The organism is Sphingopyxis sp. PET50, assembly GCF_025244705.1.
In the GTDB taxonomy this organism is placed as follows: Bacteria; Pseudomonadota; Alphaproteobacteria; order Sphingomonadales; family Sphingomonadaceae; genus Sphingopyxis.
The window spans coordinates 1,638,090-1,750,863 of sequence record NZ_CP104207.1 but is presented as its reverse complement, the minus strand read 5'-3'; the positions used below and the strand labels follow the sequence as shown (position 1 = coordinate 1,750,863).

General features: G+C 66.7%; 100 protein-coding genes, 3 tRNA genes, 1 other RNA gene and 15 pseudogenes (2 of these 119 only partly in view). 74 read left to right on the top strand and 45 right to left on the bottom strand.

Features of this window, described 5'->3' with window-relative positions; translation table 11 throughout:
• Window positions 1–25: transfer RNA gene (locus tag N0A20_RS09165), tRNA-Ala, on the top strand (it extends 51 nt beyond the left edge of the window).
• A 55-nt stretch (window positions 26–80) separates the two neighbouring features.
• Here the strand turns inward: N0A20_RS09165 and N0A20_RS09160 are convergent.
• Window positions 81–527 carry an RrF2 family transcriptional regulator gene (locus tag N0A20_RS09160; RefSeq protein ID WP_260583609.1) on the bottom strand — a complete coding sequence of 149 codons (447 nt, stop codon included), beginning with the start codon at window positions 525–527 and terminating at the stop codon, window positions 81–83.
• 248 nt (window positions 528–775) lie between these two features.
• Between N0A20_RS09160 and N0A20_RS09155 the strand changes: the two genes are divergently transcribed.
• From N0A20_RS09155 to N0A20_RS09140, 4 genes and pseudogenes are all read left to right on the top strand, one after another.
• A complete protein-coding gene (locus N0A20_RS09155) occupies window positions 776–1,246 on the top strand; it encodes a hypothetical protein (protein WP_260583608.1) in 471 nt (156 codons plus the stop codon).
• 34 nt (window positions 1,247–1,280) lie between these two features.
• Window positions 1,281–1,943, top strand: coding sequence for a hypothetical protein (locus tag N0A20_RS09150; protein ID WP_260583607.1), 663 nt, complete (start codon window positions 1,281–1,283; stop codon window positions 1,941–1,943).
• Complete coding sequence (locus N0A20_RS09145; RefSeq protein WP_260583605.1) at window positions 1,930–2,565, top strand: hypothetical protein; 636 nt, start codon at window positions 1,930–1,932, stop codon at window positions 2,563–2,565. Before N0A20_RS09150 ends, N0A20_RS09145 begins: the two co-directional genes overlap by 14 nt.
• A gap of 33 nt (window positions 2,566–2,598) precedes the next feature.
• Window positions 2,599–3,202: pseudogene (locus N0A20_RS09140) on the top strand (HD domain-containing protein).
• A gap of 185 nt (window positions 3,203–3,387) precedes the next feature.
• Here the strand turns inward: N0A20_RS09140 and N0A20_RS09135 are convergent.
• Window positions 3,388–4,188 carry an enoyl-CoA hydratase-related protein gene (locus N0A20_RS09135; protein ID WP_260583604.1) on the bottom strand — a complete coding sequence of 267 codons (801 nt, stop codon included), beginning with the start codon at window positions 4,186–4,188 and terminating at the stop codon, window positions 3,388–3,390.
• Between the two features lie 263 nt (window positions 4,189–4,451).
• On the bottom strand, window positions 4,452–5,132 hold the full coding sequence (gene radC, locus N0A20_RS09130; protein ID WP_260583602.1) for a RadC family protein: 681 nt from the start codon (window positions 5,130–5,132) through the stop codon (window positions 4,452–4,454).
• Between the two features lie 157 nt (window positions 5,133–5,289).
• Here radC and N0A20_RS09125 point away from each other — a divergent pair, with 157 nt between their 5' ends.
• From N0A20_RS09125 to N0A20_RS09105, 5 genes and pseudogenes are all read left to right on the top strand, one after another.
• Window positions 5,290–7,293, top strand: coding sequence for a hypothetical protein (locus N0A20_RS09125; RefSeq protein WP_260583601.1), 2,004 nt, complete (start codon window positions 5,290–5,292; stop codon window positions 7,291–7,293).
• Window positions 7,208–7,828: pseudogene (locus N0A20_RS09120) on the top strand (hypothetical protein); the annotation flags it as partial. The gene N0A20_RS09125 and the pseudogene N0A20_RS09120, both read left to right, overlap by 86 nt.
• A 34-nt stretch (window positions 7,829–7,862) precedes the next feature.
• On the top strand, window positions 7,863–8,447 hold the full coding sequence (locus N0A20_RS09115) for a YdbH domain-containing protein (protein ID WP_260583600.1): 585 nt from the start codon (window positions 7,863–7,865) through the stop codon (window positions 8,445–8,447).
• Window positions 8,448–8,479: 32 nt separating this feature from the next.
• Window positions 8,480–8,659 carry a YnbE family lipoprotein gene (locus tag N0A20_RS09110; RefSeq protein WP_409574755.1) on the top strand — a complete coding sequence of 60 codons (180 nt, stop codon included), beginning with the start codon at window positions 8,480–8,482 and terminating at the stop codon, window positions 8,657–8,659.
• A gap of 12 nt (window positions 8,660–8,671) precedes the next feature.
• The gene (locus tag N0A20_RS09105) at window positions 8,672–9,070 is read left to right on the top strand and encodes a YdbL family protein (protein WP_260583599.1); all 399 of its coding nucleotides are present in this window, start codon (window positions 8,672–8,674) and stop codon (window positions 9,068–9,070) included.
• A gap of 358 nt (window positions 9,071–9,428) precedes the next feature.
• Here N0A20_RS09105 and N0A20_RS09100 read toward each other — a convergent pair whose 3' ends face one another.
• Window positions 9,429–10,160: a hypothetical protein gene (locus N0A20_RS09100; RefSeq protein ID WP_260583598.1), complete on the bottom strand. Its 732-nt coding sequence runs from the start codon at window positions 10,158–10,160 to the stop codon at window positions 9,429–9,431.
• Window positions 10,161–10,238: 78 nt separating this feature from the next.
• Here N0A20_RS09100 and N0A20_RS09095 point away from each other — a divergent pair, with 78 nt between their 5' ends.
• The 4 genes from N0A20_RS09095 (at window position 10,239) to N0A20_RS09080 (ending at window position 15,148) form a co-directional block, all read left to right on the top strand.
• A complete protein-coding gene (locus N0A20_RS09095; protein WP_260583597.1) occupies window positions 10,239–10,559 on the top strand; it encodes a hypothetical protein in 321 nt (106 codons plus the stop codon).
• A 25-nt stretch (window positions 10,560–10,584) separates the two neighbouring features.
• Window positions 10,585–11,787, top strand: a complete 1,203-nt coding sequence (locus tag N0A20_RS09090) for a transglutaminase-like domain-containing protein (protein ID WP_260583595.1) — start codon at window positions 10,585–10,587, stop codon at window positions 11,785–11,787.
• Between the two features lie 512 nt (window positions 11,788–12,299).
• Window positions 12,300–13,895: a peptide chain release factor 3 gene (locus N0A20_RS09085; RefSeq protein WP_260583593.1), complete on the top strand. Its 1,596-nt coding sequence runs from the start codon at window positions 12,300–12,302 to the stop codon at window positions 13,893–13,895.
• 71 nt (window positions 13,896–13,966) lie between these two features.
• Window positions 13,967–15,148 carry a hypothetical protein gene (locus tag N0A20_RS09080; RefSeq protein WP_260583591.1) on the top strand — a complete coding sequence of 394 codons (1,182 nt, stop codon included), beginning with the start codon at window positions 13,967–13,969 and terminating at the stop codon, window positions 15,146–15,148.
• Here the strand turns inward: N0A20_RS09080 and dinB are convergent.
• Window positions 15,141–16,199: a DNA polymerase IV gene (gene dinB, locus N0A20_RS09075; RefSeq protein ID WP_409574782.1), complete on the bottom strand. Its 1,059-nt coding sequence runs from the start codon at window positions 16,197–16,199 to the stop codon at window positions 15,141–15,143. The two genes, N0A20_RS09080 and dinB, sit on opposite strands and share 8 nt — an antisense overlap.
• A gap of 160 nt (window positions 16,200–16,359) precedes the next feature.
• On the opposite strand from dinB, the gene N0A20_RS09070 reads away from it, so the two are divergent.
• Together N0A20_RS09070 and N0A20_RS09065 are read left to right on the top strand one after the other, a co-directional pair.
• Window positions 16,360–16,433: transfer RNA gene (locus N0A20_RS09070), tRNA-Gly, on the top strand.
• A gap of 183 nt (window positions 16,434–16,616) precedes the next feature.
• On the top strand, window positions 16,617–17,972 hold the full coding sequence (locus N0A20_RS09065; RefSeq protein ID WP_260583587.1) for a tyrosine-type recombinase/integrase: 1,356 nt from the start codon (window positions 16,617–16,619) through the stop codon (window positions 17,970–17,972).
• On the opposite strand, the gene N0A20_RS09060 is transcribed toward N0A20_RS09065, so the two are convergent.
• On the bottom strand, window positions 17,942–18,148 hold the full coding sequence (locus tag N0A20_RS09060; RefSeq protein WP_409574781.1) for a helix-turn-helix transcriptional regulator: 207 nt from the start codon (window positions 18,146–18,148) through the stop codon (window positions 17,942–17,944). The genes N0A20_RS09065 and N0A20_RS09060 overlap by 31 nt on opposite strands.
• Before the next feature lie 563 nt (window positions 18,149–18,711).
• On the opposite strand from N0A20_RS09060, the gene N0A20_RS09055 reads away from it, so the two are divergent.
• On the top strand, window positions 18,712–18,996 hold the full coding sequence (locus tag N0A20_RS09055) for a sigma-70 region 4 domain-containing protein (protein WP_260583585.1): 285 nt from the start codon (window positions 18,712–18,714) through the stop codon (window positions 18,994–18,996).
• A gap of 62 nt (window positions 18,997–19,058) precedes the next feature.
• Window positions 19,059–19,787 (top strand): nucleotidyltransferase domain-containing protein, encoded by a 729-nt coding sequence (locus N0A20_RS09050; RefSeq protein WP_260583583.1) that lies wholly within the window; start codon window positions 19,059–19,061, stop codon window positions 19,785–19,787.
• Here the strand turns inward: N0A20_RS09050 and N0A20_RS09045 are convergent.
• Window positions 19,732–21,095, bottom strand: a protein-coding gene (locus N0A20_RS09045; protein WP_260581021.1) for an IS3 family transposase whose coding sequence is annotated in 2 segments (ribosomal slippage) — window positions 19,732–20,745 and window positions 20,748–21,095 — 1,362 coding nt in all. Because the reading frame shifts where the segments join, the coding sequence is not laid out codon by codon here. The genes N0A20_RS09050 and N0A20_RS09045 overlap by 56 nt on opposite strands.
• Before the next feature lie 66 nt (window positions 21,096–21,161).
• Between N0A20_RS09045 and N0A20_RS09040 the strand changes: the two genes are divergently transcribed.
• From N0A20_RS09040 to N0A20_RS09020, 5 genes are all read left to right on the top strand, one after another.
• On the top strand, window positions 21,162–21,443 hold the full coding sequence (locus N0A20_RS09040) for a hypothetical protein (RefSeq protein WP_260583582.1): 282 nt from the start codon (window positions 21,162–21,164) through the stop codon (window positions 21,441–21,443).
• A gap of 493 nt (window positions 21,444–21,936) precedes the next feature.
• Window positions 21,937–22,110, top strand: a complete 174-nt coding sequence (locus tag N0A20_RS09035) for a DUF1328 domain-containing protein (protein ID WP_260583581.1) — start codon at window positions 21,937–21,939, stop codon at window positions 22,108–22,110.
• 314 nt (window positions 22,111–22,424) lie between these two features.
• Window positions 22,425–23,042: an EF-hand domain-containing protein gene (locus N0A20_RS09030; protein WP_260583578.1), complete on the top strand. Its 618-nt coding sequence runs from the start codon at window positions 22,425–22,427 to the stop codon at window positions 23,040–23,042.
• A 130-nt stretch (window positions 23,043–23,172) separates the two neighbouring features.
• Window positions 23,173–23,907, top strand: a complete 735-nt coding sequence (locus N0A20_RS09025) for a response regulator (RefSeq protein WP_260583576.1) — start codon at window positions 23,173–23,175, stop codon at window positions 23,905–23,907.
• The gene (locus N0A20_RS09020; RefSeq protein ID WP_260583574.1) at window positions 23,904–25,241 is read left to right on the top strand and encodes a sensor histidine kinase; all 1,338 of its coding nucleotides are present in this window, start codon (window positions 23,904–23,906) and stop codon (window positions 25,239–25,241) included. Before N0A20_RS09025 ends, N0A20_RS09020 begins: the two co-directional genes overlap by 4 nt.
• Window positions 25,242–25,337: 96 nt before the next feature.
• Here N0A20_RS09020 and N0A20_RS09015 read toward each other — a convergent pair whose 3' ends face one another.
• The 8 genes and pseudogenes from N0A20_RS09015 to N0A20_RS08980 form a co-directional block, all read right to left on the bottom strand.
• A complete protein-coding gene (locus tag N0A20_RS09015; RefSeq protein ID WP_260583572.1) occupies window positions 25,338–26,078 on the bottom strand; it encodes an acyl-CoA thioesterase in 741 nt (246 codons plus the stop codon).
• A 172-nt stretch (window positions 26,079–26,250) separates the two neighbouring features.
• Window positions 26,251–27,417 carry a saccharopine dehydrogenase family protein gene (locus N0A20_RS09010; RefSeq protein WP_260583570.1) on the bottom strand — a complete coding sequence of 389 codons (1,167 nt, stop codon included), beginning with the start codon at window positions 27,415–27,417 and terminating at the stop codon, window positions 26,251–26,253.
• Window positions 27,418–27,490: 73 nt separating this feature from the next.
• On the bottom strand, window positions 27,491–28,003 hold the full coding sequence (locus tag N0A20_RS09005; protein WP_260583569.1) for a DoxX family protein: 513 nt from the start codon (window positions 28,001–28,003) through the stop codon (window positions 27,491–27,493).
• A gap of 539 nt (window positions 28,004–28,542) precedes the next feature.
• Window positions 28,543–29,850: a glycoside hydrolase family 5 protein gene (locus N0A20_RS09000; RefSeq protein WP_260583568.1), complete on the bottom strand. Its 1,308-nt coding sequence runs from the start codon at window positions 29,848–29,850 to the stop codon at window positions 28,543–28,545.
• A 168-nt stretch (window positions 29,851–30,018) separates the two neighbouring features.
• Window positions 30,019–30,573: a dCTP deaminase gene (gene dcd, locus N0A20_RS08995; RefSeq protein WP_260583567.1), complete on the bottom strand. Its 555-nt coding sequence runs from the start codon at window positions 30,571–30,573 to the stop codon at window positions 30,019–30,021.
• A 232-nt stretch (window positions 30,574–30,805) separates the two neighbouring features.
• Window positions 30,806–31,258 carry a cytidine deaminase gene (locus N0A20_RS08990; RefSeq protein WP_260583566.1) on the bottom strand — a complete coding sequence of 151 codons (453 nt, stop codon included), beginning with the start codon at window positions 31,256–31,258 and terminating at the stop codon, window positions 30,806–30,808.
• Entirely contained in the window at window positions 31,255–32,016 is a 762-nt protein-coding gene (locus tag N0A20_RS08985) for a glycoside hydrolase family 25 protein (RefSeq protein ID WP_260583564.1), read from the bottom strand. Before N0A20_RS08985 ends, N0A20_RS08990 begins: the two co-directional genes overlap by 4 nt.
• Window positions 32,017–32,018: 2 nt before the next feature.
• Window positions 32,019–32,518, bottom strand: a pseudogene (locus N0A20_RS08980) (UPF0262 family protein).
• Between the two features lie 243 nt (window positions 32,519–32,761).
• On the opposite strand from N0A20_RS08980, the gene N0A20_RS08975 reads away from it, so the two are divergent.
• On the top strand, window positions 32,762–34,273 hold the full coding sequence (locus tag N0A20_RS08975; RefSeq protein ID WP_260583563.1) for a replicative DNA helicase: 1,512 nt from the start codon (window positions 32,762–32,764) through the stop codon (window positions 34,271–34,273).
• A 68-nt stretch (window positions 34,274–34,341) separates the two neighbouring features.
• The gene (locus N0A20_RS08970) at window positions 34,342–34,632 is read left to right on the top strand and encodes a GIY-YIG nuclease family protein (protein ID WP_260583561.1); all 291 of its coding nucleotides are present in this window, start codon (window positions 34,342–34,344) and stop codon (window positions 34,630–34,632) included.
• Between the two features lie 86 nt (window positions 34,633–34,718).
• Here the strand turns inward: N0A20_RS08970 and N0A20_RS08965 are convergent, their stop codons facing one another.
• The 6 genes from N0A20_RS08965 to astD all read right to left on the bottom strand — a co-directional run bounded on the left by N0A20_RS08965 (window position 34,719) and on the right by astD (window position 40,402).
• Window positions 34,719–35,504: a phosphoadenylyl-sulfate reductase gene (locus N0A20_RS08965; protein WP_260583559.1), complete on the bottom strand. Its 786-nt coding sequence runs from the start codon at window positions 35,502–35,504 to the stop codon at window positions 34,719–34,721.
• The gene (locus tag N0A20_RS08960; RefSeq protein WP_260583557.1) at window positions 35,497–35,910 is read right to left on the bottom strand and encodes a DUF934 domain-containing protein; all 414 of its coding nucleotides are present in this window, start codon (window positions 35,908–35,910) and stop codon (window positions 35,497–35,499) included. Before N0A20_RS08960 ends, N0A20_RS08965 begins: the two co-directional genes overlap by 8 nt.
• A 146-nt stretch (window positions 35,911–36,056) precedes the next feature.
• Window positions 36,057–37,688 carry a nitrite/sulfite reductase gene (locus N0A20_RS08955; RefSeq protein ID WP_260583556.1) on the bottom strand — a complete coding sequence of 544 codons (1,632 nt, stop codon included), beginning with the start codon at window positions 37,686–37,688 and terminating at the stop codon, window positions 36,057–36,059.
• Between the two features lies 1 nt (window position 37,689).
• Window positions 37,690–37,986, bottom strand: coding sequence for a DUF2849 domain-containing protein (locus N0A20_RS08950; protein ID WP_260583554.1), 297 nt, complete (start codon window positions 37,984–37,986; stop codon window positions 37,690–37,692).
• Window positions 37,983–38,771: a uroporphyrinogen-III C-methyltransferase gene (cobA, locus tag N0A20_RS08945; RefSeq protein ID WP_260583552.1), complete on the bottom strand. Its 789-nt coding sequence runs from the start codon at window positions 38,769–38,771 to the stop codon at window positions 37,983–37,985. The genes N0A20_RS08950 and cobA overlap by 4 nt, the downstream gene beginning before the upstream one ends.
• Before the next feature lie 185 nt (window positions 38,772–38,956).
• On the bottom strand, window positions 38,957–40,402 hold the full coding sequence (gene astD, locus N0A20_RS08940) for a succinylglutamate-semialdehyde dehydrogenase (RefSeq protein ID WP_260583551.1): 1,446 nt from the start codon (window positions 40,400–40,402) through the stop codon (window positions 38,957–38,959).
• A 187-nt stretch (window positions 40,403–40,589) separates the two neighbouring features.
• Here astD and N0A20_RS08935 point away from each other — a divergent pair, with 187 nt between their 5' ends.
• The 3 genes and pseudogenes from N0A20_RS08935 to N0A20_RS08925 all read left to right on the top strand — a co-directional run bounded on the left by N0A20_RS08935 (window position 40,590) and on the right by N0A20_RS08925 (window position 44,148).
• Entirely contained in the window at window positions 40,590–41,489 is a 900-nt protein-coding gene (locus tag N0A20_RS08935) for an alpha/beta fold hydrolase (protein ID WP_260583550.1), read from the top strand.
• 83 nt (window positions 41,490–41,572) lie between these two features.
• Window positions 41,573–42,645, top strand: a pseudogene (locus tag N0A20_RS08930) (glycosyltransferase family 4 protein).
• 99 nt (window positions 42,646–42,744) lie between these two features.
• Window positions 42,745–44,148: an NAD(P)H-dependent flavin oxidoreductase gene (locus N0A20_RS08925; RefSeq protein ID WP_260583549.1), complete on the top strand. Its 1,404-nt coding sequence runs from the start codon at window positions 42,745–42,747 to the stop codon at window positions 44,146–44,148.
• Between the two features lie 211 nt (window positions 44,149–44,359).
• Here the strand turns inward: N0A20_RS08925 and N0A20_RS08920 are convergent, their stop codons facing one another.
• The gene (locus N0A20_RS08920; protein WP_260583548.1) at window positions 44,360–45,358 is read right to left on the bottom strand and encodes a D-glycerate dehydrogenase; all 999 of its coding nucleotides are present in this window, start codon (window positions 45,356–45,358) and stop codon (window positions 44,360–44,362) included.
• A gap of 126 nt (window positions 45,359–45,484) precedes the next feature.
• Between N0A20_RS08920 and N0A20_RS08915 the strand changes: the two genes are divergently transcribed.
• Entirely contained in the window at window positions 45,485–45,943 is a 459-nt protein-coding gene (locus N0A20_RS08915; RefSeq protein WP_260583546.1) for an SH3 domain-containing protein, read from the top strand.
• 281 nt (window positions 45,944–46,224) lie between these two features.
• Here the strand turns inward: N0A20_RS08915 and N0A20_RS08910 are convergent, their stop codons facing one another.
• On the bottom strand, window positions 46,225–46,662 hold the full coding sequence (locus N0A20_RS08910; RefSeq protein ID WP_260583544.1) for a hypothetical protein: 438 nt from the start codon (window positions 46,660–46,662) through the stop codon (window positions 46,225–46,227).
• A 281-nt stretch (window positions 46,663–46,943) separates the two neighbouring features.
• Window positions 46,944–48,132, bottom strand: a pseudogene (locus N0A20_RS08905) (thiolase family protein).
• 158 nt (window positions 48,133–48,290) lie between these two features.
• On the opposite strand from N0A20_RS08905, the gene N0A20_RS08900 reads away from it, so the two are divergent.
• Window positions 48,291–49,745, top strand: a complete 1,455-nt coding sequence (locus tag N0A20_RS08900) for a coniferyl aldehyde dehydrogenase (RefSeq protein ID WP_260583543.1) — start codon at window positions 48,291–48,293, stop codon at window positions 49,743–49,745.
• A gap of 118 nt (window positions 49,746–49,863) precedes the next feature.
• Here the strand turns inward: N0A20_RS08900 and N0A20_RS08895 are convergent, their stop codons facing one another.
• Window positions 49,864–50,961: an AI-2E family transporter gene (locus N0A20_RS08895; protein ID WP_260583542.1), complete on the bottom strand. Its 1,098-nt coding sequence runs from the start codon at window positions 50,959–50,961 to the stop codon at window positions 49,864–49,866.
• Window positions 50,962–51,350: 389 nt separating this feature from the next.
• Between N0A20_RS08895 and N0A20_RS20650 the strand changes: the two are divergent.
• From N0A20_RS20650 to N0A20_RS08860, 8 genes and pseudogenes are all read left to right on the top strand, one after another.
• Window positions 51,351–51,854 (top strand): annotated as a pseudogene (locus N0A20_RS20650) (TonB-dependent receptor plug domain-containing protein); the annotation flags it as partial.
• Between the two features lie 853 nt (window positions 51,855–52,707).
• A complete protein-coding gene (locus tag N0A20_RS20645) occupies window positions 52,708–53,241 on the top strand; it encodes a TonB-dependent receptor domain-containing protein (RefSeq protein ID WP_409574780.1) in 534 nt (177 codons plus the stop codon).
• A gap of 521 nt (window positions 53,242–53,762) precedes the next feature.
• Entirely contained in the window at window positions 53,763–54,791 is a 1,029-nt protein-coding gene (locus N0A20_RS08885) for an alpha/beta hydrolase fold domain-containing protein (RefSeq protein WP_260583539.1), read from the top strand.
• Window positions 54,788–55,933, top strand: a complete 1,146-nt coding sequence (locus N0A20_RS08880) for a serine hydrolase domain-containing protein (protein WP_260583538.1) — start codon at window positions 54,788–54,790, stop codon at window positions 55,931–55,933. Before N0A20_RS08885 ends, N0A20_RS08880 begins: the two co-directional genes overlap by 4 nt.
• Window positions 55,934–56,051: 118 nt before the next feature.
• Window positions 56,052–56,213 (top strand): hypothetical protein, encoded by a 162-nt coding sequence (locus tag N0A20_RS08875; protein WP_260583537.1) that lies wholly within the window; start codon window positions 56,052–56,054, stop codon window positions 56,211–56,213.
• A pseudogene (locus N0A20_RS08870) lies at window positions 56,200–56,535 on the top strand (glycosyl hydrolase); the annotation flags it as partial. The gene N0A20_RS08875 and the pseudogene N0A20_RS08870, both read left to right, overlap by 14 nt.
• Window positions 56,510–57,007: pseudogene (locus N0A20_RS08865) on the top strand (glycoside hydrolase family 3 N-terminal domain-containing protein); the annotation flags it as partial. The pseudogenes N0A20_RS08870 and N0A20_RS08865, both read left to right, overlap by 26 nt.
• Window positions 57,008–57,182: 175 nt before the next feature.
• Entirely contained in the window at window positions 57,183–58,364 is a 1,182-nt protein-coding gene (locus N0A20_RS08860) for a glycoside hydrolase family 3 C-terminal domain-containing protein (protein WP_260583536.1), read from the top strand.
• Here the strand turns inward: N0A20_RS08860 and N0A20_RS08855 are convergent.
• Window positions 58,299–58,850 carry a TetR/AcrR family transcriptional regulator gene (locus N0A20_RS08855; RefSeq protein ID WP_260583535.1) on the bottom strand — a complete coding sequence of 184 codons (552 nt, stop codon included), beginning with the start codon at window positions 58,848–58,850 and terminating at the stop codon, window positions 58,299–58,301. The two genes, N0A20_RS08860 and N0A20_RS08855, sit on opposite strands and share 66 nt — an antisense overlap.
• Before the next feature lie 260 nt (window positions 58,851–59,110).
• Here N0A20_RS08855 and N0A20_RS08850 point away from each other — a divergent pair, with 260 nt between their 5' ends.
• The gene (locus N0A20_RS08850; protein WP_260583534.1) at window positions 59,111–59,314 is read left to right on the top strand and encodes a hypothetical protein; all 204 of its coding nucleotides are present in this window, start codon (window positions 59,111–59,113) and stop codon (window positions 59,312–59,314) included.
• 12 nt (window positions 59,315–59,326) lie between these two features.
• Here N0A20_RS08850 and acs read toward each other — a convergent pair whose 3' ends face one another.
• From acs to N0A20_RS20635, 3 genes and pseudogenes are all read right to left on the bottom strand, one after another.
• Window positions 59,327–61,225 (bottom strand): acetate--CoA ligase, encoded by a 1,899-nt coding sequence (gene acs / locus N0A20_RS08845; protein ID WP_409574779.1) that lies wholly within the window; start codon window positions 61,223–61,225, stop codon window positions 59,327–59,329.
• A gap of 83 nt (window positions 61,226–61,308) precedes the next feature.
• Window positions 61,309–61,596 (bottom strand): prolyl oligopeptidase family serine peptidase, encoded by a 288-nt coding sequence (locus tag N0A20_RS20640; RefSeq protein ID WP_409574778.1) that lies wholly within the window; start codon window positions 61,594–61,596, stop codon window positions 61,309–61,311.
• A gap of 175 nt (window positions 61,597–61,771) precedes the next feature.
• A pseudogene (locus tag N0A20_RS20635) lies at window positions 61,772–62,185 on the bottom strand (alpha/beta hydrolase); the annotation flags it as partial.
• 215 nt (window positions 62,186–62,400) lie between these two features.
• On the opposite strand from N0A20_RS20635, the pseudogene N0A20_RS08835 reads away from it, so the two are divergent.
• The 3 genes and pseudogenes from N0A20_RS08835 to N0A20_RS08830 form a co-directional block, all read left to right on the top strand.
• Window positions 62,401–64,353: pseudogene (locus N0A20_RS08835) on the top strand (hypothetical protein); the annotation flags it as partial.
• Window positions 64,328–64,573: pseudogene (locus tag N0A20_RS20630) on the top strand (PAS-domain containing protein); the annotation flags it as partial. The pseudogenes N0A20_RS08835 and N0A20_RS20630, both read left to right, overlap by 26 nt.
• Before the next feature lie 87 nt (window positions 64,574–64,660).
• On the top strand, window positions 64,661–65,797 hold the full coding sequence (locus tag N0A20_RS08830) for a hybrid sensor histidine kinase/response regulator (protein WP_260583530.1): 1,137 nt from the start codon (window positions 64,661–64,663) through the stop codon (window positions 65,795–65,797).
• A 1-nt stretch (window position 65,798) separates the two neighbouring features.
• Here the strand turns inward: N0A20_RS08830 and N0A20_RS08825 are convergent, their stop codons facing one another.
• Window positions 65,799–66,416 carry a response regulator transcription factor gene (locus N0A20_RS08825; RefSeq protein WP_260583528.1) on the bottom strand — a complete coding sequence of 206 codons (618 nt, stop codon included), beginning with the start codon at window positions 66,414–66,416 and terminating at the stop codon, window positions 65,799–65,801.
• A gap of 357 nt (window positions 66,417–66,773) precedes the next feature.
• On the opposite strand from N0A20_RS08825, the gene N0A20_RS08820 reads away from it, so the two are divergent.
• The 13 genes from N0A20_RS08820 to N0A20_RS08760 all read left to right on the top strand — a co-directional run bounded on the left by N0A20_RS08820 (window position 66,774) and on the right by N0A20_RS08760 (window position 79,240).
• Window positions 66,774–66,860, top strand: a tRNA-Leu gene (locus N0A20_RS08820).
• A 253-nt stretch (window positions 66,861–67,113) separates the two neighbouring features.
• Window positions 67,114–67,767, top strand: coding sequence for a PilZ domain-containing protein (locus N0A20_RS08815; RefSeq protein ID WP_260583526.1), 654 nt, complete (start codon window positions 67,114–67,116; stop codon window positions 67,765–67,767).
• 214 nt (window positions 67,768–67,981) lie between these two features.
• Window positions 67,982–69,958, top strand: a complete 1,977-nt coding sequence (locus N0A20_RS08810; protein WP_260583525.1) for a DUF885 domain-containing protein — start codon at window positions 67,982–67,984, stop codon at window positions 69,956–69,958.
• A gap of 269 nt (window positions 69,959–70,227) precedes the next feature.
• Window positions 70,228–70,608 (top strand): hypothetical protein, encoded by a 381-nt coding sequence (locus N0A20_RS08805; protein ID WP_260583524.1) that lies wholly within the window; start codon window positions 70,228–70,230, stop codon window positions 70,606–70,608.
• A gap of 55 nt (window positions 70,609–70,663) precedes the next feature.
• Window positions 70,664–71,926: a hypothetical protein gene (locus N0A20_RS08800; RefSeq protein WP_260583523.1), complete on the top strand. Its 1,263-nt coding sequence runs from the start codon at window positions 70,664–70,666 to the stop codon at window positions 71,924–71,926.
• Window positions 71,927–71,936: 10 nt separating this feature from the next.
• Window positions 71,937–72,248, top strand: coding sequence for a phage tail sheath C-terminal domain-containing protein (locus N0A20_RS08795; protein ID WP_260583876.1), 312 nt, complete (start codon window positions 71,937–71,939; stop codon window positions 72,246–72,248).
• Window positions 72,249–72,267: 19 nt separating this feature from the next.
• Entirely contained in the window at window positions 72,268–72,801 is a 534-nt protein-coding gene (locus tag N0A20_RS08790; RefSeq protein WP_260583521.1) for a phage tail protein, read from the top strand.
• Between the two features lie 196 nt (window positions 72,802–72,997).
• Entirely contained in the window at window positions 72,998–73,507 is a 510-nt protein-coding gene (locus N0A20_RS08785) for a hypothetical protein (RefSeq protein ID WP_260583520.1), read from the top strand.
• A gap of 718 nt (window positions 73,508–74,225) precedes the next feature.
• Window positions 74,226–74,474 (top strand): hypothetical protein, encoded by a 249-nt coding sequence (locus tag N0A20_RS08780; protein WP_260583519.1) that lies wholly within the window; start codon window positions 74,226–74,228, stop codon window positions 74,472–74,474.
• Window positions 74,471–76,231: a DUF4255 domain-containing protein gene (locus tag N0A20_RS08775; RefSeq protein WP_260583517.1), complete on the top strand. Its 1,761-nt coding sequence runs from the start codon at window positions 74,471–74,473 to the stop codon at window positions 76,229–76,231. The genes N0A20_RS08780 and N0A20_RS08775 overlap by 4 nt, the downstream gene beginning before the upstream one ends.
• 38 nt (window positions 76,232–76,269) lie before the next feature.
• A complete protein-coding gene (locus tag N0A20_RS08770) occupies window positions 76,270–77,643 on the top strand; it encodes an ATP-binding protein (protein ID WP_260583516.1) in 1,374 nt (457 codons plus the stop codon).
• Entirely contained in the window at window positions 77,640–77,894 is a 255-nt protein-coding gene (locus N0A20_RS08765) for a hypothetical protein (RefSeq protein WP_260583515.1), read from the top strand. The genes N0A20_RS08770 and N0A20_RS08765 overlap by 4 nt, the downstream gene beginning before the upstream one ends.
• 2 nt (window positions 77,895–77,896) lie before the next feature.
• Window positions 77,897–79,240: a DUF4157 domain-containing protein gene (locus tag N0A20_RS08760; protein ID WP_260583514.1), complete on the top strand. Its 1,344-nt coding sequence runs from the start codon at window positions 77,897–77,899 to the stop codon at window positions 79,238–79,240.
• Here N0A20_RS08760 and N0A20_RS08755 read toward each other — a convergent pair.
• Complete coding sequence (locus tag N0A20_RS08755) at window positions 79,230–80,120, bottom strand: hypothetical protein (protein WP_260583513.1); 891 nt, start codon at window positions 80,118–80,120, stop codon at window positions 79,230–79,232. The genes N0A20_RS08760 and N0A20_RS08755 overlap by 11 nt on opposite strands.
• Before the next feature lie 49 nt (window positions 80,121–80,169).
• On the opposite strand from N0A20_RS08755, the gene N0A20_RS08750 reads away from it, so the two are divergent.
• Together N0A20_RS08750 and N0A20_RS08745 are read left to right on the top strand one after the other, a co-directional pair.
• The gene (locus N0A20_RS08750) at window positions 80,170–81,651 is read left to right on the top strand and encodes a hypothetical protein (RefSeq protein ID WP_260583511.1); all 1,482 of its coding nucleotides are present in this window, start codon (window positions 80,170–80,172) and stop codon (window positions 81,649–81,651) included.
• Between the two features lie 228 nt (window positions 81,652–81,879).
• A complete protein-coding gene (locus N0A20_RS08745) occupies window positions 81,880–82,302 on the top strand; it encodes a hypothetical protein (protein ID WP_260583510.1) in 423 nt (140 codons plus the stop codon).
• 89 nt (window positions 82,303–82,391) lie between these two features.
• Here N0A20_RS08745 and N0A20_RS08740 read toward each other — a convergent pair whose 3' ends face one another.
• Window positions 82,392–82,604: a hypothetical protein gene (locus N0A20_RS08740; protein WP_260583509.1), complete on the bottom strand. Its 213-nt coding sequence runs from the start codon at window positions 82,602–82,604 to the stop codon at window positions 82,392–82,394.
• A 14-nt stretch (window positions 82,605–82,618) separates the two neighbouring features.
• Between N0A20_RS08740 and N0A20_RS08735 the strand changes: the two genes are divergently transcribed.
• The 8 genes from N0A20_RS08735 (at window position 82,619) to N0A20_RS08700 (ending at window position 96,520) form a co-directional block, all read left to right on the top strand.
• Window positions 82,619–83,776, top strand: a complete 1,158-nt coding sequence (locus N0A20_RS08735; protein ID WP_260583507.1) for a hypothetical protein — start codon at window positions 82,619–82,621, stop codon at window positions 83,774–83,776.
• Entirely contained in the window at window positions 83,773–84,291 is a 519-nt protein-coding gene (locus N0A20_RS08730; protein ID WP_260583506.1) for a phage baseplate assembly protein V, read from the top strand. The genes N0A20_RS08735 and N0A20_RS08730 overlap by 4 nt, the downstream gene beginning before the upstream one ends.
• Entirely contained in the window at window positions 84,288–84,623 is a 336-nt protein-coding gene (locus N0A20_RS08725; RefSeq protein ID WP_260583505.1) for a hypothetical protein, read from the top strand. The genes N0A20_RS08730 and N0A20_RS08725 overlap by 4 nt, the downstream gene beginning before the upstream one ends.
• Window positions 84,620–87,448, top strand: a complete 2,829-nt coding sequence (locus tag N0A20_RS08720; RefSeq protein WP_260583504.1) for a GPW/gp25 family protein — start codon at window positions 84,620–84,622, stop codon at window positions 87,446–87,448. The genes N0A20_RS08725 and N0A20_RS08720 overlap by 4 nt, the downstream gene beginning before the upstream one ends.
• Before the next feature lie 54 nt (window positions 87,449–87,502).
• A complete protein-coding gene (locus N0A20_RS08715; protein WP_260583503.1) occupies window positions 87,503–90,535 on the top strand; it encodes a putative baseplate assembly protein in 3,033 nt (1,010 codons plus the stop codon).
• A gap of 269 nt (window positions 90,536–90,804) precedes the next feature.
• Window positions 90,805–92,802, top strand: a complete 1,998-nt coding sequence (locus tag N0A20_RS08710; RefSeq protein WP_260583502.1) for a hypothetical protein — start codon at window positions 90,805–90,807, stop codon at window positions 92,800–92,802.
• Window positions 92,803–92,813: 11 nt separating this feature from the next.
• Entirely contained in the window at window positions 92,814–93,434 is a 621-nt protein-coding gene (locus N0A20_RS08705; protein ID WP_260583501.1) for a DUF6519 domain-containing protein, read from the top strand.
• Window positions 93,356–96,520, top strand: a complete 3,165-nt coding sequence (locus N0A20_RS08700) for a DUF6519 domain-containing protein (protein ID WP_260583875.1) — start codon at window positions 93,356–93,358, stop codon at window positions 96,518–96,520. The genes N0A20_RS08705 and N0A20_RS08700 overlap by 79 nt, the downstream gene beginning before the upstream one ends.
• Window positions 96,521–96,729: 209 nt before the next feature.
• Here the strand turns inward: N0A20_RS08700 and N0A20_RS08695 are convergent, their stop codons facing one another.
• From N0A20_RS08695 to rpsD, 5 genes and pseudogenes are all read right to left on the bottom strand, one after another.
• Window positions 96,730–97,356: a heme-binding beta-barrel domain-containing protein gene (locus tag N0A20_RS08695; RefSeq protein ID WP_260583500.1), complete on the bottom strand. Its 627-nt coding sequence runs from the start codon at window positions 97,354–97,356 to the stop codon at window positions 96,730–96,732.
• A 63-nt stretch (window positions 97,357–97,419) separates the two neighbouring features.
• Window positions 97,420–98,270: pseudogene (aguB, locus tag N0A20_RS08690) on the bottom strand (N-carbamoylputrescine amidase).
• Between the two features lie 57 nt (window positions 98,271–98,327).
• Window positions 98,328–99,311, bottom strand: a complete 984-nt coding sequence (locus N0A20_RS08685; RefSeq protein ID WP_260583498.1) for an agmatine deiminase family protein — start codon at window positions 99,309–99,311, stop codon at window positions 98,328–98,330.
• 112 nt (window positions 99,312–99,423) lie between these two features.
• Window positions 99,424–101,114: pseudogene (locus N0A20_RS08680) on the bottom strand (M28 family metallopeptidase).
• Window positions 101,115–101,232: 118 nt separating this feature from the next.
• A complete protein-coding gene (gene rpsD, locus N0A20_RS08675; RefSeq protein WP_260583497.1) occupies window positions 101,233–101,844 on the bottom strand; it encodes a 30S ribosomal protein S4 in 612 nt (203 codons plus the stop codon).
• 211 nt (window positions 101,845–102,055) lie between these two features.
• Here rpsD and N0A20_RS08670 point away from each other — a divergent pair, with 211 nt between their 5' ends.
• Complete coding sequence (locus N0A20_RS08670; protein WP_260583495.1) at window positions 102,056–102,373, top strand: chorismate mutase; 318 nt, start codon at window positions 102,056–102,058, stop codon at window positions 102,371–102,373.
• Between the two features lie 10 nt (window positions 102,374–102,383).
• Here the strand turns inward: N0A20_RS08670 and N0A20_RS08665 are convergent, their stop codons facing one another.
• The 7 genes and pseudogenes from N0A20_RS08665 to rpiB form a co-directional block, all read right to left on the bottom strand.
• Window positions 102,384–102,626, bottom strand: coding sequence for a hypothetical protein (locus N0A20_RS08665; protein ID WP_260583494.1), 243 nt, complete (start codon window positions 102,624–102,626; stop codon window positions 102,384–102,386).
• A 650-nt stretch (window positions 102,627–103,276) separates the two neighbouring features.
• The gene (locus tag N0A20_RS08660) at window positions 103,277–103,546 is read right to left on the bottom strand and encodes a hypothetical protein (RefSeq protein WP_260583492.1); all 270 of its coding nucleotides are present in this window, start codon (window positions 103,544–103,546) and stop codon (window positions 103,277–103,279) included.
• A 36-nt stretch (window positions 103,547–103,582) separates the two neighbouring features.
• Window positions 103,583–104,665: a TrmH family RNA methyltransferase gene (locus N0A20_RS08655; RefSeq protein WP_260583491.1), complete on the bottom strand. Its 1,083-nt coding sequence runs from the start codon at window positions 104,663–104,665 to the stop codon at window positions 103,583–103,585.
• Window positions 104,666–104,739: 74 nt separating this feature from the next.
• Window positions 104,740–105,204, bottom strand: a complete 465-nt coding sequence (gene nrdR / locus N0A20_RS08650) for a transcriptional regulator NrdR (RefSeq protein ID WP_260583490.1) — start codon at window positions 105,202–105,204, stop codon at window positions 104,740–104,742.
• A gap of 3 nt (window positions 105,205–105,207) precedes the next feature.
• Window positions 105,208–105,427: pseudogene (locus N0A20_RS08645) on the bottom strand (hypothetical protein).
• A 2-nt stretch (window positions 105,428–105,429) separates the two neighbouring features.
• A pseudogene (gene glyA / locus N0A20_RS08640) lies at window positions 105,430–106,740 on the bottom strand (serine hydroxymethyltransferase).
• On the bottom strand, window positions 106,737–107,189 hold the full coding sequence (gene rpiB / locus N0A20_RS08635) for a ribose 5-phosphate isomerase B (RefSeq protein WP_260583489.1): 453 nt from the start codon (window positions 107,187–107,189) through the stop codon (window positions 106,737–106,739). The pseudogene glyA and the gene rpiB overlap by 4 nt, the downstream one beginning before the upstream one ends.
• A gap of 113 nt (window positions 107,190–107,302) precedes the next feature.
• Between rpiB and N0A20_RS08630 the strand changes: the two genes are divergently transcribed.
• Window positions 107,303–107,467 carry a hypothetical protein gene (locus N0A20_RS08630; RefSeq protein ID WP_260583487.1) on the top strand — a complete coding sequence of 55 codons (165 nt, stop codon included), beginning with the start codon at window positions 107,303–107,305 and terminating at the stop codon, window positions 107,465–107,467.
• A 201-nt stretch (window positions 107,468–107,668) separates the two neighbouring features.
• On the opposite strand, the gene N0A20_RS08625 is transcribed toward N0A20_RS08630, so the two are convergent.
• Window positions 107,669–108,268 (bottom strand): alpha/beta hydrolase, encoded by a 600-nt coding sequence (locus N0A20_RS08625; protein ID WP_260583485.1) that lies wholly within the window; start codon window positions 108,266–108,268, stop codon window positions 107,669–107,671.
• A gap of 250 nt (window positions 108,269–108,518) precedes the next feature.
• Between N0A20_RS08625 and N0A20_RS08620 the strand changes: the two genes are divergently transcribed.
• From N0A20_RS08620 to N0A20_RS08590, 7 genes are all read left to right on the top strand, one after another.
• Complete coding sequence (locus N0A20_RS08620) at window positions 108,519–109,622, top strand: cysteine desulfurase family protein (protein WP_260583483.1); 1,104 nt, start codon at window positions 108,519–108,521, stop codon at window positions 109,620–109,622.
• Complete coding sequence (locus N0A20_RS08615) at window positions 109,619–109,954, top strand: 2Fe-2S iron-sulfur cluster-binding protein (RefSeq protein ID WP_260583482.1); 336 nt, start codon at window positions 109,619–109,621, stop codon at window positions 109,952–109,954. The genes N0A20_RS08620 and N0A20_RS08615 overlap by 4 nt, the downstream gene beginning before the upstream one ends.
• A gap of 144 nt (window positions 109,955–110,098) precedes the next feature.
• Window positions 110,099–110,734, top strand: a complete 636-nt coding sequence (locus N0A20_RS08610) for a hypothetical protein (protein ID WP_260583480.1) — start codon at window positions 110,099–110,101, stop codon at window positions 110,732–110,734.
• Entirely contained in the window at window positions 110,731–111,645 is a 915-nt protein-coding gene (gene bla / locus N0A20_RS08605) for a class A beta-lactamase (RefSeq protein WP_260583478.1), read from the top strand. The genes N0A20_RS08610 and bla overlap by 4 nt, the downstream gene beginning before the upstream one ends.
• The gene (locus tag N0A20_RS08600; protein ID WP_260583476.1) at window positions 111,642–111,791 is read left to right on the top strand and encodes a hypothetical protein; all 150 of its coding nucleotides are present in this window, start codon (window positions 111,642–111,644) and stop codon (window positions 111,789–111,791) included. Before bla ends, N0A20_RS08600 begins: the two co-directional genes overlap by 4 nt.
• Window positions 111,792–111,819: 28 nt before the next feature.
• Window positions 111,820–111,917, top strand: an RNA gene (gene ffs / locus N0A20_RS08595) — signal recognition particle sRNA small type.
• Window positions 111,918–112,106: 189 nt separating this feature from the next.
• Window positions 112,107–112,774 carry the beginning of a DNA polymerase III subunit gamma/tau gene (locus N0A20_RS08590; RefSeq protein WP_409574754.1) on the top strand. Its footprint extends 1,036 nt past the window's final position, so the window shows 668 of its 1,704 coding nt (coding positions 1–668); it begins with the start codon at window positions 112,107–112,109; its stop codon lies beyond the right edge, outside the window.

Genomic DNA, 112,774 nt, shown 5'->3' with positions numbered 1-112,774 from the left:
GGTTCGATCCCGCTAGGCTCCACCATTTCAGACAAAAAGGCCCGCTTGCGCGGGCCTTTTTTGTTGCGCGCCGCAGCGGCTTATTCCGCCGCCTCTTCCTTTTCGAACAGGGGCTGCATCTCGATCGGGTCGGCGAGGCTGATGCGGTCGAGGATCGCCGCCGTGTCGTCACGGACCTTCAGCATCAGGCTGCGCATCCGGCAATCGGCCTCGGGCAGGCAATTCTTGCAATGCTCGTGCGCGTTGCGCGCCGCGCAGGGGACAAGCGCCAGCGAGCCGCGCGTCAGCCGGACGAGGTCGCCATAGCTGATGTCGATCGGCGGCAGCGCGAGCTGATAGCCGCCGTCGCGTCCGCGCTGCGAGATGAGCAGGCCCTCGCGCGCCATTTCGGACAGGATCACGGTCAGGAATTTGGGCGGGATATTCTGTGCCTCCGCAATATCCGCAAGCTGCACCTGGCCCTTGCCCCAATGGTCGGCAAGATGCTGAAAGGCGCGGATCGTATAGCGGGTCTTTTGCGACAGCATGATATCGCTAGTGATGCATATTCACCCTTAATTCAACCTGTCTAGGTGACATTGCGGCGGGAGTTGATGAAAATCACTGCCGGTGGCATGAAGGGGCGCTATGGGGATCGCATATTGCCCGGTCCGGGTGTGCATGCGTGGAGCAAAATAATGCGGAAGATTTTGTTGGCGGCAGCCGACGGCTCTGGCCGCATGCCTGCTGGTGGTAGCGCTAAGCCGAGGCGCAGTTTGGTGGATTGCTGAGCAAGGTGACGCCAAGTCCGGCGCCGAGTTCCAGCGACAATGACAATGGCGGCTGTCCCAAGGGCAAGAAGGGAAGCGGCGCTGGGCGCGCCATTTTGGGCGGGGTGATCCGCAGCGCGGTCGGCAGCGCGGCGAGCAAGGCCGGCGTATATTCCTATGTGCCGATTTCGGCGGTGAGCGGCACGCTGACCGACGCGATCGCCTGCCGCCTCGATCCGGGCGAACAGGTGCAGGCCGCGGCGGCGACCGAAGCCGTCACGCGCGGCGAGGAAGTGGGGGCGACCGAGAGCTGGACCAGCGAGACGCGCGAAAATGTCAGCGGATCATCGACGGTGGCGTCGATCAATACCGAGAGCGGCGGCCGCAAGTGCATGAACGTGACCGACGTCGTGATCGTCGAGGGCGAGGAAACGCGCGTGTCGAAACGCATGTGCAAGGGGCCGGGTGAGCCGCGTTATGTCATTGCGGCTGCCTAAGGTCGTGCGGCCGATCGCCGCGCTCGCCGCTTTGATGTCCCTGACGGCGGCGACGCCGATGGACCCGGCGAACCCGACGTGCCCGCTCAATCCGAACTGGTCGGCGAATCCGACGATGACGCTGACGCCTGTCGTGCGTGGCGGCATGAAGGTTCTTCTGGCCGAAGGGCGTATCGACGCCGGGCTTCCCGACCGCCTGACCAAGGCGCTGGCGGCGAATCCCGATGTCGAGGAAATCTGGCTGCGCTCGCCCGGCGGCGACGCGCGGGCGGGGAATGCGGCCGGGCGGGTCGTGCGCTCCAACCTGGGGATCATCACGCGCATTCCCAGCGGATGGGCCTGTTTCAGCGCGTGCAATTTCGTCTTCATGGGCGGCCAGCCGCGCCTCGTCGATCCCGGCGGCCTTTTTATCGTCCATATGTTCACCCGCACGGGCGACCGCAGTGCGATCGACATGAGCGTCGCGATGGGCACCGACGCGACGCGCGACCTGATCGGCGACATCGAACAGGATGCCGCCCTGCTGGCCAGCGAGGACAATGACTTCCTGATCCGGATGGGCGTGTCGCGGAAATTGCTGACCGACGTCATGTACCGCCAGAAGGCCATCGCGACCGATGACGACAAGTCGACCCGCCGCTGCCTGACGCAGAAGGAGGTGAAAGCCTATAATGTCGCGAACAATGATGACGGGTAGGCGTCTTCTGCTCGCGCCATTGCTGGCGCTACCGCTCCTTGCCGCGACGCCGGGCGCGCCGGGCGGCAAGTGCGAACCGGCACGCGCCGGTTGGGATCTTCCCGAGGCGCGCCTGAGCATACAGCGCGAAGGGCGTGGCGAGACGCTGTTGATCGAAGGTAAAATCGACCGCGATCTGCCGGTGCGGCTCAAGGCCATGCTTGCCGAGCATCCCGATATCGGGGCCGTCCACTTCAATTCGGCGGGTGGCGACGGGACCAGCGCGATGGAGGCCGGAGCGATCATCCGGTCGATCGGCGGCTTCGTGACGCATGTTCCCGCCGGAGCCGAATGCACCGGCGCATGCGCCCTGCTGTTCCTCAGCGGGCATGTCCGATCGGTCGATCCGTCGGCGGTGTTCGACCTTGGACATTTTTATGATCCGCCGGGGGGATCGACGAGCGAGGCCGATGTCGCGCGGCAGAGCCTGGCTGTTTCCGGCTATCTGATCCGCATGGGCGTTTCGCGGCGGTTGCTGACCGGGACGCTCGATCGCGACGCGGCTTTGCCGGCGGCCGCGCCGCGCCAGTGCCTGACCGGCGATGAGCTGCACAGCTATAACGTTGCAAATTGGAACGAATAATTTAGGCTCTCTCCAACCAGAGGAGAGGCTGCCATGACCGATATGACGCACGATCACGCGTCCTTCCGTTCGATGATCGACGGGACGCAGGAAGATTGGGATATCATCGCGCGCGAGCAGAAGGCGTTCGCGCCGCAGAACGGCAAACGCATCCTCGACCATCTGAAACTGCTCGGCGGCGATTACGGGGGTTTTCCGGTCGACCGCCTCGAACATTGCCTGCAGACTGCGACGCGGGCCCACCGTGACGGCCGCGACGAGGAATATGTCGTGATGGCGCTGCTCCACGATATCGGCGATACGCTCGGCGCGTTCAATCATCCCGACGTCGCGGCGGCGATCCTGAAACCCTTTCTGTCAGAGGAGAATCTGTGGATCGTCCAGCATCACGGGATTTTCCAGGGCCATTATTTCTTCCACTATCTGGGCCTCGACCGCGACATGCGCGACCAGTTCAGGGATCATCCTCATTACGCGGCCTGCGCGGAATTCTGCGAGAAATATGACGCGCCGGCTGTTCGACCCCGACTATGACAGCGAGCCGCTGGAGTTCTTCGAGCCGATGGTGATGCGCCTCTGCTCCTATCCGCGCACGAGCATCTACAAGAAGGCGATGGTCGAGGAAGCGGCGGAGTAGGGCGACAGATGGAAAGCCCTCTCCTTCAGGGGAGGGCAGCGAGACTTACGAACTTGTTCGTTAGTCGCAGCGGGTGGGGGGCAGCGGCCTCGCACAAGGTTTCGGGCCCCCACCCCAACCCAGTGTCAGGTAAACCGTCCCCCGGACGGTTTACCTGACACTCCTGAAGGGGAGGGGCTTTTTGCTTACTTCCCCTTGAACGCCGTCTTGCGCTTTTCCTGGAACGCCAGCACGCCCTCGACCGCATCCTCGCTGTTGCCGGCGACGAACTGGCCCTTCGCCTCGGCGTCGAGCGTTTCGGCATAGCTTTGCGACAGGCCGGCGCGCAGAATCTGGCGCATCGTGCCCAGCGACACCGTCGGGCCGTTCGCAAGGCGCGTCGCGAGCGCGCGGGCCTCGGTCAGCAGGTCGGCGTCCTCGACGCACTTGTAGACCAGCCCCCATTCGGCCGCCTGTTCGCCGCCGATCTTTTCGCCGAGCATCATCATCTGCGCCGCGCGCGGCAGGCCGACGAGGCGTGGCAGCAGCCACGACGAGCCGCCGTCGGGAACGAGCCCGATGTTGACGAAGGCCTGGAGGAAATAGCCCGATTTGCCGACGAAGGTGAAGTCGCCCGACAGCCCGAGGCTGCAGCCGATGCCCGCCGCGGGGCCGTTCACCGCGGTGACGACGGGAATGTCGAGATTGGCGAGCGCCAGCAGCATCGGGTTGTAGCTGGTGCGCAGCGCCTTGCGGCTGTTTGCGCCGCCCCCGACCGCCGATGCCGCGCGGTCGCCGCCAAGGTCGGCCCCCGAGCAGAAGCCGCGCCCCTCGCCGGTAATGAGCAGCGCGCGCGCCCCGAGGAGGGGCAGGTGATCGAGCGCATCGCGAATCTCGTCGGCCATCGCGGGCGGCATCGAGTTGAGGCGTTCGGGGCGGTTCAGCGTGATCGTCGCGACATGGTCGGCGATGTCGAGCTTGATCGTCTCATAGGTCGGGGTCGTCATGGGGAAGAACTCCTCTCGCGGGGTGACGTCGGGCTTTACCTTTACGTTCACGTAAAGTTGTGACCGATTTGAGCGGCCAGTGCAAGGGGGGACGGGAGGAGGGGCATCTGGACGAAATGCGAGGCTGCGGCGGCGCGAAGGTGGGCGCCGCCATCGGCTCCCGAAGAGACCGGTAGCGGTCTCCACATTCACTGGCGCGGCGGCTGGGAGCAACGCTTGCCATCCGCTCCAGACAGGGCATCCCGCCGCGGCGCAGCGGTCCCTTAAATCAGCCCCATCCCGCGCATACTGCGATAATCGCCGTCGCCGACGATGATATGGTCGTGGAGCTGGATGCCCAGCTTGGCCGCCGCGGCGGCGATCTCGCGCGTGATCGCGATGTCCTGACGGCTGGGTTCGGGGATACCGCTGGGGTGGTTGTGGACGAGGATAATCGCAGCGGCACCGAGTTCGAGCGCGCGCTTGATGACCTCGCGAGCGTAGATCGCCGACTGGTCGACCGACCCCTCGCTGGCGATTTCGTCGCGCAGCAGCATGTTGCGGCTGTTGAGATAGAGGACGCGGACGCGCTCGATGTCGAGCGCTCCCATGTCGGCGCGCAGATAGTCGAGCAATGCGTCCCAACTCGACAGCAGGGACCGGCCGGCGATTTCGCCCTTCAGCATCCGCAGATTGGCCGCCTGCACGATCTTGAGCGCCGCAATAGCCCCGTCGCCGAGGCCGTCGATGCGGCGCAAGGCCTCCGGCTCGGCGCCGATCAGCTTCGCCAGCGAGCCGAATTCGCGCAGCAGCGCCTTGGCGAGCGGCTTGGTGTCGCGGCGCGGGATCGCGAGCGCGAGCAGATATTCGACCAGCTCGTAATCGGCGAGCGCGTCGCCGCCGCTGTCGAGCAGCCGCGCGCGCAGCCGGGCGCGATGGCCCTTATGATCCGGTTCATCCCCCATCGGCCGGGGAATAGCAGCTTGTGAGGCGCACTCAACGGCCATAAGGTTTGGCGTCTATGGCAACCTTCTGTCTTTTGCAGCCAATTGCGCCATTTCGGCGTTATCTGACGGCAAAGGGCGGACCCGCCGGGGCGCACGAGGATCGAACACAAGCGCCATGACCGACCCCGCCGACTCCGAAACGCCGGTCAAGCGCCGCCGCCGCATCAAGAAACGCTGGCTGACGGGCGGTGCGCTGATCGTGCTTGTCGGCGTGCTGTGGCTGGCGCGTGAGCCGATCGCGGACAAATTCGTGCGCGAGCAGCTTGAATCCTACGGCGTTCCCGCAAGCTACACGATCGAAAGCATCGGGTTCCGGACCGAGCGGATATCGAACGTCGTCATCGGCGATCCGAAGCGGCCCGACCTCACGGCGCGCGTGGTCGAGATCTCGCTCGGTTACGGATTGCGCGGCCCCTATATATCGTCGGTCAGCGCCGACGGCGTGCGGCTCCATGGGCGGTTCGTCGACGGCCGGCTGTCGCTCGGCGCGCTCGACAAGTTCCGCGATCCGGCAAGCACCGATCCCTTCGCCTTGCCCGACCTGTCGGCGGTGCTGACCGACGCGCGGGCGCGGGTCGAGACGCCATGGGGCAATATCGGCGCGGCGCTGAACGGACGCGGGCATTTGCAGCGCAATTTTTCCGGAACGCTGGCGATGGTGGCGCTTACCCTGACCGCAGCCGGATGTGCGGGGCACGCGATCAGCTTTTATGGGCCCGTGACGGTGCGGAACCTGAAGCCGCGGTTGCAGGGCGCGCTGCGGGGGAAGGAATTGCGTTGTGCCGACGCGGGCGTGGTCGCCGCCTCGCCGCAAGTCGCGCTCGACGTGACGCTGGGGGAGCAACTGACGAACTGGGATGGCAAGGCCGACGCGGTGCTGGCGTCGCTGGCGGTGGGGCCGGTGCGCGCCGGGCGGGTGGCGTTGCTCGCGGGGTTCAAGGGCGATGCCGGCAAGACCGCGCTGACTTTCGATGGCGAAGCGGTGCGGCTCGCCGGCCCGGATTTCGCGGCAAACCGCGTCGATCTCGATGCCACGGGTGCGGTCGGGACGGCGGCGCCCGCTCTGACGGGGACGCTCAGCTTCGCGGGCGCCGCGGCGAGCGCCGGGTTGAGGCAACGGATCGCGGCGAGCGCGAAGGGGCTGGACGGCAGTCCTATCGGTCCCCTGGCGGCCAGGGCGACCGGCGCCGTCGCGCGGATGCTAGGCGACATATCTGGCAAGACCGGCTTCGCGCTGGCGGGCGAGGGGCAGGCGGCGCGGATCGACCTGATTGCTCCCGATCTGGTCAGCGAGAGCGGCGCGCGGCTGTCGGGGACCGGCGGGAGCCGCATCGGTTACGCCTTCGGCGCGGCCCGGCCCGGCGTCGTGATTCAGGGGCGATGGGCGTTCGGTGGCGGCGGGTTGCCCGAAGCCACGCTCGATATCGAGCGCCGCGCCGACGGGGCGCTGACCGGCCTTGCGCGGATCGAACCCTATGCCGCCGAAGGGTCGCAACTGGCGCTGCAGCCGGTGCGCTTTTCGGGCGCGGCTCGGCGGACCGCTGCGCTTCGACACCGTCGCCGAGCTGACGGGGCCGCTCGCGGGCGGGCGCGTCGAGCGGTTGCGCGTGCCGGTGAGTGGTGCGCTGGCGCCGACCGGGGCGCTGGCGCTCGACGGCGGATGCCGCCGCGTCGCGGCCCAGCGGATCGAGGTTGGCGGCTTCCGGCTGGCCGGGCCGGCGATCGACCTGTGCAGCCGCGCCGGACAGCCGCTGCTCGCCGCGGGGCCGGGAGGCCTCAGCGGGCAGATCCGCATTCCCGGCATCGCGCTTCGCGGCACGAGCGGTTCCTCCCCCTTCGCCTTCGCTTCGGGCGCCGGGGATATCGACCTTGCAACGATGCGCTGGTCGCTGGCGCGCGCCGATGTGCGGCTGGGGCAGAGCGAGAGCATCACGCGGTTCAGCGCCGATCGGATCACCGGTGCCCCGGCGCCCAGGGGCTTTGCGGGCCAACTGGCCGACGCGGCGGGCAAGATCGGCGCGGTGCCGCTGGAGATGAGCGGGATCGACGGGCGCTGGACCTTTGCATCCGGTGTGCTGGCGCTCGACGGGTCGCTGCTGTTGACCGACGCCGAGCCTGAAGCGCGCTTCTTCCCGCTGGTCAGCACCAATGCGTCGCTGCGCCTTGTCGATGGCCGGATCGAGGCGACGGCGGCCTTTGGCGAACGGCGAAGCGGTACGCATGTCCTCGACACGGCGATCGCGCACGACCTCGGCAGCGGGACCGGCCACGCCGACCTCAAGGTCCCCGAACTCCGCTTCGGCGAGACGTTCCAGCCCGACCAGTTGACCCGCCTCGCGCTCGGCGTGATCGCCAATGTGCGGGGTTCGGTGGTCGGCGACGGGCGCATCGACTGGTCGCCCGACGGGGTGACGAGCCGCGGCACCTTTGCGACCGCGAACACCGATCTGGCGGCCGCCTTCGGCCCCGTCGCGGGAGCGACGACGACGCTGACCTTCGATGACCTGATCGGGCTGCGCTCGGCGCCGGGCCAGAAGGTCAGCCTCGCCGAGGTCAACCCCGGCATTCCGGTGCTCGACGGCGAGATCGAATATCAGCTGCTCGGCGACAACCGCGTGCGTATCCAGGGCGGCAGCTGGCCCTTCGCGGGCGGCAAGCTCGAGCTCCACCCGACGACGCTCGACTTCAATGCCGACCAGCCGCGCCAGCTCGACCTTCGACCTCGTCGGGGTCGATGCCGCGGTGTTCCTGCAGAATTTCGGCTTCGAGAATATCAACGCCAGCGGCAAGTTCGACGGTACCCTGCCGGTCGAGTTCGACGGCCTCGGCGGCCGCATCGTCGGCGGCCGCATCGATGCGCGCGACGGCGGCGGCACGCTCGCCTACGTCGGCGAACTCACCAACCACGACCTCGGCGCCATGGCCAATTTCGCCTTCGGTGCGCTGCGCAGCCTCAAATATGACGACCTGACGATCGTCCTCAACGGCGACCTCGACGGCGAGATGGTCACCGACATCCGCTTCGGCGGCATCGGTCAGGGCGAGGGCGCGACGCAGAATTTCATCACGCGCCAGGTCGCGAAACTCCCCTTCGTCTTCAACATCAAGATCCAGGCGCCGTTCCGCCAGTTGATCACATCGGCCAAGGGCTTTTATGATCCCACCGTCTATATCGAACAGAATCTGCCCGCGCTGATGCAGGCGCAGCAGGACGCCGAAGCCGCGGCGGCAAATACCATCGTTCAGCCTTCAGCAAGCGAGCCCGTGCAATGAAGACGACAAGACATGAAGCGAGGAGGCGGGCCGTGATCGGTCGCGGTCTTGCGATGACGATCGGCGCGGCGGCCCTGACGGGCTGCGTGCAGATCGAAACGCCGGACAAACCGATCGAGATCAACCTCAATATCAACATCAAGCAGGAAATCGTGTACCGGCTTGATGGCGATGCCAAGAAGCTGATCGAACAGAATAGCTCGATATTCTGACAGGGAATGAAAATGATGATGAAGATGTGGAAACCGACCGGAATTGCGATGGCCGCCGTGGCCGCGACCGCCGCGGTCGCGCTGCTGGTGCCCTCGGCGATGGCGCAGCGCGATCCCGCCTATGAGGCCGCCCGCGCGGCGGGGCAGGTCGGCGAGCAGCCCGACGGCTATCTCGGCTATGCCTCGACCCCGACGCCCGCGGTGCGCGCGATCGTCGACGACATCAATATCAAGCGCAAGGATGCCTATACCAAGGGCGCCCCGGCGGGCAGCACGGTCGAACAATTCGCCTTCGTCACCGGCTGCAACCTGATCGCCAAGACCAAGCCGGGCGAGAAATACAAGGCGCCCGACGGCAGCTGGAAGACGCGCGACGCCAGCGCCCCGGTGCGCGATCTGCGCTGCCCCTGATTTGACGGAACCAAAGGGCGCCCGCGGGCGCCAGATGCCGCCGCGCCCCTAAACGCGGCGGCATTTTCTTTGGCGATGATGTCTTTTGCGAACGCGGGACGGAATGGACGCTTTCGGGCGGTTGCGGACATACCCGACCTGATCCCCGGCGAAGGCCGGGGTCCAGGGCAGTAGAACGCCGGCTGTTGCGTTGTTACGCTCTGGACCCCGGCCTTCGCCGGGGAACGGATTATGGCGGAACGTCCGCTCCCCACCCCGATCCCGACAGGCCGCTTGTGTTTGCAAAGGATATAATCGCATCTTCTTTGGGGGCATCCGGACAGAGGAGGCAGCTTGGGGGGACGGCCCCGCATTTCCGTCATTCGTCGCCCGCCTCCGTCTCGGACCGCACGAATCGCATTTCGCCTTCCTTGCGCCGCAGGACCACGGCGCCGTCCTCCCTCGCCTCGACGCAGGCGCCATTGAAATCGACCACGCCGATATCGTTCGGGACGAGCCGCAGATGCAGCCGCCCGCCATCCTCGGCACCCAGTTCGTACCGCGGCGCAGCAATATCGTAGATCGGCTCGCGCACCTCGACCCAGCGCGGCGTGCGGCGGTCGCCTTCGGGCATCGTCCAGCCGTCATATTGCGTATAATTCTCGATCGGATCGCCGCGGTCGAACCCGATGATGAAGGTGACCCCCCCGACGCCTTCGCCGCTCGGCCAGGTGACGAGGATCGTCGGCCGCGCGCCCTCGACATCGACCGGCGCGATCTTCTCGAAAGCGGGCGGCACGGGCTTCGGCTCGGTGAACAGGCAGACCGCCTCGCCCTGCCGTTCCCAGCGCCCCTCGGCGCGCTCGTCAAGCGCCCCGGCATAGAGCACGTAAAGAAATCGTCCGTCGGGCGCGACGACCAGCCCGCCGCCGACGTCGGGACCTTCGGCGAGCCGATATTCGCCGTTGAGAGCGGGGGCCTGTGCGACGACAGCGGGGGTCAGAAGGGCGGCGAGAGCGCCGCGCGGTCGGGAAAATGCGCATGGCCGGCAGTCTGCGCGCCTTCGCCGCGCGAATCCAGCCGCTTCGGTTATATTTCCTTTGACACGCATGGCCGCCGCCGCGACCTAGGATGCGGAGACGGAGCCGATCTGCGCGATGACAAACGACCGATGAGGGCCGGGGCGGCGATGGCGGGGCGGCTGGCCCTCGGCGTTGCGGCGCTTGGCGGCCTCGGGGCGGTTGCCCGGGGCGAGGCGCCCCCGGCGCCGCGCGAGGAGGTGACGATCGCCCTGCGCGCCGACAGCGAGCAGTTGATCGGCCGCCAAAGCGAGCAGACCTCGACGATCGCGGGCGGCGGCCTGGAGAGCGTCCGCCGGAGCGAGTCCGCCTACATGGTTTCGGGACATGGTCCGACCGAGTTGAGCGAAACCTTGCGAATCGCGACCGATGCCGACGGCGCGCCGATCCGCTGGCAGTGGCGGCGGAGCGCCAACGGCCGCGCTGCTTAGCGTCGACCTGGAACGATCGGGCGCGATGCTGAAAGGGCAGGCGGCGGGCGAGGGGGAGCGACATGCGGTCAGCGCCGCCTTGCCCGCGTTGCCGATCGGCGATCCCGAGGCGCTGACCCCGTTTCTGACCGAGCCGGTGGCGGAGCGGAGCTGGTCGATTGCCGAATTCGATCCCGTATTGCTGCGATTCCGCCCGGTACAACTCGCCCTCGCGAAACGGACGGGTGCCGACCACGGCTTTGTCCTGACGCTGTCGCGCGGCGGGCGGCTGCAATCGGTTCGCTGGCTCGATTATGCCGAAGGCAGGCTGGTCGCGGCGCGCCAGCCGCTCCTCGGCAGCGCGCGGTCGTGGCGGCGCGACGATGGCCTGCTGACGAAAGAGGATCTGCTCTCGCGCGGCCGCATCGTCGCGCACGAACAATATCGGCCGGGTGTCCATATGACGCAGCGCGCCGCGCTCGGGCAGATGCGATATGCCTTCGGCCTTCCGGCAGACGTCGCGATTCATCTGCCCGAAACCGGCGAACAGCGCGTGCGGCGCGAGGGCGGCGGCTGGCAGGTCGATATCTGCGCCGGCTGTGGATCGGTGCCGGTACCGACCGACGACGAGCGCCGGCGCTGGACGCGACCGAGCCAGTGGATACAGAGCGACGATGCCGCCTTCAGGGACAAGGCGGCGCAGGCGCGGCGCGGCATGAAAAGCGACGATGCGGTGATGGCGCGGCTCGCCGCCGCGGCGCGGGCGCGCCTGCCGCGTATCGACTTCGACGGTTATGTCTCGGCCCGCACCGCGTGGCGGCGCCGCGCCGGCGACTGCACCGAGGACGCGCTGGTGCTCGCGGCACTGGGCCGCGCCGCGGGCATCCCGGTCCGCGTCGTGCACGGCCTCGTCTTTTCGCCCGGACGCTATCACGGCGCGAGCAATGCCTTCATGCCGCACAGCTGGGTGATCGCCTTCGCCGACGGGCATTGGAAAAGCTATGATATCTCGCTGAACGGCTTCGATGCGACGCATATCGCGCTCAGCCTCGGCGACGGCGAACCCGAAGCGATGGTCGAGGCCAATCAGGTCGCCGCGCTGCTGGACTGGCGCGGCATTGCCGAGGTCAGGAAGCGGCCTAGCCGATCCCTGACCAGCGGCGGCGGATCGCGATCCCCGTCGCCCCGCGGCATCGAAGCCTGTTGCGCTTTGTCTTCGGGAGCGGTCGCGGCGGGCTCCTCGTCATAGATGACGGGCATATCAGGCAGCTTGTTGTCGAGGTCGGCGGTCAGCCACTCGACCTCGCCCGGCTTCTTCAGGCCGCCGACGATGATATATTGATCCTCCAGGCAATAGGAGCCGTCGGCGGGCTCGCTGTCGACCGCGAGCACCTCGTCGATCTGGGCATGGGCCGGGGTCGCCATGCTCGCGCCCAGCGCCATCGCGGCGAGTGCCGACCTGGCCGACACCTTGTAGCTGACGCAGATTTCGCCGCTGCATCCCGCGACCAGCGCCCGGCGTTCCGCCACCGGCATGTCGCTGATGTCATGCACCTCGCGATGGCAGAGGCGGCAGACATCGCCGTCCATGATGTCGCTGAGCTTGCCCTTGTAGGGGCAGGGGCTTTGAATCCTGGGGAACAGGGACATGCGGCGCCTCCATCTCTCTCCGGCTTGCGAAGATGACAGAGATGGCCGCTGCGGGCAATCGCCAAAGCCGAGCCCCTTCCCACGCCGCCGCGCCGCTGCTAGGCGCGCGCGATGATCGCTCCGCATCCCGAACGCCGCACCTTCGCCATCATCTCGCACCCCGACGCGGGCAAGACGACGCTGACCGAGAAATTGCTCGTTGCCGACGGCGCGATCCATATCGCGGGCGAGGTCAAGGCGCGCGGGGCCGCGCGGCGCGCGCGCTCCGACTGGATGAAGATCGAGCAGCAGCGCGGGATTTCGGTGACTTCGTCGGTGATGACCTTCGAACATGAAGGGCTGATCTTCAACCTGCTCGACACGCCGGGGCACGAGGATTTCTCCGAGGATACCTATCGCACGCTGACCGCGGTCGACAGCGCGGTGATGGTGATCGACGCCGCCAAGGGCATCGAGCCGCAGACGCTGAAGCTGTTCGAGGTGTGCCGTTTGCGCTCGGTGCCGATCATCACCTTCGTCAACAAGGTCGACCGCGAGGGCCTGCCGCCCTTCGAACTGCTCGACGAGGTCGCCGACCGGCTGGCGCTCGATGTCTGCCCGATGAACTGGCCCGCGGGCATGGGCGGGACCTTCGAGGGCATCTACGATCTCGTCGACCCCGCGATCATGAAGCCGGGCGGCGATGCGTCGCGCATGTATGAGGGGCACCGCGTCGAGGTTGCCGGGCTCGACGATCCCGCGCTGGCCGCCGAACTGTCGGCCGGGGCGCTCGCGCACCTGAAGGAAGAAACCGAACTCGCGTCGGCCTGCTACGCGCCCTTCGACGCGGCCGCCTATCGGAACGGCGATCTGACGCCGGTCTATTTCGGGTCGGCGCTGAAGGAATTCGGCGTCACCGATCTGCTTGCCGCACTCGCCGCGCACGCGCCGGGGCCGCAGCCACAGCCCGCCGAGCCCGCGCCCGTCGAGCCGACCGACGATGCCGTCACCGGCTTCGTCTTCAAGGTGCAGGCGAACATGAACCCCGCGCACCGCGACCGCATCGCCTTCATGCGGCTCTGCTCGGGCAAATTCGAGCGCGGGATGCGGCTGATGCAGGGCGGCACGGGCAAGGCGATTGCGATCAGCCGGCCGATGCTCTTCCTCGCGCAGGACCGCGAAATGGCCGAGGAGGCTTTCCCCGGCGACATCATCGGCATTCCGAACCATGGCACGCTGCGCGTTGGCGATACTTTGTCCGAACGCACCGATATCACCATCACCGGCCTGCCCAATTTCGCCCCCGAACTGCTGCGCCGCGTCGCGCTCGTCGATCCCACCAAGACCAAGCAGCTCCGCAAGGCGCTCGACGATATGGCCGAGGAGGGGATCATCCAGGTCTTCTATCCCGAGATCGGGTCGAACATGATCGTCGGTGTCGTCGGCCAGCTGCAACTGGAAGTGCTGATCAGCCGCCTCGACGCCGAGTACAAGGTTGAGGCGAAACTCGAACAATCGCCATGGGAAACCGCGCGCTGGATCGCGTCGGACGATCCCGCGAAGCTGAAGGCCTTCCAGTCCGAACATCGCGGCGCGAGCGCCACCGACCGCGATGGCGCGCCGGTGTTCATGGCGAAGGACGGCTGGGAAGTCGGCTATATCACCCAGCGCAATCCCGACATCCGCTTCACCGCGACCAAGGAACGCGTGCTCGCGCCAGCGGGTTAATCTGCTAACGGCTTGATCCTCTTTCGCAATTCGGCCAACATGCGCGGGATTTGCGGAGGGAAGGGGTGTTCATGCGAATTTTGCGACTGCTGCTCGTGGCGGCGATGATGGCGATGGCGGTGCCCGCCGCGGCGCAGGTCAATATGCCGATCGCCAAGGGTTTCTGGATCCTGTCGACCGACCGCTGCGCGACGGCGACCAGCGGCAATGCCTTTGACGGCGCCAATTGGGGGAACATCTATTATTATGGCGAAGGCGGCACGCTGGGTCCGGACGGCGACATGCAGCGGATCGTCAAGACGGCGGCGCTGAAGGACGGCTTCACCGACATGAAGTTCCCCGATTCGGGGGGGCTCGGCTATTTCCGGGTGAAATCGCTCGGCGGCGACCGCGCGATTTTCCGCATCGGCGCGCCGTCGCGTGCGAGCTTCGATGTCATGGACGACACCATCGTGCGCTGCGACTTCGCCGCGCTGTCGCCCAAGATGCAGGCCGCCGTCCGCCGATTCGCCCCCGCGCTGGCGACGGCGTCGTCGCCGGGCACCGCGGCCGCCTCCGCGACCCCGTGGCGCAGCGCGACGACCGCTTCGGGCAAGGTGGCGCTCTACAACGGCTCCGGCTTCGTCAAGTCGATCGCGCTGACCTGCGCGGAAAATGGACGCGCGACCTTCTTTGCGATGATCAATGCAAAGGCGCGCGGGACGCGCACCGCCGTGGCCTTTCGCGACTCCTATGGCGCGCAGCCGCAACTGACGCTGGACTATAATGCGGCGGACGATGTCTGGATCGGTCCGGCCAGCAGCGCGGTGATCGGTTTTCTCGCGGACCAGCCGTCGATCACGGTCGATTTCGGCACCATGGGGCGCGAACAGATTTCGCTCGCCGGATCGGGCAAGGCGCTCAGGGAGGCGCTCGAATCCTGCCTCTACAGCGCGGCACCCGCGCCGCCGCCGGTGGGCGTGCTCGGCATTTCGCCGGGTCATTATGTCCGCGAAGGCGAATTGTGCGGCGACGCCATCGGCGTCTTTTTCTACGACGGGCGCCGTTATGCCATGATCTACGACAACGCCAGCGAACCGGGCATCGTCCAGCCGATCGGGCGGCCCCGCAAGACCGGAAAAATGTGGGTGCTCGAGGATGGCTCGGGGGTCGAAGCTCTGGGACCGGGGCGGATCAAATGGGAATATGAGGAGGCGAGCAACTACCGCCTCTGTCCCGTCGAGGCGATCGCCCCCGCCTATCGCGTCAGATAAGGCTGAGGAGGTCGGCGGGGGCCGCGCCGCCGCCGTCCTCTTCTTCCGCTTCCCCCTCGAACTTGCTCAGCGTCACGCCCAGCAGCCTGATTCCCTGTTCGGTGGGGAGCAGCGGCGCCAATATCGCTTCGCCCGCGGCGAGCAGCGCCGCGCCGTCGGCGATCGGCGCCGGCACCGATTTGGCGCGCGTGATCGTCTTGAAGTCGGCGTAGCGCAGCTTCAGCGTCACCGTCCGCCCGCGCGCGCCCTTCTTCGCGGCGCGATCCCACACCACGGTGCAGACATGCGCCAGCGCCTCGCGGATTTCGGTGTCGCCGATCAGGTCGTTGAAGAAGGTGCGTTCGCCGCCCAGCGACTTCAGCGGCCGGTTCGACTTGACCCGCCGATGGTCGATCCCGCGCGCCAGATTATACAGCCATTCGGCGCTGTTCCCGAAATGCGCCGCGAGCCACTGCGGGTCCCTGGCCGCCAGGTCGGCCCCCGAGAAGACGCCGAGCCCTTCCATCTTCGCGGCGGTCACCGGCCCGATGCCGTGGAAGCGGCGGATCGACAGCGTCTGGACGAAAGCCGCGCCCTTGCCCGGCGGGATGATCGTCAGCCCGTCGGGTTTGTTCTGGTCCGACGCCAGCTTGGCGATGAACTTGTTGTACGAGACTCCGGCGGAGGCGGTGAGCCCGGTTTCCTTGCGGATGCGGCGGCGGATCGCCTTCGCGGCCGCGGTCGCGCTGCCGAGTCCCGCCTTGTCGGCGCTGACATCGAGATAGGCCTCGTCGAGCGACAGCGGCTCGACCTCGTCGGCATAATCGCGGAAAATCGCGCGGATCTGGTGCGAAATGTCGCGATAGACGTCGAAGCGCGGCGGCACGAAGATGAGCTCGGGGCATTGGCGCTTCGCGGTGACGCTCGGCATCGCGGAGCGTACGCCGAACTTGCGCGCCTCGTAGCTCGCCGCCGCGACCACCCCGCGCCGCGACGATCCGCCGACCGCGACGGGTTTCCCGCGCAGCGCCGGATCGTCGCGCTGCTCGACCGACGCGTAAAAGGCATCCATGTCGACATGGATGATCTTGCGAACCGGGGCCCGTGCGGCGTCTTCGGCCAGAGTGACGGCGTCTTCCACGCCGCCGATCTAGCATGTTGCCCGAATGTTCTCAATGCCGCGCTTGACGGCGGCTCAGCCAAGATGGCAATCGCCGCCAGCCTTGGAGCGAGCGGGTATAGCATAGTGGTAATGCTCTAGCCTTCCAAGCTAGCTAGGCGGGTTCGATTCCCGCTACCCGCTCCAGAAACCTGTTCCAGGGCATCTCACACCATTTACAAAATCGGAAAAATGGCAGTATTCTGCCATTTATCGGCTCGTCGCGTGTCACTGTATCTCATGGTGACTCCCGAAAAATGGGGCCCCTATCGGGGACGATTCGACGGTCGTTTCGTTTCAAATTGGAGGCCTCGAACGGGAGAGCCAGAGATGCCACTGACCGATTCCGCTGTCCGCAACGCCCAGTCGCGGGAAAAGCCCTACAAGATGGCCGATAGCCAAGGGCTCTACATCCAGATCACGCCGTCCGGCGGCAAACATTGGAAAATGAAATACCGATTCGAGGGTCGCGAGAAGAAGCTGAGCTTCGGAGAATATCCGCGCGTCTCGCTCCGCGAGGCCCGCAATCAGCGCGACGAGGCGCGGAACATGCTCACGAAAGGCATCGATCCCGCGTATGAAAAGAAGCGCAACAAACTTCGCGCCTATGCCGCTGCGGGAAACAGCTTCACCGACATTTCGCGAGAATATTGTGACAAGCGCCGACGCGATGGTGACAAGGCATGGGCGCCATCGACCGCGAAGCGGTGCGAATATCTGCTCAGCCTCCTCGACAACAGCATTGGGAAGATGCCGATCCAGGAGATCGAGCCCATCGATGTTCTGGCCGCGGTCAGGAAGATCGAGGCGAAAGGCAAACTCGAAAGCGCGCGCCGGACCATGCAATTGGCTGGCTCGGTATTCCGCTACGCCGTCGCGACAGCCCGGTTGCGCTCGGACCCGACGCGGGATTTACGCGGCGCGCTCATCAACCCCACCGTCACCCATTATGGCGCGATCACGGAAGCGAGCAAGGTCGGGGCGCTCTTGCGCGCCATCGATGGCTATAAGAGTCAGGGAATGACAGATTGGGCGTTGAAGCTGGCGCCGCATGTTTTCGTGCGTCCGGGGGAGTTGCGCAGCGCCCAGTGGGAAGAGTTCGATCTTGAAGCCCGCGTCTGGACCATTCCTGCCGAGAAGACGAAGATGCGTAAGCCGCATCATGTGCCGCTGTCACGACAGTCAGTGGCGCTTGTCGAGCAAATTCGGGAGATAACCAAGCCTTGGAGCTACATATTCCCGTCTTTGTGGTCGAGGAAGCGGCCAATGTCCGACAACACCCTCAACGCTGCGCTTCGAAGGATGGGATACAGCAGCAACGAAATGACGGCCCACGGATTTCGGGCGATGGCCAGCACATTGCTCAACGAGTCCGGCAAATGGTCCTATGACGCGATCGAACGGGCGCTTGCCCATGGTGACAACAATCGCGTTCGCGCGGCCTATCATCGTGGCGCGCATTGGGAAGAACGGGTCGCCATGGCGCAATGGTGGTCCGACTATCTCGACGAGCTGAGAAATGACAACGATCGTGACGAGGAGGCAGCATTGCCAGCTCGCAGCCCGATGATACGGCCGAGCTTCGGGGTTGGAGCAGATCAATTGCACGTCGGGATGGCGTCGATCTCGCGGACGCCGTTAGCGCTGCGCCGTGTTCAGCGCCGTGTTCCGTTCGCTAAACCCTGACGGGGTGACATATCATCGACGGTGAACGAGACCGGGCTGCGGAGCCAGATGTTGATTTCGGATTCGCGCCAGCCGCAGCAGCGCTCGGCGATCTTGTGCTGTGGAGGAAAGGTGCTTAGCCGCGATCTTTCTGTAGAGCGTCGCCCGGCTGAGGCCGGTGCGGTCGAGTACGGCATTGAGACGAAGAAAGCGGTCGATGGGCTGCGATGCCATGATTTCATTCTCCATATGACGAGGTGGATTGCACCTGTGCGAACCGAGAATGGGCATCCGCTGCCAATCGTCAAATCCATGAAACTTGCGGCATTGGCGCGTGGTGCGGTGCCATGCGGCGTCCGGGAGCGGGGCGCTGCACCGTGCAGCAGAAGCGCCCGTCAAATATATATTCTCACACCGTCTCAGGAGGCTGAGCCGCAGCGAAAATGAGACCGCCCGGGACGGTCGCGCCGGGGATGCCGCGCCGCCAGCGGCGCGAGGTCTTTCGAGTCGTTGGGAGGGCGCCTCCGGCGCGCGGGCGGTCGCCGCTTCGCGGCGGCGTTGCATCCGGCTCGGTGGAGCGGAGTGGGCGTCACTCGCCTTGGCCCCGCCCGGACGTGCCGCAACCCGCGTTCCGCGGGTCCTTCACCTTGTTCCGGTCCTTCGGATGCGGCCCGACCGATGTCGCGGGGCCGCCGACTCCCTCCTGCCGCCCACCCCGCCCCTCCGGGCCGGGCCGCGGTGGGTTTGAAGGAGAAGGGAAATGGCCGAGGAAGAGAAGGACAGGCGCGGCCGCAGCCGGAGAGGTTTCGGCGACGTGACCATCGAGGAAGCCGAGCGCCGGTTCGCGATAGCTCTGAACAAGATGACCGCGCGTCAGGCCGACATCTTCCTTTCGGTACGGTTCGATGACGCGAGCTATGAAGAGCTTGCGGCCCGTCACGGCGTCACGACCGAACAGGTGATGCATGATTTTGCTCGCGCGCTGTCCACGTGGACGCGCTGTCTTCATGCCCGCTTTCCCAGCCTGGTCTGGCCTTGGACTTAATCCCTGTCGGACCGGATCGTGCTTGCCATCCGGCCCGACGCCTTTCAGGGTAGAGCAACGATATGCGTACTGACCTTGATCATCTTCCCGATAGCAAGCGTGCGGAGTTGGCGCGCATCGTTGAAATCCTCTTCGCCGAGTTCGAGGATGCGACGGCGCTCGCCACGCAAAAGTGGAAGAAGCAGGGGCGCATCCTGAAGGTCATTCTCTACGGCAGCTATGCGCGGGGGGACTGGGTCTCCGACCCCAAGGGCGGCTATTATTCGGATTACGATATCCTCGTCGTCGTCAACGACGATCGCCTCACTGACCCGGTCGATTATTGGTACAAGGCCGAGGACCAGTTCCTGCGCGATTATGCCGTTACCAAGCGCCTCTCCGCCGAGGTTGGGCTGATCGTGCACAGCATGAAAGATGTGAACCAGCAGCTGTCGCGCGGGCGCCCGTTCTTCATAGATATCGTGCGCGACGGGATCGCGCTCTATCAGCTCGATAATTCGGAGTTCGACACGCCCAAGCCGCTGTCACCCGAAGACGCATATAAGGAAGCACGGCAGTATTTTGATTTGTGGTTTCCCAAGGCAGCGAGCGGGCTGAAGGGGGCAAAGTTCTATATTGCTGAGGGTGAGAACAACGATGCCGCGTTTCTCCTGCATCAAACTGTCCGTCGTCAGAACATTTGGCACAACTCGCGGCGTAAATTAGCGGAGTGCGGGCCTCGTCCTGGGGTTGATATTAAGCGGCGATCTTGCGGTGCAGCAAGCGCCGATGTTCGATGGTCTTCCGTTTGATCCTTTCGCGCTGTTTGACGATGGCATCGGCCCTGCCGAAGTAGGCGTCGGCGGGCGTCACGTTGTTCAGGCTCTCGTGGTAACGTCGGTGGTTATAATGCTCGACGAACGCTTCGATCTGAGCCTCAAGGTCACCGGGCAGGAAGTAATTTTCGAGCAGGATGCGATTCTTGAGGGTCTGATGCCAGCGCTCGATCTTGCCCTGAGTCTGGGGATGCATCGGAGCGCCGCGCACATGGCTCATCTTCCGGGCCTCGATATATTCCGCCAGTTCACCCGCGATGTAGCTCGGGCCATTATCCGACAGCAGCCGAGGCTTGTGCAGCACCGTTGCGCTGTCGCAACCCGAGGCCTCGAGCGCGAGGTCCAGCGTGTCGGTGACATCCTCGGCCCGCATGTTGGTGCACAGCTTCCAGGCGATGATGTAGCGTGAGAAGTCGTCGAGCACGGTCGACAGGTACATCCAGCCCCACCCGATGATCTTGAAGTAGGTGAAGTCGGTCTGCCACATTTCGTTCACCCGCGTGGTCTTGGTGTGGAACTGATCGGCGGCCTTGATCACGATATAGGCCGGGCTGGTGATCAGATCATGGGCCTTCAACAGACGGTAAACCGTGGCTTCCGACACGAAGTAGCGCTTCTCGTCGGTGAAGCGCACCGCCAGTTCGCGCGGTGACAGTTCGCTGTAATCCAGCGCCATCTCGACGATCTGCTGCTGGATATCGTCGCCGATGCGGTTCCACACCCGGCTCGGCGCCGATGGTCGATCTTCCAGCGCCTCCGGCCCGCCTTCGACGAAGCGATCATACCAGCGGTAGAAGGTCCGGCGAGGGATGCCCAGCTGGTCCAGCGTGCGCTTGGCGGGCAGGTGCGACTGCTCGACGATCCGGATGATCTCGAGCTTCTCGGATGCCGGATACCTCATTCGTCGTCGCCCCCATCCGCGATCATGCTTTTTTTGAGCAGGCGGTTTTCCAAGGTCAGGTCGGCAACGCATTCCTTCAGGGCTCGGGCCTCGCGGCGTAGGTCATGCACTTCGCCGGTGGTCGCAGCGCGGGCGGTGTCTCCGGCGAGGCGCCGCTTGCCGGCCTCCATGAACTCCTTCGACCAGGTGTAATACAGGCTCTGGGCGATCCCTTCCTTGCGGCACAGCTCGGCAATGCTGTCCTCGCCGCGCAAGCCTTCCAGCACGATCCGGATCTTGTCTTCGGCCGAGAAGTGCCGACGCGTCGCACGCCGGATGTCCTTCACCACCCGCTCCGCGGGAGCCTTGGGCGGCGATTTTTTTAAGGAGGATTTGGGCTTCATCTTCGTTCCTTCGTCACTACGACGAAGCCCAAATCCTCCTTAAATCACAACCTCAAATCTGTGCCATTGGCGCTGACGGCGGACACACGTCCGCTCTTGCTCGACACAGCCTTCATGAATGCGCGCACACAGGCGCAGGATAGCCTTATGACGCTGCATTGTGCCGGTGAGGAACCGATCCAAACATCTTCCATTTTTATGGTTCCACATGGGAGTAAGACCAAGGTCAGAATCGCGCTTCAGCTATTTGGCATGAGTGAAACACGCATATTTCTGGATCTGACCGTTGCTGCTCAGGCTTTCAAAGAGGGATTGACGATTAGCCGGACGCTGCATCATCAAACCTAGGATCTCAGGTTCCTGCAAAACTTGATGACCCGCGCGAGCATTAGGTGATCGCGACGTCCGCTTCTACGTCTGCGGTTCCAAAAGCCGCCAGTCCGCGAACGGCCAAGCTTGCCCAAAGTAGGTCCAACAAATGGCTTGTCCAAGACGAATCACTGGTGTTTAAGAGGTCTCAGATTCCCTCTTTTGGGATCAAACTCGAGCCAAAAATTCGTCTGGGGGCTGCAACCGGGGCCAGGTTTTGATCAAAATCGGATAAATTTTTTCCGTTTCAAATCATAATGTTAGAGGCGTGTTTCCCGCTACCGCTCCAGCCCCCTTCCGACTTTGCTACCACGGGAACCTTCATCGGCGCCCGCCGTTTATTCCAGGCACTCATTATCCAGATTGTCGAGGCGCGGCGATGGGTCGTTTCTCTCCGGCGGCGGCGTTCGCGCGCTGTTTCGGAGATCGGGGCCGCGCGCTCACCCGGTGCTTTTCGTTGAGGAGATTTCCGATGTTCAAATGGGCTTTGATCTTCGCGGTGATCGCGCTGCTCGCCGCGGTCCTCGGCTTTGGCGGCATTGCCGGCGCTTCGGCGGGTATCGCCAAGATCCTGTTCTTCGTCGGACTTGCCCTGGCCGCGCTGTTCGTGATCATGGGCGCGTTCGCGGCGAAGAAGGTCGTGTAGAAAAAATCGCGCCGCCGGGGACCCAAGCGGACCCGCGGCGTTTCATCCACCTGCTTGATCGAAAGTGAGAGTGGAAACAGGTTCCTGTCTTCGGACGGAACCAAGGGAGCCCCGCCGCAGAAATGCGACGGGGCTTACTCGTTTCGGCCCCTCGAAACCCCCGCTTTTCTTGCCTTCGCATGAACTGCGCGCCATCTTTGCGACAATTTGCGACAATTTTTCATCAAAGCGGCACGCCGCTGGGACAAGTCGCCCCTAGAAGGCTTGCATCGAGAGCCGACCCCCTTCGGCTCCCCGACGAAGGAGTTCGTTACGTGAAGAAGAAGATTTCGTTTTTGACGCTGGGTGCCGCGCTGGTCGCCGTGCCCGTTCTCGCCGCCCCCGGTGCCGACGGCAATGCGCCCGCGACCCGCGCCGAGGCGCAGGCGAAGGCCACCGCGATGTTCGCCAAGCTGGACGCCAACGGCGACGGCAAGCTTGATGCCGCCGACCGCGCCGCCAAGCGCGCCGAAATGCAGGCGAAGGCCTTCGAACGCCTCGACGCCGACAAGGACGGCAATGTCAGCAAGGCCGAATGGGACCAGGCGTCGGCCGACCGCCAGGCGAAGCGCACCGAGCGCCTGGAGAAACGCGCCGAAGCGGGTGAGCCCGGCAAGCGCGGTCCCGGCCTGCGCGGCCATCACGGCAGGCGCGGCGGCCACCACGGCATGCGTGGCGGCATGATGATGAAGGCCGACACCGACGGCGACAAGGCGATCAGCGCCGCCGAATTCCAGACTGCGGCGCTCGCGCGCTTCGACGCGGCCGATGCGAACAAGGACGGTCAGGTGACCGCCGAGGAACGCAAGGCGCAGCGCGACGCGTGGAAGGCGAAGGCCGGCGAATGGCGCGCCAAGCGCGGTGCGGCGCAGGCCGCCCCAGCGGGCGAATAATCGGCGGCGGACCGGCGGCAGGAGCAGGCCCTTTCCCCTCCCTGGCATTGCCTTTGCCGCCGGTCCCTGCCAGCTATCGCCCACCGGCCGATACGGCCGGTGGGCGAACTATTTGCAGGATCGAGCCTGAATGACCGACAGCGATGCGCCGCGCATATTGCTGATCGACGACGAACCGTCGATCCGCGAACCGCTGGCCGACTATCTGAGCGCGCAGGGCTTTGCCGTGACCGATGCGGCGAGCGCCGCCGAAGCGCGCTCGGTGCTGCGCGCACAGAGCATCGACCTCGTCGTCAGCGACATCATGATGCCTGGCGAGGACGGCCTGTCGTTGACCCGTCACCTGCGCGAGACGAGCAGCATTCCCGTCATCCTGCTGACCGCGCGCGCCGAGGATACCGAGCGGATCATCGGGCTGGAGATCGGCGCCGACGATTATGTCGTCAAACCCTTCAACCCGCGCGAACTGGTCGCGCGCATCCGCACCGTGCTGCGCCGGACGCAGGCGGGCGGGCGGGCGCTCGACCCCGGCGGCACCGCCTTCGCCTTCGGGCCGTGGGTGCTGCGCGAGGTCGAGCGGGTGCTCGTGGACGAAGCCGGCGAAGAGGTGTCGCTCTCCTCGGGCGAATATCATCTGCTCCACGCGCTGGTGCGCCACCCGCGCCAGGTGATGAGCCGCGACCGGCTGCTCGACCTGGTGCGCGGGCGCGAGGCCGACATATTCGACCGCGCGATCGACAATCTGATCAGCCGGCTGCGCAAGAAGATCGAGGAGGATCCCGCGCATCCGCAACTGGTGAAGACCGTGTGGGGCGGCGGCTACACGCTCGCCTGTGAGGTCAGGCGGCTGGGCGGCGCGGCGTGACATTGCGGCTCTGGCCCCGCAGCCTCGTCGGCCAGCTCGTGCTCGCGGTCGCGGTGGCGCTGTTCGTCGCGCAGGCGATCAACTACACCTTGCTCGCCCGCGGACAGCGGCAGCAGGCCTATGCCAATGGCGGCGGCATGGCGGTGGCGCGGATCATCGACGCGCTCGACCGCGACCGGCGGGGCGCGGTGGTCGATCCCGACGATGACGAGCCGGGGAAGCGCCGCCCGCGCCTGCAGGTCCGCGATACGCCGTTCGACCCGCCGCCGCGCGCGAAGGCCGATGCCGATCTGGCGACGCATGTCGCGGCGCAGCTCGAACAGGCGGGGCTCGACGCCGAACAGGTCCAGGCCTGGGTGCTGCCGCAGCGGCACAAGATGGAGCGGATGCGCGGCCCGGCGCGGACGGCGATCGTCTCGGCCAGGATCGGCGCGCGCTACGTCGTAGTGCGCAGCTGGCTGCCCGCCGAAGGCAAAAAGCTGCAGGGCTTTCTGATCTGGCAGACATTGCTGCTTTACGTGCTGATCCTTGCGCCGATCCTGCTGATCGCGTGGCGCGCGGCGCAGCCGCTGCGCACACTGACGCAGGCGGTGCGCCGCGACCCGATGGGCGACGGTCCGCCGCTGCTCGAGGAAGGGCCCTCCGACGTGCGCGACGTGATCAGCGCCTTCAACGCTTCGCGCGCGCGGATCGGGACGATGCTGGCCGACAAGGACCGGATGCTCGGCGCCGTCGGGCATGATCTGCGCACGCCGCTCGCCAGCCTGCGCGTGCGCGTCGAGGCGGTCGACGACGAAAATCTGCGCGACAAGATGATCGCGACGATCGACGAGATGACCGCGATGCTGACCGATATCCTCGCGGTCGCGCGCAGCGGGGCGGGCAAGGAGGCGGTGGAGGATTATGATGCGGCGGCGCTGCTCGCGCAGCTCGGCGAGGACTATCGCGCGATGGGTAAGCCGGTGGCCGGGCCCGATGCGCCGCCGCCGCTGCCGCCGCTTTCCGGCCGTCCGCTGCTGGTGCGCCGCGCGCTGCGCAACCTGATCGACAATGCGCTGGCCTATGCGGGTGAGGCGACGCTGATCGCCGAAAGGCGCGGCGGCGAATTGTGGCTGATCGTGCGCGACGCCGGTCCCGGAATCGATCCGGCGCGGATCGCCGACCTCGTCGAACCCTTCGCGCGCGGCGAAGCCTCGCGCAACCGCGCCACCGGCGGCGCGGGGCTGGGCCTCGCGATCGCCAACGCGCTGGCGGAGGGCGAGGGCGGGCGGCTGGTGATCGAGAACCGCAGCGATGCGCCGGGGCTGGATGCGGCGATCGTGCTACCGATTTGATCGTCGCCCCCGCGAAGGCGGGGGCCGCAATCGGTTTACGCCCCGAGGTTATCGAATGTTGCCAGCGGCCCCCGCCTTCGCGGGGGCGACGGTGATTCAAGCGTAAATCGCGATCCCCTGGCTGCCGCTCACCACCGGCTCGCCGGCGCGGTTCCAGATCATCATGTCCTGCACCGAAAAACCGCCGCGCGCATAGCCCGTCTTCGCCGACAACAGCCACCAGCCGTCGTCGGTTTCGGGTGTGCCGGTCAGCATGTTGACCGTCCAGTTCATCGAGCTGATCGGGCCGAACTGGGTGAACAGCGCCATCGCCGCGGGCGGCAGCGCGTCGCCCATCGCGAGCAGCGCGACCGCGGGGTGGCACGCGGGTTCCTCGACGAAGCGCACCCAGGTCAGATAGTCGCCGACATCGCTCTTCCAGTCGAAGCGCGGGCCGGTGGTCGGGCGCATGTCGAAATGGCGCGTGAAGCTGGGGCGGACCTTGTGGTCGGGAACGGGCTCCAGCGTTTCGGGCGCGGGCGCGTCGGGCATGGTCAGGCGGTTATGGTCGAGATGGCTCTGCCGGTCGCCCGAAAAGGCGAACACCGCCGCGGTGCCGAACCCCTGATCGCTCGACACTCCGGCATCGACGAACAGCGACGATTTCGACCGGCGCAGCACGCGCGTGTTTACCGTGCAATCGCCGCCGACCGGGCCGACGAAGCTGATCTGCGCATAGCGCAGCGGAGTTTCGGTCGGGTGGAGCGCCATCGCCCCGGCGAGCGCGACCGCCGAGCTGATCCCGCCATAGGCGGTGCGGCCCTGCATCCAGCCGTCGTCGATATGCGCTATCGCCACGCCCTCTTCGGTGCGCAGCGTGGCAAGGAGGGTGTCTAAAGCACTGGGAGAGTTCGATGTCATATTGGCCGTTTCAATGAATACCGTTCGCCCTGAGCTTGTCGAAGGGCCGCCCTTCCCTTGGTGCGAAGAAGAACGGTGCTCGACAAGCTCAGCACGAACGGAAGAGAGGTTAGTCTTCGATCTGGAAAGTCAGCCCGGCATTCGCCGTCAGCCGGTCGATCAGCGCCTGCCCGAGCAGCGCGCCGGGCGTCCAGATCCCGCCCGCGCCCTTGTTCGCGAGCAGCGCCATGCCGGTTTCGGCCAGCATCTTCGACGTCGAGCCGTAACCGGGATCGCGGTCGCCCTGCACGCTGGCGCGGATGCTCGTCCCGTCGGGATATTCGCCGATGAAGAGGATGTCGTAAAAGCCGTTCTCGCGCTCTTCCTTGCTCGGCCCTTCGCCGGGCTTCAGCTTGGATTCGCCGAAGGGGTTGGCCTTCGCCATCGCTTCGGCCATCGCCTTGCCCGCGTCGCCGATCGTCGTCATCACCATCTCGTCATAGATCAGGTCGGCGCCCCACGGGTGGCCGAGCAGGAAATTGGTGCGGTGGACATTCTTGGTGTTGATCGGCGCCATCACGAAGGGCGCGGTCCAGGTCCCGGTCGCGGCGTCATATTCCGGAATCAACCCGGTCGGCTGTGACGGCCCATCGAAACCGGGGGTGAGCGCGAAGCTGGATTTGAGCAGCAGCGCCAGCGACGGCTTTTTCGCGACGGCCTTCAGCGTCTCAGTCAGGCTGGCGATCGTGCCGCCCGACGCGCCGCCCGCCATCTTGCGCACCCGGCCCTTGACGCGCGGCGCGGGCTTGCCGTGGCGCTTCACCGCCTCGGCCTGCAGGAACAGCACGCCGAGGTCGAAGGGGATCGAATCGAAGCCGCAGGAAAAGGTGATGCGCGCGCCCGACGCCTTGGCCGCCTCCTGATGTTCGTCGATCATCTCGCGCATCCAGCCGGGCTCGCCGCACAGGTCGGCATAGGCGGTCCCCGCCTTGACGCAGGCGGCGACGAGATCGCTGCCGTAAAGCTGGTAGGGGCCGACGGTGGTCAGCACGACCTCGGTATCCGCCGCCATCTTGTCGAGGCTCGCCGGGTCGCTCGCATCGGCGACGATCAGCGGGGTTTCCGGCGGCGCGCCGATCAGGTCGCGCACTTCGGCAAGCTTGGCGAGGCTGCGCCCCGCCATCGCCCATTTCGGCGCGTCCTTGCGGTTCTTGTAGTGCGTTGCAAGATATTCGGCGACGAGACGGCCGGTGAAGCCGGTCGCGCCATAGACGACGATATCGAGATCGCGGGCCATGGCGGCATCCTCCCTTTACGTAAACGTTAAGTGGAGGCTAGCGCAGGCGCGCGGGCTTGCCAAGCGTGAAGCGTCAGCGCCTCCAGAAGGGGCGCTTGGCCACCGCCACCGGGGCGCCGGCCGCTTCGGCGCGGCCCTCGGCGCGCGCGGCGCGCAGCTCGGCCTCGGTCAGCCGCGCCTCGGCATCGTGCCGCGCCAGTTCGTCGCGTCGCCGCTGGCGCAGCGCGTCATAGCTCCAGCGCGTATGGCCATAGCCGAACAGGCAGAGCAACCCGCCCGCGATCGCCAGATTCTTCATCGCCGCCATCGCCTGCACCGGGTCGGTGAAATCGCGGTGGAAGAAGAGGATGGTGAGCAGCACGAAGCCCGCGAGCAGGATCGAAATCAGCCGCGTCGCGATGCCCAGGGCGATGCACACGCCTGCGATCAGCTCGAACAATCCGGTCGGGATCGCCAGCCCGCCGGGCAGGCCTGCGGCGGAGATCATGGCGCTGGTGTCGGTGACATGGATCAGCTTGTTGATCCCCGACACGACGAAAATCACGGCGATGAACAGGCGGCCGGCAAAAACGGCGATCATGGACATGGGTCATCCTCCATTCGGCGCCCCGTCCGCTTATGCGAACAGGACGCGCGGGACGCGGGGAGGTTCCGGCGCCCGGCCGGGCAGGTCGGGACACGAATGGGCGGAAAGGGCGCGACCCGGTCAAGGAACGGGGGTCAGGGTCAAGTCGCTGATTTCGCAATCGTCGCAGGCGACCGCGCGCAAGGTGAGGGCCTCCATACCTGGCCGCAGGCTGATAGCGGGCAGGGTGATGGACTGCCAGTCGCCGCCCGCGCGGCACCGCGACTTTTCTGTCGGCCAGGGCAATCGTGCCGCCCTTGGCCGACCGGGCGCGGATCGTCACCGCCCACCGCCCGTCCGTCGCGGCGTCGAGGCTGTAGCGCATCCATTCACCCGTCACGAAATCGCGGACATAGGGGGCATCGTCGGCATCGCGGCCGATATCGACGCCGTCGTTGCGCCAGGTGGCGCCGTTGTTCCACGGGGTGCGTTCGCCGCCGGTCGCCACATGGTAATTGGCATCGACCGCATCCTGATAGGCGATCCCCGCCGGGCCGAGGTCATAATCGGCGGCGCGGATCGTCAGCGGCGCGGTCTCCAGCCGACGGGCGACGAAGGGGCGGGGCGCCGGATCGTGCGGCTGGCGGACCATCGCGTCGATTACGTCGGGCTTGGGAATGTTGCGGTCGAAACGGCTGTTCTCCGCCAGCCGCATCATCGCGGCGAAGGCCGCGTCGGGATTGGGCTTCGGCCCCTTGCCGGTCGCCCAGTCGACGATCCTCGTCCAGCCGTCGCCCGCGACGATCTCCAGCGGCTGGTTGAAGCCGATCTTCTTCAGCGGCCAAAAATTCCAGCCGATGCCTTCGCCCTCGACCAGCGCGATGGCATCGCGATACCAGACATTGCTGTTCTCGCCCGACTCGCCGAGCCACACGGGCCGGTTGTAGCGCGAACGCAGCGCCACAATGTCGGCGATGCTCGCCGCATTGTTGCGGTTCCAATATTTGTGGAAACTCAGCACCATATTGGCGTCCCACGCCGCACGGCAGGCCCTTGTAGTTATTGCCCCAGCAATTGCCCTCGACGATCACGATGTGATGGGTATCGACGCTGCGGATCGCGTCGGTGATCCGCCGTTGCAGATCCCAGACCGCCGTGTTCTCGGTCTCGTTGCAGCCATTGCCCTTGCCTGGCGTCGCGAAGCTCCAGTTGGGCTCGTTGATCAGGTCGTAGCCGCCGATCCAAGGTTCATCCTTGTAGCGCGCGGCGAGCCGGGTCCACAGCGCGACCGTCTTGCGCTGATTCTCCGCGCTCTCCCACAGCGAAGGCTTGGCGGGATCGCGGTCGGAGATGGCGAGGTCATTGCCTTGGCCGCCGGGGGCGGCGTGCAGATCGAGAATGAGATACAGCCGGTGCTTCCGGCACCATTCGAGCAGCCGGTCGATGCGCTGGAAACCTTCCTCGTGCCAGGTGTCCCGGCCGGGCATCGGTTCTTTGTCGGCGGGCAGGGTCAACTGGTCGAAATGGATCGGCAGGCGCACCGAGTTGAAGCCCCATGCCGCCATCTGCGCGATGTCGGCCTCGGTCGTGTGGTTGTCGAGCCAGGTGCGATAAAACTCCGCCGTCCGTTCCTCGCCGACCAGTTCGGCGAGCCTGGCGCGAATGCGGTGCTGCTGCCCGACCTCGCCGAGCTTCAGCATATAGCCTTCCTGCAGCATCCACCCGCCGAGCCCCATGCCGCGCAGGATGACCGGCTGGCCGCTGTCGTCGACGATCCGCGTCCCTTGGACTTTCAGAAAACCTTCGGCGCGGGCCGCGGTGGACGAAAACAGCGCCGCAAGCGCCAGCAGGACCGGCCCGAATTTCATAATGGCATCCTCGTTTATGATGTATGAGAACGTTATCAATTTTTGATTGGAGCGCAACCGGCGAGTTTTCCCACGCCGTCATTGCGAGCGTAGCGAAGCAATCCAGGGCGGCCTGTGCCTACTCTGGATTGCCGCGTCGCCTTCGGCTCCTCGCAATGACGGCGCCCGTTACAGCTTCGGCAGCGTCACGCCCTTCTGCCCCATATATTTGCCCGCGCGGTCGGCGTAGCTCGTCTCGCACGGCTCGTTGCCCTGCAGGAACAGGAACTGGCACGCGCCCTCATTGGCATAGATTTTCGCGGGCAGGGGGGTGGTGTTCGAAAACTCCAGCGTCACATGGCCCTCCCAGCCGGGCTCGAGCGGGGTCACGTTCACGATGATGCCGCAGCGCGCATAGGTCGACTTGCCGAGGCAGATGACGAGCACGTCGCGCGGGATGCGGAAATATTCGACCGTGCGCGCCAAGGCGAAGCTGTTCGGCGGGATGATGCAGACGTCGGTTTCGCGGTCGACGAAATTCTTGGGGTCGAAATCCTTGGGATCGACCATGGTGCTGTCGATGTTGGTGAAGATCTTGAACTCGGGCGCGACGCGCGCGTCATAGCCATAGGAGGAGAGGCCATAGCTGATGCACCCGTCGCGGCGCTGCGCCTCGACGAAAGGTTCGATCATGCCCTGATTGAGCGCGGCGTCGCGAATCCAGCGGTCGGAAAGAATGGCCATGTCCGTCTCTTGTCCGGGCCACGGCGTTTGCGCAAGCCGCCAGTGTCATGCACCGCCTGCGCTCATTGATCGCCGCCCTGAACGCGTTCGGGGATTATCCTCCTGCATTGCTGTCCTCGTCATTGCGAGCGAAGCGAAGCAATGACGAAGGGGAAAGATTTGCTATTGATATGAACGGGGCAAGCCCAGGCAAGCCGGGCATGACGAGATGGGAAATAAATAGGGACAGTCCCTATTTATCGACGAACCCCAAATCCTTCGGTCCGAAGGCCGCGGGCAGCAACTCGCTGAGCTTGTAGCTTGCCATCGCCCTGCCGTCGCCCGATGCGCAATGCACGTCGATGTCGGTGTTCGACTGTTCGGCGGCCTCGTTCAATATCTGGCGGCACCGCCCGCACGGATGCACCGGCTCGCCGCCGACCAGCGCTTCGCCCTCGGGGCGCCCGCCGACGATCGCCACCGCGACCAGTTCGCCGATCCAGCCTTCGTTCGCGATCTTCGCCACCGCCGCGGTCTCGGCGCACAGCGTCAGCCCGTAGCTCGCATTCTCGACATTGGCGCCGGTCACGACGTCGCCATTCCTGAGTAGCAGCGCCGCCCCGACGTGAAAGCCCGAATAGGGCGCATAGGCCCGGTTCGCCGCATCGCGCGCGGCCTCGATCAGGGCGTCGCGGATTTCGCTCATTGGATATCTCCGTCGGGGCGCACGACGTTCCAGCCGATGGTGCCGTCGGCGCCCGAAATCCGCATATAGGCGTTCGCCTGCCACATCGCCCAGGGGTGAGCGCCATAATCGGGCGCGAAGAAGTCGCGGCGCAGCCAGGCGGTGCGCGCGATGCCGCTGGTGACGCGATAGTCGGCCTCGAAGGCGGGGCTGGGGGCGATCAGGCTCGGCTTGCCCATATGCGCCTCGATCTGCGCAAGGAAGGTCGCGAGCTCGCTGAGCAGCAGCGCGCGCGTCGGCCGGTCGGGGCAGCGGTCGTCATAGTCGAGCCACACCGCCGCGGGCAGGGCATCGGCGCGGCGCGGCACATGGCGGATGAAATTCGCCGCCTGGTCGGTGGCCAGCCGGCAGAGATCGTAACGGTGGATCGGGCCGAACTGGAGGCCCGCCGCCTCCGCCCCCTCGATGTTGCGCGCGAACATCGGGTCGGCGCGCTCGGCGCCGTCGGTGGCGACGATATAGGCGAAATCGGTGCCGGCGGCCTTGACCGACCCCCAATGGACCTGTCCGTTCGCGGCGTCGATCGTCACGCCCTGCCAGGGATATTGGTCGCGCGAAGGTGCCCAGCGCGCCGCCCACCAGAGCGCGATCCCCGCCGCAAGCAGGATCAGCAACAGCACCGCCCCCGCGCGCTTCAGCAGGCGCGCCAGCGTGCCGCGCCAGTCGCGCTTCGGCCTGGCCGGGCCTTTCCTGCCACCCTTGATCGCCCCCGTCGCCATGTTCAGCCCTTGATGTGCAGCACGCAGATCAGCGTGAACAGCCGCCGCGCGGTGTCGAAATCGACCGCGATCTTGCCGTCGAGCCGGTCCATCAGCATCTCCGCCGCCTCATTGTGCAGCGCGCGGCGCGCCATGTCGACCGTTTCGATCTGCTGCGCGGTCGAGGTCTTGATCGCCTGATAATAGGAATCGCAGATCGCGAAATAGTCGCGGATCGGGCGGCGGAAACGCCCGAGGCCGAGGATGATCGCCTCCAGCGGCGAATGGTCCTCGCGCGCGATCTCGAAAATCAGCTCGGCCTTCCTCGACGCGCAGGGTCAGCCGGTACGGGCTAGGCGTAGCCGTCGGCGTGGCCGCGCTGCGGCACGAACTTATTCTCTTCCAATATGTCGAAGATCGCGACGCGCCGTTCCTGCTCGACGTCGGGATTGCGCCAGATGATCGAACCCTCGTCGAGGTCGATCGAAATGATGCGCTGCTTGGCGGGGTCGGCGTCGGTCATCTTGTCCGGCTTCTACTTGGCGTGCCGCGAAGGGCAAGGGGGCGGTTTGACGCCATCCCTATCTCCGTTCGTGTCGAGCGAAGTCGAGACACCCGTCGGGAGCGCGTACCCTAACGTGTCTCGACTTCGCTCGACCCGAACGAGAGGAGGGAGGCAGACTTATCCCCAGAAGCGCCCCCGGCCCTGCCGATCGGCAAAGCCAAGCCGGTTGCACCCGCCCGCCCATCGGCGCATGATGACGCCATGGCTGAACTCGCTCATTTTCCCGCTCCGGCATCCGCCGGGGACGACCGCCAATTGCCGCGCAATGTCGAGGCCGAAGCCGCCTTTCTGGGCGCGATCCTGATCGACAACCGAGTCGTCGAGGACCTGCCCGTCCAGCTCACCGCCGACCATTTCTTCGAGCCGCTCCACGGACGCATCTTTCACCAGGCGATGGCGCTGATCGAGCGCAACAGCATCGCGACCCCGGTGACGCTCAAGCCCTTTTTCGAGGCCGACGAGGCGATGAAGGCGGTCGGCGGTCCCGGCTATCTGGCGCAGCTCACCGGCAGCGGCGCCGGGCTGATCGGCGCGCGCGACTTCGCGCGGCAGATCTACGACCTCGCGCTGCTGCGCGAGCTGGTCGGGGTCGGCCGAACCCTCGTCGACAGCGCGCTCGACACCAGCGAGAGCGTCGACCCGCAGGCACAGATCGAGGAGGCCGAGACCGCGCTCTACCGCGTCGCGGGCGGCGAGGCCGAGATGGGATCGGTCAAGAGCTTCAACCAGGCCAGCCTCACCGCGTTGCAGGCGGCCGAACGCGCGCTCAATTCGGGCGGCCACCTCTCGGGGATCACCACCGGCATTTCGAGCATGAACGCCAAGATCGGCGGCATGCACAACAGCGACCTGATGATCCTCGCCGGCCGTCCGGGTATGGGCAAGACCTCGCTGGCGACCAACATCGCCTATAATGCCGCCGAACGCTGGCGCCGCGACGAGGACGACCAGATTCCGCCCGAGAAGAATATGGGCGCCAAGGTCGCCTTCTTCAGCCTCGAAATGTCCGCCGACCAGCTGGCGACGCGCGTGCTCGCCGAACAGTCGGGCGTGTCGGGCGAGGCGCTGCGCATGGGCAAGATCAGCAAGGACCAGTTCCAGCAATTGAGCCGCGCCGCGCAGCAGCTCCAGACGCTGCCGCTCTATATCGACGATACGCCGGGCCTGACGATCGCGGGCCTGCGCACCCGCGCGCGGCGCCTGCAGCGGCGTCACGGCATCGGCTTCATCGTCGTCGACTATCTGCAACTCTTGCAGGGTTCGTCGCGCAGCGGCGACAATCGCGTGCAGGAAATTTCAGAAATCTCGCGTGGTCTCAAGACTTTGGCGAAGGAACTGAATGTTCCCGTGATGGCGCTGTCGCAGCTCAGCCGGCAGGTCGAAAGCCGCGAGGACAAGCGCCCGCAGCTGTCCGACCTGCGCGAATCGGGATCGATCGAACAGGACGCCGACATGGTGCTCTTCGTGTTCCGCGAGGATTATTATGTCGCGGCGCGCGAACCGAAACGTCCGATCGAGGGCGACGACGTAAAAATCCACGCCGCGCACGAGGAATGGGCGGCGGAGATGGAGCGCGTCTTCGGTCTGGCCGAAGTCATCGTCGCCAAATCGCGCCACGGCTCGACCGGCAAGATCCGCCTGCACTTCGAGGCGAAAACGACGAAGTTCAGCGACCTCGCCGACGACAGCATGGCGTATGAGGATTATGAGTGAGTTCTATTGCCAGCACGTCATCCCAGCGAAAGCTGGGATCGCTGGCGGCGTAGAGGAGCGGTCGCTGAATGCTCAAAGGCGGCTATGTCTACATCATGACGAACAAGCCGCGGGGCGTGCTTTATACCGGCGTCACCGCCGTAATGGCCGCCCGGAATTTCCAGCACCGCACCGGGACAGGCTCGGCATTCTGCCGGAAATATGGGCTAGACCAGCTTGTCTTGATCGAAGCTTTTCCGACAATCACCGAAGCAATTGCCCGCGAAAAGGCGATCAAAGCGTGGAAACGGGCCTGGAAAATCGAGCTAATCGAGGCTTCCAATCCCAATTGGGAAGATTTGGGCGTGAACCTCCTCTGAAACCATTGTGCCTTCCGGAAGGGCGCGCACCTGCGATGATGTGCTTTGGCGAGAGCGGCCCCAGCTTTCGCTGGGGCGACGGGATCTCAGAACGCCGGATCGTTCGCCGGATCGTCGTCGATCGGCGTGACTTCGCTGTGGATGCCGCATTCGGTCTTGTCCCAGCCGCGCCAGCGGCCCGAGCGCGGGTCTTCGCCGGGCAGCACCTTCGACGTGCAGGGCGAACAGCCGATCGACGGATAGCCTTCGGCTTCCAGCGGATGGCGCGGCAGGTCGTGCGCCGCGAAATAGGCGTCGAGGTCCTCGCGGCTCCAGTTGGCGAGCGGGTTGAATTTCAGGCGGCCGGTGCCGCCGTCGAGCTCGAAGCGCGGTAGGCCGGTGCGCGTCGACGACTGGAACCCCTTGCGCCCGGTGATCGACGTATCGAAATCGGCGAGCGCCTTTTCGAGCGGCTTGACCTTGCGGATTTCGCAGCAGCCGTCGGGGTCGTAGGACCAGCGCAGTTCGGTCGCGTCCTTTTTCGCCAGATCCTCGGGATCGGGGGTCAGGTTGACGATGTTCAGCCCGAGCTTTGCCGCCAGTTCGTCGCGATAGGCGAGCGTTTCGGGGAAATGCTTGCCCGTGTCGAGGAACAGCACCGGCATGTGCGGCGCAACCTGGGCAACAAGATGCAGCAGCACCGCGCTTTCGGCGCCGAAGCTCGACACGATCGCGGTTTCGCCGAGCAGCCCCGCGCCGACCACGCTCGCGACGACCTCCGCCGCGTCCTGGCCGCGAAACAAATTGTTCAGGCGAATGACGTCGGCCTGCGTGAAACGCGGCGCGACGTCGATGCGGTCGCGGGAACGGGGCTCGGCCTTCACCTCAGCCATGCCTCAGCTTCCAGATCGGCACCGCCTTGTCGGCCGCGGTCTGATAATGATCCGGCCAGCGCGTCAGCGCCGCTTCGACATCGGCGGGATTGAGGGGCTTTTCGGGTGCGAAGCTGTCGAAGCCGCAGCGCTTCATATAGGCGATCTGGTCGACCAGCACGTCGCCCTGCGCGCGCAGCTCCCCTGCATAGCCCGCCTCGCGCAGAATGCGCGCCGACGAATAGCCGCGGCCGTCGCGGAACTTGGGGAAGGCGACCTCGATCAGCTTCAGCCGGTCGAGATAGGGGATGAGCGCGCGCGCATCCTCGTCGGGTTCGAGCCGCACGGCGGTCGCGTTCGACTGCGAAAGGAAGGCGTCGAGGGTGACGCAGGGCTCTTCGCCGTCCGAATGCAGATGTTCGACCATCTTAAAGCCCCTCCTCTTTAGGGGAGGGGTTTGGGGTGGTGGGTGCGGCGTCGCGCAAGGCCGATGGCACCACCCCACTGCCACTAGCCAGCAAGCTGGCAAGTCTCGCTGCCCCCCCTCTGAAGAGGAGGGGTTTGGTTTCGGATTTACCCATAGATCGCCTCCTTGAAGGGGGCCATGCCGACGCGGCGGAAGGTGTCGACGAAACGCTCGCCCTCGGTGCGTTCGGCGAGATATTTGTCGGTGACGCGTTCGATGGCGTCGACGACGCCGTCCTCGTCGAAGCCGGGGCCGGTGATCGTGCCGAGCGACACGTCCTCCGCGCCCGATCCGCCGAGCAGGAGCTGGTAATTTTCGGTGCCTTTACGATCGACGCCGAGGATACCGATGTGGCCCGCGTGATGATGCCCGCAGGCGTTGATGCAGCCCGAAATCTTGAGCTTCAGCTCGCCCAGTTCCTTCTGGCGATCGAGGTCGGCGAAGCGCGTCGCGATTTTCTGCGCGACCGGGATCGAACGCGCATTGGCGAGGCTGCAATAATCGAGCCCGGGGCAGGCGATGATGTCGCTGATCAGGTCGAGGTTCGGCGTCGCGAGGCCCGCGGCGTCGAGTTGCTGCCAGATCGCGTAGAGATCGGCCTTGCGGACATGCGGCAGCACGATGTTCTGCGCGTGGGTGACGCGCAGTTCGTCGTGGCTGTATGTCTCCGCCAGGTCGGCCATCAGGTCGATCTGCGCCGAGCTGGCGTCGCCCGGAATGCCGCCGACGGGCTTCAGGCTGATGTTGACGATCGCATGGCCCGGCACCTTGTGCGCCGCGACCTGGCTGTCGACCCAGACCGCAAAGTCCGGATCGCCGCGGTCGATCTCGTCGGGCGCCGACACATCGAGTGCGGGCGGCGCGAACAGCGCCGCGATACGGTCGAACTCGGCGCGCGGCGGGTCGATGCCCAGCGATTTCACATGGACGAATTCTTCCTCGACCTGACGGCGGTATTCATCGGCGCCGAGTTCGTGGATCAATATCTTGATCCGCGCCTTGTAGATATTGTCGCGGCGGCCGTAGCGGTTGTAGACGCGCAGGCACGCCTCCAGATAGCTCAGCAGGTCTTCGAGCGGCACGAAATCCTTGATCAGCGGCGCGATCATCGGGGTGCGGCCCATGCCGCCGCCGACATAGACGGCGGCGCCATGCTGTCCGTCCTTCTCGACGATCTGGATGCCGATATCGTGCAGCCGCATCGCGGCGCGATCTTCCTCGGCCGCGATCACCGCGATCTTGAACTTGCGCGGCAAATAGCTGAATTCGGGGTGGAAGCTCGACCATTGGCGGAGCAGCTCGGCCCACGGACGTGGGTCGGTGATCTCGTCCGCCGCGGCGCTCGCCCACTGGTCGGAGCTGATGTTGCGGATGCAATTGCCGCTCGTCTGGATCGCGTGCATCTCGACCGACGCCAGGTCGGCGAGGATCGCGGGCGCGTCCTCCAGCTTGATCCAGTTATACTGCAAATTCTGGCGCGTGGTGAAATGGCCGTAATCGCGGTCATACTTGCGCGCGATATGCGCCAGCATCCGCATCTGGCGGCTGCTCAGCGTGCCATAGGGCACCGCGACGCGCAGCATATAGGCGTGGAGCTGAAGGTAGAGGCCGTTCATCAGCCGCAGCGGCTTGAACTGGTCCTCGGTGATCTCGCCGGCGAGGCGGCGGCGCACCTGGTCCGCAAATTCGGCGACGCGGGCATCGACCATCGCCTGGTCATATTCGTCATATTGATACATGTCAGATCACCCAGTCGCCGGCGTTGGGGTCGGCGGGTTTCAGCGTCAGGTCGGGGCGCACGGTCGGACCCAATGCGCGGATGCGGTCCTTGATGTGCGCGGGGCGCGGGCCGTCGGGGGTCGCCTCGCCCGCGATGACATAGGGGGCGTTGACGCGGCGCGCGCCTTCCTCGACGGCGGCGATCGCCTCGCCATTGTCGCCGACGTCGGCGGCGTCCTCGATATGCAGCGACCAGTCGGCTCCGGTCCACCAGGTGACAAATCCTGTCTTCAGGTCGTTGCCCGTGAGCAGTTTCATGTGAAGTCCCTTATCTGTTCGGCCACGCCCGGCGCGCCGAGGCAGTCGAGCGCGTCGGCGCGCGCTGCGACCTTGCCGACGACGATCAGCGCCGGGCTTTGCACCTTTTCGCGCGCGACGAGGTCGCCGAGATCGGTCAGGAGCGTACGGAGCACGCGCGCGTCGGCGGTGGTGCCGCGCTCGATCACCGCGACCGGCAGGCCGGGCGACACGCCGTCGGCGATCAGCTTGTCGGCGATCGCGCTGGCGGTCGCGAGGCCCATGTAGATCACGAGCGTGCGGCCATGCCCCGCCAGCCCCGACCAGTCCTGATCGGTCAGATCCTTGCACTGGCCCGCGACGAAGCTGACCGCGCTCGCATCTTCGCGATGGGTGAGGGGGAGGCCCGCCTGCGCCGCGCAGCCCGCCGCGGCGGTGATGCCGGGGACGACCTCGACCGCGATACCCGCTTCGCGCGCCGCGTCGAGTTCCTCGCCGCCGCGCCCGAAAATGAAGGGATCGCCGCCCTTCAGCCGCACGACCTGTTTGCCCGCCCGCGTTTCGCGGACGATCAACTCGTTGATCAGCTCCTGCTTCATCGTGTGGCGACTGCGCTGCTTGGCGACGCTGATGCGTTCGACATGCGTCGGGATCAGCGCGAGCACGCCCTCGCCGACGAGGCCGTCATGCACGACCAGATCGGCACTCGCCAGCAGCCGCGCCGCGCGCAGCGTCAACAGGTCGGGATCGCCGGGTCCGGCACCGACGAGCCACAGCTTGCCCAAGGAAGAGGGAGTCGTTTCCATGCAGCGTAGATGGTCCGGTGGCGGGGGAAGCGCAAAGCAGGCTTTGTTGACGGTGATGAAGGTAAAATTGAGTGCCCCAAAACCCGATTGCCCTGAGCTTGTCGAAGGGCCGCTCCTTCTTTAGACGTTGAGGGGAAGAACGGTGCTTCGACAAGCTCAGCACGAACGGAGTCTGGAAAGAAAGCCTAGAGGTACTTCTTGGTCACCAGTTGCGACTCTTCCGGCTCGCGCAGTCCCACCCCGATCGAAGCGCGCGCCGTCTCGCTTTCGCTGCTCGCGACCGGATAGGCGCAATAATCGGCGGCATAGAAGGCACTCGGGCGATGGTTGCCCGACAGGCCGATGCCGCCGAAGGGCGCCGCCGATGACGCGCCATTGGTCGGGCGGTTCCAGTTGATCACGCCCGCGCGCGCATTGGCCCAGAACTGGTCGTAAAGCTGCGGGCTGCCCCCGATCAGCGCCGCCGACAGGCCGAAGGCGGTGTTGTTCGCCTCCGCGATCGCGGCCTCGAACGTCTCGACGCGGATCACCTGCAGCAGCGGGCCGAACAGCTCGATATCGGGCCGCTCGGGCATGTCGGTGACGTCGATGATGCCGGGGGTCAGAAAGGGGCGGCCGGCGACCGGGCGCGTCATGTGGCGGATCACCTTGCCGCCGTTCGACATCAGGATCAGGAAGCTTTCGGTCAGTCCGTCGGCGGCCTCATTGTCGATCACCGGCCCCATATAGGGTGCGGGGGTCGCAAAGGGCTCGTCGACGATCAGCCGTCCTGCCAGCTTGCGCACTTCCTCGACCAGCCGGTCGGCCATGCTGTCCTTGACGATCAGGCGGCGCGCGTTGCTGCACCGCTGCCCGGCGCTGAGGAAGGCCGATTGCACGACCAGGATCGCGGCGGTGTGCAGGTCGGGGGTGTCCCACACGACGACCGGATTGTTGCCGCCCATTTCGAGCGCCAGGATCTTGTCGGGGCGGTTGGCGAATTGCCGGTTGAGCGCGAGCCCGGTGCGCGCCGACCCGGTGAACAGCAGCCCGTCGATGCCGGCATGGCCCGCGAGCGCCTTGCCCTCGTCGGGCCCGCCGACGATGAGGCGCAGCACCTCGTCGGGCACGCCGGCGCTGTGGTAGAGATCGACGAGCATCGCGCCCGTGGCCGGGGTCTTTTCCGACGGTTTGAACACGACCGAATTGCCCGCGATCAGCGCCGGGACGATATGGCCGTTCGGCAGATGCGCCGGGAAATTATACGGGCCGAGCACCGCGAGCAGCCCGTGCGGCTTGTGACGCACCGCGTTGCGCAGGCCGAGCGCGCCTTCGTTGCGGCGGTTCGGCGTGCGCTCGGAATAGGCGTTGATCGAAATATCGACCTTGTTCGCGACCGATTCCACCTCGGTGCGCGCCTCCCACAAGGGCTTGCCGGTCTCGCGCGCGATCAGCGCCGCCAGCGTTTCGCCCTCAGCCTTCACCCGGTCGGCGAAGCGGCGCAGCGTCTCGGCGCGGAAGGTGAGGGGCTTTGCCGCCCATTCGGGCCAAGCGCGGCGGCCGATCTCGACCTCGCGATCGACATCGCTGATCGCGCGGCGCCAGATTTCGGCCCCGGTCGCTGGTTCGTGGCTGACCAGTTCCGCGGTCATGACGTCACGCCCGGCACCGCGCGCGGTGGGCAGGGGGCAAAGAGGCGGTGTCGGAGGGCGGTCGCTGCATGGCCTCAGGCTCTTATCGGTGAAAGCATGGGGCGGCAAGCCGATGGCAAGCATCGCTTGCGCGGCGGGGCCGGTTGGCGATAGGTGCGGCAGAGCCGGCACGGCGCGAAGGGGACGGATGATTTCGGTGAAGCAGGACAGCCTCGGCGACTGGTCCGACCATTATTGGTGGTCGCTCGACGGGGTGCGGCTGCACGCGCGTGTTTATGCCGAGTCGGCGCATACGGAATTGGCGCCGCCGATCCTCTGCATGCCGGGCCTCGCGCGCAATGCGCGCGATTTCGAACTGCTCGCCCCCCACCTTGCGCAAGGCCGCCGGGTGATTGTCGTCGAATTCCGCGGACGCGGCGACAGCGCCTATGCCAAGGACCCGATGACCTATGTGCCGCTGACATATGTGCAGGATGTCGTGGCGCTGCTCGACGATCTGAAGATCGATCGCTTCGCCACTGTCGGCACGTCGCTCGGCGGGCTCGTTTCGATGCTGCTCGCGGCGACGCAGCCGGGGCGGCTCGTCGGCGCGGTGCTCAACGACGTCGGACCCGAACTCGAGACCGCGGGGCTCGATCGTATCCGCGACTATATCGGTTCCGGCGGCAGCCAGCCGACCTGGATGCACGCCGCGCGCGCCTTCGGCGAGCTCAACGCCGCGGTGTATCCCGGCTATGAGATCCACGACTGGCTGCGGCTGACCAAGCGCACACACCGGCTGACCGCCGAGGGCCGCGTCGTCACCGATTACGACAAGCAGATCGCGGCGCCGCTGCGTGTGCCGCATGGCGGCGATGCCGGGGTCGACCTGTGGCCCGCCTATCGCGCGCTCGGCGCGGTGCCGGTGCTGATCCTGCGCGGCGCGCTGTCCGACATCCTCGCGCGCGCCGCCGCCGGGAAGATGGCGGCCGAACTGCCGCGGGCGCGGCTGGTCGAGGTGCCGGGCGTCGGCCACGCGCCGACGATGGACGAGGCGGAGGCGCTGGCGGCGATCGATGCCTGGGCGGCGGAGCTGCCCGCGGCGTGAGCGACGAGGGGCACCCGGTCCGCATCCTCCACCTGCATTCGAGCTTTTCGCTCGGCGGCAAGGAGGCGCGGGCGACGCGGCTGATGAACCTGATGGAGGGCCGCGCCCACCATACGATCCTGTCGGCGGTTCCTGACGCGCTCGGCGCGCGCGAGGCGATCGACCCCGGCATCGTCGTCGATTTTCCGGGCGACGCCGCGCCCGCGCTGCACGGCAGGCCCGGCCTGTCGCGCTATCGCCAACTGGCCCGCTACATGTTCCGGTTCGACCTGCTGCTCAGCTATAATTGGGGATCGATGGATGCGGTGATGGCGCACCGCCTGTTCCGCAACCGCTGGTGGGACCAAGTGCCGCCGAACCTCGTGCATCACGAGGACGGGTTCAACGAGGACGAGAGCGTCAAGCGCAACTGGAAGCGTAACCTGTTCCGTCGCCATGCTCTGAAAGGTGCGGGCGCGGTGGTTGTCCCGTCGATGCTGCTTCAGCGGATCGCCGCTGAGGAATGGGGTGTCGCGGGCCGCATCGAACTGATCCGCAACGGCATCGACGTGGCGGCTTATGCGGATGGGCCGACACAGCCGATCCCCGGCTTCGAGCGCCGGCCGGGCGAGGTGGTGATCGGCACCGTCGCGGGGCTGCGCAAGGTCAAGGACCTGCCGCGCCTCGTCCGCGCGGTCGCGCCGCTGCCGCCACATATCCGCCTCGTCATCGTGGGCGAGGGGCCCGAGCGCGAGGCGATCCTCGCCGAGGCGGCGGCGTGCGGCATGACCGGCTAGGCTTCGTCATGCCCGGTTTCATGGCGAACCCGGCACGCTGGATCGGCCATTTCGACCTGCTCGCGCTGTCGTCGCGCAGCGAACAGGCGCCGATCGCGGTGATCGAGGCGATGGCGGCGGGGCTGCCCGTCGCCAGCCCCGACGTCGGCGACGTCGCGGCGATGGTGTCGGATGAGAACCGGCCGTTCGTTGCGGCCGACGAGCAGAGTTTTCGCGCGGCGCTCGGCACGCTCGCGGCCGACGCGGACCTGCGCCGCTCGGTCGGCGCCGCCAATCGCCGCGCCGCCGCGGAGCGTTTCGACGAATCAGTGATGGTCGCCGCCTACCAAAATCTCTATGGTCGCGCGCTGGAAGGTCGCCGTCTCTTCTCCCAGGGATAGGCCGCGCGGCCATTGACTTTCGGCGCCGCCTTCCGCTTACGGAAGCGCAAATCGGGGCCCGCTTGCGTTGCGTGATCGGGTGGAGAGAAAGAGGTTTTTGTGTTCAAAGGTTTGAAGCCCATCCTTTACGGCGGGCGTGAAGTATGGCCGCTGGTCGAGGGCGGCAAGGGCGTGTCGGCGACCAACCATATGTCGAGCGGCGCCTGGGCTGCGGCGGGCGGAATCGGCACCGTGTCGGCGGTCAACGCCGACAGCTATGACGCCGACGGCAAGATCGTCCCGCAAATCTATCGCGCGCTGACGCGGCGCGAACGCCATGAGGAACTGATCCAGTATGCGATCGACGGCGCGGTCGAACAGGTGAAGCGCGCCTATGACATCGCCAGCGGCAAGGGCGCGATCAACATCAACGTGCTGTGGGAAATGGGCGGCGCGCAGCAGGTGCTGGAGGGCGTGCTCGAAAAGACCAAGGGACTCGTCACCGGCGTCACCTGCGGCGCGGGCATGCCGTACAAGCTCAGCGAGATCGCGGCGCGCCACAACGTCAACTACCTGCCGATCATCAGCTCGGCGCGCGCCTTCCGCGCGCTGTGGAAACGCGCCTATCACAAGGTCGCCGACCTGATGGGCGCGGTGGTCTATGAGGACCCCTGGCTCGCCGGCGGCCACAATGGCCTGTCGAACGCCGAAGATCCGCTGGTGCCCGAGGATCCCTATCCGCGCGTCAAGGCGCTGCGCGACACGATGCGCGCCGAGGGGATTTCGGACGATGTGCCGATCGTCATGGCGGGCGGCGTCTGGTATCTGCGCGACTGGGAGCATTGGATCGACAATCCCGAACTCGGCCAGATCGTCTTCCAGTACGGCACGCGCCCGCTGCTGACCGAGGAAAGCCCGATCCCGCAGGCGTGGAAGGACCGCCTCCGCACGCTCGACGACGGCGACGTGCTGCTCCACCGCTTCTCGCCCACCGGTTTCTATTCCAGCGCGGTGCGCAACCCCTTCCTGCGCGACCTCGAGGCGCGCTCGGAACGCCAGATCCCCTATTCGAAGCAGGAAGCGGGCGACCATATCGTTCAGCTCGACGTCGGGGTGAAGGGCCGGAATTTCTGGGTCACGCCCCACGACCGCGCCCGCGCGCGCGACTGGGTCGCCGAAGGCTATACCGATGCGCTGAAGACCCCCGACAACACGGTCGTCTTCGTCACCCCCGACGACAAGGCGACGATCCGCAAGGACCAGGCCGACTGCATGGGCTGCCTGTCGCACTGCGGCTTTTCGGCATGGAAGGACCATGACGATTATTCGACCGGCTATCTCGCCGACCCGCGCAGCTTCTGCATCCAGAAAACGCTGCAGGACATCGCGCACGGCGGCGACGTCGAACAGAATCTGATGTTCGCGGGTCACGCCGCGTTCAATTTCAAGACCGATCCTTTTTATTCGAACAACTTCACCCCGACGGTGAAGCAGTTGGTGGACCGGATTTTGACGGGGGATTGAACTTCGCGCCCGGTCGATTCGGGACTCGCACAAAGCCACGAAGCCACAAATAAAGGCAAACCCCAAACCCGTTCGCCCTGAGCTTGTCGAAGGGCCGTTCTTTTCTTCAAGCGAAAAAGAAGAACGGTGCTTCGACAAGCTCAGCACGAACGGCATAAAGGTTCTTTGTGGCTTCGTGGCTTCGTGCGAGTCGATTTCAGAGCGTTGACTTCTACGCCCACCCCTCCAGCACCTGATCCGGCGGCCGATGTCCGTCGCTCCACGCCCGGATGTTGGCGATGACTTTCTCGCCCGACGCCTCGCGCCCCTCGATCGTCGCCGAGCCGAGGTGCGGCAGCAGCACGACATTGTCGAGCGCGAGCAGTTCGGGGTCGACCGCGGGTTCGTGGGTGTATACGTCGAGCCCCGCGCCCGCGATGCGTCCGGTCTTCAGCGCCGCGATCAGCGCCTTTTCGTCGACGATCTCCCCGCGCGCGGTGTTGATCAGATAGGCGGTCGGCTTCATCGACGCGATGCGCGCCGCATTGACCATCTCGTGCGTTTCGCTCGTGTGCGGGCAGTGGATTGTCACCACGTCGGCGATCCGCAGCAGCGTGTCGACGCTGGCGTGATAGCTGGCGCCCAATTCCTCCTCGATCGCTTGCGGAAGGCGGCGGCGGTTGTGATAGTGGATCGACAGGCCGAACGCCCGCGCGCGGCGTGCGACCGCCAGGCCGATGCGCCCCATGCCGATGATGCCGAGCAACTTGCCGCCGACCCGGTGGCCTAGCATCGCGCTCGGCGCCCAGCCCTGCCACTGGCCCGAGCGCATCAGCTTCTCGCCCTCGGCCAGCCGGCGCGGCACCGACAGGATCAGCGCCATCGTCATGTCGGCGGTGTCCTCGGTGAACACGCCCGGCGTGTTCGACACCATGATGCCGCGCGCGCGCGCGGCGGCGAGGTCGATATGATCGACCCCGGCGCCGAAATTGGCGATCAGCTTCAGCCGCTCGCCCGCCGCCGCCAGAATGTCGGCGTCGATCTCGTCGGTCACCGTCGGCACCAGCACGTCGCAATCGGCGACCGCGGCCTTCAGCTCGTCCCGCGTAAAGGCATGGTCGCGCGCCGACAGCGCGACGTCGAACAATTCGGCCATCCGGCCCTCGACATGCGGCATCAGCTGGCGGGTGACGACGACGCGCGGGCGGCGGGGGCGGGATGAATCGGGCATGGCGCCGATAGAGCGTGCGCGCGCGAAGGGGTCAAGAGGGGCGTTGGAACGCAACCTGTGGGCAAGCCGATGCATATGGCATCGTCGCCGGTTGAAAAAGCGCGGCGATATGGGCAAGGATTAACCATGACCAGCCGACACTTAGCCGCGATTTTCCTTTCTATTGCCGTTGTGGGACCGGCGGCGGCGCAATCCGACCCCGAACTTCCCTATTGGGCGTCGATCAGCGTCGACGAGGCGCGGATGCGCAAGGGGCCGTCGCAGGACGTGCCGGTGATCTGGGAATATCGGCGCAAGGATTTGCCGGTAAGGGTCGTCGCGCGCTTCGAGACCTGGCGCAAGATCGAGGATCCCGACGGCACGCAGGGCTGGATGGCGGCGCGGCTGCTCAGCCGCACCCGCACCGCGATCGTCACCGGCGACATCCGCCCGCTGCGCGAGGCGGCGAGCACATCCTCGGCCATCCTCTATCGCGCCGAACCCGGCGTCGTCGGCAAGATCAGCGACTGCGCCAACGGCTGGTGCCAGTTCGACGTCAAGGGCCGCCGCGGCTGGATCGAAACCGACCATATCTGGGGCGATTGATCGCGGGTTTCGGGCCTTAGCGGACGTTTATTCTCCCCTCCCGCAGGCGGGAGGGGTTGGGGGTGGGCAGCGGCGTCGCGATGGCCCACCCCGCTGCGACTAACGAACAAGTTCGTAAGTCTCGCTGCCCCTCCCGCTTGCGGGAGGGGAAACCGGTTCATTCCTCAAATGTCCGCTCCCACCCCAATCCCGACAGGCCGCTTGAGTTTGCAAAGGATATAATCGCCAAACGAAAAGGGCCGGACGGCCGCCCGTCCGGCCCTCCCCATGACCCGCTCAGCTCAGCGCCAGCGGAAGTGGTTGCGATAGACCTGCACCACCTTGCCGGTGCGCGTGTTGACCAGCAGCAGGTCGTTGTAATGGCGCACATAGGTCAGGTTCTTGCCAGCCCGCGGCACGCCCCAGCGGCTGTCCCAGGCGGGACGATAGGCCGGCGCATAATAGCTGGCGCGCAGCGTCGATCCGACGCGGAACGTCTGATATTTGAACGGCGCGCGATAATTCTGGTAGCGCGTGTCGCGGCGCCAGTCGCGGACATCCTCGCGATAGTCGCGGCGGGCGTCGCGCACATCCCCGCGATAGTCGCGCTTCGCATCGCGCACATCGTGGCGATAATCGCGCTGCGCTTCGCGGACCGGCTGAACGGGTTTCGCCTGCGCGACCGCGGGAACCATCATCGCCGCGATCAGGCCGACGGTGAGAAATTTCATCTTCTTCATTGTGCCATTCCTTGTCTTTGCCGTCAGGGGGAGGGGAACTGCCCGATGACAGGAACAGGATTAGGCGAGTCGCTTTGAACGGAGCCGGAATGGCGCGTTTATTTTCAGGACATTAGTGTCGCAGTTTGTCGCGCCGTAACGACGAAGGGGCGCCGTCTTGCGACGACGCCCCGGAACCTTTTTACCCGTCGCCCCCGCGAAGGCGGAGGTCGCAATCGGCCTGATCCTGCACCGCTGCGCAAACCGTTGGCGGCCCCGCCTTCGCGGGGGCGACGCATTCCTTAAACCAGTTCGACCGCCACCGCCGTGGCTTCGCCGCCGCCGATGCACAGGCTGGCGATGCCGCGCGTCTTGCCGTGGCGCTGCAGCGCCGCGATCAGCGTCGTGATGATGCGCGTGCCGCTGGCGCCGATCGGGTGGCCGAGCGCGGTCGCGCCGCCGTGGACGTTGATCCTGTCGTGCGGGATGCCGAGGTCCTTCATCGCGAACATCGCGACGCAGGCGAACGCCTCATTGACCTCGAACAGGTCGACCTCGTCGATCGACCAGCCGGCCTTGGCCAGCACCTTGTTGATCGCGCCGATCGGGGCGATGGTGAAATCCTTGGGTTCCTGCGCGTGCGCCGCGTGCGCGACGAGCTTCGCCACCGGCTTCGCGCCCTTCGCCTCGGCGACCGACTGGCGGGTCAGCACGACGGCGGCGGCGCCGTCCGAAATCGACGAACTGGTCGCGGCGGTGATCGTGCCGTCCTTGGCAAAGGCGGGCTTCAGCGTCGGGATCTTTTCGGGCATCGCCTTGCCCGGCGCCTCGTCGGTGTCGACGATCACGTCGCCCTTGCGGCCCGCGATCGTCACCGGCGCGATTTCATTGACAAAGGCGCCGTCGGCGATCGCCGCCTTGGCGCGGCTCAGCGATTCGAGCGTATAATCGTCCTGCGCCTGCCGCGTCAGCTGATAGGCGTCGGCGGTGTCCTGCGCGAAGGTGCCCATCGCACGGCCCGCCTCATAGGCATCCTCCAGCCCGTCGAGGAACATATGGTCGTATGCGGTGTCGTGCCCGATCCGCGCGCCCGAACGGTGCTTCTTGAGCAGATAGGGCGCATTGGTCATCGACTCCATGCCGCCCGCGACGGCGAGGTCGATGCTGCCCGCGGCGAGCGCCTCGGCGGTCATGATGACGGTCTGCATGCCCGAACCGCACACCTTGTTGACCGTGGTCGCCTGCACCGACTTGGGCAGGCCCGCCTTGATCGCCGCCTGACGCGCCGGCTGCCTGGCCGAGCCCGGCGGGGAGCACGCAGCCCATATAGATGCGCTCGATGTCGTCGCCCGACACGCCCGCGCGCTCGACCGCCGCTTTCACCGCGGTCGCGCCGAGATCGGTCGCGCTCGCATCCGACAGCGCGCCCTGCATGCCGCCCATCGGGGTGCGCGCATAGGAGAGGAAGACGACGGGATCGGTGGCGGTCATGGCAAAAGACTCCGTAGGGGAAAGGGGTTTCGGCGGGTCGATTAGCGCCTTTGCTGTGGTTGCGAAAGGGGTAGGGACAAGATGGGAAGCCGGTTTCATCTTGCAACCCGCCGCGCGGCATGATCAAACACCGCCGCAATTGATAAGGGAGACGGGTCATGGCCACCGCGATCAAGCAGGATATCGCAGGCGAAACCGCGCGCATGCACGAGGTGCTGGCGGCGCAGAAGGCCAGCTTCACCGCCGCCATGCCCGAAAGCCTCGCCGTGCGGACCGACCGTATCGACCGCGCGATCGCGATGCTCGTCGACAATGCCGAGGAATTTGCGAAAGCGGTGAGCGAGGATTTCGGCCATCGCAGCCGCGAACAGACGCTGATGACCGACATCATGCCGTCGGTCAGCGCGCTCAAACATGCGAAGAAGCATCTGGCCGCCTGGGCGAGGGGCGAGAAACGCAAGCCGACTTTCCCGCTCGGGCTGCTCGGCGCGAAGGCCGAGGTGATCTATCAGCCCAAGGGCGTCGTCGGCGTCGTCGCGCCGTGGAATTTCCCCGTCGGCATGGTGTTCGTGCCGATGGCGGGCGTGCTCGCCGCGGGCAACCGCGCGATGATCAAGCCCAGCGAGTTCACCGAACATGTCTCCGCCCTGATGGCGCGGCTGGTGCCCGACTATTTCGACGAGAGCGAGATGGCGGTGTTCACCGGCGATGCCGACATCGGGGTCGCTTTCTCGAAGCTCGCCTTCGACCATCTGATCTTCACCGGCGCGACCAGCGTGGGGCGTCATATCATGCGCGCCGCCGCCGATAACCTCGTTCCCGTGACGCTCGAACTCGGCGGCAAGTCGCCGACCTTCATCGGGCGCAGCGCGAACAAAGAGCAGGCGGGCCAGCGCGTCGCGCTCGGCAAGCTGATGAACGCGGGGCAGATCTGCCTCGCCCCCGACTACCTCCTCGTCGCCGAGGATCAGGAGGGCGAGGTGATCGACAGCGTGGTCCAGGGGGCGGCCGCCCTCTATCCGACGCTGCTCGCCAACGACGATTACACTTCGGTGGTCAACGTCCGCAATTACGACCGCTTGCAATCCTATCTGGCGGACGCGCGCGAAAAGGGCGCCGAGGTGATCGAGGTCAATCCGGGGCAGGAGGATTTCGCGAGCGCCAACGGCCACAAGATGCCGCTCCACATCGTCCGCAACCCCACCGACGACATGAAGGTGATGCAGGAGGAAATCTTCGGCCCGATCCTGCCGGTGAAGACCTACAGGACGATCGACGAGGCGATCGACTATGTGAACGCGCACGACCGCCCGCTCGGCCTCTATTATTTCGGGCAGGACAAGAGCGAGGAAGAACGCGTGCTCACCCGCACCATCTCGGGCGGGGTAACGGTCAACGACGTGCTGTTCCACAATGCGATGGAGGACCTGCCCTTCGGCGGGGTCGGGCCGTCGGGCATGGGCAATTACCACGGTGTCGACGGCTTCCGCACCTTCAGCCACGCCCGCGCGGTCTATCGCCAGCCCAAGCTCGACGTCGCGGGGCTTGCCGGTTTCAAGCCGCCCTATGGCAAGGCGACCGCCAAGACACTGGCGAAGGAATTGAAGAAATAGGGCCGGGAACCCTTGTTTCCGTTCGTGCTGAGCTTGTCGAAGCACCGTCCTTCTTTCTCCGGCGCCGAAGAGAAGAACGGCCCTTCGACAAGCTCAGGGCAAACGGATTTTGTGTTGGCTAGTCTTTCCCCGCGATCCTGATATCCTTGCCCAGCAGCGTCTTCACATAGACCCGCTGGACCAGCACATAGACCACCACCGTCAGCGGCGCGGCGAGCAGCACACCCATGAAACCGAACAGGATGCCCGCCGCGACCACCGCGAACAGCAGCACCGCGGGCGGCACGTCGACCGCCTGTTTCTGGATCATCGGCTGCAGGAAATTGCCCTGCAACTGCTGGATCGCGAGGAACAGGACCAGCGTCCACAGCGCGGTCATCGGCGACACGGTGAAGGCCAGCAGCACCGCCGGCACCCCGGCGATGATTGGCCCGATCATCGGGATGACGTCGAGCAGCCCCGCGATCAGCCCCAGCCCGCCCGCGGCGGGAACTCCGAGCGCGGCGAGGCCCGCCCAGGTCAGCGCCGCGACGACAAGCGACGACACTGCCTGTCCCATCATCCAGCCCTTCAGCCCGCGCCCCGCATCGGCGAGCGCCAGCGAAGCGGTCTCCTCGGCGCGCGCGGGGAGCATCAGCAGCAGCCCGCGCCGATAGGTGTCGGGGTCGCTGGCGAGGAAGATCGCCGCGACGAGCACGAGCACGAAATCGGCGATCCCGCTCCCCGCCGCCAGCGCATAGCCGCCCGCCTGCTGCGCGAGGCGCGAGACATCTTCGCTGCCCACCGCAGCCAGTTCGCGAACCTGTTCGCCCAGCCCATAGCGGTCGAGGAACGCCTCGACGCCTTGCAGCGCCGCCGGAATCTGTTCGCGGATCGTATCGACCTCGCGCGCCAGCTGCGACCCGAACAGCATGAAGGCCCCGGCAAAGATCGCGACGATCCCGGCGACCGACAGCGCCAGCGCGACGCCGCGCCCGACCCTGGTCTTCGCGCACAGCCAGCTTGCGATCGCATCGAAAATCGCACCGAGCACGATCGCCGCGAAGACCAGCATGAAGAAACGCGTCAGCTCGACCAGCAGCAGCGCGACCCCGACGAGCGCCAGCACGATCAGCACCGCCCCCGCGATCCGCCCCGCACCGAAGGCGGGCGGCGGCGGTGCCGCCTTGCTGCGCGATCGGGCGGGTGATGCGGGAGCCTGCGTCTTTTCGGTCATGCGGGCAGCTTACCGCGGGCGAGCGGCGGCGCAACCGTCGGATTTCGCGGATGGGGGCGGGGGCCGACAGGCCTGGTCCCGAAACGGCTCGCGGCGGAAACTTTATCTGCCGGGTGTCGCGCACGGCGGCTTTCGCATTCGATTGAAGAGGTCTCCGGCGCGGCTAAGCGCTGCGAGCTCTAGTCATTTGTCGCGGTATTCCGGGTTTCCTGTGCCATGGCGGCGCGCGGAATGGTGCTGCGCCGTCCTCCCCCTACTAATGTCGGGGGACTGCGGCGCAGCTGGCTGTGATACCTCCAAATCGGCCACACTGATGGCTCAACGACGAATGCGGCACGCCGCCGCCGGGCTTCGCCGTCTCTCGAAGAGAGCGGAGCCAGCAGCGAGCGATGCCCATGGGCAATCGCGCTCCGGAGGCCGGAGCCATGGGAGGGATGATGAAGAGAAACCACTGGGTGCTGCTCGCAGGAGCGGCCTGGCTGTCTGTCGGTAGCGGCGCAGCATGGGCGCAGGAGGCCACGGCAGAAGCGGGACAGGCGGACGATCGGGGCCAGCCGCAATCCTCGACCCGTTCGGACGACGAGCGCGACAGCGATATCATCGTGACCGCGCGCCGCCGCGCCGAGCGATTGCAGGACGTGCCGGTCGCCGTCACCGCGATCAAGGGCGACGATATCGAGAAATCGACATACAAGAATCTCACCGACGTTCAGTATCTGGCGCCGAGCGTGACGGTGAACAACTCGCTCTTTTATCCGACCTATCAGATCCGCGGCGTGGGGACGCAGACCTATGATACCGGCGCCGAAGCCTCGGTCGGCATTGTCGTGGACGGTGTCGCCGACGGCAATACGCGTTCGATCGGCATCAACAGCCTGACCGACCTCGACCGCATCGAGGTGCTGCGCGGGCCGCAGGGCACGCTGTTCGGCAAGAATTCCTCGGCGGGCGTCATCCAGATCATCACCAAGCAGCCGGTGATCGGCGAATGGAACGTCGCGGGCGCGGCCAATTACGGCAGCGACGACGAGACGGTGCTGAGCCTCGCGGTGAATGTGCCGATCAGCTCGACCCTCGCGGCGCGCATCACCGGCTATTACCAGCATCGCGACGGCTATATCGACAATTACGACGGCACCAAGATGGGCTTCCAGACCGACAAGGGGATTCGCGGCAAGCTGATGTGGCAGCCATCGGACGCCGTCACCGTCACCGCGATCGGTTACGCGAGCCGCAACGACAACACGTTCGGCTATGGCACGCTGCGCAATTTCGGGGTCGCGACGGGGCCGGGCAGCTTCCGTGACATCGTCGGCTCGCTGGGCATCGTTCCGGGGCCGAAGAATCTCGACGCCGCGATCTTCGCGGGCAACACCGCCTATTTCCACACGAACAACCAGGGCGGTTCGCTGCAGGCCGATATCGACCTCGGCGGCGGATACACGCTGACCTCGATCTCCGCCTACAAGGGGTGGAACCTCGGGTCGCAATTCCCGATCGTGCAGGCGCCGGTGCCCTATTTCGACTTCAACCGCGGCCGCGGCTATCACACCGACCAGTGGACGCAGGAACTGCGCATCCAGTCGCCGCCGAACCCGTTGATCTTCACCGTCGGCCTCTATTTCTACAACTACAAGCTGCGCGCGAACCAGCTGCAGGGCGGCACGTTCGGCCTGCCGACCCTCCCCGGCATGCGCTATTCGGGTGCCGGCGGCGAGATGCACTTCGGCAACGAGAATACGAGCTATGCGGCCTTCATCGACGGTACCTACCGGATCAGCGACCGGCTGCGCGTCTTTGCCGAGCGGGCGCCTGACCCACGACAAGGTGTTCGCGAGCCTCAGCGTGACGGCGGTGCCGAACTTCGTCGGCTTCGGTCCGCTCCAGCCGCCGTTCGAGGGGACGGTGAAGGCCGACGATTTCTCGTGGCGCTTCGGCGGCCAGTTCGACGTCGCGCAGGACGTCATGCTCTATGCCAGCATGTCGCGCGGCTACAAGGGGCCGGTCGCGGCGTCGCTGAACAATGGCGCGGTCAACGAGGTGCGGCCCGAAATCGTCTATGCCAAGGAAGTCGGCATCAAGACGATGCTCTTCGACCGCAAGCTGACGCTGAACCTCGCGGCCTTCCATTCGAAGTTCAAGGACTTCCAGGCGACGATCATCGACGATTCGCTCGATCCGCCGCATGGGCCGGCTTCGCCAACGCGCGGTCGCTCACCGCGCAGGGTCTCGAGGTCGAGGCGCGGCTGCTGGTCGCCAAGGGGTTCGTCCTGTCGGTGAACGGATCGCTCAACGACACCGAATATGGGGCGATCTTCACGAGCTGCTATCCGCTCCAGCCGGTCGGGACCGATCCCGCAAACGGCAATTGCGCGCCGATCCCGGGCGCGCCGGGACAGAATTACGCGTCGATGAAGGGCCTGTCGCTCGCGAATACGCCGCGCACGGCCTTTACCGTGTCGGCGGATTATGTCGCCGACCTGTCGTCGCGGCTGCGCGCGGATTTCAACCTGCGCTACGGCTGGCGCGACAGCGTGCGTTCGAACCCGGTCGATCCCAATACGCGCGTCCCGTCCTATGGCATGCTCAACGCCAATATGGGCGTCAGCGCCGCCGACGGAAGCTGGCGGCTGGGACTCTATGCCCGCAATCTGCTGAAGAAGCGGTTCGTCGCCGATATCTATGCGACCTTCTTCGACGACGGCGGCTATACCCAGAACCCGACCTCCGAAGGCGGACGGACGATCGGCGTCTCGCTGCTGTTCAAGATGTAGGGCGGGTACGGGAGAGACGATGTGCGAATGAAAGCCGCCCTACTGCTGGCGATGCTGGCAAGCCCGGCATTCGGCCAGCAGTCCGCTCCGGCCCGGTACGAGGTGCCGCCGACCGTCTCGAAAGAGGCGGCGGCGGTGCTCGGGCCCGCCTATGCGGTCAACGCCGAACAGCAGAAATCCGACTGGGTGCCGAAAACGCGCGAGGAATGGACCGCGCTCGCCGAGGCGCTGGCGAAGGGAATGGAACCCGCCTCGGTTCAGCACGCCCAGGCGTTCGGCATGAAGGTGACCGAAGCGAAGCTCGGCGGCGTTCCGGTCGTCCGCGTGACGCCGCAGAAATATACGCCTTCGAAGCGTGTGCTGCTCTATCTCCACGGCGGCGGCTACACGCTCTTTTCGGCGAAGGGGACGCTTGGCGTTCCCTCGCTGATGGCGAAGGCGTCGGGGCTGGAGATCGTCTCGGTCGACTATACGCTCGCGCCGCGCGGCGACTGGCGCCGGATCACGGGCGAGGTTGTGTCGGTGTACAAGGCGCTGCTCGACGAAGGGCATCCCGCCGGGGCGATCGGCGTGTTCGGCGATTCCGCGGGCGGCGGGCTCGCGGCGGGGGCGGTGCTGCGGATGCGCGACGAGAATCTCGCGCTTCCCGGCGCCGTCTATCTGCTGTCGCCCTGGTCGGACATCACCGCGACGGGCGACACCTATGCGACGCTCGGCCAGAGCGATCCGGTGCTCGACCTGCGCATCCTCGCCTCGGCAGCCAAGGCTTATGCGGCACCGGAAGATCAGAAGAATCCCTATGTCTCGCCCGTCTATGGCGACTATTCGAAGCCCTTCCCGCCGACGCTGGTGCAGGCGGGCACGCACGAGATGTTCGTCAGCAATGCCGTGCGGCAATATCAGGCGATCCTCGGCGGCGGCGGCGAAGCGGTGCTCGATCTCTACGAGGGCATGCCGCACGTTTTCCCCGCGATGGCGCCGACGGCGCCCGAGACGCTGACCGCGATTTCGCGCGCTGCCGCTTTCTTCCTGCGGCGGCTGGAGAATCCGCAATGAGGCGCCTCGGCGGACTGGTGCTGACCGCGGCCCTGCTGATCGCGCAGCCGGGATTGGCCGAGCCCGCACCGTCGCCGCGCCTCGCCGAGGTCGACAAGGCGATGGACAAGCTGGTGAAGGCCAAGGCGGTGTCCGGCGTGGTGACGATGGTCTATCGCGGCGACCGGCTGATCCACAGCTCGGCTCTCGGTTACCGCGACCTCCAGTCACGTGCACCGATGACCGAAGACACGATCTTCCGCGCCTATTCGATGACCAAGCCGGTCACCGCGGTCGCGATGATGATCCTCCATGATCAGGGCAAATGGAACCTTGACGACCCGGTCGCCAAATATCTTCCCGAACTCGCCGACGTGAAGGTCTTCGCCGGACAGCGGGCGGACGGTTCGCCGATATTGGAGGCACCGGCCAAGCCGCCGACGATGCGGCAGTTGATGACCCACACTGCGGGCTTCAGCTATGGGTTCGGGGCCGGTTTCGTCGACGACGGCTATCGCGCCGCCGATATTTGGGCGGCGGACGATGCCGACGATTTCGTTCGCCGCATCGCCGCGCTGCCACTCGCCTATCAGCCGGGAAGCCAGTGGCAATACAGCGTGTCGGTCGACTTGCAGGGCGTGATCGTCGAACGGCTGTCGGGTGAGAAGCTTGGCGATTTCATGCGGCGCCACATCTTCGAACCGCTCGGCATGCCCGACACCGGCTTCTATGTCCCGGAGGCCAAGCGCGGGCGCTTCGCGACGCTCTATGGCTGGGCTGGCGACCGGCTGCAGGAGATTCCCTCGCCGTTCAACATGACCTTCGCGGCGGAACCCGGCTTCGCGTCGGGCGGCGGCGGGTTGGTGACGACGGCGGGCGACTATGCCCGCTTCGCGCGAATGCTGGTGGGCGAGGGTGAACTCGACGGCCGGCAGGTGCTCAGCGCCGCCTCGACGCGCGAGATGATGACAACACATCTGCCGCCCGAGCTGATCCCGAAGGGCTACGGTATCGGCTTTCAGGGGCTGCGCCCCGGCTATGAATATGGCTTCGATGGCGTCGTCGTCACCGACCCCGCCGCCGCCCATGTCGCGGTCGGGCGGGGGACCTATTTGTGGGACGGAGCCGCTCGGCACCTGGTTCTGGGCCGATCCCGAAAATGACCTGGTGTTCGTCGGCATGGTCCAGCGGCTGATGGGGCCCGGTTTTCCGTCGCTCCAGCCGCTCGCGCAGGATGCGGTCCGCAAGGCGCTCACCCGCAAACGCTGAAGGATATCCGTGATGAAGAAGATGATGTTGCTTGCGGCGTCGGCTGCGTCGCTGGCGGTCGCGCCGGTTCTGGCCCAACCGGGCGGCGAAACGACGCCGCAGCCCTGGTCCGACAGCGCGCTGTCCCCCGATCGGCGCGCCGAGCCTGTTGGTGGCGGAGATGACGCAGGATGAAAAGCTGCTGCTCGTCTTCGGCTATTTCGGGTCGGTCATCGGCGACAAGAAATATCGCCAGCCGGACGGCGCCATCCCCGGATCGGCGGGCTATGTTCCCGGCATTCCGCGTCTCGGCATTCCCCCGCAATGGCAGACCGACGCAGGGATCGGCGTCGCCAGCCAATGGGAATCGCCGGTAAAGCGCGGCCGCACCGCGCTCCCGTCGGGCCTCGCGCTCGCGGCGAGCTGGAATCCCGACATTGCGCGCGCGGGCGGCGCGATGATCGGCAGCGAAGCGCGCTCTTCGGGTTTCAATGTCATGCTCGCGGGCGGGGTCAACCTGCTGCGCGAACCCCGCAATGGCCGCAATTTCGAATATGGCGGCGAGGATCCGCGGCTTCGCCGGCACGATCATCGGGGCGGCAATCGCGGGCGTCCAGTCGAACCATATCATCTCGACGATCAAGCATTTCGCGCTGAACGATCAGGAAACAGACCGCAACAACGGCAATTCGGTGATCGACCCGGCGGCGGCGCGCATGTCCGACCTGCTGGCTTTCCAGTTCGCGATGGAGGCGTCGGACCCCGGCGCGGTGATGTGCGCCTACAACCGCGTCAACGGTCCCTGGTCGTGCGAAAGCCCGTTTCTGCTCACCGACGTGCTGCGCCGGGACTGGGGCTACAAGGGCTATGTCATGTCCGATTGGGGCGGTACGCATTCGACTGCCGCCGCCGCCAATGCGGGGCTCGACCAGGAATCGGGCTATCCCTTCGACGAGCAGCCCTATTTCGGCGATCCGCTCAAACGGGCGGTGGCGCGCGGCGACGTTTCGCAGGCGCGGCTCGACCAGATGGCGACGCGCATCCTCCGCTCGATGTTCGCGCACGGCCTGTTCGACCATCCGGTTGCCGAACGTCCGATCGATTTCGCCGCTCATGCCGGCGTCACGCGCCGCGCCGCGGAGGAAGGGGCGGTCCTGCTGAAGAATGACGGCGGCCTGTTGCCGTTGTCGCCGAGCGGCAAGGCGGATCGCCGTCATCGGCGGTCATGCCGACAAGGGCATCCTGGCGGGCGGCGGTTCGTCGCTGGTCCATCCGGTCGGCGGCAACGCCGTGCCGGGAACCGGACCCGAAGTCTGGCCGGGACCGGTCATCTACTATCCTTCCTCGCCGCTCGCCGAAATCCGCAAACTCGCGCCCGACGCCGAGGTCCGGTTCGCGAGCGGCGACGATCCGCGCGAAGCCGCCGACCTTGCGAAGGACAGCGATATCGTTCTCGTCTTTGCCACCCAATGGGCGGGCGAAAGCTTTGATGTCGAACTGGCGCTCGACGGGAAACAGGATGCCCTGATCACGGCGGTCGCTGCCGCCAACCCGCGGACCGCCGTGATACTCGAAACCGGCGGGCCGGTACTGATGCCTTGGGTCGACCGGGTCGATGCCGTGCTCGCGGCCTGGTATCCCGGCACAGAGGGCGGCGCGGCGATCGCCAACCTGCTGTTCGGCAAGGTCAATCCGTCGGGGCGTTTGCCGGCGACTTTCCCGAAATCGCTCACCCAGCTGCCGCATCCGGGGCCGCCGGGGACCGGCGACGTCGTCTATGGCGAAGGGGCGGCGGTCGGTTATCACTGGTACGACGCGAAGGGCCATACGCCGTTGTTCGCCTTCGGTCATGGGCTGTCCTATACGCGCTTCGAGCTTTCGGGGCTCGAGGCCGAACCCGCGGGCGCGTCGATCGCCGTGCGTTTCCGCGTCCGTAACGCTGGCGACCGAGCTGGCGCCGCCGTTCCGCAGGTCTATGTCGGGTGCCCCGGCTGGGAAGCGCCGAAACGGCTGGGCGGGTGGCGCAAGGTCGGCCTGGAAGCGGGCGCGGAGGAGGCGGTGTCCTTGACGATCGACCCGCGGCTGCTCGCGACCTTTGATACCGCCGCCCATGCGTGGAAGATCGCGCTCGGCGACCTGTCAGGTCATGCTCGCCCATTCGGCGAGCGATATCGCGCAGACGGACGATGTGGTGCTTCCTGCCGCGGTGCTTCCGGCAAACTGGCGCGCTGCCGAGTAGGAAATGAGCCGGAGTCCATGCCGCCTGCATGCAAGCCGGAGTCAGGGCGAACGAACGGGCGAGGACAGCATGTGCCCGATCGCATCGATCTTCGCTTCGGGCAATGACGCGAGCCCGGGGGCGGCAACCAGCGCCTGCCCCAGTACGGCCCAATAGAGGAAAGTCGCGCGCGCGCGCGCGGTTTCGCGGTCGATGCCGGCTTCCTCGATCAGCGTCGCGATATGGTCGATGCGCCGGCCATCGACAATCGCCACCGCCGATGCCGCCGCCGGATCGTCCAGCGCCCATAGACGGACGGCGTGATCGAGTCGCTGCCGCGATCCGAAGCCGCGACGGATCAATTGCTGCAAGGAGCGCCCGCTTTCGTTCCCCGCGGCGTGTTCGGCGATGATCCGGTCGGTCATGCTTTCCTGCCAGCGCTGCAGGAGTTGCGTACGAAAATCGGCGATGTCCCGGAAATGCCAATAGAAACTGCCGCGCGAGACGGCGAGCGCCTTGGCCATGGGCTCGGCTTTCACGGCGTGAATGCCATCTCGCGCGAGGGTGGAGAGGCCGTGGTCGAGCCAGGCGGTCTTGGTCAATTGTTCGGCCATCGCTTCTCCATACACAGCTGTATTGACAATTTCCACGAACATCCTACTGTCCTCCATACAGGAGTGTATGGTCATGACTTGGCAGGATTCGGCGCTGGTGCTGGCGGGTATGGTGGGGGCGATGACCGCGATTATTCACGGGATTCTCATGCAGCGGCTGATGGTCCGTCCGATCGCGCTGGCTTTGGCGGATACGCCTAGCCCCGGTCGGGGTACGGCGTCTCGTTTCGCCGCTTCTGCATCTGAGCTCGCTGGCGTGGTTGGCGGGCGGACTGGCCCTGGTCGCGGTCGGCAGCGGGGTGTCTTCCCAATTCCGCGGCGTGGCGGCGCTGATCGCTGCCGGTTTTTATCTGCACGCGATGGTGCTGAATTGCTGGGCCACGCGGGGGCGTCATCCGGGCTGGATGCTGATGGCGGTCGCGCTGCTGCTGATCGCGGCCGGTATGTGGGGCCGTCCCGGCTGAGCTTGTGCCGGGTCAGGCCGTCCGCTCGCGCACCAAAATGTCGATCACCGGCGCATTGGTCAGCGTCGACACGTCGCCCAGATCGCTGATGTCGTTCTCCGCGATCTTGCGCAGGATGCGGCGCATGATCTTGCCGCTCCGCGTCTTCGGCAGGTCGGGGGCGAACTGGATGGCGTCGGGGGCGGCGAAGGCCCCGATCTCGCGCCGGATCCAGGCGATCAGGTCGCGCCGCAAGGCTTCGCTCGGCTCGATTCCGAAATTGAGCGTGACGAAGCAATAAATTCCCTGTCCCTTGATCGGGTGCGCGGGGCCGACGACGCCCGCCTCGGCGACCGCGGCATGCGCGACGAGGGCATTCTCGACCTCGGCCGTGCCGATACGGTGCCCCGACACGTTGATCACGTCGTCGACGCGGCCGGTGATCCAATAATAGCCCTCCTCGTCGCGCCGCGCTCCGTCGCCGGTGCAGTAGCGGCCCGGATAGGTGCTGAAATAGGTGTCGATGAAGCGCTGCCGGTCGCCGAACAGGTCGCGCGCCTGCCCGGGCCATGACGCGGCGATGCACAGATGGCCCGCGCCCGCGCCCTCGACCGGCGCGCCGTCGGCATCGACGATTTCGGGGCGAATGCCGGGCAGCGGTGTCGCGCAAGAGCCGGGCTTCTGGGCATCGGCGGGGGAGGGGCTGATCATCACGCCGCCGGTTTCGGTTTGCCACCATGTGTCGAGGATCGGGCATTGTTCCTCGCCGACGACGCAATGATACCACAGCCAGGCCTCGGGATTCAGGGGCTCGCCGGCGGACGCCAGCAGCCGGAGCGACCTGCGCGACGTCCGCGTGACGAAGGCGTCGCCTTCGCGCATCAGCGCGCGGATCGCGGTGGGTGCGGTGTAGAAGATGTTGACGCGGTGCCGGTCGCATACCTGCCAGAATCGCGACGCGTCGGGATAATGCGGAACCCCCTCGAAGAGCAGGGTGGTCGCGCCGTTGGCGAGCGGGCCATAGACGACATAGCTGTGGCCGGTGATCCAGCCGATGTCGGCGGTGCACCAGAAGACCTCGCCCGGCCGGTAGTCGAACACCGCGCTATGCGTGTGCGCTGCCCAGGCGAGGTAGCCGCCGGTGCTGTGGACGACGCCCTTGGGCTTGCCGGTCGAGCCCGAAGTGTAGAGGATGAAGAGCGGGTCGTCGGCGCCCATCGGCTCGGCGGGACAGCTTGCATCGACGCCAAGCCGCGCATCGGCGTAGGCGATGTCGCGGCCCGCAATCATCGGCACGTCTGCGCCCGTGCGTTCGACAACGACCACGGTTTCGACCGCGGGACAGCCCGGCAGCGCCTCGTCCAGATTGGCCTTGAGCGGCAGGATGCGCCCGCCGCGCACGCCTTCGTCAGCAGTGATCACCAGCTTCGCCCCGCAGTCGCGAATGCGGTTCGCGAGGCTTTCGGGCGAAAAGCCCGCGAACACGACGCTGTGGACCGCGCCGATGCGTGCGCAGGCGAGCATCGCGAAGACTATCTCCGGGATCATGGGAAGATAGATGGTGACGCGGTCACCCTTTTCGATGCCGTGCGCCTTGAGCAGGTTCGCCATCCGGCAGACTTCGGCATGGATGTCGCCGTAGCTGAGTTCGCGCGACTGGCCCGGCTCGTCGCCCTCCCAGATCAGCGCAATCTGGTCGTGGCGTGTGCCGAGATGCCGGTCGATGCAATTCTGCGCGGCGTTCAGGCGGCCGTCGCCGAACCAGGATATGCGAAAGTCCGCCGGATCGAACGACACATCACCTGTCCGCGAGAAGGGCGTCATCCAGTCGAGCCGCGCGCCGACCGCGCGCCAGAATGTCTCGGGATCGCGGTCGAAATTGCTTTGACCGGTCCGGCTCTCGGGCCGCAGGTCGGTTGTCGGATATGGCAAGGCAGGCTCCCTCTCGTTGCAGGCTCTGTCTCGGATAGCGCCTGAGTCTCCTGTGGACGCCCCCGACATTGGTAGGAGCAGGGTCAGGCCGAAAGGCCGCGCGCCCAAGCCAGAAGCAGCTCGGGCCACAGGCCCGATGGCTCGCCCTGCCTGCCGATGCCAAAGGCATGATCGCCGCGAGCAAAAAAATGGGCTTCGACCTCGATCCTGCGCGCGCGCAGCGCCTCCAGCATCGCGAAGCTGTTCGCGACATCGACCGTCCTGTCGTCGATCGCATGAGCGAGGAAAGAGGGCGGTGTGCGGCTTGTCACGCGCCGTTCGGGCGAGCGCGCCGCGGCCTGGTCCGCCGACGCTTTGTCGCCGAGCAGCATCTGGCGGGCGAAGGCACGGCCAAAGGGCTGGCTCATCGTGATCAGTGGATAGACGAGCGCTGCGAAGGCCGGCCGTGCGCTTTCGTGATCGACGGCATCGCGCGCCGGATAGGCCGAGCTGGTCGAAATCGGTGGCGAGCGTTGCTGCGAGATGCCCGCCCGCGGAAAAGCCCAGCACGCCGGTTCGCGCCGGGTCGATCGCATAGCGCTTGGCGTTGGCGCGGATCCAGCGCATCGCGCGCTGCGCGTCCTGGAGCGGCACATCCGCCCGGTTCGCCCAGCCCTCGTTCGGCAGGCGATAGCTGAGCACGAAGATGGTGACGCCGGCGGGGTTGAAGCGCGCCGCTACATCGACGCCCTCGTTGGCGACCGACACGAACAGATAGGCGCCGCCGGGACAGACGAGCAGCGACCGCCCGTCGGGCTCGCGCGGACGAAAGACATGGATCGTCGGGATCGCCGTCGCGCGCAGAAAGGCCGGCGACCAGTCCGCCGGTGGAGGTTCGGGATGAAAGTCCTCGGCGCCGGGCGGTGGGCCGGGCCAGATCGGATGAACCTCGTCTCCCGGCCAGCCGGGCACGATGGCCATGCCGGCGTCGTAGAGGCTGTTGCAGAGCTGCCGCTCGCGACCGCCGACCATCCCAGTCCCGCCGCGAAGGCCCTGCGCGTCAATTTCATCGTGCATTCTCCCCTGCGCGAGCCTAGCTTCGGGGCCGGAGTTGGACACCCCCGACCAAAGTCTGGGTATCGCCATGGTCGCAAGAGCTTGAACGGGCGCGCCCTTCGCGCTCTGATGTCGTCCTGATGGACAGGATATCCCTGCCTTACTGGGTGATTGCGCTCCTGCTGCTCGCCTATATGGGCGCACTGTTCGTGATCGCCTGGCGCGGCGACCATTCGGCCCGGCCGTCGCGCAGCCGGCGGCTGCGGACGCTGACCTATGCGCTGTCGCTCGGCATTTATTGCACGAGCTGGACCTATTATGGCGCCGTCGGCACGGCAGAGCGTGCGGGATGGGAATATCTGGGCGTCTATATCGGTCCCGTCCTGACCTTCGCTTTTCTCTTCCCCCTGTGGCGCCGCGTGCTGGTCGCCGCAAAGCGCGAGAAGGCAGGGTCGATCGCCGACTTCCTCGCCGCCCGCTATTCGAAGAGCCATGTCGTGGGAGCGCTGGTGACCGCCGTCGCGGTGGTGGCTTCGCTCCCCTATATCTCGCTCCAGCTCAAATCGCTGACAATGGCCTGGTATATCGCGATGGGCAGCCGCGAAGGACAGGGAGACCTGTGGATCACGCTCGTCCTCGCCGGCGCGCTCGCAGCCTTTGCCGTGCTCTTCGGCGCGAGCAGGATCGACCTGACCGAACATCGCCGCGGCCTGTCGCAGGCGGTGGCGGTCGAATCGGTGGTCAAGCTCTTCGGCGTCATTCTCGTCGCAATTCTTGCACTCGGGCTCCTGTGGAGCGGCCCGGGCGGGACAAGCTTCGCCGCCTTCGAGGATCCTTTCGCGGCGCATCCACCGAGCGCAATGCGGCTGGTCACGCTGGCCGTGCTTTCGGGCGCCGCGATCTTCTGCGTCCCGCGCCAGTTCCAGATGGGTTTCGTCGAGGCCGAAGACGTCGATGACGTCACCCCGGCGCGCTGGATATTCCCGCTCTATCTGCTGCTCTTCTCGCTTGCGGTCATCCCGATCGCGGTGGCGGGCCAGCTGCTCGTTCCCGCTTCGTCCGATCCCGATTTCTACGTTCTGACCCTGCCGTTGCACCACACGGGTTGGGCGGTCACCCTCGTCGTTCTCCTCGGCGGCTTTTCGGCCGCGGCGGCGATGGTAGTGGTCGAGACGGTGGCGCTGTCCGCGATGGTGTCGAACCATCTGGTCCTGCCACTCGCCGAGCGCTGGCTGGTCGACCCCGTCGGCCGGCTCGCCGGACGCGCGATCGTCATTCTTCGCCAGATCGCCGTCCTTCTGATTGTTGCGCTGGCGACGGGCTATTTCATCGTCACGCGCGACTCGACGGCCCTTTCCTCCACCGGCGAGATTTCCTTTGCGGGTGCCTTTCAGCTGGCGCCGGCCCTTGTCGCCGCCGTTCTGTGGCGCCGCGCCCACGCCCTCGGCGCGATCGCCGGAATCATTGGCGGAACGTCCATATGGATCGTGACGCTGCTCCTGCCGCAGTCAGGCTATGGCGCACCGGCGCTGCTGGAACGGGCGGGCGCGATGCTGGGTGTCGAGGATATGCTGACCCTCAGCGCCGGCCTGAGCCTGTCGACCAACGTGGCCCTGCTCGTGGGCGTCTCCTTGCTGGCGACGCCCAGGCTCGGCGACCGCATCCAGGCCGCCGCATTCGTTGCGCCGGGTGCCGAAACGGCCCGCCCTTCGGACGTCGGGCGGCGGCTCGATGTCTCGGTCCGCGACTTCAAGGCGATCCTCGAGCGCTTTCTTGGCGAAGAACCGGTGCGGCGCGGCCTCGAATCCTTCGAGCGTCAATATGGGCGGCCAGTCGCGCCCGACGATCCGGTATCCCCCTTGCTGGCCAGATCGGGGGAAAAGATGCTGGCGGGCGCGCTCGGCTCGACCTCGGCGCGCAAGGTGATCGGGCGCGCGCTGTCGAACGGCCGCAACGATCCCGAGGCGGTAGCCTGGTTCCTCGACGAGGCCGCGCAGGCGGTGCAGTTCAACCGCGACCTCCTCCAGGCGACGCTCGACAATCTCAGCCAGGGCGTCAGCGTGGTCGATGCCGACCTGCGCCTCGTCGCCTGGAATTCGATGTATGTCGACATGTTCGGCATACCGCCGAGCGCGGTCTATGCCAGTGCGGCCGATCGCCGACATCATCAGGCTCATCGCGATCCGCGACGAGCGCCGCGCCGACCAGATCGACGCGGTGGTCGAACGCCGCCTCTATCATCTGCGCCGCCGTCAACCCTATGTGTCCGAGAGGATCCGGCCCGACGGCCGGGTGCTGAAGGTCACCGGGGGACCCATCCCCGGCGGCGGCTATGTCACCAGCTATACCGATGTGACCGACCTCAGGCGCAGCGCGGACGCGCTAGCAGAAGCCAACGAGATGCTCGAAAGCCGGGTGGTGTCGCGAACGGCCGAACTCGCGGCAGCCAAGGCCGAGGCCGAAGCGGCGGCAGCATCCAAGACCCGCTTCCTCGCCGCCGCCAGCCATGACGTGCTCCAGCCGCTCCACGCCGCGCGCCTCTTCGTCGGCTCTCTCGCGCACGACTTGCACGATACATCTTCAAAGGTCCGCGACCTGCTCGCAAATGCCGATCGTTCGATCGATGGCGCGCACCGTCTGCTCCGCGCGCTTCTGGAACTTTCGCGGCTTGAACAGGGTGGGGTCAGCCCGAAGCGCGGGGTCGTGGGTCTGCAGGGCCTGTTCAACGAGCTTGCGCTGGAATTCGCGGCGATGGCGGCGGACAGGAATATCCGGATGACGATCCTGCCCACCGGCCTTGGAATGATCTCCGACCGCGACCTGCTGCGCTCGATCCTGCAAAATCTGATCGGCAACGCGCTGCGCTACACGCCCGAAGGCGGGCGCGTGGTCGTGGGCGCGCGCCGCGCCGCGGGGACGGCTCGTGTCGAAATATGGGATACCGGTCCCGGCATCGCGTCGTGCGACCGGATGGCGATCTTCGACGAATTTGTCCGGCTCGGTCCTGCAAGCCGCCGCGACGGCGGGGCTGGCCTGGGTCTCGCGATCGTGCGGCGTCTGGTCGATGTCCTGGGACATGAATTGATACTCGACTCGGTCGAAGGGCGGGGCACGGTGTTTCGGCTGCTCGCCCCGCTTGCAACCGCGACGGCCGAAAGCCGTCGCGAGGAGCCACCGCTTTCGCGCGCGGGCAGTCTCGATATCCTGTGTGTCGACAATGACGTCGACATTCTGCGCGCGCTGTCCGCGCTGCTCGATCGCTGGGGATTCAGCACCGATTGTGCCCGCTCGGCGGGCGAATTGGCCACGCTGGGGAAGAGCTGGGACGCGGCGCTCGTCGACCAGCATCTCGATGGCGAATTGGGAAGCGACCTTGTCGCGCGCTACCGGAATTGTCTCGGCAAGATCGCGATCGTGACCGCAGACCCCGCGCCCGACCTGGCCCAGCGGCTGCGCGCCGAGGGTATTGCCGTGCTGCCGAAGCCGATCGCCCCCGCAGCGCTTCGGGCGTTTTTGAACGGCGTCGCCCCGAATTGAGCTAGCTTTCGTGGCGGAGACCCATCTGCCGCGAGGCGAGGACCGCTTGCGTTCGATTGGCGACACCCATTTTCCGGAAGATTTCGGTTATATGGCCTTTGACGGTCGCTTCGCTCACTCCCAGGTCATAGGCGATCTGCTTGTTCAACCGGCCGTCCTGCATGGCGGCAAGAATACGCATCTGCATCGGCGTCAGATTGGCTCCGCCCTTGCTCGTCTCGTCTGGTGGGGCCTGGCGTTCGGGATACCAGATTTCTCCCGACAGAACGGATTGGAGGGCGGTCGCCATCAGGCCAAGTTCGGCGGATTTCGGAATGAAGCCGGAAGCTCCGAGAAGGAGCGAGTGCCTGATCGTTTCTGCATCTTCGGAGGCCGATACCACGACGACGGGGATAGCCGGATGGCGCGTTCGCAATTTGAGCAGTCCGTCGAATCCGTCCGCGTCGGGCAACCTCAGGTCGAGCAGGATCAGGTCCGCATCGGAGATCGAGAGCTCGTCAAAAGCTTCGGTCAGGCTTGCGCACTCGTTGATTTTCGCGGCGGGCACGACCCGATGGACCGCGCCGACCAGCGCTGACCGGAAGAGCGGATGGTCATCGGCGATCAGGATGCGTTGCAATCGTGTCTCCATATCGGGACGGCCGGTCACTATAGGAATATTTGGCAGAGGCAGCGAGTTGTTTTTGTGTGGCTTTGCACTTCAACGCCGTTTCCGCCTGCCGTGAGACACCGCGATGGAGTCGCCCTCTCGTCGATGGCCGCTTGTCTGTTCCGGACCGGAAAGAACCTCTCCCGCCAATGATCGGGCTCGGCCCGGCCCGGCATGGCTGGCTTGTCACGGGCCGCCGCGGTGCGGCCTGATGCCGTCGCGTGGTGAGGCGCGGGAGAGCCTGTGCAATACGGGCTGGAAATCTGTTCCGGTCCTACCTATAGCGCCCCAAGTCGATCCTTGGCCCCTGCGAGTGCCAATCGGCATGCGGGTGTGGCGGAATTGGTAGACGCAGCGGATTCAAAATCCGCCTCTGGTAACAGAATGCCGGTTCGAGTCCGGCCACCCGTACCATCTTCCGCTGGCGTCCCTTTGCTTTCGATTTCACGATATTTGGCGCGGCTTAGTGGGAAATTATTCATATTCTAAGGGCATTGTGCGCTCAAGCCCCGATGGGCGCGTTGTCTTGTTCTTAACCGACCCGGTGGGCCAGCCGAGGGGTCGGGGACGGGGCACGGCTTTCGGTGCGAGGTGGGGTAGAAGCGAAGTGGATGAAATTTAGCAGCTATATGTCTCTTCTGGGCGCTGTTGGAATCAGGAGGAAGACATGATCGAACCCCGCTTCTCGGCCCCCGACGACGGGCGTGAAACCGGTGCCGAGGCCGATCGCCGCGGCGGCGACCGCTATCGCACCGTGTGGCGCATCGCGAAGGTGACCCGCGACGGCGACGCCGGTCTGTGGCGCGTGCGCAACATGTCCGACGGCGGCATGATGCTCGCGGTCGACGTTCCAGTGTCGGTCGGCGAGCGGCTGGAAATCGCGCTGTCGGAGACCATCGTCATTTCGGGCCGCGTCGCCTGGTGCGAGGCGGGCAAATGCGGTGTCGCCTTCGACGCCGCGGTCGACGGTGCGGAGGTGCTGCGCCAGCTCGCCGCCGAACAGCAGTCGGGCGACTATCGCGCCCCGCGCCTGCCGGTGCACACGCGCGCGCAACTCATCACCGACGGCGAGGCGAGCGATATCGAACTCGCCGACCTGTCGCAGAGCGGCGCCGGTTTCCGGCACGACGGGCATTTCGAGGTCGGCAAGGCGCTCGAACTCGTGCTTCCCGGCGGCATCCGCCGCCAGGCGATCGTCCGCTGGTCGCGCGGCCGGCCGCGGCGGCCTGTGGCTCACCGAACCGCTGGGGCGCGCCGATCTGGAAAGCATCCGGCACTTTCAGGGGTGATGGCGGCTGGTTTGGGCGGAAGCGGACATTGAAGTGGTAAGCTGATTTCCCCTCTCGCGAGCGGGAGGGGCAGCGAGACTTACGAGCTTGCTCGTTAGTCGCAGCGGGGTGGGCACCTGCTACGGTGCTTGCCCACCCCCGACCCCTCCCGCTTGCGGGAGGGGGAGGTCAACGTCCCCTCTCCCCCGAACCGACATTGCCTCCCCCGGCATCCCGCCTATAACCCTTTCAAACGAAAGGGGTCCCATGCAGCTTTCCCGTCGCGAATTCTCGCTCGCCATCGGCGCGACCATCTTCGCCGTCCCAACAGCCCGCGTGGCGGCGCAGGGCGCTTCCACCACCGACGCCGCCTTCACCGCCTTCCTCGACGCCGCGTTCGAGGCCGAGATCATGCTCGATCCCGAACAGCTCACCAGCCTCGGCCGCAAGGAACAGCAGGACCGGTTCACCGACCCCGGCGACGCCGCCGCCGATGCGCGCCTGGCTTGGCGGCGCGCCAATGTCGCCGAGATGAAAAAGCGGTTCGATCGCGCGGCGCTGGGCGAGGATGCCCGCGTCTCCTACGATATGTGGCTGCTCGAACTCGAGCGCGCCGAGGCCGCGACCCGATGGCGCGGCCATAATTACATTTTCGACCGCAATGGTCCGCACACCGGCCTGCCGAACTTCCTCATCAACCAGCATCGCGTCGACACGCCTGCGGACATGGAAGCCTATGCCCTGCGCGTCGCCGCGCTCGGCCCGACGCTCGACGTCTATCTGGACCGCGCCAAGGCGTCGGCGGCCAAAGGCATCCGCATGCCGGGCTTCGCCTATGACCAGTCGATCGAACTGATCGGCCAGCTCACCGGCGGCGCGCCGTTCGAGGGTGGCGCCGACAATGCGCTGTTCGCCGATGCAAAGGCGAAAGTGGCGGGCCTCGTGACCGCGGGCAAGCTCGACGCCGCCGCCGCCGATGCCTTCACGGCGCGTGTCGCGGCGGCGATGACGGGCTCGCTCAAACCCGCCTACGACCGGATCAGGGCCTGGCTCGAAACCGACCGCGCCGCGGCGGGCGCCGAGCCGCGCGGCGCGGGTGCGCTCCCCGACGGCGCCGCTTATTACAACGCGATGCTGCGGCTCCAGACGACGACCGGCATGACCGCCGACGAAATCCACGACCTCGGCCTGTCCGAAGTCGCGCGCATCCGCGCCGAGATGGAGGCGCTCAAGGCGACGATCGGTTTCGAGGGCAAGCTCGAGGATTTCTTCGCCTATCTGCGCAGCGACGACCGCTTCTATGTCGCCAATGACGATGCGGGCCGCGCCGCCTATCTCGGGAAGGCGGAGGATTATCTCGCGGGGATGCGCGCGCGGCTGCCCGAGCAGTTCGGCCGGCTGCCCAAGGCCGGCCTGATCGTCAAGCGCGTCGAGGCTTTCCGCGAGGAGCCGGGCGGCGCGGCGCATTATTCGCCCGCCGCGCTCGACGGCTCGCGTCCCGGCATCTATTATGTCCACCTCGCCGACACGCGCGCGACCCCGATCTTCGAGATCGAGGGCACGACCTATCACGAAGGCCTGCCCGGCCATCATATGCAGATCGCGCTCGCGCAGGAGATGACCGGCACGCCCGAATTCCGGAGGAATTATTTCTACGGCGCCTATGGCGAGGGCTGGGCGCTCTATGTCGAGCGGCTTGCGAAGGAGATGGGATTCTACACCGATCCCTACAGCGATTTCGGGCGGCTGGGGCGCGAGATCTGGCGCGCGATCCGGCTGGTGGTCGACACCGGCATCCACGCCAAGGGGTGGAGCGAGGAGCAGGCACTCGCCTATTACACCGCCAATTCGCCGCAGCCCGTCGCCAAGATCCGCTCCGAAATCCGCCGCTATTTCGTCACGCCCGGACAGGCGACCTCGTACAAGGTCGGCATGCAGCGCATCCTCGCGCTGCGCGAAAAGGCGCGGGTCGCGCTCGGCGACCGCTACGACCAGAAGCTGTTCCACGAGATCGTGCTCGGCCGCGGATCGGTGCCGCTGCCGGTGCTGGAAGCGCAGGTCGACAGGTGGATCGCGGCAGCCGGCGGGATAGTCCGGTTCTCGCGGCGCGAGAGAATGGCGGGTATCGGGCGCGAGGGGACATACCCCGCCCCTCCTCTTCAGAGGAGGGGTTTGAATGTCGGTAATCCACCCCAAACCAGCCACCCCATAACCTCCCCACCCGACCCGAACCGCAAAACATAAGCCGCCCCCACCTTAACCATATCGGGCAGTCTTTGCTTAACATCCGGGGCACAGTGTCGCCGGGTCGACACGCGTCAAACCATCCGATCAGAATATTGATGAAGCGCCGTCTTTTGTCCGGTCGTCGCCGCTGACGGCCGGTCGATCGCTCTTGGCGCATTCGTCCAATAAGGGGCGGGCCGGTCCATGTTAGTCTGCCGGCCTCAACGAAAAACTTCGGTCGCACAAACTTCGTCGCTTGCGGTTCAGCAAAGGGAGGTTGTGCAGTCATGCCCCAGAAATTTTCATGGTCGTTCAGCGGCGGCGCGCCCTCGGGTGCCGGCGTCAACAATGGCGGCAGCCTGGAGGTCGACGCGATCACCAGCGCCGGCGTCACCCTCGCCAAGGCGATGACCGCCGACCGCGACCTCGCGCTCCAGATCGACGATGTCGGCAAGCTCGCCTTCTTCATCCTGACCTCGTCGCTCAACGACGGCTCGGTCGATGTGAAGACCGACGGCGCAACGCGCACCAAACTGACCGGGCCGCTGATCCTCTATGGCGAGGCGATCAAATTGTTCGCGGGCGACCTCCAGACGATCAGCCTCAAGAACGCGTCGGCCACCGATCCCGCCGACATCACCATCCTGATGGGCTTCAAGCTCGACTGACAAGCGCGCCTCCCTTGCGGGGGCGTTTTCCGACTGGCGAAAAGGGAGTGCTGCCATGCCCGTGTCCACGACATACCCCGGTGTCTATATTCAGGAGCTGCCGTCGGGCGTGCGCACCGTCAGCGGCGTCGCGACCTCGATCGCCGCCTTTGTCGGGCGCGCGCTGCGCGGTCCGGTGAACCAGCCGATGACCTGCTTCAGCTTCGGCGAATTCACCCGCCGCTTCGGCGGGCTGTGGGCGAACGGGCCGATGTCCTATGCGATCGACGATTTCTACGCCAACGGCGGCGGCCAGGCGGAGATCGTCCGCCTGTTCAAGGCCAGGGCCGACGATGACGACGGCTATGCCAGGCTCGAGATCGGCGCGCTCGCGCTGCGCGCCTCCAGTCCCGGCGCCTGGGGCAACAAGCTGACCGGCAAGACGACCCATCCCGACCAGACCGATCCGGTCGGCGCGCAGGCTGCCGCCGACAAATATGGCCTCGCGGTCGCCGACCTGTTCGACCTGCGGATCGAGGACACCGCCACCAAGGCGGTCGAGCTGTTCCGCAATCTGACGGTGCGGTCCGACGGCGGCGCGCGGCGTTTTGACCGCGTGCTCGCCACCGAATCGAGCCTCGTGCAGTGCCAGCTCAACCTCGACGGCTCGCCCAAGCTCGGCAACAAGCCCGCGCACGATCAGGACGGCACGGGCGTCGGTGGCAATGACGGCGATCCGCTCACCGATCTCGATTTCATCGGCGACAGCGAAAAGAAGACCGGCATCTATGCGCTGAAAAAGGCCGACATCTTCAACCTGCTCTGCATTCCGCCCGACACGCGCGAGGGGACGCTGCCCAAGACGGTGAGCGAAAAGGCGGCCGAATTCTGCAAGTCCGAACGCGCGGTGCTACTCGTCGATCCGCCCGCCGAGTGGGAAAAGATCGAAGCCGAGGCGGTGGGCAAGGTCAAGGACGCGCAGCTCAGCGACAACCGCGTGCTGTCGCTCGCCTTTGCCGACTATGCCGCGCTCTATTTCCCGCGGCTGCGCCGCCGCGACCCGCTGCGTGGCGGCCAGATCGACAGCTTCGTCCCGTGCGGCGCGATGGCGGGAATCATCGCCCGCACGGATATAAACCGCGGCGTCTGGAAATCGCCCGCGCGGCATGGCGGCGACGATCTCGGGCGCCGAGGGGCTGACGGTCCGGATGACCGACGAGGAGAATGGCCTGCTCAACCCGATCGGGGTCAATTGCCTGCGCAGCTTCCCCGGCACCGGCCTCACCGTCTGGGGCGCGCGCACGCTCAAGGGCGCCGACCAGCTTTCCGACGACTATAAATATCTCGCGGTGCGGCGCCTCGCGCTGTTCATCGAGGAAAGCCTCTATCGCGGCACCCAATGGGTGGTGTTCGAGGGCAATGACGAGCCGCTGTGGGCGCAGATCCGCCTGTCGGTCGGCGCCTTCATGCAGCGCCTGTTCAAGCAGGGCGCGTTCCAGGGCACATCCCCACGCGACGCCTATTTCGTCAAATGCGACGGCAGCACGACGACGCAGGACGACCGCAACCAGGGCGTCGTCAACATCGTCGTCGGTTTCGCGCCGCTGCTGCCCGCCGAATTCGTCGTCATTTCCATCCAGCAGATCCGCAACGCGGCCTGAGCCATAGGGGAGAGCGATCATGGCACCACCTTTCAGCGTCAACCCCGACCGGCGCGACCCGTACAAGACCTACAAGTTCCGCCTGCGCCTGCCCGACGGCGCCTATGTCGCGGGCCTCAGCAAGATGAGCGCGCTCAAGCGCAGCACCGAGGTGGTGAAGTTCCGCGAAGGCGGCGACCCCTCGACCTCGCGCAAGTCGCCGGGCCAGACCGAATATGAGGCGGTGACGCTCGAACGCGGCGTCACCCACGACACGACCTTCGAGCAATGGGCGAACAAGGTGTGGAATTTCGGCTCGGGGCTGGGCGCCGAGGTCTCGCTCAAGGATTTCCGCAAGGACCTCGTCCTCGAAATCTACAACGAGGCGGGGCAGCTCGTGCTCGCTTACCGCCTGTTCCGCTGCTGGCCGTCGGAGTTCGTCGCCTTTCCCGACCTCGACGCCTCGGCGAGCGCGGTCGCGATCCAGACGCTCAAGCTGGAGAATGAGGGCTGGGAACGCGACTATGACGTCGCCGAACCCGCCGAGCCGAGCTTCACCGAGCCGACGCTCTAGGGCCCGCCGATGCGCCGCTTCACCGCCCTGGAGCTGATCGAGATCAGCGAAAGCGGCGCGTCGCTGGGACCCGCTCGGCCGCGGGCTGCTCCTGCTCGCCGCCGGAGGCTGGCCCCGCGACGCCGCCGAAGCGCTGCCCGTCGGCGCGCGCGACCGGGCGCTGTTCGCGCTGCGCGCCGCGCAGTTCGGGCCGCGTTTGGAGGTCGCACAGGCCTGCACCGCCTGCGGCGAGGCAATGGAATATGCGCTGACCGCCGCCGACCTCGGGCGCGATATGCTGGCGGGCGAGGGGGCCGGCGAGGGGGCGGCGACCGCCATCGTCGACGGCGTGACGGTCCGCGCGATCACCGCCGGCGACCTTGCCGCGTGCGAGCGCGCCGGAGACGCCGCGGCGGCGCGGCAGATGCTGCGCGACCGGGTGGCGCCCGATGGCGCGGGGATCGCTGACGACCGGCTCGACGCCATCCTCGCCCATCTCGACCCCGACGCCGAACTCGACATCGCGGCCGCCTGCCCGGCGTGCGGCGAACAGCGGCTGCTGGCCTTCGATATCGCCGCCTTCTTCTGGGACGAGCTCGCGCTCCGCGTGCCGCGGCTGCTCGACGACGTCGCCGATCTCGCGCACGCCTTCCACTGGTCGGAGGCCGATATCCTCGCGTTGCCGGGGCAGCGGCGCAGCTTCTATCTGTCGCGGGTGCGCGCATGACCGGCTTGCTCGACCGCATGGCCGCGCGCGCGGTCGGCGAGACGTCCGTCGCGGCGCCGCGCATCCCCTCGCGCTTCGAACCGCTGCCCGAGGAACGGGGGCTGGAGCCCTTCGCGATGCCGATGCCGGGTCCCGGCGACGCCATAGCGCCGTCGCCGGCCACGCCGTCGCCAGCCACGTCGCCGCTGGCCACGCCGCCTCTGGCCTCGCAGTCTGAATCCCCGATGCCTGCCGCGCCGGGCCAGCCGGTGCCCATCGCGCTCGCTCCCGTCGCGCCGTCGTCGGCTCCCGCGCCTGTGCCATCCGCGGCGCCGGTCGCCTCGCCGCAGCCCGCCGCAGCGGTGCAGCGCCGGGCGACCATCCCGGCGGTGGACACTTCCGCCGCACCGCTTTCGCCATCGTCGCCAGCCGACGGGGGAAGCGTCCGCTTCGCCGAACCTGCCATGGAGGCGCAGGCCGACGCGCCGTCGCTCATCCCGATGCCGCCCTCTCGCCGCGTCGATGTCCGCATCGCCGCGGAGGCCGTCACGGCGGTACCCGGTACCGCCATGGTGCCGGAGGGGCCGCCAACCAGCCCGCCCGCCGATCCCGCCGCGCCGACACCGGCTGTCGCTGTCCCGCTGCGGCCGCAAAGGCTCGCGGTACGGCCTCGGCATCACCGGTCGTCGCAACTGCAACACCCATACCGCCGCCCGAACCCGGGCAACCGTCACACCCATTGGATCGGGTCATCGCCGGCGAAGCCCGCCGCCCGGCCGACTCGCCGCCGCCCGTCGCCGTCACCCGCCCGCTCGTGCCGCCGGCTGCCGCCCCCGCGTCGCCGCCCGCCGCCGCCTCGCCGGTGGTCGAAATCCATATCGGCAGTATCGAGGTCCGCGCCGCGCCGCTTCCGGCTGCTCCCGCCGCGCCCGCCGCCCCGGCCTCGACCTCGCTCGACGCCTTTCTGGCGCAGGGGAGGGGGCGATGAGCAATTTCCGCGCGGTCGCCGTCGTCACCGCGACGCTCGAACATATCCTGCAGGACGCCGCGAATCAGGCCGTGGGGCAGGCCGATGTGCGCGTCGGCGCCCCGACCGCGAAGCTCGCCGAGGATGCCGCGCCGCTCATCAACCTCTTCCTGTTCCGCGTCCTGCCCAACAGCCAGCACCGCAACGACCATTTCCCGACCCGCGACGGCGGCGGTCTCCAGCGCGCACGGGCGCAGCTCCATCTCGACCTCCATTATGTGCTGAGCTTCTATGGCGACCCCGCCAAGTTCGAGCCCGAACGCCTCTATGGCGCCGCCGCGCTGGCGCTCGAACATGCGCCGGGCCTGTCGGTCGCCGCGATCGAGGCGGCGAGTAACGACGCCGCGAACCAGCCTGCGCTTACCAATGCCGACCTCGCCGGCGAAGGCCGCCCCCTGTCGCTCGACCCCGAACAGCCGTCGCTCGAGGATTGGTCGAAACTCTGGTCGGTGTTCTTCCAGGTCCCCTATGCGCTGTCGGCGACCTATGTCGTGCGCAACGTCGCGATCGAAACGCAGGACGATCCCGGCCCGCCGATCCCCGTCGCCACCCCCGAAATCTTCGCCGCCCCGATGGGCCCGCTGCAGATCCGCGGCATCGGCCCCGCCGAGGGCCAGACCGGCCCCGCGCCCTGGGGCGGCACGCTCTATATCACCGGCAGCGGTATCGCACGCTTCGGCAACAGCCTGCGCATCGACGGCGATCCGCTGCCGCTCGCCGGGGAGGCGATCGCCGGCGACACGCTGGCGCTGACGCTCGACGCCGCGCTGTTCGGCGGCACGGTGCCGCGCGCGGGCGCGCATCAGCTCGAGGTCGTCGCGGCGCCGGTCGATCCCGCGATGCCCGAACGGCTGCGCCGCGGGTCGAACGTCGTCGCCTTCGCCATCCTGCCGCTGATGACCGGGATCGCCGCCGCGGCGGCGCCGGGCAGCGCGGCGGGCCTGCGCTCGGGCACGGTGACCGTCGATATCGACCCGCCGCTGCAGGCCGGGCAATCGGCGACCCTCCTGCTCAACGCCTTCGGCCCCGGCCAGCTCGGCAATGCTGCGATCGAGATGAACGCCCCCGCCGCCTTCCCGGCGGGCCAGCTCGACATTCGCCTTCGCCGACCTCGCCGCGGGCGATTATCTGGCGCGCGTCGACATCGACGGTTTCGCTTCGCAGCCCGAGGTCGGCGCCGATCCGCAGCAGCCCGATTTCGGCCGCATCACCGGCCCGCTGGTCGATCTGTCATGACCGCGCGCGGCGACCATGGAGGCGCTGGGTGCGGCTTTCCAGACGGTCGCCGGCTGGCTCGACGGCACGAGCGCCGCGTCGCCGCCGCGCAGCGGTGCCGACCATGTCGCCGCGCTGTTCGGCCTCGACGCCTTCGGGCGCAATATGCTGTTGCTCGGCGCCTATGCGGCGCTCGATCCGGGGGCGGCGGGGCGGATCGCGGCGCTCCACGGCGACCCGGCGCGCTCCGCGCCGTCGCTCGGCCTCGCGCTGGTCAAGCTGCCCGGCGCGCACTGGTCGGCGCTCGGCCCCGGTGCGCCGCTGCGCGGCTTGGGCCTGATCCACATCGACGGCCGCGAGGGGCTGGGGGCGGCGCCCTTCGGTCTCGCCGAACCGGTCCTGCTCGCGCTGGTCGGGGCGCCGTCGCTGTCGGAGGAACTGGCGCTGCTCGCGCGCCCCGCCGCGCCGCCCGCGCGGCCTGTCGCCGTCGCGGCAGCGGCTGAGCGACGCGATCGCGCTGCGCGTCGCGGGCGAACCCGACATGACGCTGCAACTGTGCGGCCCCGATCCGCTCGGCAAGGAGCAGGCGGCCGCGGCGGCGCTGGCGACGATCGGGCGCCCGCTGTTCGCGATCGGCGCCGCGATCCTGCCCGGCGCGCCCGCCGACATCGCGCGCCTCGCGCAACTGTGGCGCCGCGACCTGGTGCTGACCGGCGGCGCGCTGTTCGTCGATGCCGACCGGCTGAACGATCCCGCTCCGCTCGCGCTGTTCGCGACGCTGCTCGGCCGCCCGCTGATCGTCGGCGCGCCCGATGCGCTGATGCTGGGACAGGCGCCGACGGTGCGGCTCGACATGCCGCGGCTGACCGCGAACGAGCAATTGCCGCTGTGGCGCGACCGGCTCGGCCCCTATGCCAAAAAGCTCAACGGCACGATCGAACGGCTCGCCTACCATTTTCCCGTGTCGCCCGAGCTTGCCGACAGCGTCGCCGCCGAGCTCGCGGTGCTCGCGCCCGATCCGGCGGCCAAAGCGAAGAAAGGCGCGCCGAAGCTCGACGAAATTGCCTGGGACGCCGCGCGCCGCTTCGCCCGCCCGCGCATGGAGGACCTCGCGCGCCGCATCGACAGCGAGGCGCAGTGGAACGACCTTGTCCTGCCGCCCGCGCAAAAGGATGTGCTGAAGGCGATCGTCGCGCAGGTCCGCAACCGCCCGACGGTCTACGAAAGCTGGGGCTTCGCCAAACGCAGCGCCGGGCGCGGGCTCGGGATCAGCGTGCTTTTCTCCGGGCCCTCGGGCGCGGGCAAGACGCTCGCGGGCGAGATTCTCGGCGCCGAGCTCGGGCTCGACGTCTATCGCATCGACCTGTCGTCGATGATGTCGAAATGGATCGGCGAGACCGAAAAGAATCTGCGCCGCCTGTTCGACGCCGCCGAGGAAGGCGCCGCGATCCTCCAGTTCGACGAGGCCGACGCATTGTTCGGCAAGCGCGGCGAGATCAACGAGAGCCGCGACCGCCACGCCAATATCGAGGTCAGCTATCTGCTCCAGCGGATCGAGGAATATCGCGGCCTGTCGATCCTGACGACCAATTACCGCTCGAACATCGACAGCGCCTTCCTGCGCCGGCTGCGCTTCATCATCGACTTCGATTTTCCGGGGCAGGCCGAACGCGCCGAAATCTGGCAGCGCATCTTCCCCAAATCGACGCCGAAGGGCGCGCTCGATTTCGACCGATTGTCGCAGCTCAACCTGTCGGGCGGATCGATCCGCAACGTCGCGATGGGCGCCGCCTTCGCCGCCGCCGATCGCGGGCAGCATGTCGGCATGGCGCATATCCTGTCCGCCGCGCGGCTCGAATATGAAAAGAGCGGGCGGTCGCTGACCAGCGCCGAACTGCGGGGGTGGCTGCTGTGACCGCGCCTTCGGCCATCCGCCTCCACATCGACCGGCTGACCCTCGTCGGCGTCGCGCCCGGCGACGCGGCGGCGGTGCGCCGCGCGCTCGTCGCGGCGGTCGAGGCGCGGCTTGCCGGCGTGGACCCCGCCGCGCTCACCGGCGACCGCACACGGCTGTCGCTGACCATCCCGCCGGTTCAGGGGCCCGCCGCGCTCGGCCAGGCAGCGGGACGCGCGATCGCGGCGCAACTGGCGGGGGCGGGGCGATGAGCATGGCGCACGCCACCACCGCGAAAACCAGCGCCGCGCCCAAGGCCGCGCCGCCGGTGATGCGCGCCGCGACGCAGCCGGCGCGCACGGCCCTCCCGCCGCTCGCCTCGCTCGCCGCCATTCCGGCCGGTCCCGCCGTCCAGCGCCAATGCGACGCCTGCGAGGCCGAGGACAAGGAGCCGGGCCTCCAGCGCCGCCTCAATGCCGCCGCGTCGGCGGCATCGGCCCAGCGTAAATGCGCCGCGTGCGAGAGCGAGGAGAAGGAGGAAACCGGCGTCGAGCCCCGCCTCGAGGTCGGCCCCGTCGGCGACCGCTACGAACAGGAGGCCGACAGCATCGCGGCGCAGGTGATGGCGATGCCCGCGCCCGATACGGCGGCGACCCCCGCCGGCGAAGCGGTGCAGCGCGTATGCAGCGCCTGTTCCTCCTCTTCCGAAGAACCCCGCGCCCGCCGCTTCGCAGAACCCGAGGAGGAAAGGGAGGACAAGGTCCGCGCCCGCCGCGACGACGGCAGCGAAACCATCGCCGCCTCCGACGCGCAGCTCACCAGCGGCGGCAGCGCGCTGCCCGCCGCGACGCGCGGCTTCTTCGAAAGCCGCATGGGGCGCGACCTCGGCGACGTCCGCGTCCACAGCGGCGGCGAGGCCGCGACGAAGAACGCCAGCATCTCGGCGCGCGCCTTCACCTACAAGAACCACGTCTGGCTCGGCGCGGGCGAAAGCGCCGCGCCCAGCTTCACCCTGGCGCACGAGCTTGCGCATGTGATGCAGCAGACCGCGCCAGGGCCGGTGGGGCCGGCGCCGCAGCGCGTCCAGCGCACTTACTATTATGAAGAGGTCGGCAAATCGCTGCCCGACACGCACAATGAAGTCGTCAACCTGCTGATGCAGCGCGACGCCTCGATCTTCGCCGAAGTGCCCGTCCCCAATTACAATGCCAGGGGATTCGCCAAGACGAAGAAGGGGTTCGGGCGCGCCGACCTGATCAGCTTCAAGGGAAGCGATCATATGGTGCCGATCGGCATGTCGACGGCGCCTTGCCCGGCGGCGCAGCAGCCGAACTGGTATTGCGGCGCCAGCGCCGACCGCAGTGCCTCCCGCAAACCGACGACGCTCGATCCGAGCCGCGAAAAGCTGATGCACAAGGGCGGCGAATGGACCACGACCAGAATGGAAGCCGAAGCGATCCCGCGGTTCGGAACGGTGCCCGGGGCCAGTCCGATCAAGGGGTTCCTGCGCGACGCGGGGGGACAGGAAAAGGCCGCGAAGCCCCTGGTCCCCAATCCGAGCGACAGCGTTCCGGCTGAGGCGAAGACCGTCCTGGCGATCGGCGACGTCAAGGCCTAGCGCCTTTCCCGGCGCGCGCCGCAAGGCGGTGGGCCAGATCACCCATTATATGCTGGGGTTCGAAAATACGCGGCATCATTATGAGGATATCCGGCGCTCGGTCGAGCAGCGGCGGTCCGAGATGGTCGCGGCGGGCAAGAATGATCTCAGTGCGCTGCCGCCCGCGCTCACCCCATGGTCGCTCAAGGCCGGGCTGCTGACCGACATCGCCGACACCAAGCAGATCGCGAAACTGCGCGCGGGCACGACCAAGATCAAGCTGCGCCGCTGGACCAGCGACGGCGCCGGCGAGATCAGCAAGTCCGAAGCCATCGAGGGGGCGAGCGAGGTCGACGGCAATCTGTTCCTGTGGCGCGAGGTCGACAGCAGTATGGCCGGCGCCTGGTCCTATCTGTGGACCCCGGTCAGCAGCGAGGCGTCGAGCCTGCACACGGCGCTCGGCGCCGACGCCGATTTCAGCGCGTACAGCAAGGACGCCTTCTGCCTGCGCGACGCGCTCAGCATGCCGGTCGACGCGAAGGGCAAGCCCGCCGCCGTCGCGAGCAAGGCGCCCGCCTGTCTGAAACCGCTGCGCCTGTCGTCCGCGCCGCCGCGCGTCCGCCGCAAGGGCGGCGCCAAACCCGCGCCCAAGGTCCCCGAGCGCGCCGACCAGTTCGCCGACAATTTCAAGCTGTGGAGCGAAAAGCAGCAAAAGATCGAGAAGAATTACAACGCCTATCAAAAGACGCCGCAGGGCAAGTCGCGCGCCGCCGCGACCGCCGAGCTCGAAGCGCGCCAGAATATCGTCGACGCGGTCCCGCAAACGGCGGGCGGCATCCGCAAGGACAAGGTGCTGAGCGCCAAGGGCGAACAGGCGGTCAAGGACAATGCCGCCGCCCAATTCTGGATCGAGATGATGGGCGGCACCAGCGGCTCAGCTACTCGGTCAGATGCGCCTGCGCTTCGGCAAGCTCTTCCTGGCGATCTTCAACGGCTATCAGAAAACCAAGATCAAGGTCGTCGAATTTCTGAACAAGCTGAAGGCGGCGAAGTCGGGCGGCGGCCGCATCGTCCGCGCGGGCATGAAGATCGTCGCGAAGGTCCTCGCGGGCGTCGCGAACCACGTCCTGCCGCGCGTGGGCGACGCGATCGCGACGTGCATCGAGGAAGGCGTCCACAAGAAGATCGATTCGATGTTCGAGGATGGCCCGCTTCTCGCGGTGCGCGAACGCATCGAGGAAGCGCAGCTTTTCGGCACCGAACTCACCGAAGCGGCGGTCGCCAGGCTGAAGGATTTCGGCGGCGACTTGTTCGGCAATCTCCAGGGCACGATCGAAAAGGTCCGCGACGGCGCGGCGCTTGTCGGAAAGATCGTCGGTTATGCCAAGGAAGCGTTCGACATCGTCCGCCTCGCCATTTGCGCGGCCGGCGGCATCGAAAGCGCGGGACTCGCCTGCGTCGTCTCGCTGGCCGACAAGCTGCTCAGCTTCATCGACCTTTCGCCGCTCGAATTGCTCGCGGACCGGATCCTGGGGAGCTGCTATGGTCAGACGTTGCTTGCCAAGGCGATGTACGGCATCGACGCCGTACAGTCGTTGCCGCTGACGATCGCGACGACGGTCATCGAAAAGCTGAAGAGCCTCTTGCCGGCACCCGTCGCCGAACTGCTCTGCGACCCCGATAAAATGGCGAAGGACGTCAAGCTTCCCGATATTTCGGAGGTAACCTGCGGTCGTGGCAATTCGGACTGGATGCCCGGACCGGGCGCGGATGGCAGCTATCGCAAGGGCGACTGGGTGCCGCCGCCGGGCTATCCCAGCCCGGAGATCCGCAAGCAGCTCGAAAAATTCGAAAAGGAGGCGTGTACCGCCGACCCATCGAAGCCCGGCTGCTCGCCGACGCCGCCGCCCGAGCCCAAGAAACCCGAACCGGCGCCGCCCCGGCCCGAACAGGCGCCCCCCGTCGTCACGATTCCGGACCTCGTTCCGCCCGCCGTCGGCAAGCAACCCGGATCGGGCGAACAGCCGGCGCCGCAGGACAAGGGCAAGGGCGGTACCGAAGGCGATGCCGCGCCCCGGATCAAACTGGTTACCAAGCCGATCCCGGGCCTCGATCCGAAAGGAAAATCTGTCGGTATCTTCTTCCTCGTCCATCCCACGCCGCAACAGGGCGGCTGGGCGCCGGGCGACTATAATCTGAGCAGCAAAAACCGGCTGACGCTGATCAGCGGGGACAAATATTATGGTCCGACCGACCCGGTGAGTATCACCATCCACAAGATCTACCCGGCCGACCCGCCCAATTCGGGCAAGCACAAGATCGATTTCACCATCAATCAGGGCGTTCGCGTCACTGACGAGATATCGGGCAACTGGCTGGAGGCGGCGGCGGGGCTGCGCGACGAATATACGCAGGTGGGAGCCGCGATGTGACCAACTTCCCCGGCTCCCCCAAAACGATCAAAGGCGCCATCGTCGGGCTCGACATCTTCAACCCGCTCGCCTCGGTCGCGATCTTCCAATATAATCCCGAACAGATTTCGCGCAGCTTGGCGCCGCAATATTCGCAGGCCGGGGGCGGCCGGGCGGAGGCGCTGCGGCTCGCCGGGCCGCTCGGCCGAAACGATCTCCGCCAACCTCACCCTCGACCTGATCGACCAGATGGAGCGCGGCGACGCCGGGCCGCTCGGCGCCGGGATCACCGGCTATCTCGCCGCGCTCGAAATGCTCGTCTACCCCAAATCGCTGCTCGTCGCCGCGAACCAGATCTTGCTGCAGGTCGGCACGATGGAGGTGATCCCGCCGGTCGCCCCGCTCACCCTGTTCATCTATGGCTGGAAACGCGTCGTCCCGGTCAAGATCGAGAGCCTGTCGGTCACCGAGACGATGCACGATCCCGACCTCAACCCGATCCGCGCCGATGTCGCCGTGTCGATGAAGGTGCTCACCTACAATGATCTCGCGGTCACCCACCCCGGCTTCTGGGCGTTCATGGCGCATCAGGTGGTCAAGGAGGTGCTCGCGACCGTCGCCAGCGTCGACAATGTCGGCGCGATGCTCGGCGGCGACGTGAAGCTGTTCTGAAAGGGCCCCGCGCGCATGTTCACCCTCACCAGCCGCTATGCGAACCAGCCGGTCCTTGCCGCCGACCGCGGCGACGGGGTGACGGTGCGCTATGTCGCGCCGCAGATCCTGCCCGATCCGGCGACCGTCACCGTTGCGACGCGGCACCGCGCGAGCGACGGCGACCGGCTCGACCTGCTCGCCTGGCGCAATCTCGCCAGCCCCATCGCCTGGTGGATGATCGCCGACGCCAACCGCGTGACGCATCCCGCCGCGCTACCGGGCGCGCCCGGCGACATCGTGATCATTCCCGTGCCGGGCACCGGGGAACCCCCGGATGAGCCTGCTCGGCAACATATTGGGCATTCGCCTCAACCTGCTGATCGGGCCCAGCCCGGTCGCCCTGCCGGCGCCCGCCGACGTGATGAACGCGATCGCCGATCTGGAGGTGAAGCTCACCGACACGACGGAGTCGGGTTTCAAGCTGTCGATCAACACCGGGCGCACCGGCCCGACCGATTTCCTCGAATCGCCGCTCATCATGCACCCGCAGTTGCAGCGCGGGTGCCGCGCGATCGTGACGATGATCTTCGACGTCATCCCCTATGTCATCTTCGACGGCATCGTCACCAAGCGCGAATATACGCCGGGCAACGGCTCGCGGTCGGGGGTGCTGACCCTGTTCGGGCGCGACCTGAGCATGGAGCTCGACAAGGAGGTCAAGCAGACCGAGCATCCCGCGCTCGACGAAACGATGATCGCGATGAAGATCGCGGTCTCCTATCCGCAGTTCGGCATGCTGCCGATGGTGCTGCCGCCCAAGTTCATCGACCCGCCGATCCCGGTCGACCGCATCCCGCAGCAAAGCTGTTCGGACTGGGCCTATCTGCACCAGATGGCGCGCCGCCACGGCTACGAAACCTATATCGACCCCGGCCCGCTGCCCGGCATGAACAGCCTCTATTGGGGGCCGCCGGTGAAACCCGGCGTGCCGCAGCGCACGCTCACCGTCGACATGGGCCCGGCATCGGACGCCTATGACGTCACGACGTCGGAGGACGACACGGTGCTGACCTCGGTCGAGACCAAGGTGCTCGACCGGATCACCGGCGTCGAAATGCCGGTGATCGCGCTTGTCGGCAGCAATCCGCCGCTCGGCGCGATCCCCGAAACCGTCGCGCGTTTCGGCGAGACGCGAAAAGAGACGATCACCACCACCGGCCTCAACGCCGCCCAGGCGATGGGCCGCGCGCAGGCGAAGATCGACGAGGGCGCGAAAAAGGCCTTCACCGTCTCGGGCACGATCGATTCCACCCGCTACAACGCGGCGCTCAAGGCGCGCGACATGGTGTTCCTGCGCGGCGCCGGGCTCAGCTATGGCGGGCTCTACAAGGTGTCGGAGGTCCGCCACCTCGTCAAACCCGGCAGCTACGAACAGCAGTTCGTCCTGTCGCGCGGCGACCGCCTGCCGATGGCGCCGATGGTGCTGCCATGAACCCCGCCGACGCCTGTCCGACCTTCTTCGGCAAATATCGCGGCACGGTCGAAAATCCCGCCGACCTGCAGGGGCTGGGCCGCATCCAGGTCAGCGTCCCCGGCGTGCTCGGCGACGGCACGCTCGCCTGGGCGATGCCGTGCCTGCCCGGCGCGGGCCCCGGCGTCGGCCTCTACGCCATCCCGCCGAAGGGCGCGAAAGTGTGGGTCGAGTTCGAGGCGGGCAATCCCGACTATCCGATCTGGTCGGGCGGTTTCTGGGATCTCGGCGACACCCCCGCGCCGCCCGGACCCGTCGGCTTCCTGACCAAGGCGTGGAAGGGGGAGAATTTCAGCCTCGAGATTTTCGACATCCCCGGCGCGCCGACGCTGACGCTCGAGCTCACCACCGCGGCGGGGGCCGCAAAGATCGAGGCCGATCCGACCGGCCTGACGATCACCCACGGCATGAGCACGGTCAAGCTCGCGATCGACGGCGTGTCGATCAACGGCGCGAATCTGAAAGTGCTGCCATGACGATCCCGCTGATCACCATGGCGACCGTCGCCCAATGTTCGCACGGCATTCCCGCGATCCTCGCCCCCTCGGCGACGAAGGTGCTGGTGATGGGCGCTCCGGTACTCGTGCTTGGCGACAAGGGCACCGTCCCCGGCTGCCCCTTCCAGCTACCGCCGCCGACTCCGTCGCCCTGCACGACGCTGATGTTCCTCGGCGCGTCGAGCAAGGTGATGGTCGAGGGCAAGCCCGCGCTCAAGATGAACCCGTCCGACATGGGCCATGCCGCGACCCAGGCGCCGCAGGGGCCGGTCATCTGGTCGAGCGTCCAGGCGAAGGTGCTGGCGGCATGACCCACTTCGGCTTTCCCTATCGCATCGACGCCAACGGCATGACCGCGGGCGCAGCGCACGAGGCGCATATCCGCGAGATGATCGAGCAATTGCTGTTCACGCGCCGCGGCGAGCGGGTGAACCGCCCCGATTTCGGCGCCGGGGTCAACGAACTGATCTTCTCCGAAAACGCCCCCGAACTCGCGGCGGCGGCGCAGCATATGGTGATGGCGGCGCTGCAACAGTGGCTTTCGGGGGTCATCGAGGTGCGCGGGGTCGAAACCGCCGCCGAGGACAGCCGCCTCGCGATCACCGTCCGCTACCGCCCGCTCGACGAGGCGCGCGAACAGGTCGTCACCGTGGAGCAGGTCTTTTTGACCGGCGCCTTCCAATATTGCGGCACCCGCCGCCGCCGCCAGCTCGTGGCCGACGCCGCCGTCGATACCGGCGGCGGGGTGCTGCTCAACGGCATCGACTATCTGGAGGTCGTCGACCGCGACGCGCCAACTCCCGACCTCCGCCAGCGCCTGCTGACGCTCGCCTTCCTGCGCGACGACGGCGTGCTCGCGGCGGGCGTGCCGGTCCTCGGCCCCGACAATTTCCGGATCGAGGGCGGCACCCGCGTGACCGGCATCCGCGTCGCCGGCGTCGCCGCCGGTCCGGTGCCGCACAGCCTGACGCTGACGCTCGACGCCGCGGGCGACTATTCGCCCTATCGGCTTGCCGTGCGGCTCGGCGCGGTCAACGACGCGATCCCGCCCTTCCTCGACCCGATGCTCGCGGCGGTCGATTTCAGCTTCAAGGCCGAATGCCCGTCGCCCTTCGACTGCGCCGCGCCCGACGCGCCGGGGACGCCGCGCGCGCTTGGCCCGGCGATCGACTATCTCGCCAAGGATTACGACAGCTTCCGCCAGCTGATGCTCGACCGCATGGCGGTCAGCCTGCCGGGCTGGACCGAACGCAGCCCCGCCGACCTCGGCGTGACGCTCGTCGAGGCGCTGGCGCATGCCGCCGACCAGACGAGCTGGTTCCAGGATGCCGTCGGGACCGAGGCCTTTTTCGGCCGCGCCCGTCTCCGCCAGTCGGTGCTCCGCCACGCGCGGCTGCTCGGCTACAGCGCATCCGAAGGCTGCAACGCGCGCGTCGCGGTGGCGGTCGAGGCCAAGGACGATGTCGAGCGCGCTTTTCCGCAGCCGACGATCCTGCCCAAAGGCACGCGGCTGCTGACCCGCCCGCCGCAACTCGCCGGGGCGCTCGCCCCTGTCCAGCCGCGCAATCCCGAAATCTTCGAGGATATGGTCGGCGGCGGCGCGATCGTGTTTGAAACGCTCCACGAACTGCGGTCGCTGCGGAAGGACCGCAACGCGATGCAACTCCACGACTGGGGCGAGGCCGCCTGCTGCCTGCCCGCCGGATCGACCACCGCCTTCCTGCTCGGCGACCGCGCGACGCTCGGGCTGGCGCAGGGCGACCTTGTACTGTTCGAGGAGCTGATTCCCTTCGGCGGCGGCGCGGCCGATCCGCCCGATCCGGCGCATCGCCAGCTCGTCCGGCTCGCCGCCGAACCGCTTGACTTGGCCGACCCGGTGATGGGGCTCGCGCTGCTCCGCATCGACTGGCACGCGGACGACGCGCTGGGCTTTCCGGTCAACCTCGCGGCGGGCGGCGCGGTGGTGCGCGGCAATATCCTGCTCGCCGACGAGGGCCGCACCGTCGATTACGGCCTCGACCCCGCCGACGCGCGCGAGGACGGCATCGCGGTCGGCGACGACCTGCGCACCGGCCTCGCCGAGGACGATGGTCCCGGCACCCTGAAACGCTTCCGGCTGCGCGGCGACTCCATCGTCCACGCCGTGCCTTTCGACGCCGAAATTGCCGCGTCGGAAGCGGCGAGGGCGACGATGGCGCCCTCCGGCGACCCGCTCGCGCAGGTGCGCATCGCTGGCGACGGACAGCTTTGGGAGGCCGCGCACGACCTGCTCGCCGCCGACCCTTTCACCGCCGAATTCGTCATCGAGGCCACCGATACAGCGCATTATGCGCGCTTCGGCGACGGCGCCGGCGGGCGCGTCCCGACCGGCGACGCCCGCACCATGACCGCCGCGATCCGCCACGGCGGCGGGCGCCGCGGCAACATCGGCGCCGATGCCATCGCGCATGCCGTGACCGACGACGGCGAAGGAATATCCAGCCTTCGCAACCCCTTGCCCGCCACCGGCGGCCGCGACCGCGAGCCCGTCGCCGCGATCCGCGTCGCCGCTCCGCGGCACTTTCGCCAACATCGCCGCGCCGTCACCCCCGCCGACTATGTCGCCGCCGCCGAGCGGCACCCGCAAGTCCAGCGCGCCTATGGCGAGCGCCGCTGGACCGGCAGCTGGAGCACCATCTTCCTCGCGATCGACCGGCGCGGCGGCGGGGCGGTCGACGACCGGTTCGAGGGCGTGATGCGCGACCATCTCGCCGGCTACCGGCTCGCGGGCCACGACCTCGAAATCGTGCCGCCGCGCTTCGTGCCGCTCGACATCCGGCTCTTCGTCTGCGTCTGCGCCGACCATTATGCCGGCGATGTCGAGCGCGACCTGCTCGACATCTTCTCGGCTAGGCCGGATGCGCGACGGGCGGCCGGGCTTTTTCCACCCCGATCATTTCAGCTTTGGCGACAATATCCTGCTCTCGCCGATCATCGCGCGCGCGATGCAGGTGACCGGCGTCCAGTGGATCGGCACCCGCGACGGGGCGGGGACGGTGACGGGCCGCTTCGGGCGGCTCGACCAGCCCGACATCGACTATGCCGACGACGCCGAAATCCCGATCGCGCCCAACGAGGTCGCGCGGCTCGACAATGATCCGACCTTTCCCGATTTCGGGCGCATCGCCTTTCTGATGGCGGGAGGCCGCTGATGGCGCACAAGCCCCCTGCCAATATCTGCGGCGCGAAGGACCGCGACGAAAAGCGCCCCGACAACCGTCCGGGCCTCGCCTCGATTTCCTATCGCATCGGCACCCATCCCGAATTTTTCGAGCGCATGCTGTGGCAGCTCCCGCGCCAGGAGGTGTTCGATCCGGAAAGCAAGACCCGGCTTCATCCGCTCGCCGCCCTGCGTGCACGCGACGCCGGCGATCCGACGATCGCGCTGTTCGACGGCTTCGCCGCGACGCTCGATGTTCTCAGCTTCTACAGCGAGCGTGTCGCCAACGAGGGTTATGTCGGCACCGCGACCCAGCGGCGTTCGCTGGTCGAAATGGCGCGGATGATCGGTTACGAACCGGCACCCGGGGTTGCCGCGTCGGTGGCGCTGTCCTTCACGGTCGAGGCGTCGGACGACCCCTATCGCGAGGTCGATATCCCCGTCGGCGTGCAGGCGATGTCGGTGCCGACGCGCAAGGGCGAATTGCCGCAGGTCTTCGAGACGATCGCGCCGATCACCGCCCGCGCCGAATGGAACGCGATGCCGGCGCGCACCCTCTATCAGCAGCCGCTGGCGCTCTACCGTGATCTCGCCAACGATGATGATGCCGACAATGGCACCATCTTCCTCTTCGACCTCGACAACAGCTTCCAGCCGCCGGGGCCCGCCGATCCGGTGCCGCGGCTGTTCGGCGACGTCGCCGCGCTGGCGCGCTATCACCCGATCGACGGCGAAACCGATCTTGCCGGCGAACTCGCCGAGCGCATCGCCGCCCATGCGCTGAATCCGGAAGTCGAGCCGGTACTGCGCGCCTTGCCGGTCGATGAAATCTGGCTGCGCGGAACGGGGCTGGGGCTGCGGCCCGGACAGCGGATCGTCGTGGTCGGCGTCACCGAGGTGGACGAAGACACGCGCCACGTCGCCGCCTCGACCCTCCGCATCGTCAGCGCGACCGACGACCGCGACTTCGGGGTGACGCGGCTCGTTGCGACGCGCGGCGGCGAGACGCCCGACGCGGTCAAACGCTCGCCCGCGCGCCGCGCGCCGCGGTTCAAGCGGCTGGCGATGCCGACGCAGCGCATCGCTTTCACCAGCAGCACCGTGAAAAATGTCGTCCGCCAGGCGGTGTGGACCGGCCCCGCGCTGACCGCGCTGGTCAAGAGCCAGTCGTGGTCGCGCGTCAAATTGATGAGCGTCCTTCGCCGCCCGAAACAGGTTGCCGCGCCGCAGACGTCGGCGGCGCAACCCGGCCTCTACATCTTGCGCGACGATTGCGGCTTCTTCGGCTCCTCGGCGCCCAAAAAGGCGTCGCTAGGCGCCAACAGCGGCTATGCGCTCGACTGGGATTCGGGCAGCGGCGCGACGATCTGGACCGACAGCCAGAACAATCTGCACGGCAGCGTGCACGTCCTTCTCGAACGCGAGGTCAAGGAGATCGTACCCGACGGCTGGGCGACGGTCGAAACGGCACAAGGCGAGGCGATGGTGTTCCGCGTCGCGTCGGCGGCGACGCAGTCGCGCGCCGATTTCGGGCTCAGCGCCAAGACCACCGGGCTGTCCTTCCGCGAGCCCGATGGCGACGCGCTGGTCGTCCCGGCCCCTAACGTCGCGTCGCCGCTCAACGACTTCCGCTTCCGCACTGCGCATATCTTCGCCGCCAGCGCGCCGCTCGAACTCGCCGGCACCCCGATCCGCGAGGATATCGTCGCGGGCGCCGACGCGATCGACCTCGACGCGCTCTATCTCGACCTCGTCGACGGCCAGACGATTTCGATCGCGGGCGACCGCAGCGACGCCGACGGGCTTGCCGCCAGCGAGACGCTGACCGTCAGCGACGTCGTCCATGTCGGCGGCTTCACCCGCCTGCTGCTGAAAAGCGGCCCCGAATATGCCTATCGCCGCCCGAGCGTGACGGTGAACGCCAATATGGCCCCCGCGACGCACGGCGAGACCTGGCAGGAGCAATTGGGATCGGGCGACGCCGCCCAGATTTTCCAGCGGTTCAAGCTGACCAAGGCGCCGCTCACCTATGTCAGCGCCGAAACGCCCACCGGCCGCGCCTCATCGCTCGAAATCCGCGTCGACGGGCTGCTGTGGCACGAGGTGCCGACGCTCTACGACGCCGGCCCCGAAGACCGCGTCTATGCCGTGCGCGGCGAGGACGACGGGAGCAGCTGGGTCCAGTTCGGCGACGGCCTGCGCGGCAGCCGCCTGCCGACCGGCCAGCTCAACATCGTCGCGACCTATCGCGCGGGCATAGGCCTCGCGGGCGAGGTTGCGGACGAGGCGATCATCCAGCTCAAGACCCGCCCGCTCGGTGTGCGATCGGTGGTGAACCCGAGCCGCGCGAGCGGCAGCGCGGCGCCCGAAAGCCTCGCCGACATCCGCCTCGCCGCGCCGCGCGACGTCAAGACGCTGGGGCGGATCGTCTCGCTGATCGACTATCGCGATTTCGCCGCCAACTTCTCGGGCGTCGGCAAGGCGCAGGCGGCGCAGCTCTGGTCGGGCGACAGGCAGATCGTGCTCGTCAGCATCACCGGCACCAGCGACACCATCCTCGAGGCCAATGCGCCGCTCATCGCCAATCTGCAGGCCGCCGCCGACGCCGCGCGCGACCGCTCGCATCGGATGGCCGTGCTCCCCGCGGCGCGGCGTTTCTTTCAGCTCGCCGCGCGGCTGTTCCACCATGCCGACTATCGCGCCGAGGATGTCGAACTCGCCGCGAAGGCGATGCTCCTCGACGCCTTCGGCTTCACGCGCCGCAATATCGGCCAGGTGGTGAGCGCCGCCGAGGTCATCGCGGCGCTTCAGGCGGTGCCCGGCGTCGTCGGGGTCGATCTCGACGCGCTGGCGCTGATCGACGACGGCGGCAGCCCGGCGCCGTCGGCCAGCCTCGCCACCGTCCTCGCGGCGCAGGGGGCGAGGCTCCAGCCCGCCGGGTCGGCGCAGCCATTCGCCGCCGCCGAATTGCTCACCCTGCTCGAAGCCGGCATCGCGCTGACCGTGGAGGCCGCCCGTGCATGACCGTCCGCCCGTGCCGCTGATCGAACTGCTGCCCCAGCATCTGCGCAACCGCGACGCGGGCGAGGGCAGGGCGCTCGAGGCGCTGATGGGCCTGCTCGCCGGCGAACTGCAGGTGGTCGAGCGCGATCTCGATCAGCTTTACGACAATTGGTTCATCGAAAGCTGCGAACCCTGGGTCATCCCCTATATCGGCGCGCTGATCGGCGCCCGCCCGATGCGCGGCTTCGGCAGCCGGCGAGGTCGGGCTGCGCAGCTATATCGCCAACACATTGGGGTATCGCCAGGCGAAGGGCACGGCGGCGGCGCTCGAACAGATCGCGCGCGACGCCACCGGCTGGCCCGTCGTCGCGGTCGAATTTTTCCAGAAGCTGATCTGGAGCCAGCACGTCAACCATGTCCGCCCCGGTGCGCTCGGTACCGCGTCGATCCGCGATGCGGAGGCGGCGCGGCTGACTGAAGGCGCGTTCGGCGATGCCTGCCACAGCGCCGCCGCCGGACCCGCCGACGGCGCGTCGGGGCGTTATGCGATCCCGCATGTCGGGCTGTTCGTCTGGCGGCTCGACGCCTTTCCGCTCGGCTATCTGTCGAACGAAACGGCGGGTTATCGCGGCGGGCTCGTGCCGCGCGTCTCGGCGATCGGTCCGGCTTTCCGCCATTTCGATCCGCTCGGCGCTGACCGGGCGCTGTTCAATCGCCCGCTGCCCGACCGCTCGATCGCCGGGCGCGTCGATATGCGCATCGTCCCGGCACCGCTCGACCGGCGCCTGCTCCATCGCGATCTGAACAGGCTTCGCGATGGCGCGGCGTCGCGCTGGTTCGACAAGGTGCCGGTGGTCGAGCTTCGGCTCGACGGCGCCGAGGTTCCGTTCGACCGGCTGCACAGCTGCAACCTCGAAACCCGCGACGATGGTGGCGGCAATCCGACCTGGCGGCGCCCCGAACAGGCGGGGCATGTTCTCTTCGACCCCGAACTCGGCCGCCTCGCGCTCCATGCCAGCGACGAAGGCAAGAGCGTCGAGGCAAGCTGCGCCTTCGCCGCGCCTTTCGCGAGCGGCGGCGGTCCCTATGATCGCACCGCCAGCTTCGCCGCCTGGCGCGGCGAATTTTTTGCCGAAGGCACCGACGCCCCCTGGGTCATCGGCGTGTCGGCGCGCGCCGAGGAGCAGACCGACGATGTGCTGCAGGGCGGGGTCGTCGTCGCCTCGCTGGCCGAGGCTATCCTGCGCTGGAACGCCGCGGCGGGTACGGGCACCCACGGCCTGATCCTGATGCTCGACAATGCGACCTATGCCGAGGACCTGAGCGATGCGGCGCATATCCTGAAGATCCCCGCCGACGCGCGGCTGGCGATCGCGGCGGCGGCGTGGCCGCTGGTCGAGCGAGCGGGCGGCGTGTTCGAGCGCGATCCGACCGCCATCGCCGCGATGCATCGCCGCCCGCATATCCAGGGCGATCTGCGCATCCGCGCCGCCGTTCCGGCGGGCGAGGAGGAGGCGGGGCGGCTGATCCTCGACGGCCTGCTGATCGAGGGCGAGGTCGCCGTCATGGCCGGCGCGCTCGGCTCGCTGGCGCTGCGCCACTGCACGATCGGCGCGTCGGCCGCCGGGCTGACCAGGGGGCTGCGTGTCATCTCGCAGAACGCCGGGCTCGCGGTCGAGGTCGATCATTGCATTGCCGGTTCGCTGGCTCTGGGGTCCGCGGGCGGCGGACTGACCGTCGCGGACTCGATCGTCGGTGAGGACCGCGATCTGGAGGCCGATGCCGATGCGCTTGCTGTCGTGGTCGATGCCCCCTCGGCTGACGCCGATATCGCCCGCAGCACGATCTTCGGCCGCGCCGCGGTGCGCTCGATCGAAGCGGAAAACAGCCTGTTTCTGGGCACCGCGCGCGCCGCGCAGCGTCAGCGCGGTTGCGTGCGCTTCTGCTACGCCCCGCTGAGCTCGCGTGTCCCGCGCCGCTACCGCTGCCAGCCTGACCTGGCGATTGCTGATGCGGAGCAGGCGACTGGATCGCCGCTGCCCGACGCCGAAAAGCACCGCATCGCGCGCAGCGTCGTGCCGATCTTCACCGCCAGCGCCTATCCGGCGAACGCCTTCGGCCAGCTCGCGCTGTGCTGCCCCGATGCGGTGGCGGCGGGCGCCTTCGGCGGCGCTGAAATGGGCGCAGGCTTCGGCGCCGGCACGCCGTTCCGGCGCGCGAACCTGACCGACATGCTCGACGAATATCTGCCGTTCGGACTGGTGGCGGCCCCCCTGTTCCAGACCTGAGGACAAAGACGATGACTGGCGATTTCACCCGCGACACCTTCCGCCCCGCCAGGGACTACAGCGCCGTGCGGATGCAGCAGGGACGGCTGTTCACCGACGCCGACTGGAACGAGGAGGGCGATATCCACCGCGGCGCGCTGCGAACCACCGCGAAATCGGTGATCGGCGCCAGCGGCTTTCCGGAAGATGCGCCGGGTTTCGCGATCCTCGCCGGTGCGGGCGCGCAGGCGTTGCTGATCGGCGGCGGCCAGGCCTATGTCGATGGCATCGGCCTGTCGCATGCCGCGCCGGTGCGGCTTGCGCTGACGTGCCAGTCGGGATCGGGGACCGCGACGCGCTGGCGGATCGATGCGGGCATGCGCGTTGCCGTCGGCGATTATCTGGTGCTGGCGGGCAACGCGCCGCAGCGCAGGCGGTGCGCGTTTCGGCGCTGCTCGACGATATCGACGGACGCCAGACCTTCAGCGCCGCCGCGCCCTTGTCGCCGGTCGACGGCATCGCCGCCGATCTGTACCGCAGCGTCGAAAGCCAGCCCTTCCTGCCCGGGACGGCGTTGCCCGCCGTCGCGGGAACCTATCTCGCCTATCTCGATGTCTGGGAACGGCCGGTCACCGCCGCCGACGATCCGCTGATCCGCGAAAGCGCCTTTGGCGGCCCCGACACCGCGATCCGCGACCAGATCGTCTGGCAGGTCCGCCTGAAATCCACCGCCGATCTCGTCGCGGCGGGCGCGGTGAGCGCGCCGGTCAGTTGCGCCAGCTTTGCGCCCGGCTGGTCGCCCTTCGGCCCGGCGGCGCCGGGACGGATGGCGGCGCGCGCGCGCGCGGCGGCGGCGGTCGCCGATCCCTGCGCGCTGCCCGCGACCGGCGGCTACCGCAGCCTCGAAAACCATCTCTATCGCATCGAGGTCCACAACGGCGGCGCGGCGGGCGGGCGCTGGAAATGGTCGCGCGACAACGGCACGCGCACGGCGCGTTATGCCGAGATCGACAATGGCGCGCTGATGCTGGACAGCCTCGGCCCCGACGAGCCCGGTGCGCTCAAGAAGGATGATTGGGTCGAGATCGTCGACGAGGCCCGGTCGCTCCGGGGCGAGCCCGGCTTCTTCGCGCGGCTGGCCGACATCAACGGCACCCGCGCCGCCATCGGCGAATTGCGGCATCCTGAGACATTGGCCGCGATCACCGACGGCTCGGGCACCGCGCCCGACCTCAGCGGCCTGCCCGCACGCGCCGTCGTCCGCCGCTGGGAAGGCGGCCTGCCGATCGACATCGTCCCCGATAGCTGGGTCGCGGTCGAACAGGGCGTCGAGGTTTTCTTCGCCGCCGGGCGGCTGGCGACCGGCGACCATTGGCAAATCCCGGCGCGCTCGCTGGCCGCGACGATCGAATGGCCCATCGACGAGGCGACGGGCGCCGAGGCACTGCTGCCGCCCAGGGGCATCGCACATCATTACGCCGCACTGGCGCTCGTCACCCGCGCCGCCGACGGAAGCTGGACGGTCGGCAGCGACTGCCGCAACATCTTCCCGCCGCTCACCGCGCTGCGCAGCTTCCTCTATCTCGGCGGCGACGGGCAGGAGGCGATGCCCGATCCGCTCGCCCCCGCGACGCGCGTCGCGCTCGCCGCGCCGCTGCGCGTCGGGGTGATCCGCGGCAAGACGCCGCTCCCCGGTCTGTCGGTCGAGTTCGAAATCGTCGCGGGTGACGGGCGGCTCGGCGCCGTCGCCGACAATCTCAAGAAGCGCAGCGTCGTGACGGGTGCCGATGGCGTGGCGGCGATCGACTGGTCGCTCGACGCGGCGACGCCGAACCAGCGCCTCGTCGCGCGCCTGCTCGACGCGGCGGGCAATCCGACCCATTTGCCGATCCATTTCAACGCCAGCCTCAGCACCGCGGCGGCGACCTCCTTCGACCCCGCCAACACGCCGCCGCTCGCCGGCGCGAATACGGTGCAGGAGGCGATCGAGCAGCTCGCCGGACTGCAGCAGGTCGGCTGCTCGACCTATATCGTCACCGAAGGCAGCGACTGGGTGGCGATATTGAAAGCGATCAAGGACGGCGAGGATGCCAGCATCTGCTTCCAGCGCGGTCTCTACGAAACCGGCGAGCGCGTCGAGATCAAGGGCAAGGGGCATATCTCGATCCACGGCGCCGGCGGCGGCACGCGGATCGTCGCCAACCGCGCCGAATGCGCGCTGCATTTCGAGGGCTGCGCCAGCGTCACCCTGCGCGACCTCGACGTGTCGGCACCCGACGGTTCGGGTGCGCTGGGAAAGATATCCTTCCGGCAGGGCGTCGTGACGATCCTCGACTGCCCGACCGTCGATGTCGAGGGCGTGTCGCTGCGCTGCGGCGGCGGCGCCGACACCGAACGCACCGGGCTGACGATCCGCGGCTCGGCCGAAAGGGCCCTCGATTCGGTGCATGTCGTGCGCAACCGGCTTGCGATCGGGCTGGCGCAGGACGGCATCCTCGTCACCGACGCGATCAACACGCTCATCGCCGACAACGAACTGGCGGTCGTCCCCGGCAAGGCCGGCCTGTCGCCCAAGCAGCAGCTCGAAGCGGCGCAGTGGCGCAAGAAGCTGGAGATGCTGCTCGTCGCCGACCCGCGCGAGGTGCCGACCAAGGAGGGCGGGAACCGCGAGTTCCGCGTCGGATCGCTCGTCGCCAATTTCGAATCGCCGATGCCGCAGGAGGAATGGGAGCGATTGTTCGAGGCCGAACCGCCGCGCGCCGACGAGCGCCGCACGATCGCCGGGGTGCAGGCCTATATCAAACGGCTCAGCGACATCGTCATCGCCGATCCCGATCGCTCGCCGACCTATCGGCGCGCGCTGAAGACGCTTGGAGGACGGCTCGACGCCGCGCGCTTCGCCAATGTCGATCCGGAGGTGAAACGATCGCTGATCCTGACCGGCGATCCCAGCGCGCGCACCGAGCGCGAGCTGCCCGATGCCGGCGACGGCAGGGTGACGATCAAGGTCGGCTCGGTCGCGGTCGGCTTCGGATCGCCGGTCACCCAGTCCGACTGGGTCAAGGCGATCCGGCTCGCGCGGCTGCGCGAGGTGGCGAGCGCCGCCGAACTGATCCTGCTTCTGCGCAAGCTGGCTTCGCGCATGGCGCGCGACGAGGCATTTCGCGACACGCTGCCCAGCGTGAAGGTCTGGTTCGACCGTTTCGTCAGCCAGATGCCGAGCTACGCGCGGCAGGCGATCACCTGCGGCGGGCGGCAGCTGACGACGGTGCAGATCCGCGGCAACAAGGTCTATGGCTTCATTCGCGGCGTCCATGTTGGCACCAGCTGGACCGACCAGAAGGTCGTGCGCGCGGGCAGCGTCAGCATCGCCGACAATCATCTGTCGCTGCGCAAGCCGGGCGAGAAGGTCTATGTTCCGATGGGACTGTTCGTCGGCAATGCCGACACCGTCCGTATTCAGCGCAACACGCTCGACTGGGCGGCGCAGCGCACCGACACGCCGTTCAACCACGGCATTCGCGTATGGGGTTCGATCGGCAAATATCTGATGATTTCCGAAAATCGCATCGCGGTCGGCCGCGTCGGTATCTGCGTGCGGCCGCAGCCGCCGATCGGCAATAATCAGGTCGGCACGCACCTGTGGCTCGCTGCCGACAATCTTGTCGACGGCGTCGGACCGGGCGAAATCATCCGCAAACCGGGCTTCATGCGGGTGCGCGACAACTGGCCGGTCTAGGCGGCAGGTTTCATCGCGAAATTCGATCGAAATGGCGCAGAAAACGCCGATTCTCCTTGCATTTCCGGGCAAAAATGCAGAATCTCGCCTCGGCCTCGATTGATAATGATTGGTATCGGTTTTGGGGTTCGAGTCCCTTTTGGGGTCATGGGGCGAGTCCATCGGGGCTCGCCCTTATTCGTTGCCAGTTTGGTGGGCTCGACGATCCGCTATTTGGCCTCGACCGACGGCATCAGGCCGCGTGCGATCTTTGCCCAGGGGTTGAGATCGGGTTCACCGACCTTGGTCAGCCTATTACGGTCGCGGTGGAGGAAGGGTTCGTTGCGACCCTTCACCAGCAGCGTTGTGTCGGAGACATAGCTCCACGTCCCATCCTCATGGAAATCGACCGTAATCTGATAGGATTCGGTGGTAAAGGCCAGGTCGAGGAAGGTCGTCGAGCAGATGCCATATTCGGTTTGCCCGCGCTCCGCCTTCAGCACCAGCTTCGTCGCATCGGGCTTCGCATGGCCCGCCGCGATCGCGATCTGGCCGCGCGGGATCGCCAGCGTCTGCAGGATCAGCCCGGTCGCGGGCTCGTACAGCCAGTAACCGACCTGATCGTGAAAGGTGATGTCCTCCTCGCGCGTGTTGATGTGGAGATGATAGCGCAGCCCATAGAAAAGCTGCGGACCATTGGCCTGCGGGTCGATCGGCTGCAATTCGATCCGTTCAAGATATTGGCGCGTTTCGGGGCCATCGGCCTTGGGATTGATATCGACCCCGCGCTGCCCCTCCCAGATGCTCGGCCAGCCGCGCGAGCGGCCCCAGATTGGCGAGCGTCTCGGGATCGACATCCTCGGGCTCGGTGAAGATGTCGTCAGGAATGTTCATTATTTCAGTCCCCTGTAATTCGTTGTTCAAATGTCTTCGACCAGCCTTCCATAAAGATGTGGGCGACGGTCGCGAAAAAGCCCATGCCCGCGCGGTGTTTCGCCGCGCGATCGAGGTCGATCGTTTCGACCAGCACGCCCGTCTCGGCGGCGCCATATTCCTGGCGAAGATCGCCCCATTCGTCGCTGATGAAGCTGTGACCATAGAAATTGGCCTCGCCCTCGGTCCCGATGCGGTTCGCCGCGACCACCGGCATGCAGTTCGACACCGCATGGCCCTGCATCGCGCGGCGCCACATGCGGCTCGTATCGAGGTCGGCGTCATAGGGTTCGCTGCCGATCGCGGTCGGGTAGAACAGGACTTCCGCGCCCATCAGCGCCATCGCGCGCGCGCATTCGGGATACCATTGGTCCCAGCACACCCCGACGCCGATGCGGGCGCCGAAGACGTCCCACACCTTGAAGCCGGTGTTGCCGGGGCGGAAATAATATTTCTCTTCATAGCCGGGGCCATCGGGGATGTGGCTTTTGCGGTACGTCCCCATGATCGCGCCATCGGGACCGATCATCGCTAGCGTATTGTAATAATGATGGCCGTCACGCTCGAAGAAGCTCGTCGGGATCGCGACCTTCAGCTTGGCGGCCAGCGCCTGCATCGCGAGGACGCTCGGATGCTCGGCGGTCGGCTGCGCGGTCGCGAAAAGCGCTTCCTCTTCGACCTGACAGAAATAGGGGCCTTCGAACAATTCGGGGGGCAGGATGACCTGCGCACCCTTCGCCGCCGCTTCCCCGACGAGCGCGGCGACAGCGTCGATATTGGGCTGGACGGGGCCGGGCAGGGGAAGCTGCAGCGCGGCGACGGTGAGGGTGCGGGTCATTCCGGGATCCGTGATGGGCTGAAATCGAGCCGAATATAGGCGGCTTTACGGCCGATGCTAGGATGGAAGCTGCTGGCTCGAACAATGAAAGCTGCCGCCGCCCGCGATGATCCCGAGCGCGGGCACGCCGACCGCGCGGCGACCGGGAAAGAGTGCCGCCAGCGCATCGACCGCCGCCCGGTCGTTCGCGACGCCATAGGCCGGAACGACGACCGTGCTGTTGCCGATGTAGAAGTTCATATAGCTCGCCGCGGCGATTTCTCCTCCCATTTCGACCCGGCCGGGCGAGGGGAGGTCGACGATCTCGATCCCGCCGAACGCCTCGGCCCGCGCGCGTGCGTCGGTATAGACCGGCGCGTTGGGATCGTCGTCGCCCGCCGCGACCGGGATCGCCAGCCGCCCCTCGCCGACGAAACGCGCCAGATTGTCGACATGCCCGTCGGTATGGTCGCCGACAAGCCCGTTACCCAGCCACAACAGCCGCTCGACGCCCAGCGACTGGTGCAGCCGCACCGCGATATCCTCGCGCGTCAGCAACGGATTGCGGTTGAGGTTGAGCAGGCATTCCTCGGTTGTCACGCAAAGGCCAGTGCCGTCGACGTCGACGCCGCCGCCTTCGAGCACCCAATCCTGATCGTCGACCGGAAAGCCGGTGGTCGCGGCGAGCGCGCCGCCGATTTCCTGGTCACCGGGCATGATGAATTTCTCGCCCCACCAGTTGAAGCGGAAGTTGCGCGCGCGCCGCGCCGCGCCCGTGCCCGCGATGATCGGGCCGGTGTCGCGCAGCCAGATGTCGCCGAGCGGCTGGACGAGGATGGACACGCCGGGATCGACCAGCTTTGCCGCGATTTCGGCCTGTTCCTCGTCATTGACGACCAGCCGCACTTCCTCGCCGCGTCCGCCGTCATGGACGGCGTTCGCAAAGGCGGCGACATCGCGCCGCGCGGCGTCGATCCGGCCCGACCATTCCTCCGCCATATGCGGAAAGCCGATCCAGACGGCGTCGTGCGGGGCCCATTCGGCGGGCATGCGTAATGTCATCTGATACAGGCCTTCCACACCGTCTCCTCATTGCGAGGAGCGAAGCGACGCGGCAATCCAGAGTGTGCGTAACCCGCCCTGGATTGCTTCGCTTCGCTCGCAATGACGAAGTTTATTTTCCGGCGCGCGACTTGTCGCGGGCGGCGCGGAATTCGTCGCCCTCTACCCAGTTCGGCCAGGCGTCGGTCATCGCCAGCATCCGGCCTGCGGCATAATAGAGGCGCAGGTCCGACATCATGCCGTCCCAGTTGGTGATCGCCTCATATTCATCGCCCGGCGCGTGATAGCGGTTCTTTTCATAGTCTTCCGACGCTTTCTTGCTAGGCCTCGACGCCGCCTTCGACCAGTTCGTCGCCGCTGCCGAAGTTGAACATCGGCACGCCGAGCTTGGCGAAGCTGAAATGGTCGGAACGGTAATAGAAGCCCTTTTCGGGGGTCGGTTCGGCCTTGATCGTGCGATTGCTCATCTTGGCGAGCTTTTCGACATAGGCGTCGAGTTCCGACTTGCCGCCGCCGACAACGACGATGTCCTTGGCCGGGCCGATCGCGTTCAGCGCGTCCATATTCACCCCGCCGACGGTCTGCGCGAGCGGGAACACCGGGTTCTCGGCATAATATTTCGAACCCAGCAGACCCGATTCCTCGGCGGTGACCGCGAGGAAGACGATGCTGCGGTCGGGCGCACCCGCCGCCTTGAACGCCTGCGCCAGTGTCACGAGGCCGGCTGATGCCGCTCGCATTGTCGACCGCGCCGTTGCAGATGTCGTCGCCGGCGACGGGCGTGCAGCGGCCGAGGTGATCCCAGTGACCGGTATAGAGCACATATTCGTCGGGCCGCTTGGCGCCCGGCAGCACGCCGATGACGTTGCGCGACATTTTCTTGGCGATGTCATTGTCGAAGGAGAAGTTCGCCTTCACGCCGGTCAGCGGCACCGCCTTGAAGCCCTTCACCTTCGCCGCGTCGCGCAGCTTGTCGAAATCCTGACCCGCGCTGGCAAACAACTCCTTCGCCTTGGGCAACTGGATCCAGCCGTTGGCCACGGTTTCCTTCGCGCCGCCGTCCTTGCTCTCGGCCAGATATTGCGTGCCGGTGTTGCTCGACTCCACGACGTTCCAGCCATAGGCGGCGGGTTCGGTGTCGTGGACGATCAGCACCGCCGCGGCGCCCTGGCGCGCCGCTTCCTCATATTTATACGACCAGCGGCCGTAATAGGTCATCGCGCGGCCGTTGAACTCGCCCTTGGTTTCCTTGGTCTGCCAGTCGGGGTCGTTGACGAGGACGACGACGGTCTTGCCCTTCACATCGAGCCCGGCATAGTCGTTCCAGCCCTTTTCGGGGGCGTTGATGCCGTAACCGACGAAGACGACGTCGCTGTCCTTGATTTCGGTCTTCGGCTGCACGCGCCAGCTGAACGCGACATAATCCCTGGCATATTGCGCGGTGACCGGAGTCTTGCCGCCGGTGAAGCTGATCGGCGTCGCATTTTTCGCGGTAATCTCGACCAGCGGCACGTCCTGCGTCCATTTGCCGTTGTTGCCGGGCTTCAAGCCCGCTTCCTCATATTTCTTGATGATATAGGCGACGGTCTTTTCCTCGCCCGGCGTTCCTGGGGCGCGCCCTTCATAGGCGTCCGACGAGAGCTCCTTGGTCACCTCCTGCAACGTCGCAAGCGACAGTTCGGGAATCTGGACGTCGGGAATAGCGGCGGCGACGGTATCGCTCGCGGCCTTGTCGCCGCCGCCGCACGCGGCAAGCGACAGGAGAACCGCGAAGGCCGCGGCGGATCGGGGGGAACGCAGCATGGAAATGTCCTTGGATAGTTTCGTTTGCGACGGCCGGGCTTGTGCCAGCGCAAGGCCCCATATGCAAGAAGGGCGGCCCTTGCGGACCGCCCTTCTGATGTTCGTTCGGTAAACCCGATCAGCGCGAATAGAATTCGACGACCAGGTTCGGTTCCATCTTCACCGGATAGGGAACCTCGTCGAGCGTGGGCACGCGGACATAGGTCGCCTTGGTGCCGTCGACCGACAGATATTCGGGCAGGTCGCGCTCGGGCAGGCTCTGCGCTTCGGCGACCAGCGCCATTTCCTGCGCCTTCTTGCCGAGGGTGATTTCGTCGCCCGGCTTCACGAGGCGGCTGGCGATGTTGCACTTCACGCCGTTCACATAGACGTGGCCGTGGCTGACGAGCTGGCGCGCCGCGAAGATGGTCGGGGTGAATTTCGAGCGGTAAACGACCGCGTCGAGGCGGCGTTCGAGCAGGCCGATCAGGTTCTGGCCGGTGTCGCCCTTCATGCGGCTGGCTTCGAAATAGTTCTTCTTGAACTGCTTTTCGGTGATGTCGCCGTAATAGCCCTTCAGCTTCTGCTTGGCGCGGAGCTGGATGCCGAAGTCCGACACCTTGCCCTTGCGGCGCTGGCCGTGCTGGCCGGGGCCATATTCGCGGCGGTTGACCGGGCTCTTCGGGCGGCCCCAGATGTTCTCGCCCATCCGGCGGTCGAGTTTATACTTGGCGCTCTGGCGCTTCGACATTGTCGTCTCCAATATGCTGTGTGCCGAAGGATTTCGGCGGTTCCCGGGTCGCACCATAGGAGCTGTGTCCTATGCGACCGCCGCTTCACCGGGGTGCGGGGTCCATTGCGAAGGCGCGCGGTTAGACGGGGAGGGCGGCAAAGTCAAGCATTGCCGCGCTCTTCCGACGGCCCGGCTCGACAGCGCAGAAAAAGCCGCTAAAGCCGCGCGCATGAGTGCTGCCAAACTTCCCGAAGCCTGCGAAACGATGATCGACGTCCGTGCCGGCGTCGATGAAGTCGATCGCGAGCTCGTCGCGCTGCTCGTCCGCCGCTTCGGCTATATGGACGCCGCGGCGCGTATCAAGACCGACCGCAATGCCGTGCGCGACGAGGTGCGCAAGGCGCAGGTGCTCGACAATGTCGCACGCGAGGGCGAAGCCGCCGGGCTGGAGCCCGACCGGCTGCGCGCGGTGTGGAACGAACTGGTCGAACAGTCGATCGCTTATGAAGCGGCGCAGTGGGACCGGATTCGCGAAAATCCGGCCTGAGGCGCGGCGTTCAGTTGGTGGCGGTGCCCGTCGGGACCGCCGCGACCGTGTTGGCGGCATCGGTTTCGGCCTTCGGCTTGACGGTGCGGCAGACCTTTTTGGGCACGCTGCTGCCGGTCGATTCGATCCGCTCGCAGACCTTCTTCGGCTTGACCGGCTTTGCGGGCTGGGCCGCGGTCGCGCCGGGTGCTGCCGCGCTGGCAGGATCGCTCGAAGCCGCGGCGAGCGCGAGCGAAAGCAACAAGGTCATCATGAAAACTCAACTCCTGGAAACAACAGCCAAGCGGCCTCTCCGTGCGCCTAGCCATTTCCCCGAGCCGAATCATATAGGCGCCATCTATGCTTGAGGCGTGAAGCTGTTGTCCAGCCAAAGATTGTCCATATGAAAATACTGCCGTCGCGCCCTGACGCGAGCTTTGGTCGGCCAGCTATCGGGGCAAGGATCAGCGCGGCGCTTCGCGCCCACCGAACGGATTGTCGGCCCCGACATTCTGCTTATAGCCTTGGTTGATGGTATCGATGTTCGCGGCTTCGCTAAGCCGCCCATTGCGCCTCCGTCTTGCAAGTGCGCCTGCCGAGGTGACTACCGGTCATCTTGACGGTTTTGCAGATCTTCTTCGGCTTTTCCGGCTTGGCCGGTTGAGCGGTGTCGACGGGCTCGCCCACGGGCGGCGAGATCGACTGCGGCGGCGGCAAGGGCAAACGACAAGACCAACGTGATCATTGGGCGGCTCCCCGATTAGTCAGGGCCGCCAGCCTATCCTGTTTTCCCGGCTTCTCCAAGCGGTGACGCACGCCGTGACGCGCCGTCTGCCCGCCTCGCAAAAACAAGGACCCGCGGCATTGCGCCGCGGGTCCTCGTGCCGAGCTCACGCCCTGGGTTTGCCCGGTCGGAGCGGGGTCTCAGTTGCCGCCGAGCGGCGAATCGCCGACGCCGACATTCTGCTTGTAGCCCTGGTTGATCGTATCGATGTTCGCGGCTTCGCTGGCGTCCCACTGTGCCTGCGTCTTGCAGGTCCGGCGACCGAGGTTGCTGCCGGTCATCTTGATCGTCTTGCATATCCTCTTCGGTTTTGCGGGCTTCGCCGGCTGGGTCGTGGTCGTCGCACCATCGGCGGGCGGATTTTCGGCGGCCGTTGCAGCAAGTGCCAGCGACAGAAGAAGGGTCATCATGGGGAAAGTAACTCCTGAAACGATTTGGAGGACTGCCTACCGCTTTTTCGGCGTCCGGCCAAGAGCCGTTATGATGCCGCGCATCATCCTGATATCATTGTACGACCAGCCGGTCTTGGTCAGCGCGGTACGCAGCGTGCGGAGCGTCATCGTCCGGCGGTCGGGCGGAAAGAAATAGCCCGCCGTGTCGAGGTCGCGGACCAGGTGATCGATCAGCCCTTCGAGCTCGCCATGCGGTGCGGGCGGGTCGAGCGGCACTTGGGGCGGAGTCGCCAGCGCCTCGCCTTTCGACCATTCATAAGCGAGCAGGATCACCGCCTGCGCGAGATTGAGCGAGGCGAATTGCGGGTTGATCGGCACGGTCACGATGCTGTGCGCGAGTGCGACATCGTCGGTCTCCAGCCCCGAACGTTCGGCGCCGAAGACATAGGCCGAGCGGCCCGCGGTCGCGCGCACCTGCGCTGCCGCGGCCTCGGGAGTCAGGACGGGCTTGGTTACCCCCCGCTTGCGTACCGTGGTGGCATAGATGTGCGTGCAGTCGGCAGTCGCGGCGGCGAGGCTGTCGAAAACCTGCGCCTCCGCGAGCACGATGTCGGCACCCGATGCCGCGGGCCCGGCGTCGGGATTGGGCCAGCCGTCGCGCGGGGTCACGAGCCTGAGTTCGGTCAGTCCGAAATTGAGCATCGCACGCGCTGCCTTGCCGATATTTTCGCCGAGCTGGGGGCGGACGAGGACGATGACGGGGGGAGGGGCGGTTATGATAGGTTCCTCTTCTTCCCGATTCCCCGAGCGAAGACGAGGGGCACTGCCGAGCGAAGTCGAGGCGCGGGCCTGCCGTTCGGCGGGCGGGATTGAGGCGCGTTTCAGACGATCCCAATCTTTGGCGATCAGCGCTTCTTTTTTTGCACGCGACCAATTCTTGATCTTGAGCTCGGCCGCTTTTGCCTCTTCGCGGGTCTCGAAAGCCTCCGCCCACACCAGTTCGACAGGGCGACGCGTGGAGGTGTAACCGCCAAGAATGCCTTCCTGATGTTGATAGATACGCCGGTCGAGGTCATCCGTGTGGCCGGTGTAATAGGTGCGATCAGCACAGTGCAGAAGATAGGTCCAGAAAGTCATGAGTCGTTCTTGCCGTCTTCTCGCTTCGCTCGAAAATGCCCCTCGGCTTCGCTCGGGGAATCGGGGGAGAGAGATTAGCCCTTCTGCGCCGCCTCGCTGATCGTCGAGGCGAAGTCCTCGAAGTCCTTCGCCTCGGTAAAGTCGCGATAGACGCTGGCGAAGCGGATATAGGCGACGCTGTCGAAACCCTTCAGCGCCTCCATCACCATTGCGCCGATCTGCGCCGCCTTCACCTCATTTTCGCCCGAGGTTTCGAGCTGGCGCTGGATACCCGACACCAGCCTTTCGATGCGCGCGCCGTCGATCGGGCGTTTGCGGCACGCGATCTGGACGCTGCGCATCAGTTTTTCGCGATCGAACGGCTCGCGGCCGCCATCGGCCTTGAGCACCGCGACCTCGCGGAGTTGGATGCGCTCGAAGGTCGTGAAACGCGCGCCGCAATCCTCGCATTGCCGCCGCCGCCGGATCGCCGCGCCGTCCTCGGTCGGGCGGCTGTCCTTCACTTGGCTGTCTTCATGTCCGCAATAGGGGCAGCGCATCGGTCAGCGTTTCACCCGGCTGTAAAGGGCTATGCTCGGCGCCGACGAACAGTCCGACCGGCCAGCTGACGACCGGCAGCACTGCGCCGAGCACCGCCCCGATCGCGCCGCCGGTCAGCACAGGCTTCGTCGAGGGATGGTTCATCCCCTGCTTGCCCATCGCCTTGACCTCTTCGATCGTCAGTTCGACCAGCGTCGGTTCTTCGGGGTTCGGGCGTGCCATCATCAGCCGCCGTAGATCGGGAAGCGCTCGCACAGCGCGCGGACGCGCTTGCGGACATCGGCCTCGACATCGGCGTCGCCATGCTCGCCCTTGTCGCGCAGCGCTTCGAGCACGTCGGCGACCATGTCGCCGATCGCCTCGAATTCGGCGATCCCGAAGCCGCGCGTCGTGCCGGCGGGCGATCCGACGCGGATGCCGCTGGTCTTGACCGGCGGCAGCGGGTCGAAAGGCACGCCATTCTTGTTGCAGGTGATCGCCGAGCGTTCCAACGCCTCATCGGCGTCACGGCCGGTGATGCCGAGCGGACGCAGGTCGATCAGCGCGAGGTGCGTGTCGGTGCCGCCCGCGACGACGTCGGCGCCGCGCGCCTTCAGCCAGCTCGGCCAGCGCCTGCGCATTGGCGATGGTGGCCTTCGCATAATCCTTGAACTCGGGACGCAACGCCTCGCCGAAAGCGACCGCCTTCGCCGCGATGACGTGCATCAGCGGGCCGCCCTGCAATCCGGGGAAGACCGCCGAATTGATCCGCTTGGCGATCGCTTCGTCGTTGGTCAGGATCATGCCGCCGCGCGGGCCGCGCAGCGTCTTGTGCGTCGTTGTGGTGACGACATGCGCATGCTCCATCGGCGAGGGATGCGCGCCGCCCGCGACGAGGCTCGGCGAAATGCGCCATGTCGACCATCAGCAGCGCGCCGACGTCATCCGCGATGGCACGGAAACGTGCGAAGTCGAGCGTGCGCGGATAGGCCGAGCCGCCCGCGATGATCAGCGAGGGGCGATGCTCCTTCGCCAGTGCCTCGACCTGGTCGAAATCGACGAGATGGTCGTCGGCGCGCACGCCATATTGCACCGCGTTGAACCATTTTCCCGACATCGCGGGCGGCGCGCCGTGGGTCAGGTGGCCGCCGGCGTCGAGGCTCATGCCGAGGATCGTCGCACCCGGCTTGGTCAGCGCGAGCATCACCGCGCCGTTCGCCTGCGCCCCCGAGTGCGGCTGGACGTTGGCGAAGTTGCAGTCGAAGAGCTTCTTCGCGCGGTCGATCGCCAGCGTTTCGACTTCGTCCGACGGCGCGCAGCCCTGATAATAGCGCTTGCCCGGATAACCCTCGGCATATTTGTTGGTGAAGACGCTGCCCTGCGCTTCCAGCACCGCCTTGGAAACGATGTTTTCCGACGCGATCAGTTCGATCTGATAGCGCTCGCGCTCCATCTCGTGCTTCATCGCCGCCGCGACCGCAGGGTCGGTCGCGCCGACGCCGTCGGTGAAATAGCTAGGCCGATTTGATGGGCTTGTCGAGCGTTTGGGTGGTCATCGGCTGGTCTCCAATTGGGGAGGGTGGGATAGCTTGTCGACGCGGCGCGCGTGGCGGTCGCCCGCGAAGTCGCTGGTCAGGAAGGCGGTGAGGCACGCCTTGGCCATGTCGATGCCGGTCAGCCGCGCGCCCATTGCGATGACGTTCGCATCATTATGCTCGCGCGCCAGCTTGGCCGACAGGGGCTCCGACACGAGCGCGCAGCGGCACGCCGGGTTGCGGTTGACCGAGATCGAGATGCCGATCCCCGACCCGCACAGCGCGACGCCCTTTTCGGCGCGCCCGCCCGCCACGGCTTCGGCGAGGCGGTAGCCATAGTCGGGATAGTCGACGCTGTCGGGACCGTCGGTACCAAGGTCTTCGATGGCATGACCCTGCTCGCGCAGCCAGTCGGCGAGCACGGCCTTCAACTCGTAGGCGGCATGGTCGGATGCGATGGCGATGCGCACGGCACGGGCTCCCGCTGGGCTGGAGGGAATCGATGAGCGCGCTTTAGGCGAAGGCGCGCGGATTGACCATAAGCGAGGTGGCAAATTTGTGACGCCGGCGATAAGGCCGTCCCATGTCCGACACGGTCCTTTCCATATTGATGCTCACCGGGGTCGTCCTGACCGCAGGCAGCATCTATATCTTCCGCCAGGGCGACCGCCGCCGCGCGCTGCTCATGTTCGTTGCGGCCGCGGTGATGTTCGCCAATGTGGCGATCTGGCTGGTGCCGGTCACTTAAATCCTCCCCGGAACGGGGAGGGGGACCACCCGAAGGGTGGTGGAGGGGGTTCGCGTCCTGACGCCGCATCGCGTAAGGACGCCACCCCCCTCCGTCGGCGCTGCGCGCCGCCACCTCCCCACAAGCGGGGAGGATTTGGGCGTCAACGAATCGGCGAATCGGGTGCCAGCCGCATATCCAGATAGTTATCGAGCGACTTCATCAACTGGTCGAGTTCATGCTCGAAGAAATGGTTCGCGCGCGGGATCTCGTCGTGATGGATCGTGATGCCCTTTTGCGTGCGCAGCTTGTCGACCAGCTTCTGAATCGCCGGCGGCGGCACGATCTCGTCGGCGCCGCCCGCAACGATGATGCCGGAGGAGGGGCAGGGGGCCAGAAAGCTGAAATCATACATGTTCGCCGCAGCGGAGCGACCGACAGGAAGCCCCGGATTTCGGGGCGGCGCATCAGCAATTGCATGCCGATCCACGCGCCGAAGCTGAACCCGGCGACCCAGGTCGTCTGCGCCTCGGGATGGATCGACTGCACCCAGTCGAGCGCCGAAGCGGCGTCGCTCAACTCGCCGATGCCGTTGTCGAACGTACCCTGGCTGCGTCCCACGCCGCGGAAGTTGAAGCGCAGCACTGCGAAGCCGCGCGCGACGAAGCTCTTGTACATCGCCTGGGTGATGCGGTCGTTCATCGTGCCGCCGCCCTGCGGATGCGGGTGCAGGATCAGCGCGACCGGCGCGCGCGGGCGCGGCGGCGGCGAGAAACGGCCTTCGATACGGCCCTCGGGACCGGGAAAAATCACGTCGGGCATGGGCGCACCTTTATGTTTCTGGGGCTTGCCACCGATTCGCCGGGCGGCGGGGTGGCGGAGCGGAGTTGGCGCCTATATAGAAAATAGGTCTCGACTTGCAACTTTTGCGAGATCGTTCGCAACAATGTGTGACAACGTCAGAATTCCGTTCGTGTCGAGCGAAGTCGAGACACCCGGAAGGCGAGCATTCCCGATGGGTGTCTCGACTTCGCTCGACACGAACGGGAATTGAGGACATTTGAAAGCCGCGATGATCTACCTCGATTACCAGGCCACGACGCCGCTCGCCCCGGAGGCGCGCGAGGCGATGCTGCGCTGGCTGGCGGGGTCGGGCGCCGACGACTGGGGGGGCGACGGCTATGCCAACCCGTCGAGCACGCACAAGGGCGGCCGCGCCGCCGCCGCCGCGGTTGAGGTCGCGCGCGACCAGGTCGCGGCATTGCTGCCAAAGGGCGGGCGCGTCTATTTCACTTCGGGCGCGACCGAGGCGCTCAACTGGGCGCTGTTCAAGGGGGCCGAGGCCAGGCCCGGCGGCGCGGCGGGGCTCAGCATCGAGCATCCGGGCGCCTTGCAGCCGCTTGAGAAATTACATGCGGCGATCCTTCCGGTGGACGCCAAGGGGCTGGCGCTTCCCCCCGACGATGCGCTGATCCCCGACAACGGCATCGTCGCGACGATGCTGGTCAATAACGAGGTCGGGACGATCCAGCCGGTCGGCGATTTCGTCTCCGCCGCCCATGCGAAGAACAGCCTGCTGCTCTGCGACGCGGTGCAGGCGCTGGGCCGCGTCGCCATTCCCGACGGCCCCGACCTGATCGCGGTTTCGGCGCACAAGATCCACGGCCCGAAGGGGATCGGAGCCCTGTGGGTGAAGGACGGCATCGACCTCGAACCGCTGATGCTCGGCGGCGCGCAGGAGCAGGGGATGCGCTCGGGCACGGTGTCGCCCGCGCTGTGCGCCGGCTTCGGCGCGGCGGCGGCGCTCGCCGCCGAGCGTTTCGACGCCGATGCGGCGCACGTCGAACGCCTCTGGTCGCTCGCGCTCGACCTGCTCCCCGAATGGACGGTCAACGGCGATACCGAACGCCGCTATCACGGCAACCTCAACGTCCGGCGCGAGGGGGTGAACGGCCTCCGCCTGATGTCCGACGCGCGCGATGTCGCCTTCTCGCTCGGCAGCGCCTGCGCCAGCGGATCGGGCAAGGTCAGCCATGTGCTGCGCGCGATGGGCGTGAGCGAGATCGACGCGCGATCGTCGATCCGCCTCGGCTGGGGGCGCTATACGAGCGAGCAGGAGTTGCGCGACGGCCTCGACGCGATCAAACAGGCCGCACGACTCCAAGGGGTTAATTGATGCGCGTCACCTTCATCCACGCCGACGGCAAGGGGCGCACCGAGGCTGAGGCGCAGGCGGGCGCCATATTGCTCGACGTGGCGCAGGCCCATCTGATGCCGCTGGAGGGGACATGCGAGGGACAGATGGCTTGCTCGACCTGCCATGTCATCGTCGACAAGGCGGATTTCGACCGCCTTCCCGAAGCCAGCGAAATGGAAGAGGACATGCTCGACCTCGCCGCCGGGGTACGCCGCACGAGCCGCCTCGCCTGCCAGATATTGCTGACAGCCGATCTCGATGGGCTGACCGTCCACATTCCGGCCGAGAGCCGCAACATGCAGGGTCGTTAAGGCGATGCGTGGACTTTGATAAATCGGCGGTTCAGGGCATCGACCGATAAGCGGGGCATTGCCAAAGTCGATCCGCGGGGGTGAATCCGGCTAGCCGAGCGCGACCGGGCACTGAGACCGAAAGGGGGTATGATGATCCGGGTTATGACATGTCTTGCTGCCTTTTGCCTGACTGCCGCGACGGCTCAGGCACAGTCGGCCTGCGCGACGAGCGACCATGGTTTCGTCGACGGATCGGACTACAAGCTCGAATTTTATAACAAGTCGGCGGTGCGAAAACTGACCTACACGGGCGAAACCTATTCGGAAGGCAGCATCGTCCTGATGCTTCGGGCGCCCAGGCTGTTGCCCGACGACCATTATTCCGACGCCGATCCCAAGGCGGTGCTGACTTTTCATTTGAAGCCCGATGCGATCTGGTCCGTCGACCTCCAACTGCCCAAGGCGTCGTCGAAGGATGCGCTGTTCGACAAGGGGGTGCCGATCGCCGCGCGGATCGAATTGCATGGCGGCACGCGCGTCATCGAAGGGACCAGCAAGCCGAATGGCGAACGACGCTGGACCGAGGCAGACTATGAGAGTGGCTTTGGCAAGATCGTCGCGCACGATGTTTACGTCCGTTTCTATGACGGGCGCTCGGCCGACCGGAGCAAGCCGCTGGCGGAGATACGCTATCCGGCTGCGGCCTTTATCGGTCATTTTGCCCGAACGCGGAAGAAGATGGCCGATTTTCTGCAAATGGAGCGCGAAGGCCGCTGCGTCCCGGCCGCAGCGTCATGAGGCGCGCGCGCGCCATCGCCGCCTGTGCCGGGGCGGTATTGATCGCCGCCTGTCCGGCCGCGTCGCAGCCGACGACCACGCGAGAGGGCGAGATGGCGGTCATCGCGCGCCAGGTCGCCGCACTGGAGACGAAAAGCGGCGGACGGCTGGGCGTTGCGGTGACCGACGCCGAAGGGCAGTTGCTGTTCGGGCATCGCGCCGACGAGCGTTTCGCGATGTGCTCGACCTTCAAGCTGCTGCTCGCGGGGCAGGTGCTGCACTCGGCGACCAACGGCGTGTCGCTTCGCACCCCGCTCGATTTCCAGCGCGCCGACCTGTTGCCTCACTCGCCCGGCGCCGAGACGCTGCTCGGCGCCGACGGCAAGGGACAATATCGTATCGGCTTCGCCGCGGAGGATGCGGTCGTGCTCAGCGACAATCTGGCCGCCAACCTGCTGCTCGCTTATTTTGGCGGTCCCGATGGCTTCACCGAACGCGTCCGCGCGACCGGCGACGATGTGACGCGGCTCGACCGGATGGAGCCCGACCTCAACGAAAATGCGCCCGGCGATCCGCGCGACACGACCAGCCCGGCGGCGATAGCGAAGGGCGCGGCGGGCTATGTCTTTGGCGACCGGCTGCACGACAGCTATCGCAAAACGCTGCGCGGCTGGCTGGTGAAAAGCGAAACCGGCCGCGCGCGCATTCGTGCCGGCCTGCTGTCGAACTGGCTCGTCGGCGACAAGACCGGGACGTGCGGCACCGCCTATAATGACGTCGCCTTTGTCGAGGAACCGGGCGGCGACCGCTATATGATCGCTGTCTATCTCGACCGGCCGGCTGGTCAAGGGCGCTGCGGCCGAGGCGATCATCGCCGATGTGGCGCGCGCGATTGCGGGGGATCTACCCGACTGACGGAAAGGGGGGCATGATGCGGGGGACGATCGGCGTGGCTGCCGGCGATCGCAAGCTCGGCCTGATGGGGGAGGTCGCGCGCGGGGGTTACAGCCATTTCTCCGACGCGGAGATCGCGGCGATCCTCGCCTATCTGAAGGAGGTCGCGCTGCGCGATCCTTGACCTTGGCGCATCCCGCCGCCATATGCGCGCCGGGAGTCGGGCGGACGCAGTCTTCGCCAACCCGGTCAGGTCCGGAAGGAAGCAGCCGCAACGAATTCGCTGCGGGTCGTTCCGGCTCCCACCCTCAAACCACCTTTACGGGCATCGTCACCCTGAACTCGTTTCAGGGTCCATGGCAGAATCTCCAATTTTACGCTGCTTTTGCGGCGAGGACAGGCCATGGATGCTGAAACGAGTTCAGCATGACGAGGTGCAGGGGACGACCGTCCGCTTTCCCCTTCGACAAGCCGCCGCTCGCCCCCTAATACGGACCGCATGAGCGATTCCGCCGACGACGAACCGACGATGCTGGGGATGGACCTGCCGGAAACGCCGCCGCCTGCTGCGTCGTCCGGCCCGTACCGCGTCCTCGCGCGCAAATATCGCCCGCAAACCTTTGCCGAACTGATCGGGCAGGATGCGATGGTTCGCACGCTCGGCAATGCGATCGCGCGCGACCGGCTGGCGCATGCCTTTCTGATGACCGGGGTGCGCGGGGTCGGCAAGACCTCGACCGCACGCCTGATCGCCAAGGCGCTCAACTGCATCGGCCCCGACGGACAGGGCGGGCCGACGATCGACCCCTGCGGCGTCTGCGAACCGTGCCGCGCGATAACCGAGGGGCGCCATATCGACGTCATCGAGATGGACGCCGCGTCGAACACCGGCGTCGACGATGTGCGTGAGATCATCGAAGCGGTGCGCTATGCCGCCGTGTCGGCGCGCTACAAGATCTACATCATCGACGAAGTGCATATGTTGTCGCGCAACGCGTTCAACGCCCTGCTGAAAACGCTCGAAGAGCCGCCGCCGCACGTCAAATTCCTGTTCGCGACGACCGAGGTGGGCAAGGTACCGGTGACGGTGCTGTCGCGCTGCCAGCGCTTCGACCTGCGCCGCATCACCCCCGACATGCTCTTCGCGCATTTCAGCTCGATTTTGCA

Coding starts and splice junctions, on each gene's coding strand:
- N0A20_RS09160 (WP_260583609.1), bottom strand. CDS start 527: ATGCTGTCGCAAAAGACCCGCTATACGATCCGCGCCTTTCAGCATCTT.
- N0A20_RS09150 (WP_260583607.1), top strand. CDS start 1,281: ATGTCCCTGACGGCGGCGACGCCGATGGACCCGGCGAACCCGACGTGC.
- N0A20_RS09145 (WP_260583605.1), top strand. CDS start 1,930: ATGATGACGGGTAGGCGTCTTCTGCTCGCGCCATTGCTGGCGCTACCG.
- N0A20_RS09135 (WP_260583604.1), bottom strand. CDS start 4,188: ATGACGACCCCGACCTATGAGACGATCAAGCTCGACATCGCCGACCAT.
- radC (WP_260583602.1), bottom strand. CDS start 5,132: ATGGGGGATGAACCGGATCATAAGGGCCATCGCGCCCGGCTGCGCGCG.
- N0A20_RS09125 (WP_260583601.1), top strand. CDS start 5,290: ATGACCGACCCCGCCGACTCCGAAACGCCGGTCAAGCGCCGCCGCCGC.
- N0A20_RS09115 (WP_260583600.1), top strand. CDS start 7,863: ATGCCGACCAGCCGCGCCAGCTCGACCTTCGACCTCGTCGGGGTCGAT.
- N0A20_RS09105 (WP_260583599.1), top strand. CDS start 8,672: ATGATGATGAAGATGTGGAAACCGACCGGAATTGCGATGGCCGCCGTG.
- N0A20_RS09100 (WP_260583598.1), bottom strand. CDS start 10,160: ATGCGTGTCAAAGGAAATATAACCGAAGCGGCTGGATTCGCGCGGCGA.
- N0A20_RS09095 (WP_260583597.1), top strand. CDS start 10,239: ATGGCGGGGCGGCTGGCCCTCGGCGTTGCGGCGCTTGGCGGCCTCGGG.
- N0A20_RS09090 (WP_260583595.1), top strand. CDS start 10,585: ATGCTGAAAGGGCAGGCGGCGGGCGAGGGGGAGCGACATGCGGTCAGC.
- N0A20_RS09085 (WP_260583593.1), top strand. CDS start 12,300: ATGATCGCTCCGCATCCCGAACGCCGCACCTTCGCCATCATCTCGCAC.
- N0A20_RS09080 (WP_260583591.1), top strand. CDS start 13,967: ATGCGAATTTTGCGACTGCTGCTCGTGGCGGCGATGATGGCGATGGCG.
- dinB (WP_409574782.1), bottom strand. CDS start 16,199: ATGGATGCCTTTTACGCGTCGGTCGAGCAGCGCGACGATCCGGCGCTG.
- N0A20_RS09065 (WP_260583587.1), top strand. CDS start 16,617: ATGCCACTGACCGATTCCGCTGTCCGCAACGCCCAGTCGCGGGAAAAG.
- N0A20_RS09060 (WP_409574781.1), bottom strand. CDS start 18,148: ATGCCGTACTCGACCGCACCGGCCTCAGCCGGGCGACGCTCTACAGAA.
- N0A20_RS09055 (WP_260583585.1), top strand. CDS start 18,712: ATGGCCGAGGAAGAGAAGGACAGGCGCGGCCGCAGCCGGAGAGGTTTC.
- N0A20_RS09050 (WP_260583583.1), top strand. CDS start 19,059: ATGCGTACTGACCTTGATCATCTTCCCGATAGCAAGCGTGCGGAGTTG.
- N0A20_RS09035 (WP_260583581.1), top strand. CDS start 21,937: ATGTTCAAATGGGCTTTGATCTTCGCGGTGATCGCGCTGCTCGCCGCG.
- N0A20_RS09025 (WP_260583576.1), top strand. CDS start 23,173: ATGACCGACAGCGATGCGCCGCGCATATTGCTGATCGACGACGAACCG.
- N0A20_RS09010 (WP_260583570.1), bottom strand. CDS start 27,417: ATGGCCCGCGATCTCGATATCGTCGTCTATGGCGCGACCGGCTTCACC.
- N0A20_RS09005 (WP_260583569.1), bottom strand. CDS start 28,003: ATGTCCATGATCGCCGTTTTTGCCGGCCGCCTGTTCATCGCCGTGATT.
- N0A20_RS09000 (WP_260583568.1), bottom strand. CDS start 29,850: ATGAAATTCGGGCCGGTCCTGCTGGCGCTTGCGGCGCTGTTTTCGTCC.
- dcd (WP_260583567.1), bottom strand. CDS start 30,573: ATGGCCATTCTTTCCGACCGCTGGATTCGCGACGCCGCGCTCAATCAG.
- N0A20_RS08990 (WP_260583566.1), bottom strand. CDS start 31,258: ATGAGCGAAATCCGCGACGCCCTGATCGAGGCCGCGCGCGATGCGGCG.
- N0A20_RS08985 (WP_260583564.1), bottom strand. CDS start 32,016: ATGGCGACGGGGGCGATCAAGGGTGGCAGGAAAGGCCCGGCCAGGCCG.
- N0A20_RS08975 (WP_260583563.1), top strand. CDS start 32,762: ATGGCTGAACTCGCTCATTTTCCCGCTCCGGCATCCGCCGGGGACGAC.
- N0A20_RS08970 (WP_260583561.1), top strand. CDS start 34,342: ATGCTCAAAGGCGGCTATGTCTACATCATGACGAACAAGCCGCGGGGC.
- N0A20_RS08965 (WP_260583559.1), bottom strand. CDS start 35,504: ATGGCTGAGGTGAAGGCCGAGCCCCGTTCCCGCGACCGCATCGACGTC.
- N0A20_RS08960 (WP_260583557.1), bottom strand. CDS start 35,910: ATGGTCGAACATCTGCATTCGGACGGCGAAGAGCCCTGCGTCACCCTC.
- N0A20_RS08955 (WP_260583556.1), bottom strand. CDS start 37,688: ATGTATCAATATGACGAATATGACCAGGCGATGGTCGATGCCCGCGTC.
- N0A20_RS08950 (WP_260583554.1), bottom strand. CDS start 37,986: ATGAAACTGCTCACGGGCAACGACCTGAAGACAGGATTTGTCACCTGG.
- cobA (WP_260583552.1), bottom strand. CDS start 38,771: ATGGAAACGACTCCCTCTTCCTTGGGCAAGCTGTGGCTCGTCGGTGCC.
- astD (WP_260583551.1), bottom strand. CDS start 40,402: ATGACCGCGGAACTGGTCAGCCACGAACCAGCGACCGGGGCCGAAATC.
- N0A20_RS08935 (WP_260583550.1), top strand. CDS start 40,590: ATGATTTCGGTGAAGCAGGACAGCCTCGGCGACTGGTCCGACCATTAT.
- N0A20_RS08920 (WP_260583548.1), bottom strand. CDS start 45,358: ATGCCCGATTCATCCCGCCCCCGCCGCCCGCGCGTCGTCGTCACCCGC.
- N0A20_RS08915 (WP_260583546.1), top strand. CDS start 45,485: ATGACCAGCCGACACTTAGCCGCGATTTTCCTTTCTATTGCCGTTGTG.
- N0A20_RS08910 (WP_260583544.1), bottom strand. CDS start 46,662: ATGAAGAAGATGAAATTTCTCACCGTCGGCCTGATCGCGGCGATGATG.
- N0A20_RS08900 (WP_260583543.1), top strand. CDS start 48,291: ATGGCCACCGCGATCAAGCAGGATATCGCAGGCGAAACCGCGCGCATG.
- N0A20_RS08895 (WP_260583542.1), bottom strand. CDS start 50,961: ATGACCGAAAAGACGCAGGCTCCCGCATCACCCGCCCGATCGCGCAGC.
- N0A20_RS20645 (WP_409574780.1), top strand. CDS start 52,708: ATGCGGCCTTCATCGACGGTACCTACCGGATCAGCGACCGGCTGCGCG.
- N0A20_RS08885 (WP_260583539.1), top strand. CDS start 53,763: ATGAAAGCCGCCCTACTGCTGGCGATGCTGGCAAGCCCGGCATTCGGC.
- N0A20_RS08880 (WP_260583538.1), top strand. CDS start 54,788: ATGAGGCGCCTCGGCGGACTGGTGCTGACCGCGGCCCTGCTGATCGCG.
- N0A20_RS08875 (WP_260583537.1), top strand. CDS start 56,052: ATGAAGAAGATGATGTTGCTTGCGGCGTCGGCTGCGTCGCTGGCGGTC.
- N0A20_RS08860 (WP_260583536.1), top strand. CDS start 57,183: ATGACGGCGGCCTGTTGCCGTTGTCGCCGAGCGGCAAGGCGGATCGCC.
- N0A20_RS08855 (WP_260583535.1), bottom strand. CDS start 58,850: ATGGCCGAACAATTGACCAAGACCGCCTGGCTCGACCACGGCCTCTCC.
- N0A20_RS20640 (WP_409574778.1), bottom strand. CDS start 61,596: ATGCTGCTCGGCGACAAAGCGTCGGCGGACCAGGCCGCGGCGCGCTCG.
- N0A20_RS08830 (WP_260583530.1), top strand. CDS start 64,661: ATGCTCGAAAGCCGGGTGGTGTCGCGAACGGCCGAACTCGCGGCAGCC.
- N0A20_RS08815 (WP_260583526.1), top strand. CDS start 67,114: ATGATCGAACCCCGCTTCTCGGCCCCCGACGACGGGCGTGAAACCGGT.
- N0A20_RS08810 (WP_260583525.1), top strand. CDS start 67,982: ATGCAGCTTTCCCGTCGCGAATTCTCGCTCGCCATCGGCGCGACCATC.
- N0A20_RS08805 (WP_260583524.1), top strand. CDS start 70,228: ATGCCCCAGAAATTTTCATGGTCGTTCAGCGGCGGCGCGCCCTCGGGT.
- N0A20_RS08800 (WP_260583523.1), top strand. CDS start 70,664: ATGCCCGTGTCCACGACATACCCCGGTGTCTATATTCAGGAGCTGCCG.
- N0A20_RS08790 (WP_260583521.1), top strand. CDS start 72,268: ATGGCACCACCTTTCAGCGTCAACCCCGACCGGCGCGACCCGTACAAG.
- N0A20_RS08775 (WP_260583517.1), top strand. CDS start 74,471: ATGAGCAATTTCCGCGCGGTCGCCGTCGTCACCGCGACGCTCGAACAT.
- N0A20_RS08770 (WP_260583516.1), top strand. CDS start 76,270: ATGACGCTGCAACTGTGCGGCCCCGATCCGCTCGGCAAGGAGCAGGCG.
- N0A20_RS08760 (WP_260583514.1), top strand. CDS start 77,897: ATGGCGCACGCCACCACCGCGAAAACCAGCGCCGCGCCCAAGGCCGCG.
- N0A20_RS08750 (WP_260583511.1), top strand. CDS start 80,170: ATGCGCCTGCGCTTCGGCAAGCTCTTCCTGGCGATCTTCAACGGCTAT.
- N0A20_RS08745 (WP_260583510.1), top strand. CDS start 81,880: ATGGAGCGCGGCGACGCCGGGCCGCTCGGCGCCGGGATCACCGGCTAT.
- N0A20_RS08735 (WP_260583507.1), top strand. CDS start 82,619: ATGAGCCTGCTCGGCAACATATTGGGCATTCGCCTCAACCTGCTGATC.
- N0A20_RS08730 (WP_260583506.1), top strand. CDS start 83,773: ATGAACCCCGCCGACGCCTGTCCGACCTTCTTCGGCAAATATCGCGGC.
- N0A20_RS08725 (WP_260583505.1), top strand. CDS start 84,288: ATGACGATCCCGCTGATCACCATGGCGACCGTCGCCCAATGTTCGCAC.
- N0A20_RS08720 (WP_260583504.1), top strand. CDS start 84,620: ATGACCCACTTCGGCTTTCCCTATCGCATCGACGCCAACGGCATGACC.
- N0A20_RS08715 (WP_260583503.1), top strand. CDS start 87,503: ATGGCGCACAAGCCCCCTGCCAATATCTGCGGCGCGAAGGACCGCGAC.
- N0A20_RS08705 (WP_260583501.1), top strand. CDS start 92,814: ATGACTGGCGATTTCACCCGCGACACCTTCCGCCCCGCCAGGGACTAC.
- N0A20_RS08695 (WP_260583500.1), bottom strand. CDS start 97,356: ATGTCGATCCCGAGACGCTCGCCAATCTGGGGCCGCTCGCGCGGCTGG.
- N0A20_RS08685 (WP_260583498.1), bottom strand. CDS start 99,311: ATGACATTACGCATGCCCGCCGAATGGGCCCCGCACGACGCCGTCTGG.
- rpsD (WP_260583497.1), bottom strand. CDS start 101,844: ATGTCGAAGCGCCAGAGCGCCAAGTATAAACTCGACCGCCGGATGGGC.
- N0A20_RS08670 (WP_260583495.1), top strand. CDS start 102,056: ATGAGTGCTGCCAAACTTCCCGAAGCCTGCGAAACGATGATCGACGTC.
- N0A20_RS08665 (WP_260583494.1), bottom strand. CDS start 102,626: ATGATGACCTTGTTGCTTTCGCTCGCGCTCGCCGCGGCTTCGAGCGAT.
- N0A20_RS08660 (WP_260583492.1), bottom strand. CDS start 103,546: ATGATGACCCTTCTTCTGTCGCTGGCACTTGCTGCAACGGCCGCCGAA.
- N0A20_RS08655 (WP_260583491.1), bottom strand. CDS start 104,665: ATGACTTTCTGGACCTATCTTCTGCACTGTGCTGATCGCACCTATTAC.
- nrdR (WP_260583490.1), bottom strand. CDS start 105,204: ATGCGCTGCCCCTATTGCGGACATGAAGACAGCCAAGTGAAGGACAGC.
- N0A20_RS08630 (WP_260583487.1), top strand. CDS start 107,303: ATGTCCGACACGGTCCTTTCCATATTGATGCTCACCGGGGTCGTCCTG.
- N0A20_RS08625 (WP_260583485.1), bottom strand. CDS start 108,268: ATGCCCGACGTGATTTTTCCCGGTCCCGAGGGCCGTATCGAAGGCCGT.
- N0A20_RS08620 (WP_260583483.1), top strand. CDS start 108,519: ATGATCTACCTCGATTACCAGGCCACGACGCCGCTCGCCCCGGAGGCG.
- N0A20_RS08610 (WP_260583480.1), top strand. CDS start 110,099: ATGACATGTCTTGCTGCCTTTTGCCTGACTGCCGCGACGGCTCAGGCA.
- bla (WP_260583478.1), top strand. CDS start 110,731: ATGAGGCGCGCGCGCGCCATCGCCGCCTGTGCCGGGGCGGTATTGATC.
- N0A20_RS08600 (WP_260583476.1), top strand. CDS start 111,642: ATGATGCGGGGGACGATCGGCGTGGCTGCCGGCGATCGCAAGCTCGGC.